Annotated in this window: 109 protein-coding genes and 7 tRNA genes (1 of these 116 only partly in view); 59 read left to right on the top strand and 57 right to left on the bottom strand. The window is 63.8% G+C overall.

Going from position 1 to position 111,104, the window contains the following annotated elements:
• Window positions 1-244: 244 nt before the first annotated feature.
• Complete coding sequence (locus NCS02_RS04520; protein WP_008350779.1) at window positions 245-586, bottom strand: BON domain-containing protein; 342 nt, start codon at window positions 584-586, stop codon at window positions 245-247.
• A gap of 450 nt (window positions 587-1,036) precedes the next feature.
• Between NCS02_RS04520 and NCS02_RS04515 the strand changes: the two genes are divergently transcribed.
• Entirely contained in the window at window positions 1,037-2,524 is a 1,488-nt protein-coding gene (locus NCS02_RS04515) for an RNA polymerase factor sigma-54 (RefSeq protein WP_008350781.1), read from the top strand.
• A gap of 72 nt (window positions 2,525-2,596) precedes the next feature.
• Here the strand turns inward: NCS02_RS04515 and NCS02_RS04510 are convergent, their stop codons facing one another.
• The 9 genes from NCS02_RS04510 to NCS02_RS04470 all read right to left on the bottom strand — a co-directional run bounded on the left by NCS02_RS04510 (window position 2,597) and on the right by NCS02_RS04470 (window position 9,356).
• Complete coding sequence (locus tag NCS02_RS04510) at window positions 2,597-3,508, bottom strand: YihY/virulence factor BrkB family protein (RefSeq protein ID WP_034471304.1); 912 nt, start codon at window positions 3,506-3,508, stop codon at window positions 2,597-2,599.
• Window positions 3,509-3,624: 116 nt separating this feature from the next.
• Window positions 3,625-3,972 (bottom strand): hypothetical protein, encoded by a 348-nt coding sequence (locus NCS02_RS04505; protein WP_008350784.1) that lies wholly within the window; start codon window positions 3,970-3,972, stop codon window positions 3,625-3,627.
• A gap of 108 nt (window positions 3,973-4,080) precedes the next feature.
• The gene (gene otsA / locus NCS02_RS04500) at window positions 4,081-5,535 is read right to left on the bottom strand and encodes an alpha,alpha-trehalose-phosphate synthase (UDP-forming) (protein WP_008350786.1); all 1,455 of its coding nucleotides are present in this window, start codon (window positions 5,533-5,535) and stop codon (window positions 4,081-4,083) included.
• Between the two features lie 191 nt (window positions 5,536-5,726).
• Complete coding sequence (locus NCS02_RS04495) at window positions 5,727-5,963, bottom strand: hypothetical protein (protein WP_175981823.1); 237 nt, start codon at window positions 5,961-5,963, stop codon at window positions 5,727-5,729.
• Between the two features lie 224 nt (window positions 5,964-6,187).
• Window positions 6,188-6,406, bottom strand: coding sequence for a hypothetical protein (locus NCS02_RS04490; RefSeq protein ID WP_008350790.1), 219 nt, complete (start codon window positions 6,404-6,406; stop codon window positions 6,188-6,190).
• A gap of 222 nt (window positions 6,407-6,628) precedes the next feature.
• Complete coding sequence (locus NCS02_RS04485) at window positions 6,629-8,032, bottom strand: sigma-54-dependent transcriptional regulator (RefSeq protein ID WP_244807821.1); 1,404 nt, start codon at window positions 8,030-8,032, stop codon at window positions 6,629-6,631.
• A 323-nt stretch (window positions 8,033-8,355) separates the two neighbouring features.
• Window positions 8,356-8,589, bottom strand: coding sequence for a hypothetical protein (locus NCS02_RS04480; RefSeq protein WP_008350794.1), 234 nt, complete (start codon window positions 8,587-8,589; stop codon window positions 8,356-8,358).
• Window positions 8,590-8,660: 71 nt separating this feature from the next.
• Window positions 8,661-8,978, bottom strand: coding sequence for an ElaB/YgaM/YqjD family protein (locus tag NCS02_RS04475; protein ID WP_008350795.1), 318 nt, complete (start codon window positions 8,976-8,978; stop codon window positions 8,661-8,663).
• A 48-nt stretch (window positions 8,979-9,026) separates the two neighbouring features.
• The gene (locus tag NCS02_RS04470) at window positions 9,027-9,356 is read right to left on the bottom strand and encodes a hypothetical protein (protein ID WP_008350796.1); all 330 of its coding nucleotides are present in this window, start codon (window positions 9,354-9,356) and stop codon (window positions 9,027-9,029) included.
• 589 nt (window positions 9,357-9,945) lie between these two features.
• Here NCS02_RS04470 and NCS02_RS04465 point away from each other — a divergent pair.
• The 3 genes from NCS02_RS04465 (at window position 9,946) to NCS02_RS04455 (ending at window position 12,383) form a co-directional block, all read left to right on the top strand.
• Window positions 9,946-11,013, top strand: a complete 1,068-nt coding sequence (locus NCS02_RS04465) for a sigma-54 interaction domain-containing protein (RefSeq protein WP_008350797.1) — start codon at window positions 9,946-9,948, stop codon at window positions 11,011-11,013.
• Window positions 11,014-11,307: 294 nt separating this feature from the next.
• Entirely contained in the window at window positions 11,308-11,862 is a 555-nt protein-coding gene (locus tag NCS02_RS04460) for a hypothetical protein (RefSeq protein WP_175981819.1), read from the top strand.
• Entirely contained in the window at window positions 11,859-12,383 is a 525-nt protein-coding gene (locus tag NCS02_RS04455) for a hypothetical protein (protein WP_244807820.1), read from the top strand. The genes NCS02_RS04460 and NCS02_RS04455 overlap by 4 nt, the downstream gene beginning before the upstream one ends.
• Window positions 12,384-12,446: 63 nt before the next feature.
• Here the strand turns inward: NCS02_RS04455 and NCS02_RS04450 are convergent, their stop codons facing one another.
• The 5 genes from NCS02_RS04450 to NCS02_RS04430 form a co-directional block, all read right to left on the bottom strand.
• On the bottom strand, window positions 12,447-12,848 hold the full coding sequence (locus tag NCS02_RS04450; RefSeq protein ID WP_033536674.1) for a type II toxin-antitoxin system HicB family antitoxin: 402 nt from the start codon (window positions 12,846-12,848) through the stop codon (window positions 12,447-12,449).
• 13 nt (window positions 12,849-12,861) lie between these two features.
• Window positions 12,862-13,062, bottom strand: a complete 201-nt coding sequence (locus NCS02_RS04445; protein ID WP_075644177.1) for a type II toxin-antitoxin system HicA family toxin — start codon at window positions 13,060-13,062, stop codon at window positions 12,862-12,864.
• A 173-nt stretch (window positions 13,063-13,235) separates the two neighbouring features.
• Window positions 13,236-14,591: an ABC transporter ATP-binding protein gene (locus NCS02_RS04440; RefSeq protein ID WP_033536675.1), complete on the bottom strand. Its 1,356-nt coding sequence runs from the start codon at window positions 14,589-14,591 to the stop codon at window positions 13,236-13,238.
• Between the two features lie 12 nt (window positions 14,592-14,603).
• Window positions 14,604-16,367, bottom strand: a complete 1,764-nt coding sequence (locus tag NCS02_RS04435) for an ABC transporter permease (protein ID WP_008350803.1) — start codon at window positions 16,365-16,367, stop codon at window positions 14,604-14,606.
• A gap of 262 nt (window positions 16,368-16,629) precedes the next feature.
• Window positions 16,630-16,980, bottom strand: a complete 351-nt coding sequence (locus NCS02_RS04430; protein ID WP_250478674.1) for a hypothetical protein — start codon at window positions 16,978-16,980, stop codon at window positions 16,630-16,632.
• A 113-nt stretch (window positions 16,981-17,093) separates the two neighbouring features.
• Here NCS02_RS04430 and NCS02_RS04425 point away from each other — a divergent pair, with 113 nt between their 5' ends.
• Together NCS02_RS04425 and NCS02_RS04420 are read left to right on the top strand one after the other, a co-directional pair.
• Window positions 17,094-18,779: a sensor domain-containing diguanylate cyclase gene (locus NCS02_RS04425; RefSeq protein ID WP_034471417.1), complete on the top strand. Its 1,686-nt coding sequence runs from the start codon at window positions 17,094-17,096 to the stop codon at window positions 18,777-18,779.
• 120 nt (window positions 18,780-18,899) lie between these two features.
• Entirely contained in the window at window positions 18,900-19,163 is a 264-nt protein-coding gene (locus NCS02_RS04420) for a hypothetical protein (RefSeq protein ID WP_008350806.1), read from the top strand.
• Window positions 19,164-19,194: 31 nt separating this feature from the next.
• Here the strand turns inward: NCS02_RS04420 and NCS02_RS04415 are convergent, their stop codons facing one another.
• Complete coding sequence (locus NCS02_RS04415; protein ID WP_008350808.1) at window positions 19,195-20,535, bottom strand: ATP-binding protein; 1,341 nt, start codon at window positions 20,533-20,535, stop codon at window positions 19,195-19,197.
• Window positions 20,519-21,241, bottom strand: a complete 723-nt coding sequence (locus tag NCS02_RS04410; RefSeq protein ID WP_008350810.1) for a response regulator — start codon at window positions 21,239-21,241, stop codon at window positions 20,519-20,521. The genes NCS02_RS04415 and NCS02_RS04410 overlap by 17 nt, the downstream gene beginning before the upstream one ends.
• A gap of 245 nt (window positions 21,242-21,486) precedes the next feature.
• On the opposite strand from NCS02_RS04410, the gene NCS02_RS04405 reads away from it, so the two are divergent.
• Window positions 21,487-22,083 carry a Spy/CpxP family protein refolding chaperone gene (locus NCS02_RS04405; RefSeq protein ID WP_250522897.1) on the top strand — a complete coding sequence of 199 codons (597 nt, stop codon included), beginning with the start codon at window positions 21,487-21,489 and terminating at the stop codon, window positions 22,081-22,083.
• Between the two features lie 69 nt (window positions 22,084-22,152).
• On the opposite strand, the gene NCS02_RS04400 is transcribed toward NCS02_RS04405, so the two are convergent.
• Window positions 22,153-22,851 (bottom strand): pirin family protein, encoded by a 699-nt coding sequence (locus NCS02_RS04400; RefSeq protein WP_008350815.1) that lies wholly within the window; start codon window positions 22,849-22,851, stop codon window positions 22,153-22,155.
• 356 nt (window positions 22,852-23,207) lie between these two features.
• Here NCS02_RS04400 and NCS02_RS04395 point away from each other — a divergent pair, with 356 nt between their 5' ends.
• The 5 genes from NCS02_RS04395 to NCS02_RS04375 all read left to right on the top strand — a co-directional run bounded on the left by NCS02_RS04395 (window position 23,208) and on the right by NCS02_RS04375 (window position 28,581).
• Window positions 23,208-23,894: an ABC transporter permease gene (locus NCS02_RS04395; protein ID WP_008350817.1), complete on the top strand. Its 687-nt coding sequence runs from the start codon at window positions 23,208-23,210 to the stop codon at window positions 23,892-23,894.
• Window positions 23,895-23,921: 27 nt separating this feature from the next.
• Entirely contained in the window at window positions 23,922-24,635 is a 714-nt protein-coding gene (locus NCS02_RS04390; RefSeq protein WP_008350819.1) for an ABC transporter permease, read from the top strand.
• A 25-nt stretch (window positions 24,636-24,660) separates the two neighbouring features.
• Window positions 24,661-25,440, top strand: coding sequence for an ABC transporter ATP-binding protein (locus NCS02_RS04385; RefSeq protein ID WP_008350821.1), 780 nt, complete (start codon window positions 24,661-24,663; stop codon window positions 25,438-25,440).
• Window positions 25,441-25,990: 550 nt separating this feature from the next.
• Window positions 25,991-27,139 carry a porin gene (locus NCS02_RS04380; protein ID WP_008350822.1) on the top strand — a complete coding sequence of 383 codons (1,149 nt, stop codon included), beginning with the start codon at window positions 25,991-25,993 and terminating at the stop codon, window positions 27,137-27,139.
• 332 nt (window positions 27,140-27,471) lie between these two features.
• The gene (locus tag NCS02_RS04375; protein ID WP_008350824.1) at window positions 27,472-28,581 is read left to right on the top strand and encodes a porin; all 1,110 of its coding nucleotides are present in this window, start codon (window positions 27,472-27,474) and stop codon (window positions 28,579-28,581) included.
• A gap of 78 nt (window positions 28,582-28,659) precedes the next feature.
• Here NCS02_RS04375 and NCS02_RS04370 read toward each other — a convergent pair whose 3' ends face one another.
• From NCS02_RS04370 to zwf, 3 genes are all read right to left on the bottom strand, one after another.
• The gene (locus NCS02_RS04370; protein ID WP_033536676.1) at window positions 28,660-30,570 is read right to left on the bottom strand and encodes a bifunctional transcriptional regulator/glucokinase; all 1,911 of its coding nucleotides are present in this window, start codon (window positions 30,568-30,570) and stop codon (window positions 28,660-28,662) included.
• Window positions 30,551-31,261, bottom strand: a complete 711-nt coding sequence (gene pgl / locus NCS02_RS04365; protein ID WP_175981807.1) for a 6-phosphogluconolactonase — start codon at window positions 31,259-31,261, stop codon at window positions 30,551-30,553. The genes NCS02_RS04370 and pgl overlap by 20 nt, the downstream gene beginning before the upstream one ends.
• A 128-nt stretch (window positions 31,262-31,389) precedes the next feature.
• Window positions 31,390-32,850, bottom strand: a complete 1,461-nt coding sequence (gene zwf, locus NCS02_RS04360; RefSeq protein WP_244807818.1) for a glucose-6-phosphate dehydrogenase — start codon at window positions 32,848-32,850, stop codon at window positions 31,390-31,392.
• A 586-nt stretch (window positions 32,851-33,436) separates the two neighbouring features.
• Here zwf and NCS02_RS04355 point away from each other — a divergent pair.
• From NCS02_RS04355 to NCS02_RS04330, 6 genes are all read left to right on the top strand, one after another.
• Window positions 33,437-34,690, top strand: a complete 1,254-nt coding sequence (locus NCS02_RS04355; protein ID WP_008350833.1) for an ABC transporter substrate-binding protein — start codon at window positions 33,437-33,439, stop codon at window positions 34,688-34,690.
• 255 nt (window positions 34,691-34,945) lie between these two features.
• Entirely contained in the window at window positions 34,946-35,803 is an 858-nt protein-coding gene (locus NCS02_RS04350; protein ID WP_235366287.1) for a carbohydrate ABC transporter permease, read from the top strand.
• Window positions 35,793-36,650 carry a carbohydrate ABC transporter permease gene (locus NCS02_RS04345; RefSeq protein ID WP_008350838.1) on the top strand — a complete coding sequence of 286 codons (858 nt, stop codon included), beginning with the start codon at window positions 35,793-35,795 and terminating at the stop codon, window positions 36,648-36,650. The genes NCS02_RS04350 and NCS02_RS04345 overlap by 11 nt, the downstream gene beginning before the upstream one ends.
• 30 nt (window positions 36,651-36,680) lie before the next feature.
• Window positions 36,681-37,799, top strand: a complete 1,119-nt coding sequence (locus NCS02_RS04340) for an ABC transporter ATP-binding protein (protein ID WP_008350840.1) — start codon at window positions 36,681-36,683, stop codon at window positions 37,797-37,799.
• Between the two features lie 106 nt (window positions 37,800-37,905).
• Window positions 37,906-40,017 (top strand): prolyl oligopeptidase family serine peptidase, encoded by a 2,112-nt coding sequence (locus NCS02_RS04335; RefSeq protein WP_244807816.1) that lies wholly within the window; start codon window positions 37,906-37,908, stop codon window positions 40,015-40,017.
• A gap of 89 nt (window positions 40,018-40,106) precedes the next feature.
• Window positions 40,107-40,313: a hypothetical protein gene (locus NCS02_RS04330; RefSeq protein ID WP_244807815.1), complete on the top strand. Its 207-nt coding sequence runs from the start codon at window positions 40,107-40,109 to the stop codon at window positions 40,311-40,313.
• Between the two features lie 428 nt (window positions 40,314-40,741).
• On the opposite strand, the gene NCS02_RS04325 is transcribed toward NCS02_RS04330, so the two are convergent.
• Window positions 40,742-41,953 (bottom strand): Bcr/CflA family multidrug efflux MFS transporter, encoded by a 1,212-nt coding sequence (locus NCS02_RS04325; RefSeq protein ID WP_008350845.1) that lies wholly within the window; start codon window positions 41,951-41,953, stop codon window positions 40,742-40,744.
• Between the two features lie 146 nt (window positions 41,954-42,099).
• On the opposite strand from NCS02_RS04325, the gene NCS02_RS04320 reads away from it, so the two are divergent.
• From NCS02_RS04320 to NCS02_RS04305, 4 genes are all read left to right on the top strand, one after another.
• Window positions 42,100-42,552, top strand: a complete 453-nt coding sequence (locus NCS02_RS04320; RefSeq protein ID WP_244807814.1) for a hypothetical protein — start codon at window positions 42,100-42,102, stop codon at window positions 42,550-42,552.
• A 154-nt stretch (window positions 42,553-42,706) separates the two neighbouring features.
• Window positions 42,707-43,990, top strand: a complete 1,284-nt coding sequence (gene hemL / locus NCS02_RS04315) for a glutamate-1-semialdehyde 2,1-aminomutase (RefSeq protein WP_008350851.1) — start codon at window positions 42,707-42,709, stop codon at window positions 43,988-43,990.
• An 18-nt stretch (window positions 43,991-44,008) separates the two neighbouring features.
• Window positions 44,009-45,121, top strand: a complete 1,113-nt coding sequence (ribD, locus tag NCS02_RS04310; RefSeq protein WP_034471322.1) for a bifunctional diaminohydroxyphosphoribosylaminopyrimidine deaminase/5-amino-6-(5-phosphoribosylamino)uracil reductase RibD — start codon at window positions 44,009-44,011, stop codon at window positions 45,119-45,121.
• Window positions 45,122-45,149: 28 nt separating this feature from the next.
• The gene (locus NCS02_RS04305; RefSeq protein WP_244807813.1) at window positions 45,150-45,764 is read left to right on the top strand and encodes a riboflavin synthase; all 615 of its coding nucleotides are present in this window, start codon (window positions 45,150-45,152) and stop codon (window positions 45,762-45,764) included.
• A gap of 19 nt (window positions 45,765-45,783) precedes the next feature.
• Here NCS02_RS04305 and NCS02_RS04300 read toward each other — a convergent pair whose 3' ends face one another.
• Window positions 45,784-46,188 (bottom strand): hypothetical protein, encoded by a 405-nt coding sequence (locus NCS02_RS04300; RefSeq protein WP_244807812.1) that lies wholly within the window; start codon window positions 46,186-46,188, stop codon window positions 45,784-45,786.
• Window positions 46,181-46,516, bottom strand: a complete 336-nt coding sequence (locus NCS02_RS04295) for a type II toxin-antitoxin system Phd/YefM family antitoxin (RefSeq protein ID WP_502800863.1) — start codon at window positions 46,514-46,516, stop codon at window positions 46,181-46,183. Before NCS02_RS04295 ends, NCS02_RS04300 begins: the two co-directional genes overlap by 8 nt.
• 208 nt (window positions 46,517-46,724) lie before the next feature.
• Between NCS02_RS04295 and ribBA the strand changes: the two genes are divergently transcribed.
• From ribBA to NCS02_RS04275, 4 genes are read left to right on the top strand one after another with little or no spacing between them, the layout of a single operon-like run.
• Window positions 46,725-47,888, top strand: a complete 1,164-nt coding sequence (ribBA, locus tag NCS02_RS04290; RefSeq protein WP_033536677.1) for a bifunctional 3,4-dihydroxy-2-butanone-4-phosphate synthase/GTP cyclohydrolase II — start codon at window positions 46,725-46,727, stop codon at window positions 47,886-47,888.
• A gap of 35 nt (window positions 47,889-47,923) precedes the next feature.
• Complete coding sequence (ribH, locus tag NCS02_RS04285; protein WP_008350863.1) at window positions 47,924-48,433, top strand: 6,7-dimethyl-8-ribityllumazine synthase; 510 nt, start codon at window positions 47,924-47,926, stop codon at window positions 48,431-48,433.
• Window positions 48,430-48,867, top strand: coding sequence for a transcription antitermination factor NusB (gene nusB / locus NCS02_RS04280; RefSeq protein ID WP_008350865.1), 438 nt, complete (start codon window positions 48,430-48,432; stop codon window positions 48,865-48,867). Before ribH ends, nusB begins: the two co-directional genes overlap by 4 nt.
• Complete coding sequence (locus tag NCS02_RS04275; RefSeq protein WP_008350867.1) at window positions 48,868-50,061, top strand: pyridoxal phosphate-dependent aminotransferase; 1,194 nt, start codon at window positions 48,868-48,870, stop codon at window positions 50,059-50,061. It begins immediately after the preceding gene.
• A 68-nt stretch (window positions 50,062-50,129) separates the two neighbouring features.
• On the opposite strand, the gene NCS02_RS04270 is transcribed toward NCS02_RS04275, so the two are convergent.
• Entirely contained in the window at window positions 50,130-51,275 is a 1,146-nt protein-coding gene (locus NCS02_RS04270) for a lytic transglycosylase domain-containing protein (RefSeq protein ID WP_033536678.1), read from the bottom strand.
• Window positions 51,276-51,862: 587 nt separating this feature from the next.
• Here NCS02_RS04270 and NCS02_RS04265 point away from each other — a divergent pair.
• Genes NCS02_RS04265 through NCS02_RS04255 form a run of 3 tightly spaced genes read left to right on the top strand, consistent with a single transcriptional unit; the run spans window position 51,863 to window position 55,126 of the window.
• Window positions 51,863-53,458: a UbiD family decarboxylase gene (locus tag NCS02_RS04265; protein ID WP_244807810.1), complete on the top strand. Its 1,596-nt coding sequence runs from the start codon at window positions 51,863-51,865 to the stop codon at window positions 53,456-53,458.
• Window positions 53,455-54,453: an asparaginase gene (locus NCS02_RS04260; protein ID WP_244807809.1), complete on the top strand. Its 999-nt coding sequence runs from the start codon at window positions 53,455-53,457 to the stop codon at window positions 54,451-54,453. The genes NCS02_RS04265 and NCS02_RS04260 overlap by 4 nt, the downstream gene beginning before the upstream one ends.
• Before the next feature lie 4 nt (window positions 54,454-54,457).
• Entirely contained in the window at window positions 54,458-55,126 is a 669-nt protein-coding gene (locus tag NCS02_RS04255) for a LysE family translocator (protein ID WP_008350875.1), read from the top strand.
• Between the two features lie 10 nt (window positions 55,127-55,136).
• On the opposite strand, the gene NCS02_RS04250 is transcribed toward NCS02_RS04255, so the two are convergent.
• Entirely contained in the window at window positions 55,137-56,102 is a 966-nt protein-coding gene (locus NCS02_RS04250) for a threo-3-hydroxy-L-aspartate ammonia-lyase (RefSeq protein WP_175981788.1), read from the bottom strand.
• A 129-nt stretch (window positions 56,103-56,231) separates the two neighbouring features.
• Window positions 56,232-56,534 carry a hypothetical protein gene (locus tag NCS02_RS04245; RefSeq protein WP_034471336.1) on the bottom strand — a complete coding sequence of 101 codons (303 nt, stop codon included), beginning with the start codon at window positions 56,532-56,534 and terminating at the stop codon, window positions 56,232-56,234.
• Between the two features lie 1,331 nt (window positions 56,535-57,865).
• On the opposite strand from NCS02_RS04245, the gene NCS02_RS04240 reads away from it, so the two are divergent.
• The 3 genes from NCS02_RS04240 to trmB all read left to right on the top strand — a co-directional run bounded on the left by NCS02_RS04240 (window position 57,866) and on the right by trmB (window position 59,371).
• On the top strand, window positions 57,866-58,426 hold the full coding sequence (locus NCS02_RS04240) for a YggT family protein (protein ID WP_008350879.1): 561 nt from the start codon (window positions 57,866-57,868) through the stop codon (window positions 58,424-58,426).
• Between the two features lie 54 nt (window positions 58,427-58,480).
• Window positions 58,481-58,555: transfer RNA gene (locus NCS02_RS04235), tRNA-Gly, on the top strand.
• 75 nt (window positions 58,556-58,630) lie between these two features.
• Complete coding sequence (gene trmB / locus NCS02_RS04230; RefSeq protein ID WP_008350880.1) at window positions 58,631-59,371, top strand: tRNA (guanosine(46)-N7)-methyltransferase TrmB; 741 nt, start codon at window positions 58,631-58,633, stop codon at window positions 59,369-59,371.
• 69 nt (window positions 59,372-59,440) lie between these two features.
• On the opposite strand, the gene NCS02_RS04225 is transcribed toward trmB, so the two are convergent.
• From NCS02_RS04225 to NCS02_RS04215, 3 genes are all read right to left on the bottom strand, one after another.
• Entirely contained in the window at window positions 59,441-60,274 is an 834-nt protein-coding gene (locus tag NCS02_RS04225) for an undecaprenyl-diphosphate phosphatase (protein ID WP_244807808.1), read from the bottom strand.
• A 62-nt stretch (window positions 60,275-60,336) separates the two neighbouring features.
• Window positions 60,337-60,930 (bottom strand): DUF1439 domain-containing protein, encoded by a 594-nt coding sequence (locus NCS02_RS04220; RefSeq protein WP_244807807.1) that lies wholly within the window; start codon window positions 60,928-60,930, stop codon window positions 60,337-60,339.
• Window positions 60,931-61,002: 72 nt separating this feature from the next.
• Window positions 61,003-61,290, bottom strand: a complete 288-nt coding sequence (locus tag NCS02_RS04215) for a YkgJ family cysteine cluster protein (protein WP_033536695.1) — start codon at window positions 61,288-61,290, stop codon at window positions 61,003-61,005.
• Window positions 61,291-61,438: 148 nt separating this feature from the next.
• On the opposite strand from NCS02_RS04215, the gene hemN reads away from it, so the two are divergent.
• The 8 genes from hemN to NCS02_RS04175 all read left to right on the top strand — a co-directional run bounded on the left by hemN (window position 61,439) and on the right by NCS02_RS04175 (window position 70,883).
• Window positions 61,439-62,821 carry an oxygen-independent coproporphyrinogen III oxidase gene (gene hemN / locus NCS02_RS04210; protein ID WP_008350884.1) on the top strand — a complete coding sequence of 461 codons (1,383 nt, stop codon included), beginning with the start codon at window positions 61,439-61,441 and terminating at the stop codon, window positions 62,819-62,821.
• Between the two features lie 146 nt (window positions 62,822-62,967).
• Window positions 62,968-64,347 carry an amidase gene (locus tag NCS02_RS04205; RefSeq protein ID WP_244807806.1) on the top strand — a complete coding sequence of 460 codons (1,380 nt, stop codon included), beginning with the start codon at window positions 62,968-62,970 and terminating at the stop codon, window positions 64,345-64,347.
• 145 nt (window positions 64,348-64,492) lie between these two features.
• The gene (locus NCS02_RS04200) at window positions 64,493-65,011 is read left to right on the top strand and encodes a disulfide bond formation protein B (RefSeq protein ID WP_033536679.1); all 519 of its coding nucleotides are present in this window, start codon (window positions 64,493-64,495) and stop codon (window positions 65,009-65,011) included.
• A 465-nt stretch (window positions 65,012-65,476) separates the two neighbouring features.
• Window positions 65,477-66,502 carry a xanthine dehydrogenase accessory protein XdhC gene (gene xdhC, locus NCS02_RS04195; protein WP_250522896.1) on the top strand — a complete coding sequence of 342 codons (1,026 nt, stop codon included), beginning with the start codon at window positions 65,477-65,479 and terminating at the stop codon, window positions 66,500-66,502.
• A 40-nt stretch (window positions 66,503-66,542) separates the two neighbouring features.
• Window positions 66,543-67,565 carry an adenosine deaminase gene (locus NCS02_RS04190; protein ID WP_008350888.1) on the top strand — a complete coding sequence of 341 codons (1,023 nt, stop codon included), beginning with the start codon at window positions 66,543-66,545 and terminating at the stop codon, window positions 67,563-67,565.
• A gap of 9 nt (window positions 67,566-67,574) precedes the next feature.
• The gene (locus tag NCS02_RS04185; protein WP_008350890.1) at window positions 67,575-68,945 is read left to right on the top strand and encodes an NCS2 family permease; all 1,371 of its coding nucleotides are present in this window, start codon (window positions 67,575-67,577) and stop codon (window positions 68,943-68,945) included.
• Between the two features lie 25 nt (window positions 68,946-68,970).
• Entirely contained in the window at window positions 68,971-70,299 is a 1,329-nt protein-coding gene (gene guaD / locus NCS02_RS04180; RefSeq protein ID WP_250519335.1) for a guanine deaminase, read from the top strand.
• 149 nt (window positions 70,300-70,448) lie between these two features.
• Window positions 70,449-70,883, top strand: a complete 435-nt coding sequence (locus NCS02_RS04175) for a hypothetical protein (protein ID WP_008350894.1) — start codon at window positions 70,449-70,451, stop codon at window positions 70,881-70,883.
• Here the strand turns inward: NCS02_RS04175 and NCS02_RS04170 are convergent, their stop codons facing one another.
• The 8 genes from NCS02_RS04170 to NCS02_RS04135 form a co-directional block, all read right to left on the bottom strand.
• Complete coding sequence (locus tag NCS02_RS04170; protein ID WP_244807804.1) at window positions 70,884-71,948, bottom strand: 2-aminoethylphosphonate aminotransferase; 1,065 nt, start codon at window positions 71,946-71,948, stop codon at window positions 70,884-70,886.
• A complete protein-coding gene (aepY, locus tag NCS02_RS04165; RefSeq protein ID WP_008350898.1) occupies window positions 71,948-73,105 on the bottom strand; it encodes a phosphonopyruvate decarboxylase in 1,158 nt (385 codons plus the stop codon). Before aepY ends, NCS02_RS04170 begins: the two co-directional genes overlap by 1 nt.
• Complete coding sequence (aepX, locus tag NCS02_RS04160; RefSeq protein WP_008350901.1) at window positions 73,098-74,795, bottom strand: phosphoenolpyruvate mutase; 1,698 nt, start codon at window positions 74,793-74,795, stop codon at window positions 73,098-73,100. The genes aepY and aepX overlap by 8 nt, the downstream gene beginning before the upstream one ends.
• A complete protein-coding gene (locus NCS02_RS04155) occupies window positions 74,792-75,568 on the bottom strand; it encodes a phosphocholine cytidylyltransferase family protein (RefSeq protein WP_008350902.1) in 777 nt (258 codons plus the stop codon). The genes aepX and NCS02_RS04155 overlap by 4 nt, the downstream gene beginning before the upstream one ends.
• Before the next feature lie 24 nt (window positions 75,569-75,592).
• Entirely contained in the window at window positions 75,593-76,609 is a 1,017-nt protein-coding gene (locus NCS02_RS04150) for a flippase-like domain-containing protein (RefSeq protein ID WP_244807803.1), read from the bottom strand.
• Entirely contained in the window at window positions 76,606-77,418 is an 813-nt protein-coding gene (locus NCS02_RS04145; RefSeq protein WP_008350907.1) for a HalD/BesD family halogenase, read from the bottom strand. Before NCS02_RS04145 ends, NCS02_RS04150 begins: the two co-directional genes overlap by 4 nt.
• Complete coding sequence (locus NCS02_RS04140) at window positions 77,415-78,113, bottom strand: CDP-alcohol phosphatidyltransferase family protein (RefSeq protein ID WP_175981768.1); 699 nt, start codon at window positions 78,111-78,113, stop codon at window positions 77,415-77,417. Before NCS02_RS04140 ends, NCS02_RS04145 begins: the two co-directional genes overlap by 4 nt.
• A gap of 187 nt (window positions 78,114-78,300) precedes the next feature.
• On the bottom strand, window positions 78,301-79,020 hold the full coding sequence (locus NCS02_RS04135) for a DUF4136 domain-containing protein (protein WP_244807801.1): 720 nt from the start codon (window positions 79,018-79,020) through the stop codon (window positions 78,301-78,303).
• A gap of 223 nt (window positions 79,021-79,243) precedes the next feature.
• Here NCS02_RS04135 and pepN point away from each other — a divergent pair, with 223 nt between their 5' ends.
• The 3 genes from pepN to NCS02_RS04120 all read left to right on the top strand — a co-directional run bounded on the left by pepN (window position 79,244) and on the right by NCS02_RS04120 (window position 83,318).
• Window positions 79,244-81,961: an aminopeptidase N gene (pepN, locus tag NCS02_RS04130; RefSeq protein WP_244807800.1), complete on the top strand. Its 2,718-nt coding sequence runs from the start codon at window positions 79,244-79,246 to the stop codon at window positions 81,959-81,961.
• 165 nt (window positions 81,962-82,126) lie between these two features.
• Window positions 82,127-83,146, top strand: coding sequence for a class 1 fructose-bisphosphatase (locus tag NCS02_RS04125; protein WP_008350914.1), 1,020 nt, complete (start codon window positions 82,127-82,129; stop codon window positions 83,144-83,146).
• Between the two features lie 96 nt (window positions 83,147-83,242).
• Window positions 83,243-83,318 (top strand) — tRNA-Thr (locus NCS02_RS04120).
• 304 nt (window positions 83,319-83,622) lie between these two features.
• Here NCS02_RS04120 and NCS02_RS04115 read toward each other — a convergent pair.
• A complete protein-coding gene (locus tag NCS02_RS04115; RefSeq protein ID WP_244807799.1) occupies window positions 83,623-83,943 on the bottom strand; it encodes a hypothetical protein in 321 nt (106 codons plus the stop codon).
• Between NCS02_RS04115 and NCS02_RS04110 the strand changes: the two genes are divergently transcribed.
• Window positions 83,942-84,091 carry a hypothetical protein gene (locus NCS02_RS04110; RefSeq protein ID WP_008350916.1) on the top strand — a complete coding sequence of 50 codons (150 nt, stop codon included), beginning with the start codon at window positions 83,942-83,944 and terminating at the stop codon, window positions 84,089-84,091. The genes NCS02_RS04115 and NCS02_RS04110 overlap by 2 nt on opposite strands.
• Window positions 84,092-84,325: 234 nt before the next feature.
• A complete protein-coding gene (locus tag NCS02_RS04105) occupies window positions 84,326-84,928 on the top strand; it encodes a chorismate mutase (protein ID WP_008350918.1) in 603 nt (200 codons plus the stop codon).
• Window positions 84,929-84,935: 7 nt separating this feature from the next.
• Here NCS02_RS04105 and NCS02_RS04100 read toward each other — a convergent pair whose 3' ends face one another.
• Window positions 84,936-86,081: an exonuclease domain-containing protein gene (locus tag NCS02_RS04100; RefSeq protein WP_250522895.1), complete on the bottom strand. Its 1,146-nt coding sequence runs from the start codon at window positions 86,079-86,081 to the stop codon at window positions 84,936-84,938.
• 1,241 nt (window positions 86,082-87,322) lie between these two features.
• Between NCS02_RS04100 and NCS02_RS04095 the strand changes: the two genes are divergently transcribed.
• On the top strand, window positions 87,323-88,465 hold the full coding sequence (locus tag NCS02_RS04095; RefSeq protein WP_008350922.1) for a porin: 1,143 nt from the start codon (window positions 87,323-87,325) through the stop codon (window positions 88,463-88,465).
• Window positions 88,466-88,536: 71 nt separating this feature from the next.
• On the opposite strand, the gene greB is transcribed toward NCS02_RS04095, so the two are convergent.
• Entirely contained in the window at window positions 88,537-89,088 is a 552-nt protein-coding gene (greB, locus tag NCS02_RS04090; RefSeq protein ID WP_008350924.1) for a transcription elongation factor GreB, read from the bottom strand.
• 172 nt (window positions 89,089-89,260) lie between these two features.
• Between greB and NCS02_RS04085 the strand changes: the two genes are divergently transcribed.
• From NCS02_RS04085 to NCS02_RS04075, 3 genes are all read left to right on the top strand, one after another.
• Window positions 89,261-89,337 (top strand) — tRNA-Arg (locus tag NCS02_RS04085).
• A gap of 87 nt (window positions 89,338-89,424) precedes the next feature.
• A tRNA-Arg gene (locus tag NCS02_RS04080) sits at window positions 89,425-89,501 on the top strand.
• Window positions 89,502-89,588: 87 nt separating this feature from the next.
• Window positions 89,589-89,665 (top strand) — tRNA-Arg (locus NCS02_RS04075).
• 61 nt (window positions 89,666-89,726) lie between these two features.
• Here NCS02_RS04075 and NCS02_RS04070 read toward each other — a convergent pair.
• The 5 genes from NCS02_RS04070 to NCS02_RS04050 all read right to left on the bottom strand — a co-directional run bounded on the left by NCS02_RS04070 (window position 89,727) and on the right by NCS02_RS04050 (window position 94,654).
• A complete protein-coding gene (locus NCS02_RS04070) occupies window positions 89,727-90,218 on the bottom strand; it encodes a phage protein NinX family protein (protein ID WP_008350926.1) in 492 nt (163 codons plus the stop codon).
• A 62-nt stretch (window positions 90,219-90,280) separates the two neighbouring features.
• On the bottom strand, window positions 90,281-92,677 hold the full coding sequence (locus tag NCS02_RS04065; protein WP_008350928.1) for a RelA/SpoT family protein: 2,397 nt from the start codon (window positions 92,675-92,677) through the stop codon (window positions 90,281-90,283).
• Between the two features lie 72 nt (window positions 92,678-92,749).
• A complete protein-coding gene (gene rpoZ / locus NCS02_RS04060) occupies window positions 92,750-92,953 on the bottom strand; it encodes a DNA-directed RNA polymerase subunit omega (RefSeq protein ID WP_006999799.1) in 204 nt (67 codons plus the stop codon).
• Between the two features lie 69 nt (window positions 92,954-93,022).
• Window positions 93,023-93,697 (bottom strand): guanylate kinase, encoded by a 675-nt coding sequence (gene gmk / locus NCS02_RS04055; protein WP_008350937.1) that lies wholly within the window; start codon window positions 93,695-93,697, stop codon window positions 93,023-93,025.
• 9 nt (window positions 93,698-93,706) lie between these two features.
• Window positions 93,707-94,654 carry a YicC/YloC family endoribonuclease gene (locus tag NCS02_RS04050; RefSeq protein WP_244807797.1) on the bottom strand — a complete coding sequence of 316 codons (948 nt, stop codon included), beginning with the start codon at window positions 94,652-94,654 and terminating at the stop codon, window positions 93,707-93,709.
• Between the two features lie 244 nt (window positions 94,655-94,898).
• On the opposite strand from NCS02_RS04050, the gene rph reads away from it, so the two are divergent.
• The 6 genes from rph (at window position 94,899) to NCS02_RS04020 (ending at window position 99,517) form a co-directional block, all read left to right on the top strand.
• On the top strand, window positions 94,899-95,657 hold the full coding sequence (rph, locus tag NCS02_RS04045; protein ID WP_008350941.1) for a ribonuclease PH: 759 nt from the start codon (window positions 94,899-94,901) through the stop codon (window positions 95,655-95,657).
• Window positions 95,650-96,267: an RdgB/HAM1 family non-canonical purine NTP pyrophosphatase gene (gene rdgB / locus NCS02_RS04040; RefSeq protein WP_008350944.1), complete on the top strand. Its 618-nt coding sequence runs from the start codon at window positions 95,650-95,652 to the stop codon at window positions 96,265-96,267. The genes rph and rdgB overlap by 8 nt, the downstream gene beginning before the upstream one ends.
• Entirely contained in the window at window positions 96,264-97,487 is a 1,224-nt protein-coding gene (hemW, locus tag NCS02_RS04035; protein ID WP_250519334.1) for a radical SAM family heme chaperone HemW, read from the top strand. Before rdgB ends, hemW begins: the two co-directional genes overlap by 4 nt.
• Window positions 97,488-97,498: 11 nt before the next feature.
• A complete protein-coding gene (locus NCS02_RS04030) occupies window positions 97,499-98,707 on the top strand; it encodes an MFS transporter (RefSeq protein ID WP_175981895.1) in 1,209 nt (402 codons plus the stop codon).
• A 45-nt stretch (window positions 98,708-98,752) separates the two neighbouring features.
• A tRNA-Ser gene (locus tag NCS02_RS04025) sits at window positions 98,753-98,842 on the top strand.
• A 357-nt stretch (window positions 98,843-99,199) separates the two neighbouring features.
• Window positions 99,200-99,517: a hypothetical protein gene (locus tag NCS02_RS04020; protein ID WP_244807795.1), complete on the top strand. Its 318-nt coding sequence runs from the start codon at window positions 99,200-99,202 to the stop codon at window positions 99,515-99,517.
• Between the two features lie 14 nt (window positions 99,518-99,531).
• Here the strand turns inward: NCS02_RS04020 and NCS02_RS04015 are convergent, their stop codons facing one another.
• Both NCS02_RS04015 and NCS02_RS04010 read right to left on the bottom strand, forming a co-directional pair.
• Entirely contained in the window at window positions 99,532-99,702 is a 171-nt protein-coding gene (locus NCS02_RS04015) for a hypothetical protein (RefSeq protein ID WP_160172884.1), read from the bottom strand.
• Between the two features lie 78 nt (window positions 99,703-99,780).
• On the bottom strand, window positions 99,781-99,939 hold the full coding sequence (locus tag NCS02_RS04010) for a hypothetical protein (RefSeq protein ID WP_008350949.1): 159 nt from the start codon (window positions 99,937-99,939) through the stop codon (window positions 99,781-99,783).
• Between the two features lie 140 nt (window positions 99,940-100,079).
• Between NCS02_RS04010 and NCS02_RS04005 the strand changes: the two genes are divergently transcribed.
• A complete protein-coding gene (locus NCS02_RS04005; protein ID WP_008350950.1) occupies window positions 100,080-100,559 on the top strand; it encodes a TonB family protein in 480 nt (159 codons plus the stop codon).
• A gap of 302 nt (window positions 100,560-100,861) precedes the next feature.
• On the top strand, window positions 100,862-102,166 hold the full coding sequence (locus NCS02_RS04000) for an MFS transporter (RefSeq protein ID WP_034471371.1): 1,305 nt from the start codon (window positions 100,862-100,864) through the stop codon (window positions 102,164-102,166).
• Between the two features lie 21 nt (window positions 102,167-102,187).
• Here NCS02_RS04000 and opgC read toward each other — a convergent pair whose 3' ends face one another.
• Window positions 102,188-103,372, bottom strand: a complete 1,185-nt coding sequence (gene opgC / locus NCS02_RS03995) for an OpgC domain-containing protein (RefSeq protein ID WP_250519333.1) — start codon at window positions 103,370-103,372, stop codon at window positions 102,188-102,190.
• 260 nt (window positions 103,373-103,632) lie between these two features.
• On the opposite strand from opgC, the gene NCS02_RS03990 reads away from it, so the two are divergent.
• On the top strand, window positions 103,633-103,812 hold the full coding sequence (locus tag NCS02_RS03990) for a hypothetical protein (RefSeq protein ID WP_034471375.1): 180 nt from the start codon (window positions 103,633-103,635) through the stop codon (window positions 103,810-103,812).
• Window positions 103,813-104,164: 352 nt separating this feature from the next.
• Here the strand turns inward: NCS02_RS03990 and minE are convergent, their stop codons facing one another.
• The 5 genes from minE to map form a co-directional block, all read right to left on the bottom strand.
• Complete coding sequence (minE, locus tag NCS02_RS03985; RefSeq protein ID WP_008350955.1) at window positions 104,165-104,419, bottom strand: cell division topological specificity factor MinE; 255 nt, start codon at window positions 104,417-104,419, stop codon at window positions 104,165-104,167.
• A 9-nt stretch (window positions 104,420-104,428) separates the two neighbouring features.
• Entirely contained in the window at window positions 104,429-105,244 is an 816-nt protein-coding gene (gene minD, locus NCS02_RS03980; protein ID WP_008350957.1) for a septum site-determining protein MinD, read from the bottom strand.
• Window positions 105,245-105,332: 88 nt separating this feature from the next.
• Complete coding sequence (minC, locus tag NCS02_RS03975) at window positions 105,333-106,100, bottom strand: septum site-determining protein MinC (protein WP_244807793.1); 768 nt, start codon at window positions 106,098-106,100, stop codon at window positions 105,333-105,335.
• A gap of 154 nt (window positions 106,101-106,254) precedes the next feature.
• Window positions 106,255-106,779 (bottom strand): GNAT family N-acetyltransferase, encoded by a 525-nt coding sequence (locus tag NCS02_RS03970; protein ID WP_008350962.1) that lies wholly within the window; start codon window positions 106,777-106,779, stop codon window positions 106,255-106,257.
• Window positions 106,780-106,952: 173 nt separating this feature from the next.
• Window positions 106,953-107,735 (bottom strand): type I methionyl aminopeptidase, encoded by a 783-nt coding sequence (map, locus tag NCS02_RS03965; RefSeq protein WP_244807792.1) that lies wholly within the window; start codon window positions 107,733-107,735, stop codon window positions 106,953-106,955.
• A 249-nt stretch (window positions 107,736-107,984) separates the two neighbouring features.
• On the opposite strand from map, the gene NCS02_RS03960 reads away from it, so the two are divergent.
• Window positions 107,985-108,335: a hypothetical protein gene (locus NCS02_RS03960; protein ID WP_034471379.1), complete on the top strand. Its 351-nt coding sequence runs from the start codon at window positions 107,985-107,987 to the stop codon at window positions 108,333-108,335.
• Window positions 108,336-108,414: 79 nt separating this feature from the next.
• Here NCS02_RS03960 and NCS02_RS03955 read toward each other — a convergent pair.
• From NCS02_RS03955 to NCS02_RS03945, 3 genes are all read right to left on the bottom strand, one after another.
• A tRNA-Ser gene (locus NCS02_RS03955) sits at window positions 108,415-108,505 on the bottom strand.
• 101 nt (window positions 108,506-108,606) lie between these two features.
• Window positions 108,607-109,905: a serine--tRNA ligase gene (gene serS / locus NCS02_RS03950; protein ID WP_008350969.1), complete on the bottom strand. Its 1,299-nt coding sequence runs from the start codon at window positions 109,903-109,905 to the stop codon at window positions 108,607-108,609.
• A 115-nt stretch (window positions 109,906-110,020) separates the two neighbouring features.
• Window positions 110,021-111,104 carry the 3' portion of a replication-associated recombination protein A gene (locus NCS02_RS03945; protein ID WP_034471382.1) on the bottom strand. It continues 233 nt past the right edge of the window, so the window shows 1,084 of its 1,317 coding nt (coding positions 234-1,317); its start codon lies beyond the right edge, outside the window; it ends in the stop codon at window positions 110,021-110,023.

Raw genomic sequence — 111,104 nt, 5'->3', positions numbered from 1 at the left:
AACGGCCGTCTCGTTTTTGAGTTTCGAAGTGCTGCGAGGTGCTGCGCACTGGTGAAGCGTCTTGCGAGAACTTGCGACTGAAGCACCGGACGACGAAAACGTGAACCGATGCCTCCAAGCGAGAACCCGCGCTTCGTCCGAGTCATCGCCTTTTGCGGCGAATCGTCGAACCCGCGCGGGTTCCGGTACTGCTGGCACTCAACCGCGGCCCGCCGAGGCGAAGCCGGGCATACGAACTATGCCATTACTTGGCGGCAATTTTAAGATGGTTCTTCACGGAAGCAACACCCGAGACGTTCGAGACGACTTCTTCGGCGGCGGTCTTGTCTTCCGCCGACGGCACCGTGCCCGTCAGGGAGACGACGCCCGCGTGCGTCTTGACGTGGATATGCGTGGACTTGACGTTCTTCGCGCCGAGCAGTTCGGCCTTCACTTTGGTGGTGATCGCGCTGTCGTCGACCTTCTGGCCCATCGACGTGCCGGAACCGCTCGTCGACGACGCTGCGTTGGTCTGTGCGCCGACGTTGAGCGCGAACACCACGCACGCGATACCGCCGGCTGCCTTCAGGATTTGAGTCGTCTTCATGTCGATACTCCCTTTTTTCGATTTTGGTCTGACGCCGCGTTCACGCATTCCGTGCTAGACGCGGCTCTTCGATGACGTCCGCGCCGTAGCACGCGGATCGTGAACTTCGATCCGCAACTTGCGTGCCAGATCCGGCGGCCGCGCGAGCCGACCGACGCCGAAGTGTCCTGAATGCCCCGCGCGGCAAGGCCTGAGTGCGTAGGCGAACAAATCTTCGCCGTTCATCGGAAGGCTTGCCCGCGCGCAACGCGACGCGCCTGAATCCCGCAGCGGTTTTGTCTGAGCGCGTGTAAAAACTGCGTGAAAGCGGCCTTGGAAAGGCTTCAAAAGAAGGGTGCCGGTGAGGAAAAACGTAGTCCCTGCACGACCTTAACGTTCGATGGCATGGCTGTTGCTTTATTAGTCGCAAACCTGCCCATCACGTCTGGAACAATCGAGGATTAGCAAGCAATGCCGCCTACACTCGAACTACGCGCGAAGCAAACGCTCGCACTCACGCCGCGCCTTCAACAGTCGGTTCGCCTTCTGCAACTCTCGTCGCTCGAGTTCCAGCAGGAACTGCGAAACGCACTGGATACCAACCCCTTTCTCGAATACGACGAGTCCCAGACCGAGGACAACGCGCTCGGCGCCGACAACGGCAGCTCGATGTCCGACTCGACCCTGTCGACCACATCCGACAACGCCACCGAGACGCCGCTCGCGCCCGAAGCGAGCATGGAAGCCGAATCGAACGTGGATTCCGGCTCGCGCGACGATTCCGTCAGCGAATTCTCGTCCGATCCGTTCGGCCGCGGCGCGTCGCGCAACAACGGCGACGGCGAAGGCTCCGATCCCGCCGACTGGGTTCGCATCGAACCTTCGTTGCACGAAACGCTCCACGACGCGCTGCGCCTTTATCAATTGAACGAACGCGATCGCGCCATCGCGCAGCTCATCATCGAAGCGCTCGATGACGACGGCTATCTGCGGCAGGACTTGAGCGACCTCGCGAATGTCGTGGAGATCGAACCCGCGCTTCACGAGGACGAACTCAACATCGCGCTGAAGCTCGTGCAATCGCTCGACAAGCCGGGCGTCGGCGCGCGCAATCTCTCGGAATGCCTGACGCTCCAACTCCAGGCGCTCGACGAGGACACGCCGGGCCGCGCCGTTGCGATGGAAATCGTCGCGCATCATCTGGAGCGCCTCGCGCGCCGCGAGCAGGCGGAACTGCAGAAGAAGATCGGCTGCAGCGCGGATGAACTGCGCATCGCGTGCGCGCTCGTACGCCGCCTCGATCCGAAACCGGGCGAGAACTACGGGTCGAGCGAGGACAACTACGTCGTGCCCGACGTCATCGTGCGTCAGGTGAAAAAGCAGTGGGTCGTGACGATCAATCCGGCGGTGTTGCCGCGTGCGCGCATCCATCGGATGTACGCGGAACTGTTCGCGCAGTCGGCCGGCGCGAGCCGTTCGCCGCTCGCGCAGCAGTTGCAGGAAGCGCGCTGGCTGATTCGCAACGCGCAGCAGCGCTTCACGACGATTCAGCGCGTGGCCGAATGCATCGTGTCGCATCAGAAGGCGTTCTTCGATTACGGCGAAATTGCGCTGAAGCCGCTCGTGCTGCGCGATGTCGCCGATGAACTCGGCCTGCACGAATCGACCATCTCGCGCGCGACGGGCAACAAGTACATGGCGACGCCACGCGGCATCTTCGAGTTCAAGCACTTCTTCCCGCGCGAGCTGTCGACGGAAAGCGGCGGCACGTGTTCGGCCGCGGCCGTGCGCGCGCTGCTCAAGGAAATGATTTCGAAGGAGAACACGCGCGATCCGCTCTCCGACGTGAGTCTCGCGAAGATGCTCGCCGATCAGGGCGTGATCGTCGCGCGCCGGACGGTAGCGAAGTATCGCCATCTGATGAAGGTGCCGCCTGCGGAATTGCGTCGTCAGGCGTAAGCCGTTTCACGCATCACAGCGGGTAACTGCTGAAGAGGCCGTCCCTTCGCGGACGGCCTCTTTCATTGATGCTCAACGCCAGCCCGATGCGCGATGCGTGCGCTTCCTCGCCGCCGTCGCCGCTAGCTCCGCGCCTAGCAGAAACACCGCCGCCGAGTAGTACAGCCACATGAGGATGATCGCGAGCGAACCGGCCGCGCCGAACATGTTCGCCGTGCCCGCGTGCGCGAGATAGAACGCGAAGAGGCGCTTGCCGGCTTCGAAAAGCATCGCGGCGGCGGCGGCGCCGAGCGCGGCATCGCGCCAGAGCATGCGCGTCGTCGGCAGGAATTTGAGCAGCACGGTGAAGGCGATCATCAGCACGCCGAGCGATATCGCGCGTCGCGTCAGCCCCGAGAGCACGACGAACGGACTGCCATCGCCCAGCACCCAATGTCCGAGCAACTCGACGAGCGCGTCGAGCACGAGCAGCACCGCGACCAGCAAACCCGAACCGACCACGAGCCCGAACGACATCAGCCGCACGCGCAGCAGCGTGACGATGCTTTCGCGCGTGCTCACGGCGGGCGTCGGCCAGATGACGTTGAGCGCGCTGTGCAGCGACGAGAATGTCGCCGATGCGCCGATCAGCACGCCCGCGAGCGACAGGATCGCCGTGCTGCGCGCGATGTCCGCGTGCCACGCGTTCGCGACGATCGCTTCCAGCGCGTGCGCCGCATCGACGCCGACGACGCCGCTGATTTCGTCGAAGAGCCTGCCTTGCACGGCATCGGCGCCGAAGAAGACGCTCGCCACCGCGATCACGATGACGAGTGTCGGCGCAAGCGAGAACGCGGCGAAGAACGCGATCGCCGCCGAGAACATCAGGCAGTGGTCCTGCGACCATTGCATGACGGGATCGACGATCCACGAAAGCCAGCCGAAGCGCGACGTGCGGCCCGATGCGACGGGCGCGGATTGTGTGGCGGAGACGTCCTGATCCATCGTGAGCGTGACTGGGAGCAATCCGACGATGTTAGCCCCGCGATGCGAAGCGCGTGTAAAAAGCGGCGCGCTCCGTCCGGAGCGCGCCGCTTGCAGTGTGCCTCAGCCGATGCGTGTCAGGATCGATCGGCTGCGGGGTCGGCGTCCTCGTCGGGGAGATCGCGCGTTTCGTCCTCGATTTCGTCGGGCAGGATGTCGGCATCGGCTTCCAGATTGTTGTCGCCATCCGCCGATGCCGCCTCGCCCGTGCCGAAGCGGTCCGTATCGCTGTTCAGCTCCGCCTCGGACTGCCCGAGCGCGTGGGCGTCGAGCTCGTCCTCGATGTCGCCGGGATAGCGCTTTTCGCCCTGCACGTCGGAGCCGCTATCCGACGAGTCGCTCGGGCCGAGCGCGCCGGTGCCGTGTCCCTTGCCGTATTCCGCGCCGTCGTCTTCGGGCGGGTTCAATGTGCTTCCGCTCATCATGACCTCCTTCGTTCGTGTCCACGATGAATCCGCAAGTCCCGTTCCGCGCGTAAAAAACCCGCGCTTCTTTCGAAGCGCGGGTTCTTCTCTATCGGCGAATCGGAGCGTTCAGGCCTTGGCGGCCGGCCGCTTGGCTTCGGACGCGCCCTGCTTCACGGTCTTGACGGTTTTCTCCGTGACGGAAGTCGCCGTCGCGACGCTGCGCAAGTCCGACAGGAACGAATCGCGCCAGACCGAAAGATTATTCTCGCGCAGCGGCGCCATCATGTCGGCGTGACGCGCCTGGCGTTCGGCGAGCGGCATCGACAATGCGCGCTCCAGCGCTTCGGACATCTGCGACAGATCGAACGGATTGACGACGAGCGCGCCCGGCAACTGGTCCGCCGCGCCTGCGAACTGCGACAGGACGAGCGCGCCCGGATCGGCCGGATCCTGCGACGCGACATATTCCTTCGCGACGAGATTCATGCCGTCGCGCAGCGGCGTCACGTAGCCGACTTGCGAGAGCCGGAACAGCGCCATCAGCAGATTGCGCTCGTATTTGCGGTTGAGATACTGGATCGGCGTCCAGTCGAGCTGCGCGAAACGTCCGTTGATGCGCCCCGCCTCGCCTTCCAGATTCTGTCGAATGCGCTGATAGGTCTGCACGTCCGAGCGCGTCGGCGGCGCGATCTGCACGAGCGACACGCGCCCATGCCAGCCGGGCGCATTCAGCAGCAGGCGCTCGAACGCCTGAAAGCGCTCGACGAGACCCTTCGAGTAGTCGAGACGATCGACGCTCATGATGAGCTTGCGGCCGCGCATGCTGTCACGCAGGCTTTTCACCGGCTTGCGGTTCGAGAACTGCTCGGCGGCCTTGGCGATGGCGTCCGGATAAATGCCGATTGGATACGCGCCCACCTTGAGCATGCGGCCGAAGGCCTGAAGCATGCCGTCGTCGTCGTTGTAGTGGCCGCGGCTCGTGCGTTCCACGTAATCGATGAACGACTGCTTGTCGGCATCCGTCTGAAAGCCGACGACGTCGTACTGGCACATCGCCGCGATCAGTTCCTCATGCGGCGGAACCGTACGCATCATCTCCGGCACCGGAAACGGAATATGCAGGAAGAAGCCGATCGGATTCGCGACGCCGAGCTTGCGCAGTTCCTGCGCGAACGGGAGCATGTGATAGTCGTGCACCCAAATGATGTCGTCGGGCTTGAGCAGCGTCTTCAGCTTGGCCGCAAGACTCGCGTTCACGCGCATGTAGCCCGCGTACTCCTCTCGATCGAAGCGCGAGAGGTCGTTGCGATAGTGAAAAGTCGGCCACAGGGTGGCGTTCGAGAAACCTCGGTAATACTGGTCGTAATCGCGGCGCGTCAGGCCGACGGTCGCGTAGGTCACTTTTCCGCTGTTCTCCAGAACAGGCGCGCCCGATTCGCCGACGATCTCGCCGCTCCATCCGAACCACACGCCCCCAGTCTCCTTGAGCGCGTCCAGAACGCCGATCGCGAGGCCGCCCGCGCTGGGCTTGCCTTCCTGGATCGGTGCGACGCGATTCGATACCACGATCAATCTGCTCATTACAGCATCACCTCATCAGTTGTCGTTGCATGCTCGAATTGGCGATCAAGGGTATGCAAAAGCTGTGCCTTTTTGTTGGTTTTTGTAAACGAAAGTTTGTATGAAGATGTTACGGACGAACGAAAACACGCGGCGAAGGCGCGCCGCGTAGAAATTTTTGTTCTTTTGCCGGATGCTGCCGCCGGCTGAAATCACGAGTCCTGCTCGGAGCCCAAATCGCGCTGATAGTCGATTCCTTCGCGCCGCACGCCGCCCTGATTGTGTTCGCCATCGGGCGGTACGCCAGGCGCGGGGCGGTTCTGCGAGGCGGGATCGTGTTCGGCGGAAGGTGCGGACGCGCTCTGCGTGCCGGCCGACTTGGCGGCTTCGGCGCGCGCTTCGCGCTTGGAAGAATGACGCGCGGAGCGTCGAAGTGCGGGATGCCTCATGATGCCTCCAGGTAAGAAGGCCGTCGCGATAGTGACGTCGGCGGCGTCGGACCGATGCGCTGCGATGAGCGCGGCTTCAGAAAAAACGACCGGCGACAGAACGTGTCGCCGGTCATCGTTGCGTCATCCGTTGTAATCCCTACGTCCGGGATGGAAACTTATTCAAACCTTGCACGAATTCTGGGCATTGTCCAACGTCTGCGGTTCAACATCGTTCTGACACGCTATTGCACATGCGGCTGATCGCCCGGTCCAGGCGGCGGATCGCCGATCGGCTGCGACGGCGGTTCGGGCGGCTCGCGCGTCGGGTCCGGATTGGTGTCGGGCGGAATCGGCGTGGGCGGCGGCTGGTCCGGCGGCGTCACCGGCGGGTCCGGCGGCTGCGGCGTCTGAGCTTCGAAACGGGCATCGTCGGAAGCGCGGATCGACATGTTGAGTGACATGATGGGCTCCTTGCGGTCTTGTGATCGTACTTTTCCCATCCGCGACACGCACTGGCGCGACTGCGCGGATGTCATTCGATCGGCAGCAAGGGCCATGCCCCTGAGACACATCGGCTACGTTCGCTTCTGAGACATTATCGGCGTAGAAAACGCGCCTGCCAATGAAAAACGCCTGCGGTTTTACAAGCCGCAGGCGTCGATTTGTCTAAAGATACGCGAAGTTCAGGAATTTTCGCTGTCGGAATCGCTTATGTCGCCGCCTTCGCCGACGGCAGCCTTGTTCGCATCCTCGCCGTACTCGACGAGCCGGTTATAGAGCGTTTTCAGGCTGATGCCGAGGATTTCCGCCGCGCGCGTCTTCACGCCGCCGCACTGATCGAGCGTCGCCAGAATGAGCTGACGGTCGGCCTGCGCGAGCGACGTGCCGAACGGAATCGTCACCGCCGTGCCCGCCGACGGCTTCGAAAGCGAAATCTGCAGCGGCACGGTCGCGGTGCTGTCCGAGTCCGACGCCGACATGATGTACGCGCGCTGCACGTAGTTCTTCAGTTCGCGCACGTTGCCGGGCCAGTTGTACGACGCCAGCATCTCGCGGACGGCGGGCGGGAAATCCTTTTTCGTGTTGTACCGGGCGTTCAGTTCGTCGAGAAACGCCTGGCCGAGCAGCTCGACGTCCTTGCCGCGCTCGCGCAGCGGCGGCAGGTTGATCGGGAACACGTTCAGACGGTGATAAAGGTCGAGGCGCAGCTTGCCTTCGAGCACGGCCTGCTCGGGATCGCGATTGGTCGCGGCGATCAGGCGCACGTCCGTCTCGATTTCCTTGGTCGTGCCGACGCGCATGAACATGCCCGTCTCCAGCACGCGCAGCAGTTTCACCTGAAGCTCGATCGGCATTTCCGTGATTTCGTCGAGGAACAGCGTGCCGCCGTTCGCGCGTTCGAAATAACCCTTGTGCTGCCGATCCGCGCCCGTGAACGAGCCGCGCTCGTGGCCGAACATCTCCGATTCGATCAGGTTCGGTGAGATCGCGCCGCAGTTCACCGCGATGAACGAATGCTTGCGGCGCAGCGAGAGCTCGTGCAGCGTCTGCGCGGCGACTTCCTTGCCGGTGCCCGACTCGCCGATGAGCAGCACCGATGCCGCCGTCGGCGCGACGCGGCCGACCTGGTCGTAGACGGTCTGCATGGCAGGTGAATTGCCCAGCATCAGACCGAAGCGGCCCATGCGGCGCAATTCGCCGCGCAAGGTGCCGATTTCCGCTTTCAGGTCGCCGGCGCGCGGCAGGCGCGAAAGGATGGCCTTCACGCGCTGCATGTTGATCGGCTTGACGAGGTAGTCGGCGGCGCCCATCTTGAGCGCGCTGACGGCGGATTCCACCGTCGCGTGTCCCGTAATGACGATGAACTCGACGCCCGAGCGCGGATCGAGATCCTCGAACAGGTCGACGCCCGTGCCATCGGGCAGTTTGAGATCGGTGAATACGACGTCCGGCGTTTGCCGCACGAGCTGGATGCGCGCCTCGCGCAGATCGCTGGCGGTGGCCGTCGTCAATCCGTCTTCGCCGATGATCGCGGCTAGCGCCTCGCGGGTACTGGGATCGTCATCGACAATCAATACGTGTGGCATTGCGTTTCGAATTCTTCCTAAGCGTTTCAGGGTCACACGCCAGGTGGCGGCGTGGTCTTCTCCGCGCGGCGGCGCTGCCGCACGGGCCGGTGCGATTCGCGGTTACGGCCGAAAAAAGATAATCGGCGTCACGCAGAATGCGCGAAAAATAAAATAATTTCCGATTTCTGCACGCTTGATTCGGCCCAAGTAAGTTTTTCCATTTAGGCAACTTATGGCCGAAGTTTCACTGATTATAAGCGTTTATCAAGATGAAAACGCACGCTGGTCCAGCGTGCGTTTGATTGATCGGACCATTAATTCGGCCGAATGTCTGAAGTGAATCAACTCCGCGGAAAATGCCATGCATCGGCGGTGCCGCCGACCGCACCGTGGCCATTTACGGCCTGCCCGCTCGCGCCGGTGGCGGGCGTGAGCACCTTGCCGCCCTCGTCTTCCCAACGGCTCAGATCGCGTGCAGTGCGCCGCCCGGCGTCCTGAGACTGCACCCACTTCCATGCGAGAACGCCGCCTAGCGCGAACAGCGCGCCGAAAATTCCGATTGAAGGCCGTGCCATTTGTGTTCTCTCCTTCGTCTAATGAAAATCGCCGCTGTCAGGAAAGCCGGCCGGAGCGATAAAGCTGTAAATCACCGCGAAACCAGAAGTCCCACCAGAAAACCGACGCCCGCCGCCATGCCGAGCGATTGCCAGGGATTGTCCTTCACGTATTTCTCGGTGCAATCGACGCCTGCGCGGTATCGGCTTTGCGCACTCGCCTGTGCATCTTCGAGCGCGCCGCGCGCCGAATCGACGTGATCGCGCAGACGCGAGCGCAGCGCATCGACGCCCTCGCCTGGCAGCGTCGCCGACAAGCGCAGCAATTCCTCGGCGTCGTTCAGCAGCACCTTGATGTCTTCGATGATCTTTTGCTTGCCCAACGCAAGCTGGACAGTCGTTTGACTCATGGAATGTAGTCCTCGCCCAAGTGGGTTTGTCGGGATCGTCGGCGCGCGTCAGCGCGTTTCGGCGACAGGCACGCCCGCGACGCGGAGGCGCTCGCCCGCCGCGCTGCGCGCGCGCAGGCTGCGCACGACGCCGCTCGCCATCAACGCGCCGCCCATCGCGCCGAACACGAGGCTCGTCACGTTCGCGGCACGCGCGAGCGCTGGCGTGCCCGCCGCATAGCCTAGCACCGCGCACATCAGCGCGGTCACGAGCGCGACAGCGGCCCAGTGATAGATGTCGATCGGCTCGCCGGCCGTGAGTTCCTTCCGGGTCCGGGCCGGCCGCGTGGGAATCGAGCGCGGATGTGCGCCCCCGTCGAAGTTGAAAATGTCTTCCATGATGCGTTGCCTCTCTCGCCCATCCTCGTGTGTGCGCCTCCGAGACCGCGCCCGTCGGCAATTTCTCGAATATGAGTCACGATGTGAGCCCTATCTTGCAGCTTTCGTGCCAGATCCGGCGACATCGCGCAGGACTGCCGATGGGAGGCGAACCCGCCGACGATCGGGTAACAATTACGCCGTCGCCTTGTAAATTTTCAGTACGGCAAGGAGAACCTTTCCGGAAGCGCCGCGAGGGCCCGCGCGATGCAGACAAAATGCGCTGAACGGCCGGCCCGCGCATTGCCGCAATGTCGTTGCGAATGGTTAAATAGCGTTTATGAGATAGGTGCGTTTGCAACGAACCGGCTCTGAACAAGCAGCCGATGCAGACGCGCCTGGACCGACGCTCAACCAGGAACGACGCTCACGGATCGCGTGAGTCTCAAGGGCAGCGCGCAAGGGCGCGTCATATGCCGATGCGCGCGGTCATCCACGGTTGCGCCGCTCGCGCGCGCCGAGCCGCGCCAGGCCGATTGCGACCGGAAGCGCCCGCGCGAGTCCGCCGCCCGCCCACTACATACGCAGCACTCAGGAACGATCAGGACACATGGCGTCAACCGATCTGGATCAGCCGCCCGCCGCGGTCGGCGATACACCCGCGCAAAGAAAACGCAACACGGGGGAAGTGCCGGGCTTGAAGTCTTATGGACTGCTCTATGGCTCGTCGCCCGTGATGCAGGAGTTGTACGCGCAAATCGAGCGCGTGGCCGCGACCGATGCGACCGCGCTCATCATCGGCGAGTCGGGCACAGGCAAGGAGCTCGTCGCCCGTACGATTCACGACCACAGCGCGCGCAAGGACGCGCCGTTCATCGCGGTGAACTGCGGTGCGATTCCCGACAATCTCATCGAGGCCGAGCTCTTCGGCCACGAGAAAGGCAGCTTCACGGGCGCGGTGCAGGGACGCATCGGCTATTTCGAGCATGCGAACGGCGGCACGCTCTTCCTCGACGAAGTGACCGAGATGTCGCCCGTGCGCCAGGTCAAGCTGCTGCGCGCGCTGGAAACAGGCACGTTCTTTCGCGTCGGCGGCAACGATCTCATCAGCTCCGATGTGCGCGTGATCGCGGCGACGAACCGCGATCCTGTCGCGGCCGTGAAGGAAAACGGCCTGCGCGAGGATCTCATGTACCGGCTCGCCGTATTCCCGCTGCGCGCGCCGCCGTTGCGCGAGCGCGACTCGGATCGCGAACTGCTCGCACAGCATTTCCTGTCCGAAATGAACGCGCAGGAGGGCACGAACAAGGTCTTCAGCAAACGCGCGCTCGACGTGCTGCGCACGTATTCGTGGCCGGGCAACGTGCGCGAACTGAAGAACACGGTTTATCGCGCGTTCATTCTGGCGGAGAAGACGGTGGAGATCGCGCATCCGCATCTCGCATCGCGCGTGAAGAAGCCGGTCACGCAAGGCGACGCCATGAACGTCTGGGTCGGTACGCCGCTCGCCGATGCGCAGAAGCAGATCATCCTCGGCACGCTCAAACACTGCGGCGGCGACAAGCGGCGCGCCGCGAAAGCGCTCGGGGTGAGTCTGAAGACTTTGTACAACCGCTTGGGCGCGTACGAAAACGAGGACACCGAGGGCAGCGACGCGTCGTCGAATAGCGAAAGCTGAAGCGTATCCGAGGCGATATCCGCATGACCGGGAAGCGAGCGCAGACATCCGCGCTCGCTTTTATTTCGCCCTCGGTGCGGTACGTGGATCGAAACGTGCTCTTCACGCTTGCAATTTCTTGCAATTTTCTCAAACCGGTAATTAGAAGCATGCTTCAAAATGCGCGGAGCCCGCGTGCGCGTTTCGTCGCTTCGCGTTGCCGGGCGGTGACTTGAGGGCGGAACCTCAAGTAGATTCGAGGCCCTCGAACCCCGATCGCAAGCGTCGGGAAACGGAAGACGAAGGAAAAGCAACATGCAGATCAGGGTTCATCGGAGCGGGTCGCGTGCCGCCGCGCTCGCCGCGATCGTTTCGGGCGCCATCGCTTGCGTGAGTCTCAGCGGATGCAATTCGCTCTACAGCGAAGGCGCGACGGCCGGCGCCGGTATCGCGGGCGCCGCGGTGGCAAACAGTGTCACCAGCAACGCCGCCGTCGCAACGGGCATCGGCCTCGGCGCGGTCGCCGCCGCGCGCGCGGGCGTGCAGTACACGCAGCGCGTCGCGCATACCTACTCGCAGGATCAGATTGCGACCGTCGCCGGTCCGCTCGCGGTCGGCGCGGTTGCGCCGTGGAAGGCCGTGCATTCAGTGCCGATCGAGGACGACGAAAAAGGCCGCGTGACGGTGAGCCGCACCATCAGCAGCGGCGTGCTCGAATGCAAGGAGATCGTGTTTTCCGTCGATCGCGACGCGACCAAGGACCGCCCCGCCGACAGCGCGTTCTACGTGGCATCGGTATGCCGCGACGGCAACAAGTGGAAGTGGGCGTCCGCCGAACCGGCTACGCCGCGCTGGGGCGCGCTGCAATGACGCTGTCTTTCGACGTATCTTTTGCGCTGCGTCTTGGGCTCGTCGCTGCCGGCGCGGCCGCGTGCCTGACGATGAGCGGCTGCGCATCGATCGGCGCCGCGACGGGTGCGGTGGCGGGCGTCGCGACCGGCGCGTTCACGACGAACCCGGCTGTGGGCCTGGGCGTCGGCATCGCGGTGCAGGCCGCCACCGACGAACTCGTCGCGCGCACGATGAAATCGCTGCATCAGGATCAGCAGGTCATGATCGCGGTGACGGCGGGCATGTCGCAGGTCGGCGAAACGCGGCCATGGAAGGTCAAGCATACGTTGCCGGTCGAGAACGGCCACGGCGAGGTGCGCGTGCTGCGCGAGTTCAATAGCGCGCTCGCGAGCTGCAAGGAATTCGCGTTTTCGGTCGTCGATGGCGACGATGCGAAAGCGCCCGCCGAGTGGTTCGTCGCTACGGCCTGCCAGCAATCCGAAGGATGGAAATGGGCGTCGGCGGAACCGGCCGTCGAGCGTTGGGGGAATCTGCAGTAGGTTTCCCGCGGCTGGATATCGAACGCGCGGCGCTCGTCACGAGCGCCGCGCTTTTTTGCGGTCTCAGCCGTTCGCGATCGCTTCGAGCGCGACCCGCGCCAGAAAGCCGCTGCGGGTTTCGTGGCGCGCCTCGACGTAGCTGTCGATCTTGCGCAGCACGAATCGCGGCAGGCTGATGTTGATGCGCTCGGGACGCGAGTCGAGCTTCGAGAGATCGACTTCGACGTAGGCCCAGATTGCCGTGGCGAAGTCGGGGTTCGGCATCAGATCTTCAATCGGGGAAGGCACCAGCGAAACGTCCAAACCGTCCTCTATAAGAATCGAGACGTGGCTGTAGATTGCCTCCTTCGTATTTTTAATTGCCTCGTCGACCGTCTCTCCCGCAGAAAAAACGCCGGGAATGTCAGGCACGGTAACGCCGTAGCAACTGTCCGGGTCTTTGTGAATGGCGACTGGGAATTCCACTTTCGAATCTCCGTTATGAAGAGTACAGCCGGTTGAGCAACCCGGCCGTCTTGAGGACGCTTCTTACCGTTCCAATGGAAAGATCTTTTCGGGGATGAGGCACCGTGACCAAGCTCATATTTCCCCGACGTTTGAAATGATGGTGACTGCCGACAATTCGGTCCAAGTGCCACCCGTCATCCAGCAGCATTCGTATCAAGCGCGATGAATCCATCTCGTCTCCGAACGCTGCGTGTGTAGCTTTACACACGCAGCAACACTGTTCAAGACGAAAACGGTACGATTCAACGCACCGCGCGAACATTCAGCCAAACGGCCAACGCGCAAAGAAAAAGCGCGGCGCCGTCGCCGGCAACCGCGCTTCGCGTGCTTGCATCCACAGGAAACTCAAGCCTCCACGTCCTCCAGGCTCAGCATCTCGGTCTGATCGTTGTACGAGAAAATTTCCCCGTAGCGGCCCCAGTCGATAACCGCATCGAGCGTTTCCTGCGCGGCCTTGTCGGAGAGAAAGTCCTCCAGTTCCTGCTCGAAGCGCAAGCGCGGCGCGCGATGCCCAGGCCGCTCGTTCAGCACCTTCTTGATCCGCGCCGCCAGCGGCACGTGCCGCAGCAGATGCTCCGCGAACATCATCTTGCGCTCCTGCGTGCCGAACTCCGCGAACACGCGCGCCTGCGGCGTCAGATAGATGTCGCCCTCGCGCACGTCCGCGAAACCGAGATGTTGCAGCACTTCCGCGATCGGGAAGAGATCGTCCACTTCGAGATGCAGCGACCGCGCGATTTCCGGCATGTCCGCGCGGCCGTGGTACGGCTCGGCCGCGAGCGTTTCGATGAGACCCGCCATCAGGTTCGTCGAGACTTCGGGCAGCCAGCTTCCCAACTCCAGCCCCTTCTTCTTCGCTTCGCCCATCTGCCGCGCGGTCATCTTCGCGTAGATATCGTCGACGAGACGCCGGAACGCCGGATCCAGGCGATTGCGCGGATGCTTGAACGGCACCTTGATCTCGGCCATCACGCGGCCCGGATTCGACGACAGCACGAGAATGCGGTCGCACATGAACACCGCTTCCTCGATGTTGTGCGTGACGATCAGCACCGACTTGATCGGCATGCGCCCTTGCGTCCACAAATCGAGCAGGTCGGTGCGCAGGTTTTCGGCGGTGAGCACGTCGAGCGCGGAGAACGGCTCGTCCATCAACAGCAAGGTCGGATCGACGACCAGCGCCCGCGCGAAACCCACGCGCTGACGCATCCCGCCCGACAATTCACGCGGATACGCGTTCTCGAAGCCGTCGAGACCGATCAGGTCGATCGCGGCCAGCGCGCGCTCGCGCCGCTCGCGCGCGGCCACGCCTTGCGCTTCCAGACCCGCTTCCACGTTCTGCAGCACGGTCAGCCACGGAAACAGCGCGAAGGTCTGAAACACCATCGCGACGCCCTTCGCGGGACCGCGCAACGGCTCGTTCAGATAAGTGACTTCGCCGCCCGTCGGCTCGATCAGCCCGGCGATGATGCGCAGAAGTGTCGACTTGCCCGAGCCCGAACGTCCGAGCAATCCGACGATCTCGCCTTCGCGCAGCGAGAGATTCGCATCGTCGAGCACGAGCAGTTCGCCCTGCGTCTTGTTGAAGCCGCGGCTCACGTTCGCGACGCGCAGGATTTCCGCGCCGAGACGCGGCGGCGTGCCCTGGGGTCGCCGCGAGTCTTGCGCAGCGGACGTCTGCGTAGTTTTCAGGTTCTGCATCGGAACTCGTCCTCAATCCAGCCGGAGTCTTGCTTCGGCGTAGGCGTATAGCGGGCGCCACAACAGTCGGTTGAACAGCGTGACGAACAGCGACATCACGGCGATGCCAAGAATGATTTTCGGATAGTCGCCCGCGGCGGTCGTCTGGGCGATATACGCGCCGAGACCATGCGCGACAACCTCCGTCTTGCCCCACGACACCGCTTCCGCGACGATGCTCGCGTTCCACGCGCCGCCCGAAGCGGTGATCGCGCCGGTGATGTAGTAAGGGAAGATGCCGGGGAGCATGCACTTCTTCCACCACTGCCAGCCGCGAATCTGGAAGTTGGTCGCGGCCTCGCGATAATCGTTCGGGTAGGAAGACGCGCCCGCCACCACGTTGAAAAGGATATACCACTGCGTGCCGAGCACGATCAGCGGCGAGAGCCAGATATCCGGGTTCAGATGCCAGCGCACGATCACGACGACGAACACCGGAAACAGCAGGTTCGCCGGGAACGCGGCGAGGAACTGCGCGAGCGGCTGGATCTTCTCGGCGAGCGCCGGGCGCAGGCCGATCAGCACGCCGAGCGGCACCCAGATCACCGAAGCGATCGCGATCAGCACGACCACGCGCAAGAGCGTGATGAAGCCGAGCACGAACACGTGGCCGACTTCGCTCCACGTGACGCCCGTCGCGACGAACGACGCGACCTTCCACACGACGAACACCGTGACTAGCAGCACGGCCGTGCCCCACGCGATATCGCCCGCGCGCGTGGACGGCACCTTCGCGCGCAGCGGCAGGCCGACGTTTTCCAGCGCGCCCTGCAGCGACGGCAGCTTGATCGGCACGCGCGCCGCCTTCGCGAGAATCCAGCCGGCCGGAACCAGCAGACGATGAATCAGGCGCGTGCGGCGGATCAGGTCGAGCAGCCACGACTTCGGCTCGTCGCCGGAACTCGTGTTCTCCATGCGGAATTTGTCCGCCCACGCGACGAGCGGGCGGAACATCAACTGGTCGTAGGCCAGGATGACGACGGTCATCGCGAGAATCACCCAGCCGATCGCGGAGAGATTGCGCTCGCCGATGGCGGTCGCGAGATACGCGCCGATGCCCGGCAGTACGATCGTGCGGTTGCCGACCGTGATCGCCTCGGAGGCGACCACGAAGAACCAGCCGCCCGACATCGACATCATCATGTTCCAGATGAGGCCCGGCATCGAGAACGGCACTTCGAGCTTCCAGAAGCGCTGCCAGTTGGTGAGATGAAAACCGCGCGAGACTTCGTCCAGATCGCGCGGCACCGTGCGCAGCGACTGATAGAAGCTGAACGTCATGTTCCACGCCTGGCTCGTGAAGATCGCGAAGATCGCCGCGCATTCGGCGCCGATCACGCGCCCCGGGAACATGGCGAGGAAGAACGTCACCGTGAACGAGATGTAGCCCAGCACCGGCACCGACTGGAGAATGTCGAGAATCGGCACGAGCACGATCGACGCGCGCCGGCTCTTCGCCGCGAGCGTGCCGTAGATCAGCGTGAAAATGAGCGACGCGACCATCGCCAGCAGCATGCGCAAGGTCGTGCGCAACGCGTATTCGGGGAGATTCGCGGGGTCGAGCGAGATCGCCTGGGTCTGCAGGGTCGAGATCGGCGCCAGGGTCTCGTGGAAACCGACTGCGGCGAGCGCGATGATGCAGATGATCATCGGGAACGCGACGAAATCCCAGCGGTTGGGCAGGATCCGCCACGCCGACGCATTCGCCGTGCGATTCAGATTGAAACCAAATTCCATGCAAGGCCCTCCCCGTAAGGCTTTGTTCCGACCGCGCCGGGCGCGGGATGTTGCTTCTGACGGCAGATAACCGTCAGGCGGGCAAGAAGCCTCTGCCCGGGACGACCCCATGCTCAACGCACGGAGCCGCCGAAACGACGACACGTTCAGTTCGCAGCGCGGCGCCAGGCAGTCGCCGCGTCAGACGATCCCCGTTCTGAACCGCGCGACACTACACCAACCCGCGTGACAGGCACAACCTTCATGCGGTCCGGCACGCGAATCATGCGATGTTTCTGTTGCTCTTCGGCACGGCACGGGCAAAATGAAGGGCAGCCCGCGTCGAATGCGCCCGGCGCTCGTGCTTTCGCTTCCTTTCAGTTTGGCTGCGGCTCGCCGCTATTCGACGAAGAAGCGCCAGCGCGTGCGCCCGGCGCGCGTCCGTTGTGTTGGACAGACGTCGCACGCCGTGACATGGCGCTTGATAGGCGGCAAAAAACATCGTCCAATCTGGGCTTATCACAAACAATAATTTGAGCGCCGATGCGATGCGAGACGCCAGATCCGAGCCGAATAACCGCCTGAGCCGCGCCCGCCGCCCCGTTGCGAGCACAAGCCGGAATACGGCAGACATCACGCGCTGCAATCCACACGCCCGCGTCGACCGCCATGTGCACACCGCGCCGAATGGCCGGCATGGCGCATGCGACCTTTGTCTCGCGTGAACCTCCCATGCGCGCGCGTCCGATGAACAAACTCATCCTGCACCGTGTGATCGCGACGCTCGGCATCGCCGCGTTGGCGTGCGCGTGCTGGGTGGCCGCCGGCTTGTTGTCGGACCGAATGGTACAACAGGAGATGACGGCGACGGTGCGTACCGAGCGTCAGATGGCGGGGTCGATCGTCGACAACATGGCGCAGATCATCGCGAGCGATCTGGCGATGTCGCGCGCCATTCCCGCCACGCTCGCGCAGATGGACCTCACGCAGCGCGCGCTCGCGGAGTCGCGGAATTATGCCTCGAACCCGGCCGGGACGGAACTCGAACGCCGCAAGGACTGGACCGCGCGCCCCGCGCTCGAAAAGGTCAATCACTTCCTGCACGACGCGCAGGGCTTCTCCGGCCTCGACTCGATCTGGCTCGTCAACGAGCGCGGCTTCTGCATTGCGTCGAGCAACGCCGCCGACGACGACAGCTTCATCGGCTACGACATGAGCGCCCGGGGCTATGTCGCCCGCGCGCTGCTCGGCGGCTTCGTCGAGATGTACGGCGTCGGGCGGCTGTCCGGCGAGCCGGGCATCTTCATCGCGGCGCCCGCTTACGAAGACGGCATCCTGGTCGGCGCGGTGATCGCCAAAGTGAGCATCGACCGGCTGCGGCACTGGGTGTCGCGCGCCGGCACCTTCGTGACCGATGAAAACGGCGTCGTCGTGATGGCGCACGACGGCCGGCTCGAATACCAGGCGATGCCCAATGCGCCCATCGCGCGCATGACGGAGCGCGAACGCGTCGAGCACTATCGGCGCGAGTCGTTTCCGGAGCTGCGCATCGCGCACATTGGCGAGCAGATGCGCGCCTCGGAGCACTGGCTCGCGCCCGCGCTCGCGCAAACCTTCTACGCCGCGAACGGCAGCAACGTGCCTTCGCTCTACGACGAGCGCACGGGTCTCAATTCGGGACTGTCGGCGCATATCGTGCATCCGCTCACGAGCTGGCCGGAGATCAGCCGCAATCACAGCCGCGACCGCTTCCTCGTGTTCCTGACGATGCTCGGCGTCGTGACGCTCGCGATCGTGATCGCGACGTCGTATTCGCGTGAGCGGCGCCTGCACCGCGCGACCCGCGATCTCGCTGAACAGCTCCAGTCGGCCAATACGCTGCTTTCGGCCGAAGCGCGCCACGACGCGCTCACCGGCGCCCTCTCGCGCCGCTATTTCCTCGACACGCTGCGTCACGAAGTGGAGCTCGCGCGCTCGGTCGGCACCCCGCTGTCGGTGGCGATCGCGGATCTCGATCACTTCAAGCAGATCAACGACCGCTTCGGGCACGCGTCGGGCGATCGCGCGCTGGAGCATTTCGTCGAAGTGTGCCGTGCGCAGCTTCGTCCGAGCGATGCGATCGGGCGGCTCGGCGGCGAGGAATTCGGCATCCTGCTGCCGCAAACCCCGCTCGCCGACGCGCACGCCGTGCTTGAGCGCCTGCGGAAGCGCTTCCATCACGAGCACTGCGCGCATCTGCCGGACGACGCGGCGCTGTCGGTATCCATCGGCATCACGGAGCTCGCGCCCGACGACGCGCTCGAATGGATTCTCTCGCGCGCCGACCTCGCGCTTTACGAGGCGAAATCGCGCGGGCGCGACCGCAGCGAAGTGCGCCCCGCCGATCCCGGCCCGTCCACCCGGCATCCCGAAGACACGCTGGCCGGCAAGTAGCCGGCCGAACCGGCGCGTCGAGTCACCGCACGGTCATGCGCGTGCCGCGACGCGCACGCATCGCGCAGGTATCATCGATGTTCGAAATCGAATGCCGCTGGCGTGAATCGGGAGGATTGCATGAAGGGAAATCTGGTCATCGTGTGCCGGGATCAGGACGCAGAAACGTTCGACCACCTGCTCGCCGAGTACGGCTCTTTTCAGACGCGGCTGTCGTCGACGACGTGGTTCCTGAAGATCGATCTCGCGCCCGAGGTGATTCAGGAGGAGATTCTCTCGCGCCTCGGCAAGTACACGACGCACTACATCTTCGAGGCGTCGACGGTGACGTACAACACGGTGGACAGCGAAGCGGCGTCCGCGCTCGAAACCCTGTTCGACTGACGCCGCTCCGCCTCTCTGACCGAGCGCGCCGTTACAGCGCGCGCTCTTCGTGCTGCGACCCGGCGCGGCGCTCCTGCACCGGCCGCGTGGCGCTGTCGAACGGAAAGGTCATCGTGACCTGCAATCCGCCGTCGGCACGATTGCCGATCTCGCACTCGCCGCCCGCACGTCGCGCGAGCCGCTCCACGATCGCGAGTCCGAGCCCGCTGTGGCCGCTGCCGCCGCGCGCCGGATCGAGCCGCACGAAAGGCCGGCTCGCCTTGATGAGATCGTCCGGCGCGATGCCCTTGCCGTGATCGGACACCGACAATACCCAGCCCTTGGCTTCCCGCCGCGTCTCGATGACGACCGGCGGCGCGCCGTATGCATGGGCGTTATCCAGCAGATTCGACAGCAACCGGTCCAGCGACGCCGCCGGCAGCGCGAAAGCGGGCCCCGCTTCGAGCTTCAAGCGGATCGGCTGCGCGTCCGGCGACACCGCGCGATACGCCCGCGCGATCCGCTCGCACTGCTCGTCGACGGGAACCGGCTCGCTGCCGTCCGGGCGGTCGTGCGCGAACACGAGGAACTGGTCGACGATATGCGCCATCGAATCGACATCGCGCACGACGCCGTCGCGCATTTTGTCGTCGTCCATCATTTCGGCGCGCAGACGCAGGCGCGCGAGCGGCGTCTTCAGATCGTGCGCGACGCCTGCAAGCATGACGGCGCGATCGTTCTCCGTCTGCGAGACCTCGCGGACCATCTGATTGAAGCCGTGCGTGAGCTGCCGCAATTCGCGCGGACCGCGCTCCGGCACGGGCGGCGTCGGCTGGCCGCGTCCGAAGCGCCCGACCGCCTGCGCGAGCGCGCGCAGTGGCGACTGCAGCTGCCACGCGCCGAAAAGCGCGGCGAGCACGGCGGTCGAAAAGATCAGCGCGAGCCAGACGAGCATGCGGTCGCGCGAGCGCGGCGGACGCAGCGGCTGCACCGGCACGACGACCCAGCCTGCGTCCTTCGCGCCGTGCACCCAGACGCTCGGCGGGCCGCCGGGCTCGTTGAGACGCACGTCGGTGCCGTCGGGCAGACGGTCTTTCAGATCCTCGACAAAGCGCTGCAGCGGCGGCGGCGTGCCCTCGTCGGGCTGCTTCGGCACGTCCGGGCTATCGAGCGCCACGAGGCGCACGCGCGGCGGCAGCGGTTGATCCGGCGTATTGGCGATGTGCTGGCGCACCGCCTCGACCAGGAACACGGCCTCCTCGACGGCGAAGCGCGTCTGCACGTTATCGCGCTCGAAGCGGATGATCGCGAACCACGCCACATGCGACAACACCAACATGCCGATGACGATGACGACCAGCCGGCCGAACAGCGTGTCAATTGCCCGGCGCATTTTGCTCGCCGTCCGGCACGAACACGTAACCGCGTCCGCGCACCGTCTGGATGAAGCGCGGCGCCGACGGATCGGTTTCCAGGATGCGGCGCAGGCGCCACACCTGCACGTCGATGCCGCGATCGGTGCCGTCGTACTCCGGACCGTGGAGCAATTCGAGCAGGCGCTCGCGCGTGAGCGTGCGCATCGGGTTGTTCACGAAAATTTTCAGAAGCGCGAATTCGCTGCCCGACAGCGTGAGCGGCCTGTCGTCCTGTTGCAGCGTGCGCGACTGGAAGTCGAGCCTGAAGCGGCCGAACGAATACGGTTCGCGCTGCTCCGGCGCGGCGGACGGAATCGTGCGGCGGCGGCGCAGCACGGCCTGCACCCGCGCGAGCAGTTCGCGCGGATTGAACGGCTTGCCGAGGTAATCGTCCGCGCCGAGTTCGAGGCCGACGATGCGGTCAACGTCGTCCGCGCGTGCGGTCAGCATGATGACGGGGATGTCGTCGCCGGATGCGCGCAATGCTTTGAGCGCGGTCAGCCCGTCGACGCCCGGCATCATCAGGTCGAGCACGATGAGATCGGGCCGCTCGCGTTCGATGCGGCGTTCGAGACCGCCGGCGTCATGCAGCACCGATACCTCGATGCCCTGCCGGACCAGATAGTCGCGCAAAAGGTCGCGCAGTTCGGCGTCGTCGTCGACGACAAGTATTTGCGTAGTCATGGAATGGAGTTTAGCGCGTGCGTCAGACCTCGATTGATGACAGGCCTGCCATAAGGGTTACGGGGTGTTACGACGAAAGCGAGGCGTAAACCTGCGTAACAAGCCTAAACCATGCCGTAACACGCCGTGCACGGCGAACCCCTACGCTGTGTCTCACCGACAAGCGCGAGACCTCCACGCATCAACCCGTACGTCGATGCAGGTTTCGCGGCTTCGGCTTCGAAAACAATCAAGGGAGTATCAAGATGGCCAAGCAATATCGCATCCTCACCGCCGCCGCTGCCGCAATCGCGCTGACGTTCGGCACGGCCTACGCCGCGACGAACGACGCGCCGCCCCCGCCGCCTCCGGGCGGTCCGGCCATGATGGGCGGCCCCGGCGGTCACGGCGGCCACCGCATGGAAATGCGGATGCAGAAGCAGCTGGACGAACTGCACGGCCAGTTGAAGCTGAACGCGGATCAGGAAAAGCTGTGGCAGACCGCGCTCACGACGATGAAGCAGAATCGTCAGGCGATGCGCGAAAGCTTCAGGCAGATGCACGATCAGATGAAGTCGATGGAAAACCAGCCGATCCTCGACCTGAACGCGATGCACGCCGCGCATCAGAAGACCGAGCAGCAGAACGAGCAGTTGCGCGAGCAGACCGCGACCGCGTGGTTGAACTTCTATAACGCGCTGAACGAACAGCAGAAGACGACGGTCAGCAAGGCGCTGAAGAAGCACTTCGCGAAGATGCGCGAGCACGAGCAGAAGATGCACGAGCGCTGGGGCAAGCACCGCGGCGGCCCGGACGGCGCACCGGGCGCGGCGGCGGGCGCATCCGCCACGGCCAAGCCGTAAGCCGTCTCGGCGCATGAAAGAAGGCCGCGGAGCATGCGCTCCGCGGCCTTCTTTACATCAGTGGAACGATCAGGCGAGGTCGAACAGCAGCACTTCCGCGTTATCGCCCTTCTCGATCGTCACCTTCGACACGTCTTCGAGCTTCACGGCGTCGCCCGCGCCGAGCGCTTCGCCGTTGACCGTCACCGCGCCGCGCGCCACATGCACATACACGCGGCGGCCCGCCGGCACGTCGAAGTCCGCGCGCTCGTCGCCGTCGAAAAGTCCCGCGAAGATGCGCGCGTTCGCGCCGATCTTCACCGAACCGTCGGTGCCTTCCGGCGATGCGATCACCCGCAGGCGGCCGCGCTTTTCATCGTCGGCGAAGCGCTTTTCCTCATACCCGGGCGCGCCGCCCGGCGCATCCGGAATGATCCAGATTTGCAGGAAGTGCGCGGTGTCCGTCGGCGAACCGTTGAATTCGCTGTGGCGCACGCCGGTGCCGGCGCTCATGCGCTGGACATCGCCGGGACGGATCGTCGAGCCGTTGCCCATGCTGTCGCGATGCGCGAGCGCGCCCTCGAGCACGTAGCTCACGATTTCCATATCGCGATGGCCATGCGCGCCGAAGCCCTGTCCGCCCGCGACGCGGTCCTCGTTGATCACGCGCAGCGCGCCGAAGTGCATGTGCTCGGGATCGTAGTAATCGGCGAAGGAGAAGCTGTGATACGAGTCGAGCCAGCCGTGGTTGGCGTGACCCCGTTCGTTGCTGCGGCGAATCTCGATCATGGTATTTGCTCCCGCCCAAGGCGTTGTTTTGCGATGGAGAGAATGTAAGGGCGACGCCCTTCCGAAACAACGCGCGCCACGGCACTACATCGTTCCGCTGATGCATGTAATCGGACACATCCTGCTTCGAACTCGCGCCCTGGCCGGCTTCGGGTAAAATACCGCGCTTTTCCGGGCGGCGACGGGTTGGGAACGCCCGCGAGACGCCGGGAACGCGCCGCGATGCGCCGGAAAAACGCATCGGAAACGTTGGCAGGGTTAGCAGCAGCGGCTGCTCGCAATTTTGGCCATCTAGAATACCGACCGCCGCGCTCGTCACACTCCATGCACGTCAGGCACCTTACCAAGGAATCACCATGTTGCAAGGCTACGGTCCGCTGATCCTCGCGGGCACCTGGCAGACCGTCAAGCTGGCGGTGCTGTCGCTCGTGTTCGCCTTCGTGATCGGCCTGATCGGCGCGGCGGCGAAGCTGTCGAAGAACCGCGTCGCGTCGGGCGTCGGCACCGTCTACACGACGCTCATCCGCGGCGTGCCCGATCTCGTGCTGATGCTGCTGCTCTTCTACAGCATCCAGATCTGGCTGAATCTCTTCACCGACGCGATGGGCTGGGATCAGATCGACATCGATCCATTCCTCGCCGGCATTCTGGTGCTCGGCTTCATCTACGGCGCGTATTTCACCGAAACCTTCCGCGGCGCGTTTCTTTCCGTGCCGCGCGGCCAGCTCGAAGCGGGCGCGGCCTACGGCATGACGCCGTGGCAGACCTTCGCGCGCATCATGTTTCCGCAGATGATGCGTTTCGCGCTGCCGGGCATCGGCAACAACTGGCAGGTGATGGTCAAGGCGACGGCGCTCGTGTCGATCATCGGTCTCGCGGACGTCGTCAAGGCCTCGCAGGACGCGGGCAAGGGCACGCTGCGTTTCTTCTTCTTCACGCTGCTCGCGGGCGCGATCTATCTCGCGATCACCACGATCTCGAATCTCGTGCTGATCTGGCTGGAGCGGCGCTATTCCATCGGCGTGCGCAAGGCCGACCTCTAATCGGTCCATTACAGGGCGGCAGGGATCATGATCGAAATCATCCAGGAATACTGGAAGAATTACCTCTTCACCGACGGCTACCGCATCACCGGTCTCGCGATCACGATGTGGCTGCTCGTCATCTCCATCGGCCTCGGCTTTTGTCTTTCGGTGCCGCTCGCGGTCGCGCGGGTGTCGAAGAACAAGCTGCTCTCGCGTTCGGTGTGGCTCTATACCTACGTGTTTCGCGGCACGCCGCTCTATGTGCAATTGCTGCTCTGCTACACGGGCCTGTATAGCCTCCAGGTCGTGCGCGATCACATGCTGCTTTCCGAGTTCTTCAGAAGCGGGATGAACTGCACGCTGCTCGCGTTCACGCTGAATACGTGCGCCTACACCACCGAGATTTTCGCCGGCGCGATCAAGGCGACGCCCTACGGCGAAATCGAAGCCGCGCGCGCGTATGGCATGTCGAGCTTCACGCTGTATCGGCGCGTGATTCTTCCGTCGGCGTTGCGGCGCGCGCTGCCTTACTACAGCAACGAAGTCATTCTGATGCTGCACGCGACCACCGTCGCGTTCACGGCGACCGTGCCGGACATCCTCAAGATCGCGCGCGATGTCAACTCGGCGACGTATCAGTCGTTCGAGGCGTTCGGCCTCGCCGCCCTGCTCTACCTCTGCATTTCGTTCGCGCTCGTGTGGCTGTTCCGCCGCGCCGAGCATCGCTGGCTCGCTTATTTGCGGCCGCAAGGCAAATAAGTTCACCGCCGCTCAAGGACCGTTCATGATTTCCCAGCAGCACAAGCTTTTCGTCGATGACATTCACAAGCAGTACGGCAGCAACGAAGTTCTCAAGGGCGTGTCGCTGAAGGCGAAGGCCGGCGACGTCATCAGCATCATCGGGTCGTCGGGCTCGGGCAAGAGCACGATGCTGCGCTGTATCAACTTTCTCGAACAGCCGAATCAGGGGCGCATCTTCGTCGACGGGAAAGAAGTCCGCACGATGAAGGACAAGACCGGCGCGCTGAAGGCGGCGGACGCGCAGCAATTGCGGCAGGTTCGCTCGAAACTGTCGATGGTCTTCCAGCACTTCAATCTCTGGTCGCACATGAACGTGCTGGAGAACGTGATCGAGGCGCCCGTCAACGTGCTCGGACTTTCGCGGAAAGAAGCGGAGGAGCGCGCGCGTACCTATCTGGAGAAAGTCGGGCTCGCGCCGCGCGTGGAGAAGCAGTACCCGTCGCATCTGTCGGGCGGGCAGCAGCAGCGCGTGGCCATCGCGCGGGCGCTCGCGATGCATCCCGATGTCATGCTCTTCGACGAGCCGACCTCCGCGCTCGATCCGGAGCTCGTCGGCGAAGTGCTGAAGGTGATGCAGACGCTCGCCGAGGAAGGCCGCACGATGATAGTCGTCACGCACGAGATGGCGTTCGCGCGCAACGTGTCGAACCATGTGGTCTTTCTGCATCAGGGGCGCATCGAGGAAGAAGGCCATCCGGATGCCGTGTTCGGCAACACGAAGAGCGAGCGCCTGAAGCAGTTTCTGTCGGGCAGCCTGAAGTAAGCGATCGCTGCCGGAAGCAGCCTTCCACTCCAAAAAAAGCGTCCGTGAGGCGCTTTTTTTACGCCCGGCCGCAAGGCTTTAGACCTCTTTCGCGCCCTGACTCGACCTAGCGCCGCGGCGAGCGCGCGTCAATAGGCGACAAACCTGACCCCGAAACTTACATGCCGCTGAAGCCCTGATGGAATAAGGCTTTGCGGCGTATTTCCCATCCTGTGGGTCGACTGCCTAGCACATGGGCATTGCATTTTTGACACAAACGGTCGGCGATCGTCATTTTTCTTTGGCGACCATAACGTAATTTGTTAAATTGGTAACGAAAGTACCAAAACGAAGTACACAAAAAGTAGTTTTACTTCAAAAGTCCAAAAGAAACTGAGGAACGGCACCGATCGACGGATCGGGGTCAGATTCGCGCCCACGACGTGCGAATCGTCACTAGCACTACAGCCCGCGCGTGTCCTTCCTCTGAAAACATTTTCGGTTGGGTGCGCTCGCATCGAACCACACAGCAGCACTTGGGTTCTATTTCTTGACAGGGTTGGAGGAGATGATGAAGAAAGCTTTGCTCGCGTCGGCAGCACTGCTGGCGTTCAGCGCGGGGGCGCACGCTCAGAGCAGCGTGACGCTGTATGGCCGCCTGGACGCGGGGCTCGAATACATGAACGGTGTGCCGACCGGTCCGGCCGGCGCGCCCGCCACCGGCTCTTCGCACCGCTTCAAGGCGGAAAGCGGCGATTGGGGCACGAGCTTGTGGGGTTTGAAGGGCGTCGAAGATCTGGGCGGCGGCTATCGCGCCGTGTTCCAGTTGGAAGGCAGCTTCAACACCATGACGGGTCAAGGCCCGGGCGGCGGCGGCCTCTTCAATCGCTGGGCGACGGTCGGTATCGCGAACAATCAGTTCGGTACGCTGTTGCTGGGTCGTGAACTCTTCATCGCCAACGGCGTATGGGACTTCGATCCGTTCGGTCAGTCGAACTGGTCGTCCGCATCGCTGGTGCGTGGCCGCAACTGGCCGCAGTCGAGCAACAACATTTCGTACCAGTCGCCGAAGTTCGCGGGTTTCGACTTCTACGGTCAGTACTCGCTCTCGAACGCGACGAACTGGAACGGTAACGGCACGACGCCGCAAGGCCGCGAAGCGGGCGCGTACATCACGTACACGACGCCCCTCTTCCAGATTCGCGGTATGTACGACGAAATCCGCAACCCGGCAAACGGTACGCTCGGCGGCGCGTACAACCCGATCGACGGCGGCTCGGGCGGCAACGGCGTCTATGCGTACTCGCGCGAGTACACGGCGATGTTCAACCTGTTCCTCGGTCAGTTCAAGGTACAGGGCGCTTATCAGGCAATCCGCAGCTCGGGCATGACGGGCCAGTTGCCCGGCCAGCCGACCACGCTCGATCACGAATGGGGCGGCGTGACGTGGCAAGCCACGCCGGCAGCAGCGCTGATCGCGGCGGTGTACCACGTCAACGGCAACAACGGCGCGGGTAACGCGACCATCTACACGGTCGGCGGCTCGTACAACCTGTCCAAGCGCACGCTGCTCGACCTGCAGGTTGCGACGGTGCAGAACAGCAAGGCCGCGAACTACGGTCTGAACGCCAACAACTATGGCTCGGCTGCTTCGACGGACAACCCGTTCCCTGGCCACAGCCAGACGGGCGTGTACGCAGGTATCCAGCACTCGTTCTAAGCAACGGGTCTGACAGAAAAGTCTTTTAGAAGGTTTTCACGCTGCTGCGAGAGGCGCGTATCGGTGCGGTGCCCGAAAGGGTATCGCACCGTTTTTTATTGGATCGCGAGACTTTCGGGCGTTTGCAGTTGGGCATAACGAACGTCGATGCCGACGGTATCCTGCCCGCGCACGACATTTGTCAACTCGGCAACTAAAACTACAAAACCGGGCATCCGACAAAGTAGTTCTACTTCACAATCCCTCCGAATTCGAGAAATGACGCGGATCGCGGCGTGATCGCGATGCCTCGTCATGCACATGTTTTCTTTGACAGCGTTTTGGAGGGGATGATGAAGAAGGTATTGCTCGCGTCGGCAGCACTCATGGCGTTCAGCGCAGCGGCACATGCACAGAGCAGCGTGACGCTGTACGGCCGCATCGACGCGGGACTCGAATACATGAGCGGCGTGCCCGACGGCGCCGGCGGCAGCACGCATCGTTTTCGCGCCGAAAGCGGCGATTGGGGCACGAGCCTGTGGGGCATCAAGGGCGCCGAGGACCTGGGCGGCGGCAACCGCGCCGTTTTCCGGCTGGAAAACGGCTTCAACGCGATGAACGGCCAGGCGCAAGGCAACCTCTTCAATCGCTGGGCGACGGTCGGTATCGCCAACGATCAGTTCGGTACGGTTCTGCTCGGCCGTGAGCTCTTCATCTCGAACGGCATATGGGACTTCGATCCGTTCGGTCAGTCGAACTGGTCGTCGGCATCGCTGGTGCGTGGCCGCAACTGGCCGCAGTCGAGCAACAACATTTCGTATCAGTCGCCGAAGTTCGCGGGCTTCGATTTCTACGGCCAGTACGCGCTGTCCAACGCGACCAACTGGAACGGCAACGGCACCACGCCGCAGGGCCGTCAGGCCGGTGCGCAGATCACCTACACATCGCCGCTGTTTCAGGTGCGCGGCATCTACGACGAGATCCGCAACCCGGCGAACGGCACGCTCGGCGGTGACTACAGCACGGGCAACGGTGCCTACGCCTACTCGCGCGAATACACGGCGATGTTCAACGTGTTCCTCGGCCAGTTCAAGCTGCAGGGCGGCTATCAGGCGATCCGCACGTCCGGCATGACGAACCTGCTGCCCGGCCAGCCGAGCACGCTCGATCACGAATGGGGCGGCGTGACGTGGCAAGCCACGCCGGCAGCGGCGCTGATCGGCGCGGTGTATCACGTGAACGGCAACAACGGCGCGGGCAACGCGACCATCTATTCGGTCGGCGGTTCGTACAACATCTCGAAGCGCACGCTGTTCGACATTCAGATCGCCACGGTGCGCAACAGCAGCACCGCGAACTACGGCCTGAACGCCAACAACTACGGCACGTCGGCGGCGACGGACAACCCGCTCGTCGGACACAGCCAGTCGGGCGTGTACGCGGGCATCCAGCACTCGTTCTGACGCGCCGGTTCGATCCGCAAGACAAAGGGCCGCCGATTCGCATCGGCGGCCCTTCGTTCATCGCGCTTCGAAAGCGCTTCAGTCGCGCGCCATTCCCGATGCGCCGTGGCTCAGCCAGTCGAGCACGGCGGCGGCGTCATCGTCGCTCGACTGACGCGCCTTCGCGACCGTCTCGCTGATCTTCGCGCCGGGCTTCGGCGCGGCACGGCGAATCGCGACGCCGACCGCGAGAATGTCGATGATGACGAGGTGCAGAATGCGCGAGATCATCGAAAGCTGCGACTCGCGGATCTCGATGTGATCCGTCTCCAGCGCGACCGTCGCGCGCTTGGCGAGCGGCGTGTTGCTCGACGTAATAGCGATGACCGTCGCGCCTTGCTGCATCGCCACTTCGAGCACGCGCAGCAGTTCCGGCGCGCGCCCCGACTTCGACACCGCCACGATCACATCGCCCTTGCCGAGCAGCGCCGCGGACGCCGCCTGCATGTACAGGTCGCCGTACGCGATCGTCGGAATGCCGAAGCGGAAGAACTTGTAGTGCGCGTCCTGCGCGACGATATTCGAATTCCCGAGCCCGTAGAACTCGATGCGCCGCGCGCCGTTGAGGATATCGATCGCGCGCTCGACGTTCTCGAAGTTCAGATGCTCGCGCAACTGCAGGATCGCCGACACGGTGTTGTCGAGCACCTTCGCGCCGAAGTCCGTGGCCGTATCGCCGAGATGCACCTGGCTGTGGCTCACCGGAATGGTGCCGGTCAAGCCGGTCGCGAGCTTCAGCTTGAAGTCGGACAAGCCCTGGCAGCCGAGCGAGCGGCAAAAGCGGATTACCGTCGGCTGGCTGACGTCGGCCTTGCGCGCGATGTCGATGATCGGATCGTTGATGATCGAGCGCGGATGATTCAGCGCGAGATCGGCGACGCGCCGCTCGGCGGGCGTCAGCGCGTCACGCATCTGGCGGATGCGTTCGAACACGGCCGACGAACCGCTGTTCGCGCGATTCGACAACTGTTCCGACAAAATCGCCGACACGCCGAGAAACGCCGGATATTCCGCCGTGATGATGTACGTCGGAATGCCCGACAGATACTGCTGGAAGCGCCCTTTCGACTCGAAGCGCTCGCGAAACGGCGACTTGTGGAACAGCTCGCCGAGCTTCAGCACGATGCCGCCGCCGATGTAAATGCCGCCCAGCGCGCCCAGCGTCACCGCGATATTGCCCGCGAACGTGCCGAGGATCGCGCAGAAACAGTTCACCGTTTCGAGCGCGAGCGGCTCGCCTTGCAGCGCGCGCGTCGTGACATCGGCGGCGGTGAAGGTGTCGGCGACCGTGACGTTGTCGCGCTCCGCGAACGCCCGGTAGATCAGCTCCAGCCCCTGCCCCGCGCACACGCGCTCGAACGAGACGTGCGGAAACTTGCGGCGCGCATAGCGGGTGACGAGGTCTTCGTTCTCGTCGAACGGCGAAAACGTCGCGTGACCGCCTTCGCTGCCGAGCGCGATCCAGCGATCGTCCGCCGGAATCAGCCCGGAGACGCCCAAACCCGTGCCGGGGCCGAGCAGACCGATCACGCTGTTCTGCCGCCGCGAGCCGCCGCCGACCTGTTCGCGCTGGGCGTCGGTCAGGCCGGGCAGCGCCATCGCGAGCGCGGTGAAGTCGTTCACGACGAGCAGCGTGTCGAAGCCGAGCGCGCGGCGCGTCGCCTCGATCGAGAAGCTCCAGTCGTGATTGGTCATCTTCACGTGATCGCCGTCGACCGGATTCGCGATCGCGATCGCCGCATGATTGACGCGGCCGACCTTCGTGTCCTTCAGATACTGCTGCATCACCTCCGCGATGCCGGGGTAATCGGCCCCCGGATACACGCGGATCTGCCCGATCTCGCCGGTTGCGGTCTCCAGCGCGAAGCGCGCGTTCGTGCCGCCGATGTCGGCCAGAAGCCGCGGTCCGTCGGCGTGCTGAGCCGCTGTCTTATGCACACCAGTAGACATCGAGCTTCACTCCTTCAGCGTGGGCCAGCGTCGAGATGGCGTTTTTTTGCGGCGCGGCGAGCGCCGCGTTCAGGACGTCGAGTTTCTTCTGCCCGGCGATGAACAGATACAACTGCCCGATCTGCTTGAGCGCCGACATCGACAGGCTCACGCGCGCATGCGGCGCCGCGCCCGGATGCACGGCGATGAACCGGTCCGGCGTGGAGATCGCGAAATCCCATTCGGGCGCGTCGGCGAAAATCGAGGCCGTGTGGCCGTCCTCGCCCATGCCGAGCACGGCCACGTCCGGCAGACGGCGGCGCGGATCGGCGTTCAGTTCGGCGATGTGCGCCTCGAGCGGCTTGGCCGTATCGACGAGCGGCAGGAAATACGCCGACGCCGCCGCGTTCTGCAGCAGCGTGTCGCGCACGAGCTGCGCGTTGCTCGCGGAATCGGTTTCGGGCACCCAGCGGTCGTCGACGAGCGTCACGTCGATGTGCGCCCAGTCGAGCGGCTCGCGCGAGAGCGACTGCAAGAACGGTTTCGGACTCGTGCCGCCCGAGACCGCCAGCGTGGCGTGAGCGGTTTGTCCGGCGGCATCGGCCGATGCCGCGCCTCTTGCCGCGAGGGACGCTTTCAGCGCGTCGCTCACGGCTTTCGCCAGCGCGTTCGAATGGGCGCGCGGATCGTCGAAAGTATGAAGCTCGATCACTGCTCCTCCTGCTTGTTCTGGTTTATCGATCCGCTTTCTGTTCGCGCCGTCGCAATGACGGGCGAAGCGGTGTCCTGAATCTTCGTGCGCGCCGCGCGCCTCTTGCGGGCTGCGTCGGCGTCACTCCCTCAATTCTCTTCTTCCAGCCAGCATGTGCCCGCCTGCGCGAGCATCGCGCTCGATGCCGCCGGTCCCCACGTGCCCGCCGCATACGGCTTCGGCTTGCTGGTCGCCGATGCCCACGCGTTCAGGATCGGCTCGACCCAGCGCCACGCCGCTTCCTGCTCGTCGCGCCGCACGAAAAGCGCGAGGCGGCCGTGAATCACATCGAGCAGAAGCCGCTGATACGCCTCCATCTGTCCTTCCTTGAAGAACTGATCGAACGCGAGATCCAGATGCACGCTCGCGAGGTTCATGCCCTCGCCCGGCTGCTTCGCCAGGCAGTAGAGACGAATCGACTCGTTCGGCTGCAACCGGATCACGAGACGGTTCGCGCCCGCGCGCAATGCGTTCGCGCCGAGCGCCGAATGCGGCACCGCGCGGAAATTCACGACGATCTCCGCGACGCGATCCGCGAGCCGCTTGCCGGTGCGCAGGAAAAACGGCACGCCCGCCCAACGCCAATTCTCGATCTCCACCTTCAGAGCGACGAAAGTTTCCGTCGTGCTGTCGGGGCGCACGCCCGGCTCGGTCACGTACGCGGGCACCGCCGTACCGCGGATCACACCCGCATGATATTGCCCGCGCACCGCGACGCGGCTGATGTCGCGCTCGTCGACGGGCTTGAGCGCGCGCAGCACGCGCAGTTTCTCGTCGCGCACGGAGTCGGAGTCCATCGAGTGCGGCGGCTCCATCGTCACGATGGAAAGCAACTGGAGCAAGTGGTTCTGCACCATGTCGCGCAGCGCGCCCGTATTGTCGTAGAAGTCGCCGCGCGCTTCCACGCCCAGTTCCTCGGCGATCGTGATCTGGATGCTCTCGACCCATTCCCGCCGCCACAGCGGCTCGAAAAGCGCGTTGCCGAAGCGCAGCGCGAGCAGGTTCTGCACCGGCTCCTTGCCGAGATAGTGATCGATCCGATAGATCTGCTCTTCCTGGAAGATTTCGCCGACGGCGTCGTTGATCGCGTTCGACGACTTCAGGTCGTAGCCGAGCGGCTTTTCGAGCACGATGCGCGCGTTCTGGTTCAGGCCGACATCGGCCAGCGCCCGGCAGATCGGCACGAACAGCGACGGCCCCGTCGCCAGATAGAAGACGCGCGTGCCGTCGAACCGGGCGAGCGCGTCGCGCAAGACGACGAAGTCCTCCGGACGTCCCAGGTCCAGCCCGACGTACTCGAAGCGCTCGATGAAGCTCTGCCACGCGGCTTCATCGATGCCGTTCTTCGCTACATGCGGCTTCACGTGATCCTCGACCCACGCGCGGTATTCCTCTTGCTGCTTGGCCTCGCGCGCGACCGAGACGATTCTGCCCGCCGGATTGAGCATGCCCGCGCGATGCGCCTCGAAGAGCGCGGGAAGAATCTTGCGCATGGAGAGGTCGCCGGTGCCGCCGAAGAGTACGAAGGTGAAGTTCGAGTCGCTTTGCATGAGTCTCTACGTGGGTTCGAGAGCGGATGTGAGTCGAATCGGGGCGAGTCGCCCGGGTGACTACGGATGACAGCGTAGTCCGATAAAATTTTTTTTGACACTGAATTGTAGTTTAACTACAATCCAAATCAAGAGGAAATGTCATCTACAGAAAATTGCCAAAGTCAATCAGACAAGTCTGGTGACGAGCTTTTTTACAGATGATCGTTCTGAGCGCATGTTAACGGAGCGCGCGGCGCGCCGCTTTCCACGGAAAGCGCCCCTTGCGGCTCACGATCGTTCAGGCCTCGCGCCTCGCCGTCGAGTGCGTCTTTCGGGGCAACGCTCGAACGAACGGGTAAAAATCAAAAGAGGAGACAGCCGTTGCGATTCAACCCACTCATCTCTTGAGCGCCGTGCGGCCGACTATCGGTCTGCCGGCCCGGCACGTCGCGTCCGTCGTGACTCGCGCCTGCCGCATCCCCGCCGACACCGCCGATTCCCGGCCATCCAGTTTTGCCGTTTTTTCGACCACCGCTTCTTAGCCATGCTTCTGGCTGCATCGGGAGCCAATCGTTTCTTGTCAGGTGTCTGGAGGAGATAAACAATGAAAGTCCGTAAGCTCATGGGCGCGCTGTGCGCCGCAGGTCTTCTGTGCGGCGCGACGGCGTCGGCGGTTCAGGCTGCCGAGGCCGTTTCCGTGTTGCACTGGTGGACGTCCGGCGGCGAATCCAAGGCTGTCGGCGTGCTCAAGGACGACATGACGAAGCAGGGTTACACCTGGAAGGACTTCGCTGTCGCGGGCGGTGCGGGCGCGGCCGCGATGACCGCGCTGAAGACGCAGGTCATCTCGGGCAACGCGCCGTCGGCGGCGCAGATCAAGGGTCCGCTGATCCAGGAATGGGCCGAGCAAGGCGTCCTCGTGCCGATCGATTCCGTCGCGGGCGACTGGAAAAAGAACCTGCCGCCGGAAATCGACAAGATCATCCACGCCGACGGCCACTACGTCGCCGCGCCCTTCTCGGTGCATCGCGTGAACTGGCTGTACATCAACAAGGCCGCGCTCGACAAGGCGGGCGGCAAGGTCCCGACCAACTGGAACGAGTTCTTCCAGGTCGCCGACAAGATGAAGGCCGCGGGCATCATGCCGATCGCGATGGGCGGCCAGCCGTGGCAGGACCTGACGCTGTGGGAAGACGTCGTGCTGTCGCAGGGCGCGGACTTCTACAAGAAGGCGATCGTCGATCTCGATCAGAAGACCTTGACCTCGGACAAGATGGTTCAGGTGTTCGACACGGTCCGCAAGATCCAGGGCTACTTCGATAGCGGCCGCACGGGCCGCGACTGGAACCTCGCGACCGCGATGGTCATCAACGGCAAGGCCGGCATGCAGTTCATGGGCGACTGGGCGAAGGGCGAATTCGCCGGCGCCGGCAAGAAGGCGGGCACGGACTACGTGTGCGCGCCGGTGCCGGGCACGGAGAAGGCCTACACGTTCAACGTCGACTCGTTCGTGTTCTTCCAGCAGAAGGGCCAGAAGGCTGCGACGCCGGGCCAGCTCGCGCTCGCGAAGACCATCATGACGCCGGAATTCCAGGAGCAGTTCAGTCTGAACAAGGGGTCGATCCCGGTGCGTCTCGGCGTCCCGATGGATAAGTTCGACGACTGCGCGAAGAAGTCCTACGCTGATGAACAGACGGCGATCAAATCGGGCGGCTATGTTCCGTCGCTCGCGCACGGCATGGCTCAGGGCGATGCCGTCGCCGGCGCGATGACCGACGTCGTGACGAAGTTCATGAATTCGTCGCAGGATTCGAAGAGCGCGGTTGCCGCACTCGCGAACGCCGCCAAGACGAAGTAAGGCCGCATCCGCCCGGCGCGTGTGCGAAAGGCATGCGCCGGGCGGGGCAAGACAGAGCAGGACTGCATCTGTAACGTCGCAACATTTCAGCGCCAGCAGGCATTCGCCACAGAAGCGCCAGTCAGTGCACCTAAACGCACGAAAAGCGCCGGCGCATCTTCCAGGAGTCGAGTCGTGACTGCCTCCATCGCCGCGGACAAGAAACCGCAAAACCCGCCCCGTCGCGCGTCACCGACGGCGGCGCTCGCCGATCGCATGATTCCGAAGCTGGTGCTCGCTCCCAGCGTCGTGATCGCGCTCGTTTTCGTGTACGGCTTCATCGCCATTACCGGGTATCTGTCGCTTTCCGAATCGCGGCTCATGCCGCGCTACGATTTCGCGGGCTTCGACCGCTACAAACAGCTTTTCGCCAACGACGTCTGGTGGACTTCCGCCGCCAACCTCGGCTGGTTCGGCATTCCGTTCATCGGGATTTGCGTGTTCCTCGGCCTTTTCCTTGCGATCCTTCTCGACCAGAAGATCCGCAACGAAGGTGCATTGCGCGCGGTCTTCCTCTATCCGATGGCGCTTTCGTTCATCGTGACCGGCACCGCGTGGCAGTGGATTCTGAACCCCGGCCTCGGTCTTGAGAAAGTATTTCATGACTGGGGCTGGACGAGTTTCTCGTTCAACTGGCTCGGCGACCCGGACAAGGCGATTTTCTGCGTCGTGATCGCCGCGGTGTGGCAATCGACGGGCTTCGTGATGGCGCTCTTCCTCGCCGGTCTGCGCGGCGTCGACGGCGAAATTTTCAAGGCCGCGCAAGTCGATGGCGCGACGCTGCCGACCATCTACCGCAAGATCGTGATTCCGAGCATGCGCCCGGTGTTCTTCTCCGTGCTGCTGATCCTCTGCCACATCACGATCAAGACCTTCGACCTCGTCGTCGCGTTGACGGCGGGCGGTCCGGGCACGTCGTCGTCGCTGCCGGCAATCTTCATGTACACGTTCTCGTTCAATCGCGGGCAACTGGGCGTGGGCGCCGCATCGTCGATGATGATGCTCGCCACCGTCGTCGCCGTGCTCGTGCCGCTCATGTATCTCGAATCGAGGAGCACCCGCAATGCAGCCTAAGATGACCCTGAGCCGCGCCGTCATCTACGCGGTGCTCATACTTTTCGCGCTCTACTTCCTGTTCCCGATCTACGTGATGCTGTCGACGTCGTTCAAGGATCTCGACCAGCTTCGCACGGGCAATCTGCTCACGCCGCCGACGCACTTCACGTTCGCGCCGTGGGTCAAAGCGTGGCAGGAAGCGTGTACCGGCGTGCGCTGCGACGGCATGGAGCCGTTCTTCATGAACTCGGTCCGCATGGTGATCCCCGCCGTGCTGATCTCGTCGTTCATCGGCGCGTTCAACGGCTACGTGCTCACGCACTGGCGCTTCCGCGGCGCGGACGCCATCTTCACGATGCTGCTCGTCGGCTGCTTCATCCCCTTCCAGGCGATCCTTCTTCCGATGGCGCGTCTGCAGGGCTTTCTCGGCCTTTCGAACACGACGACCGGCCTCGTGCTCGTGCATGTGATCTACGGCATCGCGTTCACGACGATGTTCTTCCGCAACTTCTACGTGAGCATTCCGGCCGAGCTCGTGAAGGCGGCGCGCATCGACGGCGCAGGTTTCTTCACCATTTTCACGAAGATTCTGCTGCCGGTGTCGCTGCCGATCTTCATGGTGTGCCTGATCTGGCAATTCACGCAGATCTGGAACGATTTCCTGTTCGGTATCGTGTTTTCGGGCGTGGATTCCATGCCGATCACGGTGGCGCTGAACAACCTCGTGAACACATCGACGGGCGTGAAGGAATACAACGTCGACATGGCCGGCGCGATCATCGCCGCATTGCCGACGATCCTCGTCTACATGATCGCGGGACGTTATTTCGTGCGCGGGCTGACGGCCGGCGCGGTGAAGGGTTAAACGAGCAGTATCGAGAGATAGAGGATTCACATGGCAAGCCTTTCCATCCGTGACGTGTACAAGACCTACCCGAACGGGGTGCCGGTTCTCAAGGGCGTCAATATCGATATCGAGGACGGTCAGTTCCTGATCCTCGTCGGCGGCTCGGGCTGCGGCAAGTCGACCCTGCTGAACATGATCGCGGGTCTGGAGACCGTGACCCGTGGCGACATCATGATCGACGGCAAGACGGTCAACGACCTCTCGCCGAAGGACCGCGATATCGCGATGGTGTTCCAGTCCTACGCGCTCTACCCTTCGATGAGCGTGCGCGACAACATCTCGTTCGGTCTCAACATTCGCAAGGTGCCGAAGGACGAGCAGAAGAAGATCGTCGATCGCGTGTCGGAGACGCTGCAGATCGGTCATCTGCTCGATCGCAAGCCGGGGCAACTGTCGGGCGGGCAGCGTCAGCGCGTCGCGATGGGCCGCGCCCTCGCACGCGATCCGGTGATGTTCCTGTTCGACGAGCCGCTTTCGAACCTCGACGCGAAGCTGCGCATCGAGATGCGTTCGGAGATCAAGCTCTTGCATCAGCGCCTCGGCACGACGATCGTCTACGTGACGCACGATCAGATCGAAGCGATGACGCTCGGCGATCGCATCGCGGTGATGAAGGACGGCATCGTGCAGCAGTTCGGCGCGCCGCAGGAGATTTACGATTCGCCGTCGAATCTGTTCGTCGCGGGCTTTATCGGCGCGCCGCCGATGAACTTCATCACGGGCAAGCTCGTCGAGTCGGGTTCGGGCGTCGGTTTGCAACTCGATACGGGCGTCACGCAGAAGGTGCTGAATCTGCCGTTCGATGCGGGTCGTTTGCGCAGCAAGGTCGGGCAGGATGTGATTCTGGGCCTGCGTCCGGAGCGCATCACCGATTCGCGCAGCGCGCACGATGTGTCGGATGCGAGCCTGCAGCCGGTCGACGTGCGCGTCGACGTGATCGAGCCGACCGGCCCGGACACGCTCGTGTTCGCGCAGGTGAACGGCAAGCGCGTCGTGTCGCGCGTGCACCCTGCGAGCAATCCGCAGCCGATGACGAACATGACCCTGCTGTTCGATGTGTCGAAGGCCGTGCTGTTCGATCCGCAGACGGAAGAGCGGCTGGCTTGAGTCTGCCTGGTCGTTGAAGTTGAAAGCCGCGCTGATGCGCGGCTTTTTCATTGCGCCGCCATAACAGGCACAATCGGCGTTTTGCCTTTCGAAGCTCCGATTCCGCATGACCATCCTCGATCAGAATCCCGAACTCGCCTGGCCGCCCTCCGACGGCCCCGATCCCTTCATCGGCCTCGAAGCGCTCGACGACGCCCGCGTGCAGTCGTGGATCGACGCCCAGAACCGCCGCACCGAAGCCGCGTTCGGCAACACGCCCGACGCGCGCGCCCTCGCCGGCCGGCTCGAAAAGGCGTACACGTCGAAAGACCGCATCGTCGCCTGTTCGCGTTACGGCGACTGGGGCTACAACACATGGCAGGACGACGCGCATCCGCTCGGCATCGTACGCCGCACGCCGTGGTCTGCGTGGCTCGAAGGCAAGCCCGCATGGGAAACGATCCTCGACGTCGACGCGCTCGACCTGAACACCGACGCGGTGGGCGACACACGCTGGGCCCTCGCCGACTTCGACATGCTCTATCCCGACTACGATCGCGCGCTCGTGAGCCTGTCGCCGGGCGGCTCGGACGCGTGCATGGTGCGCGAGTTCGAGATCGCGTCGAAAACGTTCGTCGCGGATGGCTTCGCATTGCCCGATGTCGGCAAGCACGACATCTCGTGGATCGATCGCGACACCGTGTACGTCGGCTGGGACGACAGCAAGACGAACCCGAGCCCCGCGCTGACGACATCCGGATTTCCACGGCAGGCGCGTCGCTGGAAGCGCGGCACGCCGCTCGCGGATGCGCCCGTCGTGTTCGAAGGCAATCGGCGCGACGTGTCGGCGGGCGTGGACTACGATCCGATCGAGAAGCTGCATCTCGCGTCGCGCGCGGTCACGTTCTACGACACGCTCAACTACTGGCTCGACGAAACCGCCAACGAATGGCGCCAGTACGATCTGCCGTCGCACGCGGAAATTGAGCACTGGAACGGCTGGCTCTTCGTCACGCCGCGCAAGTTCTGGAACGCGGGCGGGCGCCGCTACGCGCCCGGCACGCTGACCGTCATCCGCCGCGACGCGTTTCTCGCCGGCTCGCGCCGGTTCACGGCGCTTTTCACGCCGTCGGAACGCCTCGTCCTCGCGGGCATCGACTTCACGAAGCAGTTCCTCATCGTTTCGCAGATGGATGACGGCACGCCGCGCGTCACGCTGCTGCGCCCGGACGCGAATCCCGATGACGCATGGCAGGCGCGCGAATTCGCGCTGCCGGAAGCGAGCCAGTCATGGGTCGATTCGATCGACAGCGAACGTGACGACACCGTGCTCATCCACGTCGAGCATTTTCTGTTGCCGCCGTCGCTCTATCACGCCGATCTCGCCAGCGACGCGCCCTGGCGACTGCTCGCGCGCCTTCCCGCGCAATTCGACGCAACCGGTCTCGCCGCCGTGCGCCGCCACGCGATCGCGCCGGACGGCGAGCGCATTCCGTACTGGCTGATCGGAAGAGACATCGAGACCACCGCCGAACCGCGCCCTTGCCTGCTCTACGGCTACGGCGGCTTCGAAGTCGCGCTCGACCCCGGCTACGACGCAACCACGGGCATCGCGTGGCTCGAACGCGGCGGGCTGTACGCGGTCGCGAATATCCGTGGCGGCGGCGAGTTCGGCCCGGCGTGGCATCAGGCGGCATTGCGCGAGAACCGTCAAATTTCGTTCGATGATTTCACCGCGGTGGCGCAAGCGCTCGTCGATGGCGGCGTCACGACGCCGAAGAAGCTCGCCATTCGGGGCGGCAGCAACGGCGGCCTGCTCACCGGCGCGTGCATGGTCCAACGGCCCGAGCTTTTCGGCGCCGTGCTGTCCGAAGTGCCGCTGCTCGATATGGCGCGCTTTCACTTGCTGCTGCAAGGCGCATCGTGGATCGACGAATACGGCGATCCCGACGACGCCGGCGATCTTCATCATCTGATGGCGTATTCGCCGTATCAGAACGTGAAGGCCGACGTGACGTATCCGCCGGCGCTGTTCACGTCATCGACGAGCGACGACCGCGTGCATCCCGGCCACGCGCGCAAGATGGCCGCGAAGATGCAGGCGCAAGGCCACGCCGACGTCTGGTATCAGGAGACCGGCGACGGCGGGCACGGCGCGGGCGTCGAACCCGGAGCGGTCGCGCAGGCGGAAGCCGCGGCCTTCACGTTTCTCGCGGCGACGATCGGCCCGCTCGAATAGCAGCACGCGGGGACGTTTCAGTCGATGCCTATCGAGAAGCGCGAACGCATTCTGCAGGATCTGGACCCTTCGAATGCGCTTCCCGAGTCATGCCGATACCGATCCCGCCGACACGCTTCACGCTCGACCCCGATGCGTTCGCCGCCGCCGGCGAACGCGCCTTCGTCACGTCGAACCTGCATGAGATCGTCGCGCTCTGCGTGATCTCCGATGTCAACGAGGCCACGCTGTCCGCGCTCGCGGCGCGCGGCATTCGTCTCGCGCCGCCCATGCCGACGCTCGCGCGCGCAGTTTAGGCGAACATCGGTTTCACGGCGCGCAACAGCGCGTTTCGGCCGTCACGCGCCCTTGCCCACCGATTCGAATTCCTTCGATATGTCGTCGTTCGACGACGGCCTACACTCGTCTCATTCCTTGATGCAGTCGAGCTTCGTCGACAAGGCTGAAACGGCAACGAGGAATAACCGAATCGACACGAACCCGATCAGGAAGCACCTTTGACCCAGGCACCACTGATCGCTCATCTGGAGAACATGCCTATTGCCCCTGCGACCGAAGCGAGCCGGTAAACAACTTTGACCCAGTAAGTTACCGAATCGACAAACAACTGCGATCGACCCAGGAAGCACCTTTGACCCAGGCACATCTGATTCGAGACCGCAAAAACGAGCATCAAATGTTGAGCCTCGCCACATAGCGAGGCTTTTTTGTTTCTGCGCGCCGTTCAGACCTTCACGGGCGCCGCGTGCGAGCGCAGCACCAGCGTGCGCCCGGCGAATGTCAGCACGCCGCACACGCCTATCACGATGCCCATTCCATGCGGCGAAACATCGTGAAACAAGCCGACGGCGAGACTCGCGAGCGCGCCGAGCGCGAGCTGCATCGCGCCGAAAACCGCGGCGGCCGCGCCCGCGTTGTGCGGATACCGATGCATCAGCTCGGTCGTGCAATTGGCCGACAGCAGTCCGACCACGCCGACCACGAAGAACAGCGTCACGACGATCGACCACAGGCCGCCCAAGCCCGTCAGCGCCACGAACGCGACCGCGAGCGCCGCCGCGACGCTCACGAACGATGCAGCCGAAATCATCTTCATCGCGCCGACGCGGCCGACGAACTTCGTGTTGAGCACATTCCCCGCGATGATGCCGACGATGTTCAGGCCGAACAGCAGCCCGTAATACTGCGGCCTGACGTGGAAGTAATCGATATAGACGAACGGCGTGGCGGTGATGTACGCGAACATCGACGCGAAAGCCATGCCGCCGCACATCATGTGGCCCCAGGTGACGGGATCGGTCAGCAGATGCCCGTAAGCGGCGAACGATTTGCCGACCGCCGCGCTCGCGCGCCTTTCCTTAGGCCATGTCTCCGGCACGCGCAGATACGCCGTCACCGCGCATGTCACGCCGAAGAGCGTCAGCGCGACGAACACGACGCGCCAGCTGCCCAGCAGCAGCAATTGCCCGCCGATCAGCGGCGCGAGCAACGGTCCGATCGACGTGACGATGGACAGCATCGACAGGACGCGTGCCGCGTCGGTCGGCGCGTGGGCGTCGCGGGCGATCGCGCGCGCGAGCACCGACGCCGCGCCCGCGCCGAGCGCCTGCAGGAAGCGCACGAAGACGAGCGCGTCGATGGAAAACGCCGCCGCGCAGCCGATGCTCGCGAGCGCGTACAGCGCGATGCCGCCGAGCAGGACGGGGCGGCGGCCATAGGCGTCGGACATCGGACCGTAGAGCAGCATGCCGAACGAGAAGCCGAACATGAAGCTCGTCAGCGTGCTTTGCGCGGCGGCCGGGCTCGTGCCGAACGCGGCGGCGAGCGACGGCAGGCTCGGCAGATACATGTCGATCGACAGCGGGCCGCACGCGGCGAGCGCGCCGAGCAGAAGGATCAAACGGCCATCGGGCCGGCGCCGGGTGGTGTCGGACATGGAGTTCGGGAGACGGGGAAGCGTTGAGGCCGCGCGGTATCCTTACCGCGCAAGGAGCAAACATTGTACGCGAGCCCTTGCCGCGATCCGGCCCCGGTCGCGACGCTGCGTTAAGCTCATCGCTCTCTTCTCGTCCGACCGAACCCATGACCGCCTTTCTGCTGATCTGGAGCCCAAAGAAATGGCCGTGGCCCGACTTGCCCGAGTTCGCGCGGCGCGTCGCCGCAGGCGATGCCGTCGCCGACGTATGGGGCTGCGGCACCGCGCGCGGACTCTTGCCGGGCGATCGGGTCTTCGTGCATCGCGTGTCGCAGGAACCCAGGGGCGTGTTCGCGTCGGGCTGGGTGACGCGCGCGCCGTACGAAGTGCCGGATGCCGGAGCCAAGCGCGGCTATCGGCTGCGCATCGACTTCGTTTATGACTGGCTCGTCGATGCGCGCGAGCAGGTCGTCGTCACGCGCGACGAATTGCGCGCGCATCCGTTCTCCGTGCAGACGTGGGACGCGCAGATGTCCGGCACGCTCATCAAGCCGATCGCCGAGGGCGCGCTGGAAAAACTGTGGACCGCACGCACCGGACGGCGCTCGATGCGACCCTAGCCGGACACGGTTGCATTGCAACGACTCCGGTACAATTTCAGCATCGTTTTTCGCGCCGGACGGCGCGTTTCGCGCGCCGTGCAGACGTTGCAGCGGCAGCCGGGCGCGTGTCCTCGCGACTCCCGCATCCACTTTTCAGTGCAGGCTTCCATCCATGTCCAAGAATCAAGCTCTCTTCGAACGCGCGCAGCGAACCATTCCCGGCGGCGTGAACTCGCCGGTGCGGGCGTTCCGCTCGGTCGGCGGCACGCCGCGCTTCATCGAGCGCGCAGAAGGCGCGTATTTCTGGGATGCGGATGGCAAGCGCTATATCGACTACATCGGCTCGTGGGGCCCGATGATTCTCGGCCATGTCCATCCGGAAGTGCTCGGCGCCGTACAACGCGTGCTCGCGAACGGCTTCTCGTTCGGCGCGCCGACCGAAGCCGAAATCGAAATCGCCGAGGAAATCTGCAAGCTCGTGCCGTCGATCGAACAGGTGCGGATGGTGTCATCCGGCACCGAAGCGACGATGAGCGCATTGCGCCTCGCGCGCGGCTTCACGAACCGCAGCCGCATCGTCAAGTTCGAAGGTTGCTATCACGGGCACGCGGACAGCCTGCTCGTCAAAGCCGGCTCCGGTCTGCTCACGTTCGGGAATCCCACTTCCGCCGGCGTGCCCGCCGACATCGCGAAGCACACGACCGTGCTCGAGTACAACAACGTCGAGCAATTGAACGAGGCGTTCAAGGCATTCGGGCCGGAAATCGCGTCGGTGATCGTCGAGCCGGTCGCGGGCAACATGAATCTCGTGCGCGCGACGCCCGAGTTTCTCAACGCGCTGCGCGAACGCTGCAACGAATACGGCTCCGTGCTGATCTTCGACGAAGTCATGTGCGGCTTTCGCGTGGCGCTCGGCGGCGCGCAGCAGGTCTACGGCATCAAGCCCGATCTCACCTGTCTCGGCAAGGTCATCGGCGGCGGCATGCCGGCGGCCGCGTTCGGTGGACGCCGCGACATCATGGCTCATCTCGCGCCGCTCGGCGGCGTCTATCAGGCGGGCACGCTGTCGGGCAATCCGATCGCGGTGGCCGCGGGCCTGAAGACGCTGCAACTGATCCAGCGTCCCGGTTTCTACGACGATCTCGCCAAGCAGACGCGCAAGCTCGTCGACGGCCTCACCGGCGCCGCCCGCGACGCGAAGGTGCCCTTCTCCGCCGATTCGATCGGCGGCATGTTCGGCCTGTATTTCATGGACAGCGTGCCGGGCAGCTTCGCGCAGATCCAGCAAGGCGACACGAGGCGCTTCAATGCGTTCTTTCACGCGATGCTCGATGCCGGCGTGTACTTCGCGCCGTCCGCGTTCGAAGCGGGCTTCGTGTCGAGCGCGCACGACGACGCGATCATCGACGCGACGATCGACGCGGCGCGCGGCGCGTTCGCGTCGCTCGCCGCCTGACGTTTCCGGGCCGCGCCGATGTTCTCGCAAACCGACTTCACGCACATGGAGCGCGCGCTCGCGCTCGCCTCGAAGGGCATGTACACGACGACGCCGAATCCGCGCGTCGGCTGCGTGCTCGTCAAGAACGGCGAAGTGATCGGCATGGGCTACACGCAGCCGGCCGGCCAGGATCACGCCGAAGTGCAGGCGCTGAAGGACGCCCGTTCGCGCGGCAAGGATCCGCGCGGCGCGACCGCGTATGTGTCGCTGGAACCGTGCAGTCACTTCGGCCGCACGCCGCCGTGCGCGCATGCGCTCATCGATGCGCGCGTCGAGAAAGTAATCGCCGCGATGGAAGATCCGAACCCGTCGGTGTCCGGCCGCGGCTTGACGATGCTGCGCGACGCCGGCATCGACGTGCGTTGCGGACTGCTCGCGAACGAGGCGCACGAGATGAACATCGGCTTCGTGTCGCGTATGACGCGCCGCCGTCCGTGGGTGCGAATGAAGGTTGCGGCCACGCTGGACGGCCGTACCGGTTTGCCGACGGGCGAGAGTCAGTGGATCACGGGCGAAGACGCGCGCGCCGACGGCCACGCGTGGCGCGCCCGCGCCTGCGCGATTCTCACGGGAATCGGCACGGTGCGCGAGGACGATCCGCAACTGACCGTGCGCGCGGTCGACACGCCGCGCCAGCCGCAACGCGTGCTGATCGACAGCCGGCTGGATGTGCCGATGCACGCGCGCATCCTCGACGGCGCGCCGCCCTGGATTTTCCATTCCGCCGACGCCGATCCGGCGCGCATCGACGCGTTGCGCGAGAAAGGCGCGGATCTGATCGAGCTGTCGAACGAGTACGGCAAGGTCGATCTGCCCGCGATGCTCACGGCGCTCGCCGATCGCGGCATCAACGAATTGCATGTCGAAGCGGGCCACAAGCTGAACGGCTCGCTGCTGCGCGAAGGCTGCGTCGACGAACTGCTGATCTATCTCGCGCCGAGCCTGCTCGGCAGCGCGCCCGGCATGTTCGACTTCGCGCCGCCCGACACGCTGGATGCGCGGCCGCATCTGAAATTTCATCGCATCGACCGGCTCGGCGACGATCTGCGCATACTTGCGCGTTTTGCCGAAGCCAACGTGGCGAGCTGACCCAGCACCGAATCGAGGAATCCGACCGATGTTCACAGGAATTGTCGCGGCCGTGGGCCGAATCGAAAAAGTCACGCCGCTCGGTGCCGAGCCGGAAGCGGGCGTGCGTCTGACGGTCACCGCGGGCGATCTCGATCTCGCCGACGTCGAGCTCGGCGACAGCATCGCGATTCAGGGCGCGTGCATGACGGTTGTCGAGAAATCGGCCGGCACGTTCGACGTCGAAGTGTCGCGCGAGAGTCTCAACAAGACCGTCGGACTCGGCGATGCGGGCGCCGGCGTGAATCTGGAAAAGGCGTTGCGCGCGCACGACCGGCTTGGCGGGCACCTCGTATCCGGTCACGTCGATGGGCTGGGCGTCGTGTCGAAGTTCGAGCCGGTGGGCGAATCGCACGAATTGCGCATCGTGGCGCCGAAGGATATCGGCAAGTACCTGGCTTACAAGGGCTCGGTGACGGTGAACGGGGTGAGCCTCACGGTGAATTCCGTCAGCGACAGCGCCGACGGCTGCGAGTTTTCCATCAATCTGATTCCGCATACCGTCGAAGTGACGACGCTCAAGGCCCTTGCCAAAGGCGCGAAGGTCAATCTGGAGATCGATCTGATCGCGCGGTATGTGGAGCGGATGATGAGTGCGGGGTGAATGCTCGCGTTGTCCTGACCTAGCGCTCCGGACCCCACAGATCCCTGAATTCGGAGGAAGTCTCTTTCATGTGCCGGAGCGACAAGAAAGTGATCGTGTCACCGGACAACAGATAGAGCAGCACGTAGTCATCGAACAGATGTTCGTGTAGCTCGCCTTGATGAGGCGCGCCCGACTTCGTGACGTCCACGATCTCCTCGATCGTCAGCAAAGCATCGACCGTATCCGGCTTCGAATTGAGAAGGCGTCGTCCAAGAGCCGGAAAGCGCCGAAGCACCGGTACGACCTTCTTTTCGATCGCCTCGACTAGCCGAAGGAAGCTTTCAGGCCGGTCAACGCGGTTCCAGTAGCGCTCGATATCCGTGAGTCGGGCATTGAATTCGCTCGAGATTCGGATGGTCGTGCGCTTGCGTTCATCATTCACGGTCCGACTCTCCGTCATCGGTTTGCGGCGCTCCCAGACGCGCTTTCAGACGGATGAAGTACTCGTCGGCATCTTCCGTTTCGTGCTTGTCGAGGCTCTTCAGAGCGGTCAACGCGTCGTTCAGCAGCACCAGATGAATGCGGGACCTCTCCATGCGGTAGAACGCTTCGAGCTTTTCCGCGCTGATCAACGCGGCATAGCTTTCTCCGTTCTTCGTGATGATCTTTTCATTGCCGCCGCGAACCTCGTCGACGAGTTCAGAGAGATTTGCACGCGCCTGAGACAGCGGAATGATGTCCCTTGCCCTATAAGCCATGTTCGGCCCCATTAAGTTTAATGTACACAACATTGTACAAAATCCATCCGCTTTAAAGTTACAGTGAGGACAGTTTCCCAAACGCTTGCCCGTCGCGCCATTCGTCCGAATGGCTTAGGAAACCTCCACCTCTCGAAGAGAGTCGATTTCCCCGACGCTCCACCAGCCGTGGCGTAAAATACGCGCTTTCCCCAAATCAGAGCCCGCTCGGGACGTCATCATGTCGCTCGCCTCCACTCCTGAGATCATCGCTGAACTGAAAGCCGGCCGGATGGTGATCCTCGTCGACGAAGAAGACCGCGAGAATGAAGGCGATCTCGTCGTCGCCGCCGAATTCGTCACGCCCGAAGCGATCAACTTCATGGCGAAGCACGGCCGCGGCCTCATTTGCCTCACGCTCACGCAGGAACGCTGCAAGCAGTTGAACCTGCCGCTCATGACGCATCGCAACGGCACGCAGTACGGCACGGCGTTCACGGTGAGCATCGAAGCCGCCGAGGGCGTGACGACCGGCATCTCGGCCGCCGACCGCGCGAAAACCATCGCCGCGGCCGTCGCGCACGATGCGCGCGCCGAGCACATCGTTCAGCCGGGCCACGTCTTCCCGATCATGGCGCAGCCGGGCGGCGTGCTCGTGCGTGCGGGCCATACGGAAGCCGGCTGCGACCTGACCGCGCTCGCGGGTCTCACGCCCGCCGCGGTGATCTGCGAGATCATCAAGGACGACGGCGAAATGGCGCGTCTGCCCGACCTCATCGAGTTCGGCCAGCAGCACGGCATCATGATCGGCACCATCGCCGATCTGATCCACTACCGCAGCCGCACCGAATCGATCATCGAGAAAGTCTGCGAGCGGACGATGCAGACCGCGCACGGTCCGTTCCGCGCGCTGCTGTATCGCGACGAGCCCACCGGTTCCCCGCACATCGCGCTCGTGCGCGGCACGCCGCGTCCGGATCGCGACACGCCGGTGCGCGTGCACGAACCGCTCTCCGTGCTGGATCTGCTCGAAATCGACTCGTCGACGCACTCTTGGACCATCGACGCCGCGATGAAGGAAATCGCCGCGCGCGATCTCGGCGCGATCGTCATGCTCAATTGCGGCGACACGAAGGAACATCTCGTCGACGTGTTCCGCGCGTTCGACCAGAAGGACAAGGCGGCGGAACTCAAGCGCCGCCCGATCGACTTCAAGACCTACGGCATCGGCGCGCAAATTCTGCGCGATATCGGCGTCGGCAAGATGGAAGTGCTCGCGAATCCGCGCAAGCTCGGCAGCATGTCGGGCTACGGCCTGGAAGTGACAGGCTTCGTGCCGATGCCCGGCTGCCCCGCCACCGCCGCGCCCGCCGATACGAGCATCACGCAGTTGCGCTCGGCCTGAACGCCAAACCCAATCTGAACCAACGGAAATCATTCATGGAAATCGGACAATACCAGCCGAACCTCGACGGTGACGGCCTGCGCATCGGCATCGTGCAGTCGCGCTTCAACGAACCGGTGTGCAACGGCCTCGCCGACGCCTGCATCGAGGAGCTGGAACGCCTCGGCGTGATCGGCCAGGACGTGCTGCTCGTCACGGTGCCCGGCGCGCTCGAAATTCCGCTCGCGCTGCAAAAGCTCGCGGAATCCGGCCAGTTCGACGCGCTGATCGCGCTCGGCGCCGTCGTGCGCGGCGAGACGTATCACTTCGAGCTCGTGTCGAACGAAAGCGGCTCGGGCATCTCGCGCATCGCGCTCGACTTCGGCATTCCGGTTGCGAACGCCGTGCTGACGACCGAGAACGACGAGCAAGCCGTCGCCCGCATGACCGAAAAGGGTCGCGACGCCGCGCGCGTGGCGGTCGAAATGGCGAATCTGTCCGTCGCGCTCGAGCAGCTCGGCGGCGACGATGAAGACGAAGACGAAGAAGACGAGGACCGCGCATGAAGAGCGCACGACGCCGTTCGCGCGAACTCGCGACGCAAGGGCTTTACCAGTGGTTGCTGTCGGGCGCGCCCGCCGGCGAAATCGACGCGCAGTTGCGCAATTCTCAAGGTTTCGACAAGGCCGATAAGGATCATCTCGATGCGATCCTGCACGGCGTGATCAAGGAATCCGACGCGCTGTCGGCCGAGTTGCAGCCGTGCCTCGATCGTCCGATCGAGCAGCTGTCGCCGGTCGAGCGCGCGGTGCTGCTGGTTGCCGCCTTCGAGTTCAAGCATCACATCGACGTGCCGTATCGCGTCGTCATCAACGAAGCAGTCGAGTTGACGAAAACTTTCGGCGGCTCGGACGGCTACAAGTACGTCAATGGCGTGCTGGACAAGCTCGCCGTCGTGATGCGGCCCACCGAAGCGCAGGCGCGCGGCCGCGGAGCATAAATGAACCAGACAGCCGAACCGCTCGTGCGGCTGGCGTCGCGCGTCGACGCAATCGAGCCGTTCTACGTGATGGAGCTGATGAAAGAGGCGCAGGCGCTCGAGCGCGCGGGCCGCGACATCATCCACATGAGCATCGGCGAGCCGGATTTCACCGCGCCGGAGCCGGTCACGAACGCCGCCGCCGATGCCCTGAAGCGCGGCGTGACGCAGTACACCAACGCGCTCGGCATCCACGCGCTGCGCGAGGCGATTTCGCAGCATTATCGCGATACCTTCGGCCTGGCCGTCGACCCCGAGCGGATCGTCGTGACGGCGGGCGCGTCGGCGGCGCTGCTGCTGGCGTGCATGGCGCTCGTCGATAACGGCGACGAAGTCCTGATGCCCGATCCATGCTATCCGTGCAACCGGCATTTCGTGTCGGCGGCGGATGGCAAGCCGGTGCTCATCGCGAGCGGCCCGGCCGAGCGCTTCCAGTTGACGGCCGAGCATGTCGAGGAGAACTGGAGCGAGAAGACGCGCGGCGTGCTGCTCGCGTCGCCATCGAATCCGACGGGCACGTCGATCGAGCCGGACGAACTGCGGCGCATCGTCGACACGGTGCGCGCGCGCGGCGGCTTCACGATCGTCGACGAGATTTACCAGGGCCTGAGTTACGACGCGAAACCCGTGTCCGCGCTCTCCTTCGGCGACGACGTCGTCACCGTGAACAGCTTCTCGAAGTACTTCAACATGACCGGCTGGCGGCTCGGCTGGCTCGTCGTGCCGCACGCGATGGTCAGCGCGGTAGAAAAGCTGTCGCAGAATCTGTTCATCTGCGCGTCGGCGCTCGCGCAGCATGCGGCGCTCGCGTGCTTCGAGCCGGAGACGATCGGGATCTACGAAGCACGGCGACTGGAGTTCAAGCGGCGTCGCGATTACATCGTGCCGGCGCTGCGCTCGCTCGGTTTCGGCGTGCCGGTCGTGCCGGACGGCGCGTTCTACGTCTACGCCGACACGACGACGGTTCACCACCCCGCCGCCGGCGACAGCGATGCGCTCACGCATTCGATGCTCCACGACGCGGGCGTCGTGCTCGTGCCGGGCGCGGATTTCGGTTTTCACGCGCCGCAGCGCTACATCCGGCTGTCGTATGCGACGTCGCAGGCGAAGCTGGAAGAAGCGGTCCAGCGACTGGGCACGCTGTTCCGTCGATAATCGCGACGGCACACGCAACAAAAAGGGCACCCGCGGGTGCCCTTTCCTTTTTACGTCTGCCGAAAGCCTTACGCGCCCAGCTCCGCCGATGCGACGTGCTTCGTCTCCCCGTCGCCATCGTCCTGCGATTTCTTCGGCGATTCGATCGTCGCGTGAACGCGTTTGTCCGCGGACGTCGAGGCGAGAACCTGCTTCGGCGCGGCCTGGACCGGCGCCTGCGGCGCGTTGATCGGCACATTGCGGCCGCGCGCGACATCGCGCAGACGCGAGCGCTCGGCCAGCACCTTCGCGCCGTAACCGCCGTCGTCCTGCGTCGTCGAGCCGACGTAGTAGCGCAAGCCGCCCGCCACCGAGCCGCCGCGCGCGATGCAATCCTTCAGCACGAGCGCGCCGACCTTGATGTTCGCGAGCGGATCGAGCGCCGCGTGCGAGCCGCCGAAGTACTCGAATTTGTCGGAATGCACCTTCGACATGACCTGCATGAGGCCCTGCGCGCCGACGCCGCTTTCCGCATACGGATTGAAGCCCGATTCGATCGCCATCACCGAAAGCAGCAGCAGCGGATCGAGGCCGACTTCGCGACCCGTATCGAACGCGGCGCGCACGAGTTCCGTGACCGGCTCTTGCGCCACGCGATAGCGACGCGCGATGAAATTCGCGACGAGCTTCTGCTCACGCGCCGAGACGAGCACGCGGTCATCGCGCGCATCCGCGACGACGCGTTGCGCAGGAATCAGGTTCGCCAGCATGCCGACGGACGGCATCGTGCGCGGATCGAGCCCGTTGGGCGACACGGCCAGGCTGATGCCGCCGGTGAGCTGACGGGTGCTGGCGTCGTCGCTGGCCGCCGCGCCGAGCGACGGGGTCACGGCGGCCGGCGCCTTGGCAATTTCGGGCGCCGCCGTGTTAGCGGCCACGTTCACGGGCAGCGCGGCGTCGCCGGGCGCGCGATGCACCGCCGAGAACGGCGGCAGCGGCTGGCCGGCGAGCAAACGCGCCGGACCGGCCTGGACCGCGGCCGACACGAACGGCATGATCTTTGCGGCGAACGTCGTGCGCCAGGAAGGCGCCAGCCAGAGCGCGAGCGCACTGACAACGGCCGCGCAACCGACCACGGCGAAGAGATGGTGACTCAAACGGCGTCCGCGACGTAGCGCTACGCGCACAACCTGCGCGGCGCGGGAGTCGGAACCCCACCAAACCGAAGCATTCATCGATACTCCCAATGTTGCATGATTTGCGCAGATGAATACGAATGAAGCACGTACTCGAGAGACAAATCAGACACCGCTCACTCTCGGTAAGCGTCAGCGGCATCGGGGATACGGCAAGCGCCGTCTGAAAAGCCGATCCGGCAAAAATCCGCCGGGTTGCGCGGCACGAACTGCATGCCCTGAACGCGCACGTGGCTTTCCACGCGAAAAACCGGCGTGCGAAACGCCGGCAATGACAACCAACAGCCATGAATCGCCGGGCAGGAGCGGCGCAGGCGACGCATTGGCGTCTGACAGACCTGAGGCTAAGGTAAAAAGTTTCAAAACCTGCAATGGATGCCAAGCGATTCTAACAGGGTTTAATGATCCGTCAATGCTATAGACTTTGGTTTCAATTACTTATAGTTATATTGAACAGTGTTCAGCAGCCGAGAACCACGTCTCCCGGGCGATTCCAAGCGGTTTTCGCTGAATGTCGCCCAACGCACGGACGCCGACGCAGGTAAAATCGACAATCGCTTAGCGCGCAGCCGTCCCGCCCGGGGAGTTCTGCCTCCGGGCGCCTTCGAGTCCACTTCCGACCATCGATGAAATACAAAGATCTGCGCGACTTCACCGCCCGCCTTGAAGCGCTCGGTGAACTCCGCCGCATTCGGCAGCCCGTCTCTCCCGTTCTCGAAATCACCGAAGTCTCCGATCGCGTGTTGCGCGCGGGCGGACCGGCGCTGCTGTTCGAAGCGCCCACCGGTTACACGATGCCCGTGCTCGCGAACCTGTTCGGCACGACGCGGCGCGTCGCGCTCGGCATGGGCATCGAGACGGACGCGCAAAGCGGTTCCGATGTGAGTCTCGGCAGCGACGTCGCCGCGCTGAGTTCGTTGCGCGATGTCGGCAGGCTGCTTTCCGCGCTCAAGGAGCCCGAGCCGCCGAAGGGCCTGAAGGATGCCGGCAAGCTGCTCTCGCTCGCGAAGGCCGTGTGGGACATGGCGCCGAAGTCGGTCAGCGCGCCGCCCTGTCAGGAAATCGTGTGGGAAGGCAACGACGTCGATCTCAATCGGCTGCCGATCCAGACATGCTGGCCCGGCGACGCCGGTCCGCTGCTCACCTGGGGCCTCACCGTCACGCGCGGGCCGAACAAGCCGCGTCAGAATCTCGGCATCTATCGGCAACAGCTGATCGGGGGCAACAAGCTCATCATGCGCTGGCTCGCGCATCGCGGCGGCGCGCTCGATTTCCGTGAGTTTGCGCTCGCGAATCCCGGCAAGCCGTATCCCGTGGCGGTCGTGCTCGGCGCCGATCCCGCGACGATTCTCGGCGCAGTGACGCCCGTGCCCGATTCGTTGTCCGAATATCAGTTCGCCGGTCTCCTGCGCGGATCGCGCACCGAACTCGCGAAATGCCTGACGCCGGGCGTCGATGCATTGCAGGTGCCGGCACGCGCGGAAATCGTGCTCGAAGGTTTCATCTATCCGCAAGACGGCGCGCCGCCGCCCGCGCCCGCAGGCGCGCCGCCGCGTCCGTCGGCGGGGGCGTCGGCGAAATACGAGCACGCGCTCGAAGGCCCGTACGGCGATCACACCGGCTATTACAACGAGCAGGAATGGTTTCCGGTCTTCACCGTCGAGAAGATCACGATGCGCCGCGACGCGCTGTTCCATTCCACCTACACAGGCAAACCGCCGGACGAGCCTGCCGTGCTCGGCGTCGCGCTGAACGAAGTCTTCGTGCCGCTGTTGCAGAAGCAGTTCACCGAGATCACCGATTTCTATCTGCCGCCCGAGGGCTGCAGCTATCGCATGGCGATCGTGCAGATGAAGAAGAGCTATCCCGGCCACGCGAAGCGCGTGATGTTCGGCGTCTGGAGCTTCCTGCGGCAATTCATGTATACGAAGTTCATCGTCGTCGTGGATGAAGACGTGAACGTGCGCGACTGGAAGGAAGTGATCTGGGCGATCACGACGCGGGTCGATCCGACGCGCGACACCGTGATGGTCGACAGCACGCCGATCGATTATCTCGATTTCGCGTCGCCGGTTGCGGGTCTCGGCTCGAAGATGGGACTCGACGCGACCAACAAGTGGCCCGGCGAAACGAATCGCGAATGGGGCCGCCCGATCGTCATGGACGAAGCCGTAAAGCGCCGCGTCGATACGCTCTGGACCGAACTCGGACTCGACAAATGACGATCGCGGCCACGCTCTATCGAGGCGATGTCATCGAGAACACGCACGCGGCGCATGTCGCGGTCGTCGATGCCGATGGCCGCCTCATCCATTCTTTCGGCGATCCGCGCCGCGTGACGCTGCCGCGCTCGGCCGCGAAGCCCGCGCAGGCGCTCGCCGTCATCGAAACGGGCGCGCTCGAACGCTTCGGCTTCACCGACGAGGACCTCGCGCTGATGTGCGGATCGCACAGCAGCGAGCCGCGTCATATCGAGCGCGCGCTCGCGATGCTCGCGAAGTCGAACGCGAGCGAAAGCGATCTGCGCTGCGGCGGCCATCCGCCGATTTCAGACGCCGTGTACAAGGACTGGATCCGGCGCGATTTCACGCCGACCGCCGTCTGCAGCAATTGCTCCGGCAAGCACGCCGGCATGCTCGCGGGCGCGCGCGCGATGAACGCGCCACTCGCCGATTACCACTTGCCCGGTCATCCGCTGCAGGCGCATGTGAAGCGCACGGTGGCGCGCGCCGTCGATCTCGCCGATGACGAAGTGCAATGGGCCATCGACGGCTGCAATCTGCCGACGCCCGCCTTCCCGCTCGAACGTCTCGCGCGGCTCTATATGAACATCGCCGCCGCGCCGGACGGCTCGCCGCTCGCACGCGTCCATCGCGCGATGACGTCGCATCCGGAACTCGTCGCGGGCGAAGCCCGCTTCTGCACGCTACTGATGCAGGCGTTCGGCGGCGCGCTCGTCGCCAAGACCGGCGCGGACGCGAGTTACGCGATCGGCGTGCGCCGCGAGACAGGTCCGATCGGCATCGCGGTGAAAGTCGAGGACGGCAATACGGCCGTGGTGAACGCGGTCGTCGTCCATCTGCTCGATGCGCTCGGCATCGGCACGCAAGCACAGCGCGATGCCCTCGCCGCCTTCCGTAATCCGCCCACACGCAACACGATGAACGTGCCGACCGGCCGTCTCGATGTCAGCTTCACGCTTCACAACCATCAATAACAACATGCATTCGTGGTCGTTGCTGTCGGACGGGTTCTTTCTGTCGCTGTCGCTGTGTCTGGATATCGGGATCGCCAACGTCGCGATCATTTCGCTCGCGCTGTCGCACGGATTCAAGCCGGGGATGGTGCTCGGCCTCGGCACGTGCTTCGGCGATCTGTTCTACGCGGCGCTCGCGCTCGCGGGCATGTCCGCGCTCTTGCAGTTCTCCGCCGTGCGCTGGGTCGTGTGGATCGGCGGCGCCGTCGTGCTGCTCTTTCTCACCTGGAAGATGGCGCGTGAAGCGCTCAATCCGGCGTCGGCGCCGCCCGTCGAAGGCGAAGCGGATCTCACCGTGCCGCGCCCGAAGCATTGGCAAAGCTTCGTGCGCGGATGCCTGCTCGCGGTGTCGTCGCCGAGCGCGATATTGTGGTTTGCGGCGGTCGGCGGCGCGCTCATCGCCAAGGCCGGCGCGACGAGTCCCGTCAGCGCGTCGGTGTTTCTGATCGGCTTCTTCTGCGGCGGGCTCGGCTGGACGATCTTCATCTGCACGCTCGCGAGCCACGGCCGAAAGCGCGCCGGCACGCAGCTCCTGCGCGCGTGCCACGTGATGTCCGCCGTGCTGTTCGCGTACTTCGCGTACAGCGTGATCGTGAACGGCTACCGCGATCTGATCGTCAACGCAGCGTCGTGACGATCCGCCATCACGCGAGATACTGCGACAGCTTCGGCAAATCGACGTTGCCGCCCGACACGATCACGCCGACGCGCTTGCCTTCGACCGGCACGACCTTCTGCAGCACGGCGGCCGCCGCGAGGCAGCCGGTCGGCTCGACGACCATCTTCATGCGCTGCGCGAAGAAGCGCAGCGTGTCGATCAATTGCGCATCGCTCACGGTGACGATCCGGTCCACGTGACGCTGGATGATCGGAAAGTTGTATTCGCCGACGTGCGTCGAAGCGGCGCCATCGGCGATCGTGCGCGGCACGTCGATATGCACGATTTCGCCGCGAGCGAGCGATTGCTGCGCGTCGTTGCCCGCCTCCGGCTCGACGCCGATCACCTTGCAGTCCGGCGACAACGCCGCCGCCGCGAGCGCGCATCCGCCGATGAGCCCGCCGCCGCCCAGACACACGAACAGATAATCGAGCGGACCGGTTTCCTCGATCAGTTCCTTCGCCGCCGTGCCCTGCCCCGCGATCACATGCGGATGGTCGTAGGGCGGAATCAGCGTCATGCCGCGTTCCTCGGCGAGCTTGCGGCCGATTTCCTCGCGATTTTGCGTGTAGCGGTCGTAGGTGATCACTTCGCCGCCGTAGCCGCGCGTCGCCTCCATCTTCGCGGCGGGCGCGTCTTCCGGCATGACGATCGTCGCGCGGATGCCGGCGAGCTTCGCGGACAGCGCGATCGCCTGCGCATGATTCCCCGACGAGTACGTGATGACGCCCGCTGCGCGCTGGCGGTCGTCGAAATGAGAGAGCGCGTTGTAGGCGCCGCGGAACTTGAACGCGCCCATGCGCTGGAAGTTCTCGCACTTGAAGAAGAGCGACGCGCCCGCGATGGCGTCGGCGGTGCGGGAAGTCAGGACGGGCGTGCGATGGGCGAATCCTTCGATGCGCCGGGCGGCGTCGGCGACGTCATCGAAAGTCGGGGCGGGAAGAGTGGACATCGGCGTGAGAGCGTGAGGTGAGGAGGATCATCATTGTCCCAGTTCCGTCGCAAAAATCCAGAAATCGGCCCGTAAACGCAGAAGGCGATGCATGCATGCATCGCCTTCGGAATAAGCCGTTCGGGCCGATCAGCGGCGCCAGTAGCCCGGTCCGTGACGGTAGTAACCGTGATGCCGGTAATACGGACGGCCGTAGTAGCCATAGCCGCCGTAGCCGCCATAAACCACCGCGGGCGGCGGCGCATACATGACAGGCGGCGGCGCCACATAAACGGGCTGCGGCGGCGCGACATAGACAGGAGCCGGCGGCGCGGCGTACACCGGGTAAGCCGGCACCCCGATACCCACGCCCACCGACACATGCGCCTGCGCTGCACCGACGAATCCCACGCCGAGCGCACCAGCGACCAACAAACCACCGAGCTTTTTCACTTTCGTTCTCCTCGCCGCTACGCATGATGGCCGGTCCAGGCGGCTCACGAGCGACGGTATGAGTCGAATTTATCGAAAAAGCAGATCGGTCGGCGGAGTCATTTGTTGCAAATTGCAAGATGCTTAACGCTGCCAGGAGACCGAAAGCCGGGCGATGGCCGCAAACAGGCTCCGATCGACCGTTCGGCGGACCTGCGCGCGGTGGCTCGACTCGATATACGCCATAAGTTAAAAAACGGCGTAACGTCTATTTACAAAAGAACGGAAAAGCCCCGACGGACAATGCGTCCGCCGGGGCTTCTCATGTAATGCGCGAGATTCTTAAAAGCTCGAAGCGTCGTTCAACCCACTTTGACGTAAGCGAATTCACGCGTGACGTTCGGCGGCACATAAGCCGCGCCGATAACGACGCGGGGCGTCAGGCGCTTTTTCTGATCCCACCAGCGGCGCCGTTGGGCTTGGCTCAAAAATCGCAGATGCTTTCTATAAGAGAAAATGCTCACGGCAACCTCCGAACGTAGCGAATGAAACCTTGATGGGAGAGCCGGCCGCATCCCGCCGCGCCTGCGCTCCCGCTGAAATCGTCTTCTCTTTAGTATCGAGCGCCCTGTTCGTTCCTCAATGTACGCAAAGAAACCAAGCCTTCACGTCGATATGCGATTGATGTGTGTTAAACCACATTCAGCGAAAAGCATGCTTTTTGGCCGGAAAATTCGTCCTGTCCGATTTCTCGCCCACTCATTCGAAGGGAAACAATCCCGCCCAATGAAGCGCTCGGCCCTTTCGCTTTCCGTCTTTATATCCTGCCAGTTTTGCGTGAAATACGCTTTTCGCGATCGTCTCAAAATGGCAACACTAGGGTTTTCCGACACTGGCGTTTCATGCGGATGAGTCTCCTGCGATTAACTTTCGCGTACCTTTCACGCAATCGCCCGACCAATCGCGCGCGGCGCGTGCGACAACGTCCCCAAGCGGCTGCAAAGCCATGTTAAGGTGACGTCCGGCGCCCCATCAGGCAAGCCTGTTGGGCGGGGAGTTCGAATCGCCGAGAACAGAAAAACGCGAAGCTTCGTCTAACGGCGTGCGTGCGACGGGCGCGCAAACGCGCATGATGCGCCGCGCGCCGCGATGACTTCGACGAGATACTCAGTCCAGAGAACGAACAATGATCAAGGTCAGCATTCAAGATTCGCGCCGCGCGGACGGCCGCCATCCAGACATCACTCGCGGGCGGCTCTGCGCCCGCTAGCGCCTTTCGTCTCCCTTCACCTTTCGCTTAACCCGACCCGGCGCACGTCGCAACACTGCGCACGCATCCTAGAGGACCCGAGATGTTCGGCGATATCGCCCGTTTTCTGCTCAACACCCTTTTCACCCTGTTCGGCGCGGCGCTCCTGCTGCGCGCATGGATCCAGGTCGTGCGGATGCCGCCCTACAACCCCGTGTCGAACGCCGTGATGCAGGCGACCAACTGGCTCGTGCTGCCGCTGCGCAAGATTCTTCCCGGCGGGAAGATCGACTGGGCGAGCATCGTCGCGGCGTTCATCGCCTCGGCTGTCTACGTGACGCTGATGGTCGTGCTCGCGGGCGTCGATCCGACGCTCATGGCGCCGACCCTTCTGCTCGTCGCGTTGCTGACCGTCGTCAAATGGGCGCTGAACCTGATTATCTGGGTGACGATCCTGATGGCGCTCCTGTCGTGGCTCAATCCGCAGTCGCCGGCGATGCCGCTGCTGTATCAGATCACCGCGCCGTTTCTCGATCCGCTGCGGCGCATCCTGCCGCGACTCGGTGGCATCGATCTTTCGCCGATTCTGCTCTTCGTGATCGTGCAGGTGCTGCTGATGGTCGTGACGCGCGTCGCCGTCTCGATGACGCTCTTCGGCATCTGAAACCCGCGCGCAATTGCGCCTCGGGACGCGTTGCGCTTACAATAGCCGGCTCATGCGGGCGTCGTATAATGGCTATTACCGTAGCTTCCCAAGCTACAGACGTGGGTTCGATTCCCATCGCCCGCTCCAGAATCCCAGCGAAAGCCGCCCCAAGTCACGTTTGGGCGGCTTTTTAGTTTCGCGCATCCGTTCCAGCATCGCCTCATGAGCCACGATCCCCAAGACGAAGCCGACGACAACGGCACGCACCCGTCCGACGTCAACGAAAACGCCACGCTGCGGCATCGGCGCATCCGCAGCTTCGTCACGCGCGCGGGGCGCGTATCGCCGGGCCAGCAGCGCGCGATCGACGATCTCGGCCCGCGCTACGTCGTGCCCTACACGCCGCAGCTCGCCGACTGGGACGCGCACTTCGGCCGCCACGCGCCGCGCGTGCTCGAGATCGGTTTCGGCATGGGCGCGACGACGGCGGAAATCGCGGCCGCGCGTCCGGGCGATGACTTCATCGGCGTCGAAGTGCACGAGCCGGGCGTCGGCGCGCTGCTGAAGCTGATCGGCGAGCAAGGGCTCGGCAATATCCGCATCCTCCAGCACGACGCCGTGGAAGTGCTCGAACACATGATCGCGCCGGACAGTCTCGACGGCGTACACATCTACTTTCCGGATCCGTGGCACAAGGCGCGCCATCACAAGCGCCGCCTGATTCAGCCGAAGTTCGTCGCGCTGCTCGTGTCGCGCATGAAGCCGGGCGGCTATATCCATCTGGCGACCGACTGGCAGAACTATGCCGAGCAGATGCTCGAAGTGCTGTCGGCGGAACCGGCGCTCGAAAACACCGCCGACGGCTACGCGCCGCGCCCCGATTTCCGCCCGGTCACGAAGTTCGAGCGGCGCGGCCTGCGGCTCGGCCACGGCGTCTGGGATCTGATGTTCCGCCGCCGCTGAACGGCATCGCCCAGAAAGGAAAACGCCACGGCAAGCCGTGGCGTTTTCCTTTGCGTGGCGAGAGCGGGATCAGTCGGCCCAGCTCAATCCGCCGCTGTATCCGACGATCAGGATCAGCAAGCCGAAGCCGATGCGATACCACGCGAACGCCGTGAAATCGTGCGACGCGACGTAGCGCAGCAGCCAGCGCACGCAGACGAACGCGCTGACGAAAGCCGCGACGAGCCCGATGACGAACAGCCCGATATCGTTCACGGTCAGCGTGCGCCAGTACTTGGCCATTTCGTAGAGCGTCGCGCCGAAGATGATCGGAATGGCGAGGAAGAACGAGAACTCCGTCGCCACGCGCCGTTCGAGCCCGAACAACATGCCGCCGATGATCGTCGCACCCGAACGCGAGGTGCCCGGAATCAGCGCGAAACATTGCGCGAGGCCGACCTTGAAGGCATCCCCATAGGAAAGATCGTCGACGGAATGCACGCGCGTGATGACGCCCCGCTCGCGCTGGCGCGACTCCGCCCAGAGAATGACGATGCCGCCGACGATCAGCGCGACCGACACCGGCACCGGCGAGAACAGCACCGCCTTGATTTGCTTCTCGAGCAGGAGACCGAGCGCGATGGCCGGAATCGTCGCGATGATGACGTTGAGCGTGAAGCGCCGCGCGTCGGAGCGTGCGGGCAGGCCGGCGACGACGGAGCCGATCTTCGCGCGGTATTCCCAGCAAATCGCGAGAATCGCGCCGAACTGAATGACGACGTCGAAGGTTTTCGATTGCGCGTCGGTGAAATTCAGCAAGCTGCCCGCCACGATCAGATGCCCCGTGCTCGAGACCGGCAGAAATTCGGTCAAGCCCTCCACGACGCCCAGGATGAGCGCCTTCACCATCAATATCCAGTCCATCCGTCAGCCCTTGTTCGCGGTGTAGCCGTAGGTTTTGATGCACATTGCGCAGCGATTTCGATTCACTTCTCGACAATCTGCACACGTATGCCGTTTGTAAGGACTGTGATTGTACCGGGTTCGTAAGACACCCCGGCGAACTGGAGCTCCTCGGGCTTGAAGGTGTGGATCGGATAGCGGTCGAGCAATTGCGCCGCGAGTTGCGCGCCGACCGACGCGATCTGCTGGTTATATTGCGCGGCATCGCCCGTGAACTGCGCATCGTCGACGGACGGCGACACGAGAATGACCGAGCGGCTCGGCGCATCGTAGCCAAGCTGCGTCGAGAGCGTGAACGCGCCGATCACGGGATTCGGCATGAACGGCGTCGAAAGTCGCGCATCGACGCGCACGGTCACGCGATTGCGATCCGGCGCCATCCCGACGACGGGATTGCTCAGGACGACGTCGAATATCTGCGAAGCCGTGCGTTGCAGCGGGAACTTGCGCGCGACGGCGGCTTGCACCTGCTGCGTCGAGAATGTGTAGTGATCCGGAATGAAGGGGAATACCGAGTTCGAGGCCGCGTGGGCCTTCGATGCGAGTGCGAGCGCGGGCAGCGCCATCAGCCCTGCCCGCACGAACCGGCGCCGCAGCGGCGCGACGGGTTCCGTCATGCTTGATCCTCCAGTGTTCTTCTTCGAATCTGCGCCGTCTTCGGCGCGGTCCGCGAATTGGACTGTCGATCGTCACGACAGTTGCGTCGGCTGCGTCGCTGTTTCGAGCCGCTCGATCCACGTCAGCGCATATTCGCGCGTCTCGCCGCACATCTCGTGCGAAGGCTGCAATCCGCCGCAGCACGCCGGCCTGCGCGGATCGCCGAAAATCCTGCAGCGCAGATCGTCGCCCAATTGAACGCAGCGTTCGCCCGCGCGCTTGCCATCCGGCATCCCCGGAATCGGACTCGAGATGGACGGCGCGATGCAACAGGCGCCGCAGCCCTCGCGGCAGGCATGGGGCGAAGAATCGATCGACATGGCGTGACTGAACAGCGCAAAGAGAACCGGCATTTTCTCATGCCTCTTCTTTGCGGTTCGTCAAATGCTGCCGTTGGGCTGCGACCTTATCACGCAATGTTCGCGCGCATCGTCCGACTACACTCGGACGTTCCCCCCGAGGTCCGCCATGACTCCCGCCGCCCCGCTCTTTCGCCCCGACCTGCTCGCGCGCTACGACGCGCACGGTCCGCGCTACACGTCCTATCCGACCGCCGTCCAGTTCACCGATTCCTTCGACGCCGCGCACTATCGCGAAGCCGCGAGCCAGTCCAACGCGAACGCCGATCTCTCGCTCTACTTCCACATTCCGTTCTGCGACACCGTCTGCTTCTACTGCGGCTGCAACAAGGTCGCGACGAAGAATCGCGCGCACGCTCGCCCGTACCTCGATCGCATGAAGCGCGAGCTGGCGCTGCAAGCAGCGCTTTTCGATACGTCGCGCCCGGTGACGCAGCTTCACTGGGGCGGCGGCACGCCGACTTTCCTCTCGCACGACGAGATGGCCGAGCTGATGTCCGCGACGCGAGAGCACTTCAATCTCGTTTCCGACGAGCGCGCGGAATATTCGATCGAAGTCGATCCGCGCGAGGCGTCGGCGCAAACCGTCGCGTTGCTGCGCGAACTCGGCTTCAACCGCCTGAGCCTCGGCGTGCAGGACTTCGACGAACGCGTGCAGCGCGCCGTCAATCGCATTCAGCCGCGCGAAATGACCGAAACCGTGCTCGACGCCGCGCGCGCGAACGGTTTCAAGTCGGTGAGCGTCGATCTGATCTATGGCCTGCCGCATCAGAGCGTCGAAAGCTTTTCGCGCACGCTCGACGCGATCGTCGATCTGAAACCGGATCGCGTCTCCGTGTTCGGCTACGCGCACATGCCGGCACTCTTCAAGATGCAGCGGCAGATCGACGAAAGCGCGCTGCCTTCACCGGCCGTGCGTCTCGCGATTCTCGAGCGCGTGATCGGGCGCATGAGCGACGCGGGCTACGTTTACATCGGCATGGATCATTTCGCACTGCCCGGCGACGAGCTCGCGCGCGCCTTCGAAGCCGGCACGCTCCAGCGCAACTTCCAGGGCTACAGCACGCATGCGGATTGCGATCTGATCGGCATCGGCGCGTCGTCGATCGGCAAGATCGGCGATGTCTATGCGCAGAACGCCCGCGAACTCGCCGACTATGCCGCGGCAATCGACGCGGGGCGGCTCGCCATCGCGCGCGGCGTGCGCCTGTCCGCCGACGATGCACTGCGCCGCGACGTCATCATGCGTCTCATGTGCGGCGGCGAGCTGCGCTTCGACGATGTCGCGAGCGCGCACGGCATCGAATTCCCCGCCGTTTTCGCCGACGAACTCGCGCGCCTCGCGCCGATGGCCGGCGATGGCCTCATCGATCTCTCGCGCGACGCGATCCGCGTGCTGCCCGCTGGCCGCATGCTGGTGCGCAACGTCGCATCGGTATTCGACCGCTATCTGGGTCAATCGAGTCTGCGGCGCTTCTCGCGCACGATCTGAGCGGTGTTCGATCGGCGTCGGTGGCTTAGAATGACAGCCACCTTGGACGCCCCGGCTTTCGGCTGCGGCGTCCATCCACTCACTGCCGATGCGAAGCGCCGGGCATTGCCGGCTTCTCGCAGACGGCGACGCCACTGCCCGACGCCATGCCGACCACTTCGCCGCAGTTCGCCCCTCTCGCCCAACTCGCCGCCGATCTGAAAAGGGGCCGCACGACGAGCCGCGCGCTCGTCGAGACGGCGCTCGAACGGATCGCCGACCCGGCGGGCCAGGGCTCGACCGTTTTCCTGCATGTCGATGCCGATCACGCACGCGCCGCCGCCGATGCGCACGACGCGCTGCGCCGCGCCGGGACCGTGCTCTCGCCGCTCGCGGGCATTCCTGTGTCGATCAAAGATCTCTTCGATGTCGAAGGCCAGGTGACGCGCGCCGGCTCGAAGGCGCTCGCCGACAACGCGCCCGCCAGCGCCGACGCCGTGACCGTCGCGCGCCTGCGCCGTGCGGGCGCGGTGATCGTCGGGCGCACCAACATGAGCGAGTTCGCGTTCTCGGGCCTCGGGCTCAATCCGCATTACGGCACGCCGCGCTCGCCGTGGCGCGCGAACGTGCCGGACGACGCGCGCATCGCGGGCGGCTCGTCGTCGGGCGCGGCGGCATCGGTCGCCGATGGCATGGCAGCCGTCGCGCTCGGCACCGACACCGGCGGCTCGATCCGCATTCCGGCCGCGCTGTGCGGCCTCACCGGCTTCAAGCCGACCGCGAGCCGCATCCCGAAGCAAGGCGGCGTGCCGCTGTCGAAAACGCTCGATTCGTTCGGTCCGATCGGCGTGTCGGTCGCATGCTGCGCGCTCGTCGACCGGATTCTCGCGGGGCGCGATCCCGGCGTGCCCGCGACGCGCCCGCTCGAAGGCGTGCGCCTCGGCGTGCTGACGAACTACGTCACCGATGGCGTCGAGGCGAGCGTCGCCAGCGCCGTCGCCGCGGCCGTCAATCATCTCGCGGCGGCCGGCGCGCTCGTGGAAGACGTGCGCTTTGCGCCGCTCGATCGTCTGCCGGAGATCAATCGCTATCCGCTCGTCGCGATCGAAGCGTATGCGTGGCATCGCAAGCTGATGGCCGAGCGCGGCGCCGATTACGATCCGCGCGTGCTGGCGCGCCTGCAACGCGCCGAAGCGGCGAGCGCGGCGGATTACATCGACTTGTGCGAGGCGCGCGCCGCGATGATCGAAGCCGCGCGCACGACGCTCTGGCAACGTTTCGACGCGATTCTCTGCCCGACGGTGCCGGTGCTGCCGCCGCGCATCGCCGATCTCGAATCGGATGACGACGCCTTCACGCGCACCAACGCGCTGATCCTGCGCAATCCGACCGCGTTCAATTTTCTCGATGCCTGCGCGCTCTCGCTCCCCTGCCATCCGCGCGGCGAGGCGCCCGTCGGCCTGATGCTCGCGGGCGCGCCGAACTCCGACGACACGTTGCTGTCGATCGGACGGGCGGTCGAAGCGGTGCTGGAAACGACGCGCTGAACGGGCCGGGAAACTCGGCCAATCGTCGCGGCTGATTTTGCGCACCGGGCGTTCGCGCTAGAATTCCCCGCGATCCCCGCGCAACTCAGGTGCTTCCTTCTCGAATCGTTGCGAAATAATGAACAACTCTTTACATCACTTCACGATGCATCAGGACGACCGGGTGATGCGCCGCGAGCGCCGCCTGCTCGTGCTGCTCGGTTTGGTCAGTCTCGGTCTCGTCGGCGGTGCGCTGTATCTGCAGTTCTTCCATAACGAAGATCCCTGCCCGCTTTGCATCATCCAGCGCTATTTCTTCGTGCTGATCGCGATCTTCGCGTTTCTCGGCGCGGCATTCCGCAACTGGCGCGGCATTGCGCTTTTAGAGACGCTGGTCGCGATTTCGGCGCTCGGCGGTCTCATCACCGCGATTCGCCACGTCTATGTGCAGTCGCATCCCGGCTTCAGTTGCGGCTTCGACGCGCTGCAACCGATCGTCGACGGCCTGCCGCCCGCAAGCTGGCTGCCGCAAGTGTTCAAGGTCGCCGGTCTGTGCGAAACGCCGTATCCGCCGATCCTCGGACTCTCGCTGCCGCAGTGGTCGCTGATCGCGTTCGCGCTGATCTTCGTGCTCGTCGCGGCCAGCCTGCGATTCAAGCGCAAACTGCGCTCGACCGTCCGGTAATGTGTTCCGGGCGGCCGTCCGCGCCGCCCGTCCTTCCCCGCTTCATCGCGCTTTGCGCGCTTTCTCTTTCCCGCATCAGCGCATCCGCATAATCTTGATACGTCTGCCGCAATGTTTTTGAGATATTGCGGTGTTAAGGTCGTGTCTGGATGGCGATCTACGTGCGCGCAGTCCGCTTCGCTCAAAGGCAACCGGTTTTTTTCACGGTAACGCATGAAACGAACGGAAACCGCGTAACGCGCGCCCGGTCCGCAATGTCTTCCTGAATCATGACAACGCAAACCATCCGCTTCCCTTCGGCTCTGCGCCCTATTCCTATGCGCTCGCACGCGTTTGCGTGTGCGCGCTTTTCCCGCTTTTCTCTCGCTGGCCGATGGGATGTCCATCGCCCGGTAAACTAGCGTCTGCGACGACGCAAATCCGCGCAAACCCCGCACAAAACCGATCACTTCCGGAGCTCACTCGATGCAAGTTTGGCTGAACGACCTGCAACACCTGCTCGCGCACGGCGACGCCGTCGTGCTCGTGACGGTCGCGCGTGTCGAAGGCTCCGCGCCGCGCGAGCCGGGCACGAAGATGATCGTCACCCGCGAGGACGCGCGCTACACGATCGGCGGCGGCCATCTGGAATGGAAGGCCATCGAAACCGCACGGCAAGTGCTGAAGGACGGCATGCGCAGCCCGCGCATGCGCAGACTCGAGCGTTTCGCGCTCGGCCCGAGCCTCGGCCAGTGCTGCGGCGGCGCCGTCGTGCTCGCATTCGAGCGGCTCGACGTCGCGGATCTGAACTGGGTGACGACGCTCGGCAAGCGCACCGCGCAAGGTTTATCGACCGTGCGCAGCGTTTCCTTCGCGCCGGATCCCGAGCTTCGCGATGCGGTGATGCTCTCCGATCCCGAACCGGGCGCGACCGACGCCGACTGCCTGCTGTGGGACGGCGCCGGTTTCGACGAGCGCGGCGCGCTTTTGACCGAGACCATCGCGCCGAACGACTTTCAGGTCGTGCTGTTCGGCGCGGGCCATGTCGGCGCAGCGCTCATGCGCGTGCTCGCGACGCTGCCGTGTCACGTGACCTGGGTGGACGAGCGCGATGCGGCATTTCCCGCACCGCAGTTCGTGCCCGATAACGTGACGATCGAGCCGACCGACGCGCCCGACGAAGCTGTCGATAATGCGCCGCCCAACGCGTACTTCATCGTGATGACGCACAACCACACGGTGGATCTCGCGCTGGCCGAATGCATCCTGCGGCGCGGCGACTTTGCGTTCTTCGGCATGATCGGCTCGTTCACGAAGAAGAAGCAGTTCGAGCATCGGCTTGCGGCGCGCGGCATCGACCCGGCGCGCATCGCGCGGATGGTGTGTCCGATCGGCATCGACGGCATCGTCGACAAAGCGCCCGAAGTGATCGCCGTTGCAGCGGCAGCCCAACTGCTGCAGGCGGTCGAAGCCAACGCTTCGAGCCATGCGTCGTCGCAACAGACCGCCTGACCCACAGGCGAACTTGTAGCCCCAAAACTCAAAAGCCCAAATGAATCCCACACTCGCCGACAAGATTGCGCACGCGCCGAAAGCCGAGTTGCATATCCATATCGAAGGGTCGCTAGAGCCGGAACTGATCTTCGCGCTCGCGAAGCGCAATAACGTGAAGCTCGCGTACGACTCGATCGATGCGCTTCGCGCGGCTTACGCGTTCACCGACTTACAGTCGTTTCTCGACATCTACTATGCGGGCGCGAGCGTGCTGCTCACGGAGCAGGATTTCTACGACATGACGATGGCCTACGTCGAACGCGCACTCGCCGATCACGTCGTGCATGCGGAAATCTTCTTCGATCCGCAAACGCACACGGAACGCGGCGTGCCGATCGAAACGGTCGTCGCGGGCATCGACGCCGCGCTCGCGGAAGGCGAAAAGCGCGGCTTGTCGAGCAAGCTGATTCTCTGCTTCCTGCGCCATCTGTCCGAAGACGACGCGCTCGCCACCTTCGACAGCGCGTTGCCGCTGTTCGACAAGTACGCGCATCGGCTGATCGGCGTCGGGCTGGATTCGTCGGAACGCGGCCATCCGCCGTCGAAATTCGAGCGTGTGTTCGCGAAAGCGCGCGAACGCGGTCTGAAGCTCGTCGCGCATGCGGGCGAAGAAGGACCGCCGTCGTATGTCTACGAAGCGCTCGATCTGCTGAAAGTGGATCGCGTCGATCACGGCGTGCGCAGCATCGAGGACGCGGCGCTCGTCGCGCGTCTCGCCGATGCGCGCATCGCATTGACGGTGTGCCCGCTCTCGAACATCAAGCTCTGCGTGTTCGACGACATGACGAAGCACACGCTGAAGGATCTGCTCGATCAGGGCGTCGCGGTGATGATCAATTCCGACGATCCGGCGTACTTCGGCGGCTACGTCAACGCGAATTACTTCGCGATCGTCGATGCGTTGAAGCTCACCGATCACGAGGTCTACACGCTGCTGAAAAACAGCCTCGAAGCCTCGTTCGTCACCGAAGAAGAACGCGACGCGATGGTCGCGCGCCTGGATCAGCACTGGAAGCAGTAAGCAAGCACGATGGAAACAACCGCAACAACACAACAAGACAGCACCGCGCTCGAACGATTCTTCGGCATTCGCGCGGCCGGCTCGCGCACGAAGACGGAAATCGTCGCGGGCATCACGACGTTCCTCACGGCGATGTACATCATCGTCGTCAATCCGGGCATTTTGTCGGCGGCGGGCGTGCCGTTTCCGGCGGCGCTCACCGCCACGGTCATCGTCAGCTTTCTCGGCAGCTGCGCGATGGGCCTGTATGCGCGCAATCCGGTGCTCGTCGCGCCCGGCATGGGCATGAACGCGCTTTTTGCATTCGTCATGGTTCACGGCGGCAAGATGCCGTGGCAGACCGCGCTCGGCTGCGTGTTCTGGTCCGGCGTGATCTTCGCGATTCTCGCGGCGTTCAACGCGCGCAAGCTCGTCGTCGATGCGATTCCCGCGAATCTGCGGCACGCGGTCTCGTGCGGCATCGGACTCTTCATCAGCCTGATCGGGCTCGTGAACGCGAAGTTCGTCGTCGGCGATCCGGTGACGATCGTGCATTCGGCGTCGCTCAATCCGGTGGTCGTCACGTTTCTGATAGGCCTCGCCGTCACGACGATTCTCGTCGCGCGCAAGGTCACGGGCGCGCTGATGCTCGGCATCGTGTTCACGACGATCATCGCGATTCCGATCGGCCGCTTCTACGGCGACGGCACCGCGTACTGGCCCGCCGCCATCGCCACGAAAACGCTCGTCAACTGGAACGGCCTCTTCGCCGCGCCGGACTTTTCGGCGCTCGGGCAGCTCGATCTGATGGGCTCGCTGAAGGTCATCTACTGGCCGTTCATCTTCGTGATGCTGTTCACGTCGTTCTTCGACGCGCTGTCCACGTTCATGGCGATTTCGGAAGCCGGCAAGCTCTACGACAAGGACGGCAATCCCCGCAACATCCGCCAGTCGATGATGGTCGACTCCTTCTCCGCGCTCATTTCCGCGCCGCTCGGCACGAGCCCGGCGAACGCGTACATCGAATCGGCGGCGGGCATTTCGGCGGGCGGACGCACGGGTCTCGTCGCGGTCGTCGCCGGATTGTGCTTCCTGCCGTTCCTGTTCCTTTCGCCGCTCCTGTCGCTCGTGCCGGCGATCGCGACCGCGCCCGCGCTCGTGCTCGTCGGCGTGTTCATGATGGAAGCGATCACGAAGATCGAATGGCATCGCTTCGACGAAGCCATTCCCGCGTTCCTCGCGATGATCCTGATCCCGCTGACGTACTCGATCACCGATGGCGTCGCGTACGGCTTTCTCGCGTTCGTCGTGCTGAAGTCGGCGACCGGGCGCGCGCGTGAGATCAAGCCGGCGATGTGGATCATCGCGGCTTTCTCGTTAGTCCTGCTTTCGCAGCTTTGAACATCAGATACGGAGACGTTGCACCATGACTCAGACCGCCTACCGCGCCCAATTGCTGACCTTTCGCGAGGACCCCGCGCATGCCGCCGACGGCGCGGTGTACGAGGCCGATGGCCTCCTCGTCGTCGATGACGGCAATGTGGTCACGGCAGGCGCGTATGCGTCGCTGCGCGACACGCTCGCCGCCGACGCGACCGTCCACACGATGCGCGACAAGCTGATCGTGCCGGGTTTCATCGACTCGCACATCCACTATCCGCAGACGGACATGATCGCGTCGCCCGCGCCGGGCCTTTTGCCGTGGCTCAACACGTACACGTTTCCGACCGAGCGCGGCTTCGAGAATCCCGCCGTGGCGCGCGAGACGGCGAGCTTTTTCATCGACGAGCTGCTCGCGTGCGGCACGACGACCGCGCTCGTCTACTGCACGGTTCACAAGCAATCCGCCGATGCGTTCTTCACTGAAAGCGAAGCGCGCGGCACGCGCATGATCGCGGGCAAGGTGCTGATGGACCGCAACTGCCCCGAGTTTCTGCGCGACACGGCGCAATCCGGCTACGACGACAGCGCCGAACTCATCGCGCGCTGGCACGGGCGCGGCCGTCAGCAGTACGCGCTGACGCCGCGTTTCGCGCCGACATCGACAGAAGCGCAGCTCGAAGCATGCGGCGTGCTCGCGCAGAAGCACAACGACGTGTTCATCCAGACGCACGTCGCGGAAAACGCCGACGAGATCAAATGGGTCGAGAGCCTGTTTCCGGGACATCGCAGCTATCTCGACATTTACGATCACTACGGCTTGCTGCGTCGCCGCGCGGTGTACGGCCACTGCATCCATCTCGACGACAAGGACCGCGCGCGCATGGCGGAAACGGGCTCGGTTGCATCGCACTGCCCGACTTCGAACCTCTTCCTCGGCAGCGGCTTGTTCGATTTCGAGAAAGCTGGCGAGTCAAACATGCCGGTCGCGCTCGCGACGGATGTCGGCGGCGGCACGTCCTTCTCCATGCTTCAGACGATGGGCGCCGCGCACAAGATCGCGCGTCTCACCGGCCATCATCTGACCGCGACGCGCATGTTCTGGCTCGCGACGACAGGCGCCGCGCAAGTGCTCGAACTCGACGACAGGATCGGCACGCTCGCGCCCGGCAGCGAGGCGGATTTCGTCGTGCTCGATCCGAACTCGACGCCGCTGCTCGCGCGCCGGACGTCGCGCACCGAATCACTGGAAGAACTGCTGTTCGCGTTCGCGCTGCTCGGCGACGATCGCGCGGTCTTCGAGACCTACGCGGCCGGCAAGCGCGTGCACGCGCGCGACACGCGCAACACGGCGAAGCCGGAACTGGCGGCCTGACGCGTTCAGGAATCCGCGCAACCGACGCCCTTCCTTCGAAGGGCGTTTTTGTATGTAGCGTCACGCAAACCGCGACGATCCACTCGACGGAATGAGCACTTTTGTTGCAATCTCGTTAAAGTGCTGGCTGTTAGGTTCGCTGCTTCGCCATGATCGCTGCCCGACTCGTTCGCTTTGTTCTGCCGATGACGCTCGCGTCGCTGGCCGCGCTCGCCCACGCGGAAGCGCTCGATGCGCAACTCGATTGCAAGTCGACGCCGCACGCTTTCATCGCGCCGCTGCAAGAAAACAATTTGCTGGAAAAGAAGCCGATGCGCGTCGAGCCGAACTCGATCAACGCGTTCCGCGCGGCGAAAGGCGCGACGCTGACGGCATATGGATTCAAGGTCTACGCGCTGGTGGCGTATCAGAAGGACGATCCGCTCTTCAGGCAGGGCAAGGGCGAGCCGATCGGGGATGCGGCATACGGCGCGGTCGTCTGGGGCGGCGACGCCGAAGTCGAGCAGAAAGTGCGCGCGGCGGGCAGCGACGCGGTCGTGCGCCACGTCGCGCCCTTCATCACGGCGATTTTCTGCAAGCTCTAATCAGCGCAGCAGCGTCACGAACGACGAAATCAGGCGATCCATGTCGTTCGCGTCGAGCGCGCCCATCGTCGAGATGCGGAACAGTTCCTTCGACAGGCCGCCCTGCCCCGCATAAATCACGAAGCCCTTCGCCTTGAGCGCGTCGTGCAGCGTTTCATACGTGACGCCCTTCGGCAGCCGATACGCACGCAACACCACCGACGACTCTTCCGGCGGCAACGCGCTCTCGATGCCGAGCGCAGCCAGCCCCGCGCGCACCTGTTCGGCGAGCTTCGCGTAACGCTGATGCCGCGCGCGCCAGCCGCCTTCTTCCTCGAACTCGCGCAGCGCCTCGACGAGCGCGTAATACGCATGCACCGACGGCGTGAACGGCGTGTTGCGCTCGTCCTGCAGCTTCGCGAGGCGCGCGATGCCGAGGTAATAGTTGCGGCTCGCGGCCTGCGCCAGCGCATCGCGACGCGCGATGACGAACGCCGCGCCCGGCACGCCGTGCAGGCACTTGTTCGCGGTCGCGGCAATCGCGGCGATGCCGCCGCCCGCGAAATCGATCGCTTCGGCGCCGAAGCTGCTCACCGCGTCGAGCAACAGACCGACGCCGCGTTCCTTGCACGCGCGCGAAAGCTGATCGATCGCGTTCAGGCGGCCGGTCGTCGTTTCGTGATGAATGATCGCGACATTGCTGAACTTCTTCGTGTCGAGCAGGCCGACGATCGCGTCGATGTCCGGCGCCTGCATCCACTCGTATTTGACGACCTCGTGATCGATCCCGTACTGCTTCGCGATCTGCGCGATGCGATCGCCATACACGCCGTTTTCCACGACGAGCAGCCGCCCGCCTTCCGGCACGAGCCCGGCGATCATGCTTTCGACCGCTGCCGTGCCCGAACCGGTCATCAGCACGGCGCTCCACACGGCCGGATCGAGCGCGTAAGCGGCGACGAGACGCTCGCGCGCTTCGTCCTGCAGATCGAAGAACTCCGGCTCGCGATGGCACAAGTCGGTTTGCAGCAGGCTCTTGCGCACGCGTTCGCTCAGCGTGACAGGGCCCGGATTGAGCAGCAGCATCAACGGCCTCCTATGTGTTGTTGCAGGCGCGCGCGTACATCCTCGGGCGTGATTTTCGGACGAGGCAAGTCGGCGGGCGTGCCGGTTCTGATCGACAGCCGCGCGAAACGCACGCCGCCGACATCCTTCGCTTCGAAGAGACGATCGATCACGCCGATGTCGTCGCCGTCGAGCGCGAGCGCATAGCCGCACGCCGATGCGATCGACGCGAAATCGACTTCGCGCGACACCGTCGCCTGGCCGCCGGTCGATTCGTGCGCGCCGTTGTCGAGCAGCAGGTGAACGAGATTCGACGGGCCGTATGCGCCGAGCGTCGCGAACGCGCCCATCCGCATGAGCGCGGCGCCGTCGCCATCGAGGGCGACGACGGTCAGATCCGGACGCGAAAGCGCGAGGCCGAGCGCCATCGGCGTGACACAACCCATCGAGCCGACGAGATAGAGCTGATTCTCGCGGTCGTCGATCGCGTACAGCTCACGTCCGCAAAAGCCGGTCGATGCGAGCACGACCGTCGCATCCTTCGGCGTCTTCGCGATGACCTTTTGCAGCGCGTCGTGGCGCGTCACGCGCTCGCCTTCGAAGCGCTGCACGCTCGCCGGATTCGCATTGACGCGCACGCCGGACAAGCCGGTTTTCTTCAGCTCGTAAGGCGCGACGCTGCCCTTTTGCATCACGAGCGCGTACGGACGGCCCGTGCGGTCCATGTAGTCGGTCGCGCGATCGAGCGCCGGGCCGATCTCGCCGGCTTCCGTGGGGAACAGCTCCCACGGGATTTCCATCGTCTCGAGCATCTGCGGCGTGATGGGGCCCATCAGCGCGTGCTGCGGCTCGTCGTGGACGCCCGGCTGGCCGCGCCACGTGACGATCAGCAATTGCGGCAGACGGAAGGTCCACGTGAGCGACGTCAGCGGGCTTACGGCATTGCCGAGACCGGAGTTCTGCATCATCGCGATGCCGCGACGCTTCTTCCCGCCGCCCAACGCGACGCCGGCGATCAGCGCGACCGCGTCGCCTTCGTTCGCCGCCGACACGTAATGCAGCGATTCGTCCTGCAACACGTAGTTGATGAACGGAGTCAGAAACGAGCACGGCACGCCTGCATACCAGTCGAAGCCTCGCTCGCGCGCCGCCTCGACAAACTGGGCGGCCTCAATCACGCGCGTTCTCCGTGCTTTCCGAGCCGATCGGCGTCTGACCGTGCGCGAAATCGCCCGCGCGACGGAAATCGTCGAGATCGTTCACGCCGCGCCAGTGGCCGTGCACGTATTGCACTTCGATTTTCTGGCCATCGGCGATCAGCGCGTTGAGAAGCGCGGCCGTGTCGAGCGTGTCGAAATCGGCGCGTTGCTGCAGCGTGCCGAGCGTTGCGAGCAGGCGTTCGCGCGCAGCGGCGCGCACCTTGACGAGGCCCATCCAGCGGCCTTGCGGCGCGCGTCCATCGGCGATCGTCTGGCCCGCGCCGACCACGCTTTCGAGCCACACTTTCTGGCCGAAGAGCGCGCGGTCGTCAGCGGTCGAGCAGTACGCGAAATCGGTTGCCGCCGCGCCCGCCTGTAGCGTCTGCGACGAATCGACGACCACGCAGAAGTCGCTGTCCGACTCGACCAGATCGCGCAGGATGTAGCTGCGGAACAGCAGGTCGCCGTAGGAAATCACAGTGTCGCCGTTCATGTGCTGGACGGCGCACGCGAGCGACGCAAGTTCGCCCGTGCTTTCGTGCTTCTCGTTGACGACGAGGCGGATGCCGCCCTTCTCGATCGCATCGGCGCGATATCCGCCGACCACGGTGATGTCGTTGATGCTTTCCTTCTTGAACGCCTCGACGAGATGGCGCAGCAGCGGCTTGCCGGCGACCGGCAGCATCACCTTCGGACGCGCTTCGGTCAGCGCTTCGAGGCCCGCGCCGCGGCTCGCGGCGAGCACGATCGCGCTGCGCTTCTCGTTGGCCGCGCTCAGGTAGATGTTCTCGGCGGCGGAATATTCGTCCGCGTCCTGCAGACGGAAAATCTCGTTCACCGACGCGATGCGGTCCTCGACGTTGACGAGCGTCTCGCTGTCGTGGATTTCCTTCGCGATCGCCTGCATCGCCGAAACCGCGCCGCGAATCAGATGATTCGCCCAGATCACGCAGCTGATGCCCGCCTGACGGAACGCATCGGTGGGCGTGCTGTAGTACTTCGTCGGCACGATGACGAGCGGACCGCGCCCCGCCCATTCGCGCGCGAACGTGAGGATTTCGTCGGGCTTGGAGAGCTTGCTGTGGATGAGAATCGCATCCGCGCCCGCCTGGCGATACGCTTCGGCGCGCTTCAACGCCTCTTCCATGCCCCAGCCGGCGATCAGCGCTTCCACGCGCGCGACGATCGAAAAATTCGGATCGCTTTGCGAATCCTTGCCCGCCTTGATCTTGCCGCAGAACTCGTCGATATCCGCGAGCGGCTGCGCTTCGCCGTTGATGAAGCTGTTGGTCTTCGGAAACTGCTTGTCCTCGATGCACACGCCCGCGATGCCGCGTTGCTCGAGCTTGCGCACGAGACGCCGCACGTTGTTGAAGTTGCCGTAGCCGGTATCGCCGTCGAGCAGGATCGGCAGATCGCTTGCGTCGGCCATGAATTCGAGGTTGTCGACGACCTGCGTCCAGCTCGCTTCGTTGTTGTCGCGCACGCCGAATTGCGCGGAGATCGACAGGCCCGAGCCCCAGATCGCCTTGAAGCCGGCTTCCTTCGCGATGCGCGCCGAAATGCCGTTGTGCGCTTCCATCAGGAATTCGAGGCGGTTGCTTTGCAGCATTTCGCGCAGGCGCAGCGTGCGCGAGTAGCCAACCGGGATTTGCGTGGGTGCGTTCATTGTTGCGAGGCTCCTGCAAACTGACGCAGCGCGTTGAGCGACGGCAATACTTCGTCCGCGGCGCGCTTCACGTCGTTCTGAAAATCGATTTCGATCCACGGCGCGCCGGTCACATCGGCGATATCGAACGCGTGGGACTTTTCCAGCAACAGGTCGCGCACCGCTTCTTCGTGCGGCATCTTCGCGCGGCCCGTCGCGACATAATCGGCGCAGATTTCGGCGAGGCGCGTGGCCGTCGCGTGATCGAAGCGGAAGAAGCCGACAGATTCGCCGATCGTGTCGTACTTCAGCCCCGCCGCGACCTGCTTGCGCAGTTCGACCGGCACGCCGTTCTCGACGCACAGCTTCACCGGCTCGTCGCCGGCTTCGAAATCGCGATCGATCAGCAGACGATTCAACGAGCCGCCCGCGACGAGCGGCTCGAAGATGCGTTCGTCGTAGAGCACGTCGGCGTCCATCAGGAGGACGTCGCCGCCGCGCGTCATCGCGTCGCGCGCGGTGTGCACGGACAGCACGCTGCCGAGCGTGAATTCGTCGTTGACGACGATTTCCGTCTTCGGCTTCCAGTCGATCGCCGCAAGCTCCGCCTCGATCTGCTCGCTCTTGAAGCCGGTCACGAAGACGACTTCATCGACGTTCGCGGCTTTCAAAAAGTGCAGATGACGTTCGAGCAACGATGCATCACCAAAGCGCAGCAGACACTTCGGCTTTTGCTGGCCTTCGGGCTGAACGAGGCGCAAGCCCATCCCGGCCGCAAGAATAATTGCGCGCATGCTTGTGTTCCCTTCGTGGGTGGGTCAGTCGATATCCGGCACGCGCGCGAGACGGCGGCGCTGCCAGCCTTTTTCAACGAAATGCAGATAGACGATGCCCGGCACGCCGAGCAGCAGTTCGCGCGCGCGCTTCGCAAGCGACAGCGCGAGCGCCGCTTCCGGCGGCAAGCCGACCAGACGCGCAAGCAGCAGATAGCCGCCTTCCTGCACGCCGAGCGAGCCGGGAATGGCGAAGGCCGCGCCGCGAATCGCCTGGCCGAGACTTTCGAGCAGCAACGCTTCCGCCCAGCCGACCGGATGGCCGAGCAGATGCAGCGCAAGCCACACTTCGCCGGTGCCGACGATCCAGCCGACGAGACTCAGCCCGAAGCTCGCCGCGACCTTGCCGCGCTCGCGATACATCTCGTGGACGGCGGCGTCGACGGCTTCGGCGCGCGTGACGAGCGACGACCAGTCGCGCTTCGCCGAGAACTTCGCGGCGATGCCGGACGCAAAGCGCATCGCGCGGCCGAAGAGACCGCGCCGCTGCGCGAGATAGAAACCGAAGATCATCAGACCGATCACGCCGATCACCGCGAGCACGGCGATCGCGACCGTCGATGACGAGCCGCCCGCCGCGTAGCCTGTCAGCAGCACAACGCCGATCAGCGCGAAGATCAGTTGCGCGACGGTCTGCATCGTCGTGCTGACGGTGATGACGGCGGCCGCGTCGCGCGCGCGCATGCCGCGCTGCGCGAGATAGCGGACCATCAGCATCGGCCCGCCGATCTGGCCCGCGGGCATCAGGCTATTGACCGATTCGCCGGCCCAGCGCGCGAGCAAGGCGTCGCGCAGGGACACGTCGCGTTCCTTGCTGGAGAAGAGCACGCTGATCGCGCCGGCATCGACGACGAGCGGCACGAAGTGAAACGCCGCGACCGCGATCAATCCCCAGCCCGCCGCGGCCAGCGTCGATGCAACCGAACCGAAGCCTTGCCAGCCGAGCAGCGCGATGAACAGCACCACGCCGACCGACAGCAGGAATGTGCCCGCGCGGCTCATGCCTGTCCGTTCTTGCCGCCCTTGCGGCGAAAGACCTGCCTGAATCCGAAATACGCGATCGAGTCTTTCATGTTCGAGATGAAGCGCTGAAACGGACGCATATTCGGGTTCGTCACGTACTCGAACGTGAGCGACACGCGCATCTCGTTTTCGCCGAGCGGCGTGACGCGATGGCGCAGCTTGTCGCCGTCGAAAAACACGAACGCGCCGGGCGGATATTGCACGGAGCCCGGCTGATCGGGAACCGCCGGATTCTTCGTGTGCAGTTCGTAATCGAGCTTGCAGGACGAATCGTCGATCACGCCGAGCAGGAGCGTGTAGCGGCGGCCATCGTAATACGACGTGTCGTAATGCCAGCCGATGTGGTCGCCGGGCTTCGTGTAAAAGTAAAGCGCGTAGGCGTGAGGATCGTCCTCCGGCGAGAGTTGCAGCTTGTCGCCGGTGATCGATTCCAGCCACTTGATGAGCGCTTCCGATCGATACAGGTCGGCGATGAACGGCGCGAGCTTGTCGAGCGTGTGACGGCTCACGCTGCCGCCCGCCTTGTGCCCCGGCAGATAGTTGCGGTTCACGGACGGCATCACGTCGTGCACGGCGGCGATCAGCCGCTCGGTGTAGTCGCGCGGCAGGAAGTCTTCGATATAGAGAAACGAGCCTTGCTGACCGTACTCGTCGCGCAGCTTCGGCGTCTGCAGCGCGGCGAGGCGCGCGTTCATCGTCGAATCGATATCGCGCTTCGACGGGCGCGCGGTCGTCGCCGTCTGCGCCGGTTGTGTCAGCGTGCTCTCCGGAGTTGCCGTATCGCTCATCTCACCGCCTGGAAATCTTTGTCGTCTTTTGCACGTGTGGCCTGCGCGCGGCGTTTCGTCTGCGCGACGACGCGCTGATAGTCCACCGCCACATAAATGGCGAAGAGCGGCGCGCCGATCGCTGCGGCGATCAGAAACGGCGTCATGCCGTTCAGAATGGTCACGAGCGGAAGCAGATACAGCACGTCTTCCGTTTCGAATCCGGCCAACGACGCCTGTTTCGTGCCCGACTTGCCGATCATCGATTCGATACGCATGCGCAGGAAAAAGATCAGCGCAACCGCCACGCCCGCCATGCCGCCGAGCCATTGCGCGGGCACGATCATCGACGGATGATGAACGGCCACGTAAAACCCGATGCCGAGGAACAGCAGCACGGTCACGAGCGCATCGCACGCGAGATCGTAGAAATGGCCGATCTTGCTCGACTGGCCGCTGATGCGCGCGAGTTCGCCGTCGGTGTGATCGACGAAATTCGACAGGGCGATGAGAAGCGCGCCGAGCGTGCACATCCAGAACTGGCCGAGCGACAGATACCACGCTCCGGCCAAGCCGATGGCGAGGCGCAGCGTGGTCAGATGGTTGGGCGTTACCGGCGTGCCGACGAGCGGCGTGACGAGACGGCGTGCGAGCCGCGCATCCCATGTGGTGGGCTCGGGAACGGCTTCAGGATTGGGCGGACACGATTTTGTCATCCCGGGAATATATCGCTAATTGACCGAAGCTGCATATATTGCGGCCCGGCGCCGCCGCGATATTTCCCTGTTTAGTCAAGGGCGGCGGGCGTGTTTGAAACATTTCCCGAAGCCGTAAAAGGCAATGCTCACTGCGCATGACGGCAAAAAATTCCGATGCCGTTTTCGCGTCGATGCGACGGCCCGATCAATCGACGGTTTTCGCTGAGGGCGCGGGTGCGACGCTGCGCTCGTTCGGTCCGGCCGACGCGGCCGTTTCGTTCGACATGCCGCCGCTCTTGTCCACCGGCAGCGTCACCGTTCTGACCGTGCCGTTACCGAGCGGAAAGTCCGCCAGCGCGCTGCGCACGAGATACGGCATCGCCTGATACAGCGACGGATCGCCCGTCGCGTTCACCGCCGTCACCTTGTACGTCTCGCGGCCGGTCTTGCGGTCGTTCATGCGGATCTGCAGCGCGTGCGTATAGACCGGATAGCTCTGATCGACGTAACCCGTCGCGCCCCACGAACCGTACGGCCCCCACCCGCCCCACGGTCCGCCCCAGTATGGGCCGGCGCCCCACGGACCGTACATCGGCCACGGATCGTAGTAGACCGGTTGACGCACGGTCACCATGTCGCCGCGAACCGAATAGGCGATCGCGATCTGATAGTTCGCGCTCGCCTCGGGCGCCTGACGGAAGTTGTACTTCGCGAGTTCGTTGGCGACGAGCGTCTCGTAGGTCGTCTGCTCGATGCTGTTCTGCTGCTCGCTCTTGCGCGTGAACGCGTAGGTGCGGGTCGCGTCGCTGCCGCTCCAGTCGGAGAATGCAGTGACCTGCGTCTGCACGTACGTCGTGCAGCCGGCGAGCCACATCGCCGCCAGCATCAGCGGCCATGTGACGAGCGTCCTGATCGGGAATTTCATGGTCGTCCTCACTTCGTTCAGCACCCTTCTCCGTTATAGACAGCACCGCCTTGCGTCGCATGGCGGCGTCCTTGTTTTGTGGGGTCCACGACGCGTGGCGCCGCCCGATTCACGATCGCCGGGCGGCTTGTACAATGATTCGACCAGGCGCGCACGCGTTGGTGCGCTAAAAGCGCACGCGCGAGACGCCGGCGCCGTTCAATCCAAACATGAAGATCTTGCCATGTCTACCACGACCGCATCCGCTGTGATTCGCCGCCAGGACTACACGCCGCCCGCGTTCCTGATCGATTCCGTCGCGCTCGAATTCGACCTCGTGCCATCGCGCACGGTCGTGAAGAACACGATGAAGCTGCGGCGCAACCCCGACGCCCAAGGCGACGCATCGCGCCTCGAACTGATGGGCGAGCAGCTCGAATTCGTGAGCGCGGCGATCGACGGCGTCGCGCACGAGGATGTCCGCGTCAATGAAAACGGACTGTCCATCGGCAGCATTCCCGCGGATGCTTTCGAGCTTAGCATCGAGAGCATCTGCAATCCGGCCGAGAACACGACGCTCTCCGGACTTTACGTCTCCAGTGGCAACTTCTTCACGCAGTGCGAAGCCGAGGGCTTTCGGCGCATCACCTACTTCCTCGATCGCCCGGATGTGATGGCTACCTACACCGTCACGCTGCGCGCCGACAAGACTGCGTGTCCGGTGCTGCTGTCGAACGGCAATCTGATCGAGGAAGGCGATCTGCCCGATGGCCGCCACTTCGCCAAATGGGAAGATCCGTTCAAGAAGCCGAGTTATCTGTTCGCGCTCGTCGCGGGCAAGCTCGTGTGCATCGAGGAACGCATCGAATCGGGCTCGGGCAAGGAAAAGCTGCTGCAAGTCTGGGTCGAGCCGCACGATCTCGACAAGACCCGTCACGCGATGGATTCGCTCATCAACTCGATCCGCTGGGACGAGAAGCGCTTCGGCCTCGAACTCGATCTGGACCGCTTCATGATCGTCGCGGTGAGCGACTTCAACATGGGCGCGATGGAGAACAAGGGCCTCAACATCTTCAATACGAAGTATGTGCTCGCAAACCCGGAAACCGCGACGGACACCGACTTCTCCAACATCGAGGCCGTGGTCGGCCACGAGTACTTCCATAACTGGACCGGCAATCGCGTAACCTGCCGCGACTGGTTCCAGTTGAGCCTGAAGGAAGGCCTGACCGTGTTTCGCGATCAGGAATTTTCCGCCGATATGGCCGCCGGCGATGTCGAGGGCGCGGCGAGCGCCGCCGCGCGCGCGACCAAGCGCATCGAGGACGTGCGCGTGCTGCGTCAAATGCAGTTCGCCGAGGACGCCGGCCCGATGGCGCATCCGGTGCGCCCGGAAAGCTACGTCGAGATCAACAACTTCTACACGATGACCGTCTACGAAAAAGGCTCGGAAGTCGTGCGGATGTATCAGACGCTTTTCGGTCGCGACGGCTTCCGCCGCGGCATGGACCTGTATTTCAAGCGGTTCGACGGCCAGGCCGTGACCTGCGACGACTTCCGCCAGGCGCTCGCCGACGCGAATCATCGCGATCTCGCGCAATTCGAGCGCTGGTACAGCCAGGCGGGCACGCCGCGCGTGTCGGTGCGCGCAAATTACGACGCCGCGACGAAGCGCTACACGCTGACGCTCACGCAGGGTTACGGCGACGGGTCGGAAGCTGCGCGCGAAACGCAGAAGGGGCCGCTGCTGATTCCGTTCTCGGTCGGCCTGATCGGCCAGAACGGCGCCGACTTGCCGCTGCGCCTCGAAGGCGAGAAGGAACCAAACGGCACGACGCGCGTGCTCGAATTCACGGAGCGCGAGCAGTCGTTCACTTTCGTCGACGTGAACGAGGCGCCGCTGCCGTCGCTGCTGCGCAATTTCTCCGCGCCGGTGATCGTCGAATACGACTATACGAACGATGAACTCGCGTTCCTGCTCGCGCACGACAGCGATCCGTTCAACCGCTGGGAAGCCGGCCAGCGGCTCGCCACGCGCGAGTTGCTGGCGCTCGCCGAGCGCGCGGCCAAGGGCGAGGCGCTCGCCATCGACGATCAGGTGATCGCCGCGTTCGCCCGCGTGCTCGACGACACCACGCTCACGCCCGCCTTCCGCGAGCTCGCGCTGATGCTGCCGTCGGAGAGCTATCTGGCCGAGCAGATGACCGTGTCCGATCCCGCCGCCGTCCACGCTGCGCGCGTGTTCATGAGCCGCCGTCTCGCGTCGCAAATGCGCGACAAATGGCTCGCGACGTACGAAGCGAACCGCACGCCGGGCGAATATCGTCCGACGCCGGAAGACGCGGGCAAGCGCGGCCTGAAGAACCTCGCGCTCGCCTATCTCAGCCAGCTCGACGATCCGCGCGGCGCCGTCAAGCTCGCGCGGGCGCAGTACGACGCCGCCAACAACATGACCGACCGCTCGGCGGCGCTTTCCGCGCTGCTGCTTGCGAGCGCGACCAAGGGCGCGGATGCGACCGTCGCGGACGCGGCGCTCGCGGACTTCTATCGCCGCTTCGAGAACGAGGCGCTCGTCATCGACAAGTGGTTCGCGCTTCAGGCGACGCAGCGCGGCGGTCCGGATCGCAAGGTAATCGAGATCGTGCGCAAGCTGATGCAGCATCCGGCGTTCAACATCAAGAATCCGAATCGCGCGCGCTCGCTGATCTTCAGCTTCTGCAGCGGCAATCCCGCGCAATTCCACGCCGCCGACGGCTCCGGCTACGCGTTCTGGGCCGAACAGGTGATCGCGCTCGACGCGCTCAATCCGCAGGTCGCGGCGCGGCTCGCACGCGGGCTCGAACTGTGGCGCCGCTTCACGCCGCAGTTGCGCGAGAAGATGCACGCGGCGTTGAGCGACGTCGCCGCGAAGGCGAAATCGCGCGACGTTCGCGAGGTCGTCGAAAAGGCGCTCGCTGCTTAAGCGCTGTTTCGTCGGGAGTTTCTGGTGTTTAGCGGCCGCCGCGCGAGTACCTCGCGCGGGGGCCGTTCTCGCTTATTGCGGATGCAGGCGGTCGCTGTCACATGGAGCGGCCGGGTCGAGCGGTTAGAATCGTGAATATTCGTCTAACGCTCACGGAGCCTAAGCATGTCCTCCATTTCCAGCCGCACCACGCTCTCGAAGTATCTGATCGAGCAGCAGCGTGAACATCAGAACCTGCCTGCCGACTTGCGTCTGTTGATCGAAGTCGTCGCGCGTGCCTGCAAGCAGATCAGCTATCACGTCAGCAAGGGCGCCCTAGGCGAGGCGCTCGGCTCGGCAGGCAGCGAGAACGTCCAGGGCGAAGTGCAGAAGAAGCTCGACGTGCTTTCGAACGAAATCCTGCTCGAAGCCAACGAATGGGGCGGCAATCTGGCCGCGATGGCATCGGAAGAAATGGAAAAGATCTTCCCGATTCCGAATCGCTACCCGAAGGGCAACTATCTGCTGACGTTCGATCCGCTCGACGGCTCGTCGAACATCGACGTGAACGTGTCGATCGGCACGATCTTTTCGGTGCTGCGTTGCCCGGACGGCGCCGATCCGAGCGAAGCGGCGTTCATGCAGCCGGGTTCGCAGCAGGTCGCGGCGGGCTATGCGGTGTACGGTCCGCAAACCGTCCTCGTGTTGACGACCGGCCACGGCGTGAACTGCTTCACGCTCGATCGCGAGCTCGGCTCTTGGGTGCTCACGCAGCGCGACATGAAAATCCCCGTCGAGACCCGCGAATACGCGATCAACGCGTCGAACAGCCGTCACTGGTATGAGCCGGTGCAGCGCTACATCGGCGAGCTGAACGACGGCAAGGACGGCCCGCGCAAGGAAGACTTCAACATGCGCTGGATCGCATCGATGGTCGCGGACGTGCATCGCATTCTGAATCGCGGCGGCATCTTCATGTATCCGGCCGACAAGCGCGATCCGTCGAAGCCCGGCAAGCTGCGTCTGATGTACGAGGCTAACCCGATGTCGTTCATCGTCGAGCAGGCGGGCGGCGCCGCGACCAATGGCGAACAGCGCATCCTCGATATCGTTCCGACGAGCCTGCATCAGCGCGTCGCCGTGTTCCTCGGCTCGAAGAGCGAGGTCGATCGCGTGACGCGCTACCACGTCGAAAAGAAAAATTGATCTAAGGTATTGCCAAAGCCAGAAAGGCTCTGCATAATCTCACTTCTTCGTTGCTGACGAACTAAACGAACGCAAAAAACGAAGAAAAAATTCGGAGCCGGAATAGCTCAGACGGTAGAGCAGCGCATTCGTAATGCGAAGGTCGGGGGTTCGATTCCTCTTTCCGGCACCACAAGAATTCAGGCAGTTCTAAAAACCCGCGATCACGCATGTGTCGCGGGTTTTTGCTTTTTGCGCCGCGTTTCTCGAAACGCCCGCAATCTTTAGCACTTTCGCAACGATCGCCATCGCGACACACAGGTTTGCGATTCGAACCGAAAATCGGCTTCAGCGATTTCACATTCGGCAGCACCCGCGCGCCTGATTCGTCTTATATGTGCGCTTTCGTACAACAACGAGCCATTTTCCGCTGCGCACCATGAAGCGTCAACGCTGGTTTCCCGGTATCGTTATATCCATAGAGGAAAAGCTACAGTTTAAGTACGCGCTGATGCCTTTCGGGGTAGAGCCCAAGCTGGATGCGGCTCGCGGGGCGGCAGTCGCGACGCGATAAAACGTAGTTTTTGCAGCAACGAATACAGCGGCCGGCAATCAATTACCGAAGCGATTCCGGTCCCGACACGAACGATCATGCGTTGTTGATGAAACGCGCCGATTCGGCTCAAGCAGAAGCGGTGGCGATCCGATAACGCATCTATGGAAGGAACCGTAATCGGCAATTCGGCTGCATGCGGCGGCGCAATAGCCGCATCGACCGTGTTAGCGCAATTGTTGTAGTCATTCAGGAGAGAAATCATGGACGCAAAACCGACGAAAATCCCGACGCCCGACAAGGTGCTTTGTCCGGATCCGGAACCGGTTGGCGTCGAGTTTCTCGCGACGGAGCTGCCCGAGCATGTGCGCGCGTTCTTCGACGAACAGCGCGACTCGGCGCAGTCGAAGTAGGCGGACCCGCTGGATCACGCCGTCGTCGTGAGAACGACGCCCGCCGCGCGCGGCGCACTCGGACCATCCGGTCCGCACATGGCTCACGCCAGGACGCGTCGCGCCTCTCGTTCATGACCGCATCGGGGCGGGTCGTGCGCTACGGCTCGCCTCGTGAAATCCCCTCCGCCAGTTGGCTGCCGTCGTTCCCGTTTGACCGCGGTGCGCTATTCTGGCGCTTTTGCCCGGATACCGATGCGCCGCCGATCGCCCCCTTCTCTCCTCGCCTCCGCCGCGTTCGCCTGTGCGCTTGCGTTCGCCGCGCCCTCTTCCGTGCATGCAGACGGCGACGACACTCCGTTCACCAACCTCATCGCCCTCGTCTCCCAACGGCTCGCACTCGCGGAGCCGGTCGCGCGCTGGAAGTGGGCGCATCACGAGCCGATCACCGATGCGCCGCGCGAAGAAGCGTTGCTCAAGCACGTCGAGGAAAAGGCCGGCGCCGCGCAGGTCGATCCCGAATTCGCGCGTCAGTTCTTTCGCGATCAGATCGAAGCCAGCAAGGATGTGCAGAACGCGCTCTTCGCGAACTGGCGCGCGCTGAAAGCTGCGCCGGAAGAAGCGCCGCCCGATCTCGCCAAGGACACGCGTCCGAAGCTCGATCGGCTGACGCAGTCGCTCGTCTCGGCGCTCGCGCATGTCGAGCCGATCCGCCATGCCGAAGACTGCCCCGTGCGGCTCGCGGAAAGCGTCGCGCGATGGAAGCATCTGACGCGCTACAACTCGTCGATGAACGCGCCGCTCATGCGCGCGCTGTCGCACGTCTGCGCGTCGGGCGGCGTGGGCGCGGTCGGGTGACGGCGCGTCAGATGGCGGACGCGAGCGTTGCGGCGACAAGCGGTGTCGCGACGAGACCGCGCGCGAGACGCTCGCTCAGAATTCGATAAGTGGACAGCTCGAACGCGGGAGAATCCGCGCTTGCGCGCAGCGCGCCGGCTTCCTCGAGCGTGCCGGCCGTGCCGAGATAGCGCCAGTTGTCGATGACATGCCACGCGCGTTGCCCCGATGCCGCATCGCACTCTTCGATCGCGATAGCACCCGCATACGGCCAAGGCGCGCCGCGAACGTCGCCGGAACGCGACTTCGGCGCGCGGTTGTGCGCTGGACGCGCGCTCGCGATCCATTGCGCCTCGGCCAGCAATGCCCCGATTTCGCCGCCCGTCGCCTTCCATTCGAGACGACGCACCAGCGCGGCGAGACGCAGATCCTTCGCCGAGCGCCGCGGGCCGACGAGATGCGAACGCACACGCTGACGCAAGCGCACGCTGCGGCCAGCGTAGAGCGGCGCGTCGTCGTCGCCATAAAACATGTAGACGCCGCAGCCCGAAACGATCTGCTCGATCGTGTCCTCGTCGATGTGCGCGGCGAGCTGGAACCGGCGCGTCACGCGTTCGAGATGCGTGCGCATCACATCCGGCGCATGCGCGCGATGCAGGTGCTGCCAGAATTGCCACAGCAAATCGGCATCGGCGAGCGCACGATGCCGCGCCGCCGGCACGAGCGCGTGGCGCGCGACGAGCGCATCGAGACCGTGACGGCTTTCCGCCGGATAAACGGCGCGGGAAAGCTGTACCGTGCACAGCACGTCGGGCGCGAAGCGAAGGTCCACGCGCCGGAATTCGTCCTTCAGAAAGCTGTGGTCGAAGTGTGCGTTGTGCGCGATGAAAAGGCGGCCCTTCATGCGGTCGAGCAAGCCGGACGCCAGTTGCTCGAACGTCGGAGCCTCGCGCACCATTGCATCGGTGATGCCCGTCAACTGTTGCACGAACGAAGGAATCGGCCGCTGCGGATTGACGAGCGATGTCCACTGCGACACGCCCGCCGGCCCGACTTTGACAACGCCGATCTCGGTGATTCGGTCCACGCCGAATGTGCCGCCGGTCGTTTCGAGATCGACGAAGACGACGGGTTCGGAGGGATAAGCGTAGCTTGCGGACGGATCGGGATGCATCGTGAACGGCGAGAGACGGCGGGATGCGCCTTGGATGGAGCGAATGCTGGATTGCCCATTCTAACGCAGCCGGAAGCGGCGGACTTTTACCGGAACAGTCGGTGGGCGGGACGAGTCGGCTTTTTTGGCTAGTTTTTGCTTCAGTTAAAACCACACCATTTTGATAGTTTCCCATTAAGCCGATGCTGAATTTAACGCATCGCAATGGCGGATAACCCTTAAAAGCATTTCCGGATTATCAAGGATACGAGTTTGCGGCCGTCGCGGCTCGCTGAGCCGCAGGAAGGCGAACCTTGCGAGGCTTGGGCGAGGGCCGTTGCGCCGCGCTCGCCCGTGGCTGCCGCCCGCCAGCGTCCATTTAGCGCGCTGACCGTTTTCTCGCTTAGTTAATCGGTCCGCATCAAATGAAAATAGCGCAAGCACGGTTTATCGGCGAAAAAGAACAGCGACGCAACGCGGCTTCTCCTATGCCGAACGATATTAAGACTTTAGTGCCTCCGGGCTGCGCAGAGCATTATATTAATCGTCAGCGCCTTTCGTCTTGCCCGATTCTCCGACATTAACCGACGTGCAAACTAAGTCGCAACTTAAATGTAATGAAAAAGATCGGCGATTATTCCACTCGACCGATTCGAGCAATGATGCGAAACGCTCGCCGCGGCTTCCTTACTGCGCGCAGCCGCCGCTCAAAAGCTTTCGCGACGCGGACGCGAACCCAAGTCCCACAAGGCTCCGGGCAAAAAAAAGCGCGACCGGGAAGTCGCGCTGACAAAGTTTGGAGATCTTTTTCCGTCAACGAAAAAGTCTGCTTCGGAAAGCAGAGACGACAGTATAACGATGCGGCCCGCATTCATTACCCGCAAAAGCAGCAAACTTCTGTTTCAAATATCTCAACAATCGAATTTCCAGAAGTTTCCCGTTGTTTTCTTGCGGCAATCGTGTCGCGCATGCGCAACGTCATTTGGTTGACACCGCATCTCTTACGACTTTATTCGCGGATAAACCCTTGTATATAAAGAAAAATACGCGTTCGGTCGATCATTGCCGCATCCACAATGATTTATTGTGGAAATTGGAACGCCTTGCGCTGTAACACCGTCTTTACACTTCGTCTGGTCCGGAAACAAATGTGTCGGTGACGCCGATCCATTGCTCCTCCGCCCGCGCCTCTCGCAGCGCGCCGGAGCGAGGTTTCCTCAAAGCCTGGGTCCCCGGCCCTATCTGCTCTCGGAGTTACAAAGATGAAAAAGACTCTCATGGTCGCCGCCCTGTCGGGCGTTTTTGCTACCGCCGCCCATGCGCAAAGCAGCGTCACGCTGTACGGCCTAATCGATGCGGGCATCACCTACACGAACAACCAGCAAGGCCACAGCAACTGGAAGGCGACGAGCGGTTCGGTCAACGGCAGCCGTTGGGGCCTGCGTGGTTCGGAAGACCTCGGTGGCGGCTTGAAGGCGATCTTCACGTTGGAAAACGGCTTCAACATCATGAACGGCACGAACGGCCAGGGCGGTCGTGAGTTCGGCCGTCAGGCGTTCGTCGGTCTGTCGAGCAACCAGTTCGGCTCGATCACGCTCGGCCGTCAATATGACTCCGTGGTCGACTTCCTCGGGCCTCTGGCTCTGACGGGCACGCAATACGGCGGCACGCAGTTCGCTCACCCGTTCGACAACGACAACCTCGACAACACGTTCCGCGTCAACAACTCGGTCAAGTACACGAGCGCGAACTACGCTGGCTTCAAGATGGGCGCGATGTACGGCTTCTCGAACGAAGCCGGCGGTTTCGCGGATAACCGTGCGTACAGCGTCGGCGCGTCGTACAACTACGGCCCGTTGAACGTTGCTGCAGCGTACATGCAACTGAACAACGTCGGCTCGCCGACGAACAACACGGCCGGTGCGGTCACGACCGACAACACGCCTTTCGTCGCTTCGCGTCAGCGCATCTTCGGCGGCGGCATCAACTACGCGTTCGGCCCGGCAACCGTCGGCTTCGTGTTCACGCAGACGATGCTCGACAACGCGACGCAGCTGACGAACGTCGGCTCGCAAGGCGCTGGCAACATCGCGCTGAACGGCGACAGCATGCGCTTCACGAACTACGAAGTGAACGGCCGCTACAACCTGACGCCGGCTCTGTCGATCGCAGGTGCGTACACGTACACGGATAGCCGTATCGAAGGCGAAAAGCCGAAGTTCCACCAGTTCAGCCTGCAAACGGCGTATGCGCTGTCGAAGCGCACCGACGTCTACCTGCAAGGCGAATACCAGCACATGACCGACCAGGACGGCCTGCCGGTCGGCGCGGTGATCAACGGCGTTGGTATGTCGTCGAACGGCAACCAGGTTTCGGCGACGGTCGGCATGCGTCACCGCTTCTAAGCTTCACAAGCAGTCCCGCTGTAGAAAAGCCGCTCTTCGGAGCGGCTTTTTTTTCGTCGTTGCGCGTCGCTTCAGCGTGGATATCGGACGTCCAGGATGTCGATCTGCTGAATGCCTGCAGGCGTGTGCAACGGCACCGTATCGCCGATCTTCGCCTTTAGCAGCGCGCGCGCGACCGGCGAGATCCAGCTCACGTAGCCGCGATCCAGATCGACTTCGTCGACGCCGACGATCGTCACCGTCTTCACGTCGCCGTCGTCGCCCGCGTAGTCCACCGTCGCGCCGAAGAACACCTGATCGACATTCTCCTGCTTGCTGCTGTCCACCACTTCCGCGAGATCCAGGCGCTTGCCCAGGAAGCGGATGCGCCGGTCGATCTCGCGCAGCCGCCGCTTGCCGTAGATGTAGTCGCCGTTTTCCGAGCGATCGCCGTTCGAAGCGGCCCACGAAACGAGCCTGACGACTTCCGGGCGCTCCGTATCGAGAAGCTGCAGCAACTCGTCACGCAGCCGCTGATGGCCTTGAGGCGTGATGTAGTTCTTCGTGCCCGCCGGGACGTCGGGCTGGCCGAGTTCGAGGTCGTCGTCGGTGTCGTCCGACTCTTTGACAAATGCCTTGTTCATGATGCCGCTCGTTGCCGATTGATGTCGAATTCCGGAATGTACTTGCTTTCGAAACATCAACTTACCACGTCGAGGCCATCTTTCGTCGGAGGCGCATCGACCGAAAATTCGAAATTCTGGCCAAAACCCCTTCCTTTTCAGAATAGGCTTGGCTATAATTCCGCTTCTGCGTGCGGCTGTAGCTCAGTTGGATAGAGTACTTGGCTACGAACCAAGGGGTCGTGGGTTCGAATCCTGCCAGCCGCGCCACCTTTTCGGATGTTCTCGCTCTAACGAGGTCATCAAGCGCTTAACCATTAGCGCGTTGAAGTAACATAGTGTTGTACCGTTTTGCGTGCGGCTGTAGCTCAGTTGGATAGAGTACTTGGCTACGAACCAAGGGGTCGTGGGTTCGAATCCTGCCAGCCGCGCCACCTTTTCGGATGTTCTCGCTCTAACGAGGTCATCAAGCGCTTAACCATTAGCGCGTTGAAGTAACATAGTGTTGTACCGTTTTGCGTGCGGCTGTAGCTCAGTTGGATAGAGTACTTGGCTACGAACCAAGGGGTCGTGGGTTCGAATCCTGCCAGCCGCGCCATCTTTCGAAGGGCCTTCCAGACGGAAGGCCCTTTTTGTTTGTCCCGACCGTAGCGCGCAATCTACTGTCGCGGCACCGAGCCGATATCGCCGATACCCAGGTCCGGCCTCGGCACATCCTCCACCGAAGCCACCGCGCTCGACTCCCCGATCGCCTCAGCCCGCGCGCCGAGCAGCGTCTGAGAACGGCGCGGGAATTCGTCGTCGACGGCATCGCCGAAAGCATGCCGCACGAACGCCCGCAGCAAGGCGATGCGTAGCGACGCGCCGCGCCCTTCCACGGGTTTGCCGTCCTTGCCGAACGTGACGGTGCAGACCACTTCCCCGCGCCCGTGATCGTGCATCTCGAGCTTGCAGGCGCGCTCCAGAACCACGGCCGCTGCATCCCATGACGTCGACGGCAGGAAACGCCCGTCCCAGGGTTTGCCGCGATCGTTGCCGCGAATGGACAGCGTCTCGCCGCTATCGGTGAAGTGAATTTCCCGGATGAATTCGTGCAGCCCGCGCGCGACCCAATAGTCGAGCGTGGCGCCTTCGAGATCGGATGTGTTCATTACGGCGCTCTCTCCTGTTCGTCGAACGACGACAGGCATGCACGCCGCATACCCGCGCCGCGTCAGTAGTCGGCGCGCTCGCGGTCGATGCGCATGCCGCCGTCCTGATTGCGGTGATGCGGTTCGTCGCTCGGACGCTCGCGCGCGATGCGCATCACGTCCGGATTGGTGCGCACGCGGCGCATGACGTTCGCCAGATGCACGCGGTCGCTCACCTGGATCACGAAGCGCAGCAGCTTCGCTTCCTGCGACACGTCTTCGTCCATCGCGATATGCACGATGTTCGCGTCCGCCGACGTGATGTCCGCCGCGACGCGCGCGAACACGCCCTTCGTGTTCTTCACGAGCACCTTGACGGCGACGTCGAACAGACGGCCCGGCTGCGGCGCCCACGCGACGTCGATCCAGCGGCCCGGATCGCGCCGATGGATGCGCTGCGCCACGCGGCATTCGGTCGTATGGATGGCCATGCCGAGTCCGATGCCGATATAGCCCATGATGTCGTCGCCCGGAATCGGCCGGCAGCACGGTGACAGTTGCACCGACATGCCTTCCGTACCCGTGATGACGACCGGCGGCGCGGTATTCGTGTTGTGATGCTCGCGATGCGGGTGATCTTCGTCATCGGCGATGCCGTTCATCAGCACCTCGATGCGCTTGGCCATGACCGCCGCCACGCGCCGGCCGAGACCGATATCGGCGAAGATTTCCTGACGCGTCTTGTTGCCGGTCCAAAGCACGAGCTTTTCCCATACTTCCGGCGTGACGTCGGATAGCGCGAGACCGTAACCCTTGAGACTTTGATCGACGAGCCGCTCGCCCAACTGGACCGACTCGTTCAGTCGCATCGTCTTCAGATAGTGACGGATGGCCGAGCGCGCCTTGCCGGTGCGCACGAAGCCGAGCCACGCGGGATTCGGCTTCGAGTACGGTGCGGTGATCACCTCGACGATGTCACCGCTCTTCAACTCCGTGCGCAGCGGCAGAAGTTCGTTGTTGATCTTCACCGCGACGCACTGGTTGCCCAGGTCGCTGTGGATCGAATACGCGAAGTCGAGCGCCGTCGCGCCGCGCGGCAGCGGCATGATCTTCGACTTCGGCGTGAACACGTAGACGGCGTCCGGGAACAGGTCGATCTTGACGTGTTCGAGGAACTCGCTCGAGTCGCCCGCCTCGCTCTGAATGTCCAGCAGCGACTTGAGCCATTGATGCGCGCGCTTCTGCACGTCGTTCAGATCGGCGCCGCCGTTCTTGTAGAGCCAATGCGCCGCGACGCCCGCCTCGGCGATCTCGTGCATCTTGCGCGTGCGGATCTGGAACTCGATCGGCGCGCCGAACGGGCCGACCAGCGTCGTGTGCAAGGATTGATAGCCGTTCACCTTCGGAATGGCGATGTAGTCCTTGAATTTGCCCGGCACGGGCTTGTAGAGCGCATGCAGCGCGCCGATGCACGTATAGCATTCGAGCGCGCCCTCGACGACGACCCGAAAGCCGTACACATCGAGCACCTGCGAGAACGACAACTGCTTGTCGCGCATCTTCTTGTAGATGCTGTAGATCGTTTTTTCGCGGCCGGTGACTTCCGCGTTGATCTTCGCATCCGCGATGGTGCGCTGCACCGCTTCGAGAATCTTGCCGACCACTTCGCGCCGGTTGCCGCGCGCCGCTTTCACCGCTTTTTCGAGCGTCGCGTAACGATTCGGATTGAAGTTCGCGAACGACAAATCCTGCAACTCGCGATACGTATTGTTCAGACCGAGCCGATGCGCGATCGGCGCATAGATATCCAGCGTCTCGCGCGCGACGCGCCTGCGCTTTTCCGGCGGCACCGCGCCGAGCGTGCGCATGTTGTGCAGCCGGTCCGCGAGCTTGACGAGAATGACGCGCACGTCGCGCGCCATCGCGAGCAGCATCTTGCGGAAGTTTTCCGCCTGCGCTTCCTCGCGATTGCGGAATTCCATCTTGTCCAGCTTGGACAAGCCGTCGACCAGTTCCGCGACCTTGGCGCCGAAGCGCTCCGCGATTTCGGTCTTGGTCACGCCCTGGTCTTCGATCACGTCATGCAGCAGCGCCGCCATGATCGATTGCGCATCGAGCTTCCAGCCCGCGCAAATTTCCGCGACCGCGACCGGATGCGTGATGTACGGCTCGCCGCTCTGCCGATACTGGCCGAGGTGCGCTTCGTCGCTGAAGTGGAAAGCCGCCTTGACTTCCTTGATCTCTTCCGGAGTGATGTAGCTCGCGAGCGCGTTCGTGAGTTTCGCGATGGAAACGACGTCGTGCTTGCGCGGCTGCTCCGGCGTGGCGGTCGGCCCGAACAGATGGCGGAAGGATTGTTCGAGAACCGCGTCGATGTACTTGCGCGCCGCGTGCGGCTTTTCGGCATCGAGCATCGAGTCGGCGTCGACTTCGATATCGGGATCCACGGCGGTGGAGATGGGCAACGGTGTCTGACTCATCTTCCCCTCCGTGGTGATGTGACGCGCTGGGTTGTCGGTTGCAAGAAATGAAACCGTGTGGAACTGCGGCCCTTAGACGGGCACCTTCTTCAACATTTCGATGCCAACCTGGCCCGCGGCGATCTCGCGCAGCGCGACGACGGTCGGCTTGTCGCGGCTTTCGATCTTCGGCGTGTGGCCTTGTGCGAGCTGGCGCGCGCGATACGTTGCCGCAAGCGCGAGCTCGAAGCGATTCGGGATTTGTTTCAGGCAGTCTTCGACAGTGATGCGGGCCATGTTTGTTTCCTTCGGAATATGGGTTTTATTCTACCTTATGTGACCGATCGACCCGGCCACTGCAATGCGTCACGCTTGCGGCGTGGAGTGGATGCCGAGGTCCACGAAAAGCTGCGTGTTGCGTGCGTATTGCGACGTGAAGCGCAGGCGCGTCGCGGCGACGAGACAGCGCAGTTCGTTAAGCGCGCGATCGAAGTTCTCGTTGATGACGACATACTCCGCTTCCGATGCATGCGCCATCTCGCTGCCGGCCGCGAGCAGACGCCGCACGATCACTTTTTCGGAATCCTGGCCACGTTTCTTGAGGCGGTCTTCGAGCGCATCGAGCGACGGCGGCAGAATGAAAATCTCCACCGCATTGCGGAACTGCTTCTTAACCTGCTGCGCGCCCTGCCAGTCGATTTCCAGCAGCACGTCATGGCCCTGCTTCATCTGCTCCGCGATCCACAGCTTCGATGTCGCGTAGTAGTTGCCGTGCACTTCGGCGCTTTCGAGAAACTCGCCCTTGTCGCGCCGCTCCATGAATTCATCGACGGACACGAAGTGATACTGCACGCCATTGGTTTCCTTCGAGCGCGCCTCGCGCGTCGTATACGAAACCGACAGCAGAATGTCCTTGTCCTCGGCGAGCAGCGCGTTCACGAGCGTGGACTTGCCCGCGCCCGAGGGCGCTACGACCATGAACAGGTTGCCCGGATAGATGCCCGTGTAATGGCTGTGCGAGCGATGCGTGGTATTCGGCATGATGTTGCGTTACTCCAGATTCTGTACTTGCTCGCGCATCTGCTCGATGAGCAGTTTCAGCGTCATCGATGCGTCGGCGAGTTCTTTCGCGGCGGCCTTCGAGCCGAGCGTGTTCGCTTCGCGGTTGAGCTCCTGCATCATGAAGTCGAGACGCTTGCCGACCTTGCCGCCCTTTTGCAGCACATGGCGCGTTTCGTTCAGATGCGCGGTGAGACGCTGCAATTCTTCCGCGATGTCGATGCGAATGCCGTACATCGTCACTTCCTGGCGGATACGCTCGGCGATTTCCTCGCGCGGCACGCTCGTCGTGACCGCGCCGCCTTCGGTCGTCGCGATGCCGAGCGCGTCCTGCAGCCGCTCGACAATTTTCTGCTGATGCTTCGCGATGAGTTCCGGCACGAGCGGCGTGATGCGCGCGACGATCGTTTCCATCTCCGTCACGTTGTCGATCAGCACTTTGCCGAGCGCCGCGCCTTCGCGCGCCCGCACTTCGATGAGATCGGCGATCGCCTGCTTGCCGCACGCGAGCACGGCCTCACGCAACGTTTCCTGCGACACCGAGCTTTCCGCGAGCACGCCGGGCCAGCGCAGGATTTCGCCGGTACGCATGCGCTCGGCGTCGGGGAAGATATCGAGCACGGCGCGTTCGAGCGCGGCGAGCTGCGTGAGCGCGTCGCGATTGAGCGCGCCCGCGTTTGCCGTCTGCTCGACGCGATTCAGGTTGATGCGGATATCGACCTTGCCGCGCGAGAGCTTGGTCATCAGCATTTCGCGCAATTGCGGCTCGGTCGCGCGCACGTCTTCGGGCATGCGGAAGTTCAGGTCGAGAAAGCGCGAATTCACCGTGCGCAATTCCACCGATACACCGACGCCCGAACCCCCCGCGCCATTGGGTCCCGCGCCATCCGCGACGACTTCGCGCGTCGCGCTGGCATAGCCTGTCATGCTGTAGATCATGGTACGTCTCGCGATAGAGAGCCTTCGTTGCGAAGACCCATTCGATACGAAACGCCCGGCGCTGTCGAAAGTGCCTGTGAGTGGCCTGCGTTGGGCCGCCGGGCGAGGAACCCGCATTATCCCATTTTTACCGCGAAAGCCGCCCGGACGGCGGACCGGCGCGCATGGCGCACGCGCAACGCCTGAAAGTGAATGACGATAAAATCGCTGGGTTTGCTGGTTCCACACTCTTCTTCCGACATCCATGACCGACTCTCCCCTGCTCAAGCCTTCTCCCCCGCGTCCGAGCGGCCGCCGCGCGAATCAGCTGCGCGACGTACGCATCACGCGGCATTACACGAAGCACGCGGAAGGCTCGGTGCTCGTCGAATTCGGCGATACCAAGGTGATCTGCACGGCGAGCATCGCCGAGCGCGTGCCCGAGTTTCTGCGCGGCCGGGAGCAAGGCTGGCTCACCGCGGAATACGGCATGCTGCCGCGCGCGACGCACACGCGCAGCGACCGCGAAGCCGCGCGCGGCAAGCAGACGGGCCGCACGCAGGAGATTCAGCGGCTGATCGGCCGCGCATTGCGCTCGGTGTTCGATCTCGACGCGCTCGGCGCGCGCACGCTGCATATCGATTGCGACGTCATTCAGGCCGATGGCGGCACGCGCACGGCGAGCATCACGGGCGCGTTCGTCGCCGCGCACGATGCGGTCGGCAAACTGCTCGCGTCGGGCAGGATCGCGAAGTCGCCGGTGAAGGATTTCGTCGCGGCGATTTCGGTCGGCATCTTCGCAGGCTCGCCCGTGCTCGATCTCGACTACGACGAAGACTCGCAATGCGATACCGACATGAACGTCGTGATGACGGGCGCGGGCGGCTTCGTCGAAGTGCAGGGCACGGCGGAAGGCGCGCCCTTCACGCGCGACGAGATGAACGAGCTGATCGCGCTCGCCGACAGCGGCATCAAGGCGCTGATCCTGAAGCAGAAGGAAGCACTGGGGATTCGCGGTGTCTGACGTCAATGGTCTTGGGCGCGTCGTGCTCGCATCGAACAATGCGGGCAAGCTGCGCGAATTCGCATCGCTGCTGGATGCGGCGGGCATCGAACTGATCGCGCAGGGCGAACTCGGCGTGCCCGAAGCGCCCGAACCGCACCCGACCTTCGTCGAGAACGCGCTGGCGAAGGCGCGGCACGCCGCGACGTTCACCGGCCTGCCCGCGCTCGCCGACGATTCCGGCCTTTGCGTGCGCGCGCTCAACGGCGCGCCGGGCGTGTATTCGGCGCGCTATGCGTCGATGAGCGGCGGCGCCAAAAGCGATGCCGCGAACAACGCGAAGCTCGTCGCCGACCTCGCTCAGCACACGGATCGCCGCGCTTACTACTTCTGCGTGCTCGTGCTCGTGCGTCACGCGGACGATCCCGAGCCGCTCATCGCGGAAGGCCGCTGGCATGGCGAAGTGATCGATGCGCCGCGCGGCGCAAATGGCTTCGGCTACGATCCGCACTTCTTCCTGCCGACGCTCGATGCGACCGCCGCCGAACTCGATCCCGCGCGCAAGAACGCGCTCAGCCATCGCGCGCTCGCGTTGCGCGAATTACTGCAACGACTGAAGGAACTTGCGTGAGCGCCGGACCGAAGACGATCAACATCGTGCAGGCGTTCACGTCGCCGGGAAGCATCCGGCTGACGTCGCTGCCGCCGCTTTCGCTGTACGTGCATTTCCCGTGGTGCGTGCGCAAGTGTCCGTACTGCGACTTCAACTCGCACGAGTGGAAGGACGACACGTTTCCCGAAGAACGTTATCTCGATGCCCTGCGCGCCGATCTCGAAAGCGCGCTGCCGCTCGTGTGGGGACGGCAGGTGCATACGATTTTCATCGGCGGCGGCACGCCATCGCTGTTATCGGCGAAAGGGCTGGACCGCCTTCTCTCCGATGCGCGCGCGCTGCTGCCCATCGATGCCGACGCCGAAATCACGCTCGAAGCCAATCCCGGCACGTTCGAGGCGGCCAAGTTCGCGTCGTTTCGCGCGAGCGGCGTGAATCGTTTGTCGATCGGCATTCAGAGTTTCAACGAGGCGCATTTGAAGGCGCTCGGCCGCATTCACGATGCGATGCAGGCGAAAAATGCCGTCGAGATCGCCGCGAAGCACTTCGACAACTTCAATCTCGATCTGATGTTCGCGCTGCCGCAGCAATCGCTCGACGAGTGCAAGCACGATATCGAGACGGCCATCTCGTTCGCGCCGCCGCATCTGTCGCTGTATCACCTGACGATGGAGCCGAACACGGTCTTCGCCAAATACCCGCCCGCGCTCCCCGACGACGACGCTTCCGCCGACATGCAGGACTGGATCCACGAGCGCACGCGCGAGGCCGGTTACGCGCGCTACGAAGTGTCGGCGTATGCGAAGCCGCATCGTCAGAGCAGGCATAACCTGAACTACTGGCGCTTCGGCGATTACCTCGGCATCGGCGCGGGCGCGCATACGAAGCTGTCGTTTCCGTCCAAAATTCTGCGTCAGGCGCGCTTCAAGCATCCTTCGAGCTATATGGATCACGCGCTTTCGCCGGCCGAAACCGCGATCCAGGAAGAACGCGAAGTCGGTCCGCGCGATCTGCCGTTCGAGTTCATGCTGAACACGCTTAGGCTCGTCGAAGGCTTTCCGGTGCATTCGTTCGTCGAGCGCACGGGACTGGCGCTGTCCGCGATCGAGCCGGCGCTCGCCGAAGCGGAAAAACGCGGGCTCATCACGCGCGACATCGAACGCATTGCGCCGACCGAACTCGGCCAACGCTTTCTCAACGATCTCCAGGAACTGTTCTTGAAGGATCCGCACAATTGAGCGCGCCGACGATGGCGCCGAACTCGGTGATGCGGCATCGCCCGTTCGCGCTTTTCTGGAGCGCTCGGGTGATGTCGTCGGTGGCGTTTCAGATGATGTCGGTCGCGATCGGATGGCAGGTTTATTCGATCACGCATAGCGCCTACGCGCTCGGTCTCGTCGGCCTCGCGCAATTCCTGCCGATGTTCGTGCTGACGCTCGTCGTCGGGCACGTTGCGGACCGTTACGACAGACGCGTGATCGCGTACGTGTGCCAGTCGATCGAGGGCATCGCCGCGCTCGTGCTGTGTCTCGGCGCGTGGCACGGCTGGCACGATGTCGCGCCGATCTACGCGATCGCCGCCGTGACGGGTGCGGCGCGCGCGTTCGAATCGCCGTCGATGGCCGCGCTCTTGCCCAATCTCGTCGCCCGCAATCAGTTGCAGCATGCGAGCGCGTGGTCGACGTCGGCGAATCAGACGGCGCAGATCCTGGGTCCCGCGATGGGCGGCGTGCTCTACGGGTTCGGCGCGCTGACCGTGTACGGCGCGGTGAGCGTCGCGTTTCTCGTCGCGGCGTGCGCCGTGGCCGCGATCAGAATCGACGAAGCCGTGCGTATGCGCGCGCCGCTCTCGTTCGAAGCGCTCTTTTCGGGTATCGGTTTCATTCGCAGCAAGCCGGTGATTCTGGGCGCGCTGTCGCTCGATCTTTTCGCCGTGTTGCTCGGCGGCGCGACCGCGCTCCTGCCGGTCTACGCGCGCGACATCCTGCATACCGGACCGTGGGGACTCGGCGTTCTGCGCGCGGCGCCCGCGGCCGGCGCGCTGGCCGGATCGATCTGGCTCGCGCATTTTCCGCTGCGGCAGCGCGCGGGCAATGCGCTGTTCGGCGGGGTGATCGCGTTCGGAATCGCGACGATCGTCTTCGGACTGTCGCGCAATATCTACGTGTCGCTGATTGCGCTGGCGGCGCTGGGCGCGTCGGATGTGATCAGCGTCGTCGTGCGGATGTCGCTCGTGCAGTTGCAGACGCCCGACGAAATGCGCGGACGCGTCGGCGCGATCAATTCGCTGTTCATCGGCACGTCGAATCAGCTCGGCGAGTTCGAATCGGGGATGACGGCGGGACTGCTCGGCGCGGTGCCGGCGGTGCTGATCGGCGGAATCGGCACGATTGTCGTCGCGCTGTTGTGGATGCGCCTTTTTCCCGCGCTCAAGGCGACGAAATCGCTCGAAGGATGAGCGTTCCTGCGCGGCTGCGAGTTGCGCTACAATACGCGCCTTGCTGGAGGTGTGGCCGAGCGGTTTAAGGCACCGGTCTTGAAAACCGGCGAAGGAGCGATCCTTCCGTGAGTTCGAATCTCACCGCCTCCGCCAGATCAAATCAAGCCTCGTAAGTTCAAACGCTTACGGGGCTTTGTCTTTTGCCGCTGCGTTTTCGCGACGCGCTCGAACGCGCCAAGGCTGGCCCGTTGCTTCGCTATCCTGAACCATCAATTTCAGACAAAACGCCTATCCGACGTCTCCGGAGCCACGTATCTTCCCTTCTGCCTCCTTCCGAGTTCCCCCCATGCTCGATTCGAAGGAGGTCTTCAATGGGAAAGGTTGGACTTGGGCCTCGCACTCGCGAGGCTTTTTTTCGTCCGATGCCACGCCCCGACAGACAATCGACGTGAACACTACGGCCATAACGCCATCTAACCGCCTCATCGATCACAACGCGGAGAGTCGCCCATGAAGTCAGGCCGCATCATGCCCATCCTCGTCGGCTGCATCGCCGCCGTGAGCCTGTCGGCGCATGCCCAGCCTCAGCCAAACGCGCAATGGCGCGCGACCGAAACAACGCTCTTCGACCTGATTCAAAACGGATATGGGATCGTCGCGGTGACGAGCGTGGCCGCGCGCAACTCCGGCCTTCCCGAAGACACCTACGTGCTTCAGAAAAACAATAGTCTCTACCGCTGCGGGGAAACGCGCGCGGCCGAAACCGGCGCGGTCAGATCTGCCGCGCCGATGCGCTGCGCCGAACTCGTCAAGCCCTACACCGAATAATCGAAACCGAACGCTCAATTGTCATCGGATCTGACGGGCGGCCGGACGTGCGGAACCGGCTCCGCCTTCGCAGCGTCCTGTTTGGGCGCGGCGCGTTGCGATTCGCTCTTCGAATGCGCCGCGGAAGCCGGTTGCTGCTTCCTTGCGGGCGCGCCCGACGGTGCAGGATCGTTCTTGCGTGTCATGGCATTCTCCCGAAATCCGGGGACATCCCCTTTCCACATTAGCACCGCGCCGCCGATACCGCACACGCCATGCACGACTCAGCCGACCGGCGCCTCGCCCTCACCCGACTGCTTGCCCGGCCTGTCGTTCGGACCTTGCTTGCGGTTGTCGTCATCGCGCTCGGGCAGCTTGCTTTTCTCGTTGTCGCTGTGCTCGGCCGTCTTTCCGTCTTCCGGACGGTTGGTCTCGCTGTTCATGGCGCCCTCCTTAAAGTGCTTTCGAATGAAAGCATCGGCAGCAAACTGCGCGCCTGAATGCGTCCGGGCGCACGAATTCGGTTCGCTGACGGCCTTTGCAGCGACTACCATTTAAGTAACGCCATCCCGCCATTGTTGCGATGTCCGCGTCACGTTTTCGCCGTACCGCCGCCGCGCTCGTCCTTGCGTCGGCGATGAGCGCCTGCACGATCACCCCGCCCCCCAGCGTCGTGGCTGCGCGCGCGCCCGCGCCGGCCGTCTCCGGTCAAACGCTCGACGAGTACAAGGCGCGCATCGCGCAGCGCATCTTCGAGCGCAATCCGTCGCTCGTGCTGAAGGGCACGCCGCAAGCGATGCTGCGCTCGTTCGTGCTCGTGTCGTTTACGGTGGATCGCGGCGGGCGGCTCGTCGAATCGTCGGTGTATCGCACCAACGGCGATGATGAAGCCGAAGCCACCGCGCTCGCCTCGCTGCGCCGCGCATCGCCGCTGCCCGCGCCGCCCGCGCGCCTTTTGAACGGCAACGGCCAACTGGAGCTTTTCGAAGGCTGGATGTTCAACGACAACGGCCAGTTCCAGCTACAGACGTCGCATTCGCCGCAAGCCACGACCATTGATTGATTGGCGCTCGGCCGGCACGCTCGTTATAATTTTTTGCATCCCGGCCGGACCCGCTTCCGGCGTGGCCTGCGCCTCGCGCTCACCCCGCGCGTCCGGCGCAGCGCCCGAGCGCCGCCGAACTGCGCCGCGACACCGCGCGCCACTCACGCGCCGTCCAACCCTGGCTTTCCCGCCATTCATCGCAATCCCTACAAAAAGCTGACGCGCGCCGGACGACGACATCGTTCGTCATTCCGATCGCTCTTGCCCGGCGATGCGCGCGACAATGCTTCGCACCAAGGCAACACGACAACGGAGACAACATGGCCTCACCCTCGCTTTCCGCCGCAAAGCCCGGCGACGGATCCCAAAGCGCTTCCCGCGTGATTTTCGCGAGCTTCATCGGCACCGCGATCGAGTTCTACGACTTCTATGTCTACGCGACCGCCGCCGCGCTCGTCATCGGACCGGTGTTCTTTCCGCACGACTCGCCCGCCGCGCAGGCGCTCTCGGCGTTCGTCACCTTCGGCATCGCGTTCTTCGCGCGGCCTATCGGCTCGTTCATCTTCGGACACTTCGGCGATCGCATCGGCCGCAAATCGACGCTCGTCGCCTCGCTGCTCGTGATGGGCCTCTCGACGACGCTCATCGGCTTCGTGCCCGGCTACGATTCGATCGGCAGCGCGGCCCCGATCCTCCTGTGCATCCTGCGGTTCGGCCAAGGCATTGGGCTGGGCGGCGAATGGGGCGGCGCGGCGCTGCTCGCGACCGAATACGCACCGAAGGGCAAACGCGGTCTCTTCGGCATGTTTCCGCAGCTCGGGCCGTCGATCGGCTTTCTCGCGTCGAACGGTCTGTTCTTCGGTCTCGCGCTCTCGCTCTCCGATGAGCAATTCCGCAGCTGGGGCTGGCGCGTGCCGTTCATCGTGAGCGCGGTGCTGGTCGCGCTCGGCCTGTACGTGCGCCTGAAGATCGCGGAAACGCCGGCGTTCCGCGCGGCCGTCGAGCGCGAAGAACGCGTCAAGGTGCCGGTCGCGACGCTGCTCGGGCGGCATCTCGTGCCGACGCTGCTCGGCGCGTTCGCGATGGTCGTCTGTTACACGCTCTTCTATATCTCGACGGTGTTTTCGCTGTCGTACGGCGTGGCCAAACTGCATTTCGCGCGCGAGACCTTCCTCGGCCTTCTGTGCCTCGCCGTGGTGTTCATGGCGCTCGCGACGCCGATCTCCGCGATCGCGAGCGACCGTTTCGGACGCAAGCCGGTGCTGATCGTCGGCTGTCTGCTGGCGATCCTCTCCGGCTTCGCGATGGCTCCGCTCCTCGGCAGCGGCGACACAATCCAGGTCGCGCTCTTCCTGACGATCGAGCTCTTCCTGATGGGCGTCACGTTCGCACCGATGGGCGCGCTCCTGCCCGAGCTCTTCCCGACCAACGTGCGTTACACGGGCGCGGGCGTCGCGTACAACCTCGGCGGGATTCTGGGCGCATCGGTGGCGCCGTACATCGCGCAATTGCTCGCCAATCGCGGCGGGCTCGCGTGGGTCGGCGGATATGTGTCGGCGGCTGCGGCGGTGAGTTTGATCGCCGTGCTGTGTATGCGCGAGACGCGCCACATCACGCTGGAGTAAGCACGAGAGAAACCGGCGCGCTCAGCGATCGCGCCGGTTCGTGGCGTGCGCCGGGACCGGCCTGCCCTCGATGACGGGCATACGCGGCGCCGGCCGCTCGACGCTCTTCGCACGCGCCGCTTTCGCCGCCTTCCGATCCGCCCAGAAGCGCGCGAGCGCAAGCAGGCCGACGATGGCGATGCCATCGGCGATCAGCCCCAGAATCCAGTGCGACGGATACCGCCCGAGCCCGAGCACGCCCATCGCGCGCAGCGCCGAATCGAGCACGAGCGACACGCATGTGCCCGCGATGAAGCACACGAGCCCCTGCTGGCCGATCGTGACGACGCCCGGCAGCCTGCGTGCGAGCTTGCCGACCCAGCCCGCATACACGCCGCGCGCGACGATCCACGCGATGGCGGCGAAGCTCACGATGCGCAGCGTCGCGAGATTCTGCTTCATGTATCCCGGCGGCGCCTGCGTTTCGAGGAAGAGCTTGGCGAACGCGAAGGTCAGCGCCAGCGCGATCGCCCCGGCGGTCAGCCAGCGCGCGAATCGGCCGGCGTGGAATTCGTCGCTGATCGGCTGCACGCGCGCGAGCACGCCGGTCATGAACATCAACTGCCACGCGAACGGATTGAACGACCACGCTTCGCCGTATGTGCCCGGCAGGAAGCGCAGCAGCGGCATGGCCGCGAGCCACACAAGCAGGCTGCCGAAAATCGCGATGACGGGTTTCTTCTGCGCGAGCGGCACGATCGCCGGGACTGCGAGCGCGAACACCGAATACATCGGCAAAACCGCCGACAGATACGGCTGCTGACGCAACAGCACGATATCGACCGCAAGGCCGAACGGCCGCATGAGAAAGTTCGGCCACTCGGTGTACTGGACCATCGGCGTGTCGACTTGAAGCGCCATCAGGATCGCGCCGCCGACCAGCATCAGAAACGCCGTGAACAGATACGCGCGATAAATTTCCCAACTGCGTCTGAAAAAGCGTCGGCGGGCGGCTGAATCGCTACGGCGAGTCGCAAGCGCCGTATAAGCCGCCGCCGACGCATAACCTCCGAGAAACACGAAAACTTCGGCGGAATCGCAAAACGCATACTGGTGCAGCGTAAAGCGCGATAGCACGCTTCCCGTTATATGGTCGACCGCGATAATGAGCAGCACGATTCCTCGAAAGAAATCGACTTCGAGAGAACGTGTCGTCGGGGAAGTCATCTGGCGAATGCTCCACGGACCTGCGGTTTCGGCGCGCCGCCGGACGGGCTGGCGCACATACGCGGTTTGTACCTGCTCCGAAAGGAAAATTCCCTTAATCAACGAGTATTTAAATTAACACTCGGTGCCAGTCGGCAAGCTGGCGGCAAAATGACTTTTTTGTCCGCTTTCCAGTAAATATGCCGCTGCCTATACTCGAAAGAAGTTCGACAAAAACGATGCGCGGAAAACTTGTGCCGCGAACCAGAAGGAGGCCGGGCATGCGTATTCATGTTGAGAGCGCTCATCTCGTCGCGATGATCGCCATCGCGCTTTCGACCGCGTTGCTGCTCGCGATCAAGTTCCGACCGGCGACATGGCGAGGCGTGCTCGTCGAAGCCGTCATCGCGAATGTCGGCGCGATCCTGGCCGTGCTCGCCTTCGAAGTGCTGACCGCCTGAGCCGCGCGCGCCGGCATCAGACGCCGGACCTACAGAAAAATTTCAAATCGGTTGAACTTTCCCCCGCGCGGGCACTCTGAGCAGGTAATGCCGTTCGTCGGATCGCTCGTCGAACCTAACGCACGGCTCTCATCTCCTCTCCGCTCCTGCTTATGGCGGGAGCGTTTCTTGGGCGCCCGGCGAAAGCCTCGCGCCTGTTCTTTTTTCTGGCCCCGGAAAACGCTGATCGACCGCGCATCGGCGGCGTCGAAATGACACGCGCAAACGATAACGCGCCAAGCAAAAGAGCCAGAATCCCGAGACTCTGGCTCTTTCGATAAACGCGGCGCGCAAGCACGCGCCGCACGCGGCATCACGCCTGCGGAATTTCGATCTTCACTTCCAGCACTTCGAGATCGTCCTGACGTTCGAGGCTGACTCGAATATCGTCATCGGAAATCTTCACGTACTTCGAAATCACGGCAACCAGTTCCCGTTGCAACGCCGGCAGATAATCGGCGGCGGCTTTGCCACCCGCGCGCTCGTGCGCAATGATCAACTGCAAGCGTTCCTTCGCGACCGTAGCGGACTTCTTCTTCTCGCCCAGCAAAAACGAAAGAATCGACATTGCGTCCCCTTACTTGGTGCCGAAGATGCGTTGCAGCAAACCGGGCTTCTGATAATCGGTGAAGCGCAGCGCCTTTTCCTCGCCGAGGAATCGCGACACCACGTCCTTGTACGATTCCGCGACATCCGTGCCATCGAGATGCACGGCCGGCAAACCCTGGTTCGATGCGTGCAGCACCGCTTCCGATTCCGGAATCACGCCGATCAGATCGATGCGCAGGATTTCCTGGATGTCGGAGAGCGACAGCATTTCGCCCTCGCTTACGCGCTTCGGGTTGTAGCGCGTGATGAGCAGATGTTCCTTGACCGGTTCCTTGCCTTCGATCGCGCGCTTGGTCTTCGACGACAGAATGCCCAGAATGCGGTCCGAATCGCGCACTGACGACACTTCCGGATTCGTCACGATGAGCGCTTCGTCGGCGAAGTGCATTGCCATCAGCGCGCCGGATTCGATGCCCGCCGGCGAATCGCAGACGATGTACTCGAAGTCCATCTTGATCAGCTCGTTGATGACCTTCTCGACGCCTTCGAGAGTCAGCGCGTCTTTATCGCGCGTTTGCGATGCCGGCAGGATGTAGAGGTTCTCGCACTTCTTGTCCTTGATGAGCGCCTGATGCAGATTCGCTTCGCCCTGGATGACGTTGATCAGGTCGTACACGACGCGGCGTTCGCAACCCATGATGAGGTCGAGATTGCGCAGACCGACGTCGAAGTCGATCACGGCCGTCTTGTGGCCGCGCAATGCGAGCGCCGATGCGAAGCTCGCGCTGGTGGTCGTCTTGCCGACGCCGCCCTTTCCCGAGGTCACCACAATGATTTTTGCCATACAAGTACCTTGTGTTCGTCAATAAGTCCGCTTGCGTTGCCTGCGAGCGCGCGCCAAGGGCATCGGGCGCGCGGATCGATGCAACCCGTCAGGTCAGACGCAGCGGTTCGATCATCAGTTTTTCTTCGTTCAGCCAGATCTGCACCGGCTTGCTGAGCACGTCGGCCGGCAGCGGGTTCTCGGTCGTTCGATAGATGCCCGCGATGGAGATGAGTTCCGGCTCGAGACAGGTGCAGAAGATGCGCGCGTCGAGATTGCCGTGCACGCCCGCGAGCGCGCGGCCTCGCAACGGCGCATAGATATGGATATTGCCTTCGGCGATCACTTCGGCCCCGTACGACACGAGCCCGAGGACGATGAGATCGCCCTTCGCATAGACCTGCTGCCCCGAGCGCAGCGGACGATCGATGATGGTCACCGGCGCCGGCAGCGCGGGCGGCGGCGGCGTGTTCGCGACCGCGGCTTCGATCACCGCGGCAGCTTCGGTGTTGGGCTTCGCTTCGTCGACGGAGGGCTTGGGCGCGCCGCGCCGGTCACGTGCTTCGAGAACAGGCAGGCCGCCCGCGTTCGCCCATTGAATCGCCCACGTCTGCTCGGGCAGCGCGACGATGCCGATCGGACGCATGCGGACGTCTCTCAGCACCTTTTCCAGATCGGCAAGCGCGACACGTTCGCCTTCGGCGAGACGGCGCACGTCGATGGCGACGACATCGCCTGCGAAAAATTCGGGAGTCGCTTCGAAGCGCCGCGTGAGTTCAGTGCGCAGGGCATCGAGGTCGGGAGTCTTGACGACGAAGAGAAGCGTGTCGACGGAGCCGCTGCGCAGTTCGAAGAAGGGCGTTTTGTTGAGCGACATAAGAACGGCCAAAAATTTTGCGTATTTTACAGGCGTTGTCGCACACGGCCATAATTTTTAGGACCGATTTCAGCTATCGGAAACGAGAAGTGCGTGCGACGAACGCGCACGACGAACATGCGTGAAGCGAAGACGAAGCCGAAGCGGAGGCGCCTCAGTCGTCCTCTTCGGGATGCATGTGGCGCACGAAGAGCGACTCGGCTTCTTGCTCGTGAGACGGCATCGCGCGACGATCGCCGGTGGGACCAAAGCCGAGGCGCTCGTAGAAGCGCACCGCGGTGCGGTTCTCCTCGGATATCCACGCATGCACCTCTGCGACGCCTTGCTGCGCGAGCCATCGCGACGCGACGTTCACGAGCAGTTCGCCGCCACGCAGATGCCGCACGGCCGGCGCGACCCACAGCGCGCTCACGAATGCGCGCTCGTTCGGCGCCTCTTCGATGTACGCGTGCACGAGACCGCAAGGATGGCCTTCGGTGTAGAGCAGAAACGTCGCGAGCCGGGGCGAACTCGCATGCAGCGACGCGGTGTCATCGAACGACGACGGATCGACGAGCAGCGCATCTTCCAGCGTTTCGCCGAATGCGTATGGCGCTTCGCGCAGCGATGCCGTGCGAAGCTCGCGCAAGACCGAACCTTGTTGCGCGGCGATGCGGCTGACGGTCAGTGAGGGACTCATGCGGGCGCTCATGCGGACAATTTCTCTCTGGCTTTCAGGCGGGATACGCGTGCGGCTCTGTCGGCCGGTCCGGCGCTCGGGCCATCGGCATAGCTTCAACCGAACGGGCGAACCCGTCAATTCCTAAATCCGGGAAAGTGCTTTACAACGCACACGGCATGGCGAACGCGCGCTCATGGCGCTGCATAGCTGCCCGTGCCATCCGGCCACGGCGTGAGCACTTCGAAGCCGTCGTCGGTCACGGCGACCATGTGCTCCCACTGCGCGGACAACGAGCGGTCCTTCGTCGTCACGGTCCAGCCGTCGCGCGACTGCTGCGTGGCGGCGCGGCCCGCGTTGATCATCGGCTCGATCGTGAAGACGAGGCCCGGCTTCAGACGCAGGCCCGCGCCACGCTGACCGTAATGCAACACTTGCGGATCTTCGTGATACACGCGGCCGATGCCGTGTCCGCAATACTCGCGCACCACCGAGAAGCCTTCCCGATGCGCGACGCTTTGAATCGCCGCGCCGACGTCGCCGAGCGTCGCGCCGGGACGCACTTCGCGCATGCCGGCGACCATCGCTTCGTAGGTGGTTTCGGTGAGACGGCGCGCCTGCTCGCTCGGTGTGCCGGCGTAGTACATGCGGCTCGTGTCGCCGTAGTAGCCGTCCTTGATGATCGCGACATCGATGTTGATGATGTCGCCTTCCTTCAGTTCCTTCGCCCCCGGAATGCCGTGGCATACGACGTGATTCACCGACGTGCAGATCGTTTTCGGAAAGCCCATGTAGCCGACGTTCGCGGGCACGGCCTTCAGTTCGTTGACGATGAAGCGATTGCAGATGGCGTCGAGTTCGTCGGTGGTGACGCCCGGGCGGACGTATTCGCCGATCATCGCGAGGACTTCGGCGGCCATGCGGCCGGAGATGCGCAACTTTTCGATGTCGGCGGGTGTCTTGAGCGTGATGGCCATTGAGCAATGCGAATGGGTTCGTGCCGCCTCGCGCGCGCCTTTTCGCCGATGTTCGACGCAGGCGGCGCGCGAGGACAATGGGCCCGATGATAGCACTCCCGCGCAGCCTCTCCGCTCGCGGAGGCGCATCGGCGCTGCATTTCGAGCCTTCGGGCGCGTTGTTTGTGCGTGCGTCGCCGTCGTCGTTCGATCTTGTGATGAGCGACCGTTTGTGTTTTAGTGGCGCGACTTCTGACCTGCCGGAGTGTTATGAACCTGCATCGATCTGCTTCTCTTTGCGCCGTGCTGTCGGGCGTCGCCACCCTCGCCGCCTGCAGTTCGACGAGCGATCCCGAACTGCGTGCGTCGAAACCCGTGATACATGTTTCGTCGGCGCGGCCTGCGTCGGATATATCGAGTTGTCTGCAACGCATGATTCCGTCCGCGCAGACGCGACGCGATCAGGGCTCGACGGAGTTGCTGGTCGGCTCGAATGCGTGGCTCGTGACGCTCACGCCTTCGGCTTATGGATCGATCGTGAAGGTGCAGCAGTCATCGAGCGACGATGGCGGCGTGCCCGAACCCGAATTGCGCTTCGATATCGCGAGGTGCACGACCTGAAGACGCGCTCCGCCTCGACGAAGCGGAGCCGCAAAAGCAAAACCCCGCAAGCCTTTCGACTTGCGGGGTTTTTGTGTCTTGGCGGAGAGGGTGGGATTCGAACCCACGGTACGGGAAAACCGTACGCCTGATTTCGAGTCAGGTACATTCGACCACTCTGCCACCTCTCCGTCTACCCTTGCGGGTCTTCGTGAACTGGTCGTTGCTCAACGAAGAACGAAAGTATATCGAACCCTTTCGCGGTTTCCAAGCCCCTTTTTGAAAATAAACATCAGGCCGACGCGGAAACTTCGATTCTTTCCGCGCCGCGCATGTACGGACGCAGCACTGTGGGAATCGTCACCGAGCCGTCCGCATTCTGGAAGTTCTCCAGCACCGCGACGAGCGTGCGGCCGACCGCCAGGCCCGAGCCGTTCAACGTATGCACGAACTCCGGCTTGCCCTGCGCATTGCGGAAGCGCGCCTGCATGCGACGCGCCTGGAACGCCTCGGTATTCGAGCAGCTCGAAATCTCGCGATACGTGTTTTGCGCCGGCAGCCACACTTCCAGATCGAACGTCTTCGCCGCCGAAAAGCCCATGTCGCCGGTGCACAGCGTAATCACGCGATACGGCAGTTCGAGCTTCTGCAAGATCGTCTCCGCCTGGCCGACCATCTCGTCGAGCGCCGCGTACGAATGCTCGGGCGCCACGATCTGCACCATCTCGACCTTGTCGAACTGATGCTGGCGGATCAGGCCGCGCGTATCGCGCCCGTACGAGCCCGCTTCGGAGCGGAAGCACGGCGAATGCGCGGTCAGCTTCACCGGCAGCGCGTCGGCTTCGAGGATGCTGTCGCGCACCGTGTTGGTGAGCGAGATCTCCGACGTCGAGATGAGGTACTGCGTGACCGTGTTCTCGTCGCCGCCTTTCTCGACGCGGAACATGTCGTCGGCGAACTTGGGCAGCTGGCCCGTGCCGTAGAGAATCTCCGGATTCACGATGTACGGCGTGTATGCCTCGGTGTAGCCGTGCTGCTCCGTATGCGTGTCGATCATGAATTGCGCGAGCGCGCGATGCAGCCGGGCGATCGGCCCGCGCAACAGCGTGAAGCGCGCGCCGGAGAGCTTCGCGCCCGTTTCGAAATCGAGACCGAGCGGCGCGCCGACATCGACGTGATCCTTGACTTCGAAGTCGAACGAACGCGGCGCGCCCCAGCGCCGCACTTCGACGTTCTGCGTCTCGTCGTTGCCGACCGGCACGCTTTCGTGCGGCAGGTTCGGCACGGTCAGCATCAGGTCCGACAGACGCTTCTGGATCTCATCCAGCTTCGCCGCCGATTCCTTCATCGTGTCGCCGATGCCGCTCACTTCCGCCATCACCGCCGACGTGTCCTCGCCGCGGCCTTTCATCGCGCCGATCTGCTTCGACAGGCTGTTGCGGCGTGCCTGGAGTTCTTCGGTGCGGGTCTGGATCTCGCGACGCTCGGCTTCGAGCGCGGCGAACGCGGCGACGTCGAGCGTGTAGCCTCGAGTGGCGAGACGCTTCGCGACGCCGTCCAGGTCTTTGCGGAGGGTTTGGATGTCGAGCATGGCGGGGCTGCTTTGTTAAGTAATCGGAAACGCCGATTTTAGCGCACGGTCATCGCGCGCCGGGCGGGATCGGCGAAACGCGGCGAGCGCGCGCGCGAAACGAACCGCGCCGGTTTCAGCGCTTCTTCTCGTCGCGATGCTCGCGCCGCCACGCATCGTCGAGTTCGGCGAGACGCGAGAGCTTTTCGCCGATCTTCCCTTCGAGTCCGCGCGGCGTCGGCTTGTACCAGTACGGATCGCGCATGCCGTCGGGCAGATAAGTCTCGCCGGCCGCGTAGGCGTCGGGCTCGTCGTGCGCGTAGCGATATTCGTGGCCGTAGCCGAGTTCCTTCATCAGCTTGGTCGGCGCGTTGCGCAGATGCACCGGCACGCCGCGCGACTGATCCTTGCCGACGAAGCGCCGCGCTTCGTTGTACGCGTTGTAGCCGGCGTTCGATTTCGGCGCGACGGCGAGATAGATGAGCGCCTGCGCGAGCGCCAGTTCGCCTTCGGGCGAGCCGAGCCGCTCGTAGGTTTCGGCGGCGTCGAGCGCGATGCGCGCGCCGCGTGGATCGGCGAGGCCGATGTCCTCCCACGCCATCCGGACAATGCGCCGCGCCATGTAGCGCGGGTCCGCGCCGCCGTCGAGCATGCGGCAGAACCAGTAGAGCGCCGCGTCCGGATTGCTGCCGCGAACCGATTTGTGCAGCGCGCTGATCTGGTCATAGAACGCGTCGCCGCCCTTGTCGAAGCGGCGCAGGTTTTCGGCGAGCGCGCTGCCGAGCAGTGCGCCGTCGACCTCCGTCTGCTTTTGCTGCGCCGCCGCGCGCGCGACGATTTCCAGATTGTTCAGGAGCTTGCGGCCGTCGCCATCGGCGGAACCGATCAGCGCGTCGCGGGCTTCGTCGGTGAACGTGAGGCCGCCGAGTTCCTTCGTTGCGCGTTCCAGCAGTTCCTTGAGTTCATCGGCGTCCAGACTCTTCAGCACGTACACCGCCGCGCGCGACAACAATGCGCTGTTCACCTCGAACGACGGATTCTCCGTCGTCGCGCCGACGAACACGAACAATCCCGATTCGACGTGCGGCAAGAACGCATCCTGCTGGCTCTTGTTGAAGCGATGCACCTCGTCGACGAACACGAGCGTCTGATGCCCGTTCGCGCGATGAATCTGCGCCGTTTCCACCGCCTCGCGAATGTCCTTGACACCGGACAGCACC

The organism is Caballeronia sp. NCF2 (assembly GCF_023631205.1).
Classification (GTDB): Bacteria; Pseudomonadota; Gammaproteobacteria; order Burkholderiales; family Burkholderiaceae; genus Caballeronia; species Caballeronia zhejiangensis.
This window is presented reverse-complemented; position numbering and strand designations above follow the sequence as displayed.

Bases quoted from the DNA above. Each gene is read 5' to 3' on its own strand.
- ribD (WP_034471322.1), top strand. From the start codon at position 44,009: ATGTTCTCGCAAACCGACTTCACGCACATGGAGCGCGCGCTCGCGCTC.
- NCS02_RS04445 (WP_075644177.1), bottom strand. From the start codon at position 13,062: ATGGATTCATCGCGCTTGATACGAATGCTGCTGGATGACGGGTGGCAC.
- NCS02_RS04455 (WP_244807820.1), top strand. From the start codon at position 11,859: ATGACGCTGTCTTTCGACGTATCTTTTGCGCTGCGTCTTGGGCTCGTC.
- NCS02_RS04465 (WP_008350797.1), top strand. From the start codon at position 9,946: ATGGCGTCAACCGATCTGGATCAGCCGCCCGCCGCGGTCGGCGATACA.
- minC (WP_244807793.1), bottom strand. From the start codon at position 106,100: ATGTCGCTCAACAAAACGCCCTTCTTCGAACTGCGCAGCGGCTCCGTC.
- NCS02_RS04335 (WP_244807816.1), top strand. From the start codon at position 37,906: ATGACCATCCTCGATCAGAATCCCGAACTCGCCTGGCCGCCCTCCGAC.
- gmk (WP_008350937.1), bottom strand. From the start codon at position 93,697: ATGCCGAATACCACGCATCGCTCGCACAGCCATTACACGGGCATCTAT.
- NCS02_RS04385 (WP_008350821.1), top strand. From the start codon at position 24,661: ATGATTTCCCAGCAGCACAAGCTTTTCGTCGATGACATTCACAAGCAG.
- NCS02_RS04495 (WP_175981823.1), bottom strand. From the start codon at position 5,963: ATGAGGCATCCCGCACTTCGACGCTCCGCGCGTCATTCTTCCAAGCGC.
- minD (WP_008350957.1), bottom strand. From the start codon at position 105,244: ATGGCAAAAATCATTGTGGTGACCTCGGGAAAGGGCGGCGTCGGCAAG.
- NCS02_RS04510 (WP_034471304.1), bottom strand. From the start codon at position 3,508: ATGGATCAGGACGTCTCCGCCACACAATCCGCGCCCGTCGCATCGGGC.
- NCS02_RS04020 (WP_244807795.1), top strand. From the start codon at position 99,200: ATGAAGTCAGGCCGCATCATGCCCATCCTCGTCGGCTGCATCGCCGCC.
- NCS02_RS04470 (WP_008350796.1), bottom strand. From the start codon at position 9,356: ATGGAAGACATTTTCAACTTCGACGGGGGCGCACATCCGCGCTCGATT.
- NCS02_RS04250 (WP_175981788.1), bottom strand. From the start codon at position 56,102: ATGTCCACTCTTCCCGCCCCGACTTTCGATGACGTCGCCGACGCCGCC.
- NCS02_RS04170 (WP_244807804.1), bottom strand. From the start codon at position 71,948: ATGCTGCTGCTCAATCCGGGCCCTGTCACGCTGAGCGAACGCGTGCGC.
- otsA (WP_008350786.1), bottom strand. From the start codon at position 5,535: ATGAGCAGATTGATCGTGGTATCGAATCGCGTCGCACCGATCCAGGAA.
- NCS02_RS04050 (WP_244807797.1), bottom strand. From the start codon at position 94,654: ATGATCTACAGCATGACAGGCTATGCCAGCGCGACGCGCGAAGTCGTC.
- NCS02_RS04425 (WP_034471417.1), top strand. From the start codon at position 17,094: ATGAACAAACTCATCCTGCACCGTGTGATCGCGACGCTCGGCATCGCC.
- NCS02_RS04420 (WP_008350806.1), top strand. From the start codon at position 18,900: ATGAAGGGAAATCTGGTCATCGTGTGCCGGGATCAGGACGCAGAAACG.
- NCS02_RS04175 (WP_008350894.1), top strand. From the start codon at position 70,449: ATGATCGCTGCCCGACTCGTTCGCTTTGTTCTGCCGATGACGCTCGCG.
- greB (WP_008350924.1), bottom strand. From the start codon at position 89,088: ATGAACAAGGCATTTGTCAAAGAGTCGGACGACACCGACGACGACCTC.
- pepN (WP_244807800.1), top strand. From the start codon at position 79,244: ATGTCTACCACGACCGCATCCGCTGTGATTCGCCGCCAGGACTACACG.
- NCS02_RS04390 (WP_008350819.1), top strand. From the start codon at position 23,922: ATGATCGAAATCATCCAGGAATACTGGAAGAATTACCTCTTCACCGAC.
- zwf (WP_244807818.1), bottom strand. From the start codon at position 32,850: ATGCAAAGCGACTCGAACTTCACCTTCGTACTCTTCGGCGGCACCGGC.
- NCS02_RS04140 (WP_175981768.1), bottom strand. From the start codon at position 78,113: ATGACAAAATCGTGTCCGCCCAATCCTGAAGCCGTTCCCGAGCCCACC.
- opgC (WP_250519333.1), bottom strand. From the start codon at position 103,372: ATGACTTCCCCGACGACACGTTCTCTCGAAGTCGATTTCTTTCGAGGA.
- NCS02_RS04135 (WP_244807801.1), bottom strand. From the start codon at position 79,020: ATGAAATTCCCGATCAGGACGCTCGTCACATGGCCGCTGATGCTGGCG.
- NCS02_RS04480 (WP_008350794.1), bottom strand. From the start codon at position 8,589: ATGGCACGGCCTTCAATCGGAATTTTCGGCGCGCTGTTCGCGCTAGGC.
- NCS02_RS04275 (WP_008350867.1), top strand. From the start codon at position 48,868: ATGAACCAGACAGCCGAACCGCTCGTGCGGCTGGCGTCGCGCGTCGAC.
- rpoZ (WP_006999799.1), bottom strand. From the start codon at position 92,953: ATGGCCCGCATCACTGTCGAAGACTGCCTGAAACAAATCCCGAATCGC.
- NCS02_RS04380 (WP_008350822.1), top strand. From the start codon at position 25,991: ATGAAGAAAGCTTTGCTCGCGTCGGCAGCACTGCTGGCGTTCAGCGCG.
- NCS02_RS04340 (WP_008350840.1), top strand. From the start codon at position 36,681: ATGGCAAGCCTTTCCATCCGTGACGTGTACAAGACCTACCCGAACGGG.
- NCS02_RS04065 (WP_008350928.1), bottom strand. From the start codon at position 92,677: ATGAGTCAGACACCGTTGCCCATCTCCACCGCCGTGGATCCCGATATC.
- NCS02_RS04255 (WP_008350875.1), top strand. From the start codon at position 54,458: ATGCATTCGTGGTCGTTGCTGTCGGACGGGTTCTTTCTGTCGCTGTCG.
- NCS02_RS04125 (WP_008350914.1), top strand. From the start codon at position 82,127: ATGTCCTCCATTTCCAGCCGCACCACGCTCTCGAAGTATCTGATCGAG.
- NCS02_RS04225 (WP_244807808.1), bottom strand. From the start codon at position 60,274: ATGGACTGGATATTGATGGTGAAGGCGCTCATCCTGGGCGTCGTGGAG.
- xdhC (WP_250522896.1), top strand. From the start codon at position 65,477: ATGCAAGTTTGGCTGAACGACCTGCAACACCTGCTCGCGCACGGCGAC.
- NCS02_RS04325 (WP_008350845.1), bottom strand. From the start codon at position 41,953: ATGTCCGACACCACCCGGCGCCGGCCCGATGGCCGTTTGATCCTTCTG.
- NCS02_RS04400 (WP_008350815.1), bottom strand. From the start codon at position 22,851: ATGATCGAGATTCGCCGCAGCAACGAACGGGGTCACGCCAACCACGGC.
- serS (WP_008350969.1), bottom strand. From the start codon at position 109,905: ATGCTCGACATCCAAACCCTCCGCAAAGACCTGGACGGCGTCGCGAAG.
- NCS02_RS04070 (WP_008350926.1), bottom strand. From the start codon at position 90,218: ATGAACACATCCGATCTCGAAGGCGCCACGCTCGACTATTGGGTCGCG.
- NCS02_RS04330 (WP_244807815.1), top strand. From the start codon at position 40,107: ATGCCGATACCGATCCCGCCGACACGCTTCACGCTCGACCCCGATGCG.
- NCS02_RS04205 (WP_244807806.1), top strand. From the start codon at position 62,968: ATGCCGACCACTTCGCCGCAGTTCGCCCCTCTCGCCCAACTCGCCGCC.
- NCS02_RS04430 (WP_250478674.1), bottom strand. From the start codon at position 16,980: ATGTCTGCCGTATTCCGGCTTGTGCTCGCAACGGGGCGGCGGGCGCGG.
- NCS02_RS04150 (WP_244807803.1), bottom strand. From the start codon at position 76,609: ATGAGCCGCGCGGGCACATTCCTGCTGTCGGTCGGCGTGGTGCTGTTC.
- NCS02_RS04345 (WP_008350838.1), top strand. From the start codon at position 35,793: ATGCAGCCTAAGATGACCCTGAGCCGCGCCGTCATCTACGCGGTGCTC.
- NCS02_RS04005 (WP_008350950.1), top strand. From the start codon at position 100,080: ATGTCCGCGTCACGTTTTCGCCGTACCGCCGCCGCGCTCGTCCTTGCG.
- NCS02_RS04355 (WP_008350833.1), top strand. From the start codon at position 33,437: ATGAAAGTCCGTAAGCTCATGGGCGCGCTGTGCGCCGCAGGTCTTCTG.
- NCS02_RS04475 (WP_008350795.1), bottom strand. From the start codon at position 8,978: ATGAGTCAAACGACTGTCCAGCTTGCGTTGGGCAAGCAAAAGATCATC.
- NCS02_RS04405 (WP_250522897.1), top strand. From the start codon at position 21,487: ATGGCCAAGCAATATCGCATCCTCACCGCCGCCGCTGCCGCAATCGCG.
- NCS02_RS04265 (WP_244807810.1), top strand. From the start codon at position 51,863: ATGAAATACAAAGATCTGCGCGACTTCACCGCCCGCCTTGAAGCGCTC.
- hemL (WP_008350851.1), top strand. From the start codon at position 42,707: ATGTCCAAGAATCAAGCTCTCTTCGAACGCGCGCAGCGAACCATTCCC.
- NCS02_RS04240 (WP_008350879.1), top strand. From the start codon at position 57,866: ATGTTCGGCGATATCGCCCGTTTTCTGCTCAACACCCTTTTCACCCTG.
- NCS02_RS04410 (WP_008350810.1), bottom strand. From the start codon at position 21,241: ATGACTACGCAAATACTTGTCGTCGACGACGACGCCGAACTGCGCGAC.
- NCS02_RS04295 (WP_502800863.1), bottom strand. From the start codon at position 46,516: ATGGGGCCGAACATGGCTTATAGGGCAAGGGACATCATTCCGCTGTCT.
- NCS02_RS04305 (WP_244807813.1), top strand. From the start codon at position 45,150: ATGTTCACAGGAATTGTCGCGGCCGTGGGCCGAATCGAAAAAGTCACG.
- NCS02_RS04110 (WP_008350916.1), top strand. From the start codon at position 83,942: ATGGACGCAAAACCGACGAAAATCCCGACGCCCGACAAGGTGCTTTGT.
- NCS02_RS04010 (WP_008350949.1), bottom strand. From the start codon at position 99,939: ATGAACAGCGAGACCAACCGTCCGGAAGACGGAAAGACGGCCGAGCAC.
- NCS02_RS04220 (WP_244807807.1), bottom strand. From the start codon at position 60,930: ATGACGGAACCCGTCGCGCCGCTGCGGCGCCGGTTCGTGCGGGCAGGG.
- NCS02_RS04105 (WP_008350918.1), top strand. From the start codon at position 84,326: ATGCGCCGCCGATCGCCCCCTTCTCTCCTCGCCTCCGCCGCGTTCGCC.
- NCS02_RS04520 (WP_008350779.1), bottom strand. From the start codon at position 586: ATGAAGACGACTCAAATCCTGAAGGCAGCCGGCGGTATCGCGTGCGTG.
- NCS02_RS04095 (WP_008350922.1), top strand. From the start codon at position 87,323: ATGAAAAAGACTCTCATGGTCGCCGCCCTGTCGGGCGTTTTTGCTACC.
- ribBA (WP_033536677.1), top strand. From the start codon at position 46,725: ATGTCGCTCGCCTCCACTCCTGAGATCATCGCTGAACTGAAAGCCGGC.
- NCS02_RS04415 (WP_008350808.1), bottom strand. From the start codon at position 20,535: ATGCGCCGGGCAATTGACACGCTGTTCGGCCGGCTGGTCGTCATCGTC.
- NCS02_RS04350 (WP_235366287.1), top strand. From the start codon at position 34,946: ATGATTCCGAAGCTGGTGCTCGCTCCCAGCGTCGTGATCGCGCTCGTT.
- NCS02_RS04260 (WP_244807809.1), top strand. From the start codon at position 53,455: ATGACGATCGCGGCCACGCTCTATCGAGGCGATGTCATCGAGAACACG.
- NCS02_RS03990 (WP_034471375.1), top strand. From the start codon at position 103,633: ATGCGTATTCATGTTGAGAGCGCTCATCTCGTCGCGATGATCGCCATC.
- nusB (WP_008350865.1), top strand. From the start codon at position 48,430: ATGAAGAGCGCACGACGCCGTTCGCGCGAACTCGCGACGCAAGGGCTT.
- NCS02_RS04115 (WP_244807799.1), bottom strand. From the start codon at position 83,943: ATGATTTCTCTCCTGAATGACTACAACAATTGCGCTAACACGGTCGAT.
- NCS02_RS04200 (WP_033536679.1), top strand. From the start codon at position 64,493: ATGCATCAGGACGACCGGGTGATGCGCCGCGAGCGCCGCCTGCTCGTG.
- NCS02_RS04015 (WP_160172884.1), bottom strand. From the start codon at position 99,702: ATGACACGCAAGAACGATCCTGCACCGTCGGGCGCGCCCGCAAGGAAG.
- NCS02_RS04515 (WP_008350781.1), top strand. From the start codon at position 1,037: ATGCCGCCTACACTCGAACTACGCGCGAAGCAAACGCTCGCACTCACG.
- NCS02_RS04370 (WP_033536676.1), bottom strand. From the start codon at position 30,570: ATGTCTACTGGTGTGCATAAGACAGCGGCTCAGCACGCCGACGGACCG.
- ribH (WP_008350863.1), top strand. From the start codon at position 47,924: ATGGAAATCGGACAATACCAGCCGAACCTCGACGGTGACGGCCTGCGC.
- NCS02_RS04030 (WP_175981895.1), top strand. From the start codon at position 97,499: ATGGCGCCGAACTCGGTGATGCGGCATCGCCCGTTCGCGCTTTTCTGG.
- NCS02_RS04155 (WP_008350902.1), bottom strand. From the start codon at position 75,568: ATGCGCGCAATTATTCTTGCGGCCGGGATGGGCTTGCGCCTCGTTCAG.
- NCS02_RS04270 (WP_033536678.1), bottom strand. From the start codon at position 51,275: ATGAATGCTTCGGTTTGGTGGGGTTCCGACTCCCGCGCCGCGCAGGTT.
- hemN (WP_008350884.1), top strand. From the start codon at position 61,439: ATGACTCCCGCCGCCCCGCTCTTTCGCCCCGACCTGCTCGCGCGCTAC.
- map (WP_244807792.1), bottom strand. From the start codon at position 107,735: ATGGCCATCACGCTCAAGACACCCGCCGACATCGAAAAGTTGCGCATC.
- NCS02_RS04215 (WP_033536695.1), bottom strand. From the start codon at position 61,290: ATGTCGATCGATTCTTCGCCCCATGCCTGCCGCGAGGGCTGCGGCGCC.
- NCS02_RS04145 (WP_008350907.1), bottom strand. From the start codon at position 77,418: ATGAGCGATACGGCAACTCCGGAGAGCACGCTGACACAACCGGCGCAG.
- NCS02_RS04490 (WP_008350790.1), bottom strand. From the start codon at position 6,406: ATGTCACTCAACATGTCGATCCGCGCTTCCGACGATGCCCGTTTCGAA.
- NCS02_RS04190 (WP_008350888.1), top strand. From the start codon at position 66,543: ATGAATCCCACACTCGCCGACAAGATTGCGCACGCGCCGAAAGCCGAG.
- rph (WP_008350941.1), top strand. From the start codon at position 94,899: ATGACCGACTCTCCCCTGCTCAAGCCTTCTCCCCCGCGTCCGAGCGGC.
- guaD (WP_250519335.1), top strand. From the start codon at position 68,971: ATGACTCAGACCGCCTACCGCGCCCAATTGCTGACCTTTCGCGAGGAC.
- aepX (WP_008350901.1), bottom strand. From the start codon at position 74,795: ATGAACGCACCCACGCAAATCCCGGTTGGCTACTCGCGCACGCTGCGC.
- NCS02_RS04100 (WP_250522895.1), bottom strand. From the start codon at position 86,081: ATGCATCCCGATCCGTCCGCAAGCTACGCTTATCCCTCCGAACCCGTC.
- NCS02_RS04460 (WP_175981819.1), top strand. From the start codon at position 11,308: ATGCAGATCAGGGTTCATCGGAGCGGGTCGCGTGCCGCCGCGCTCGCC.
- NCS02_RS04185 (WP_008350890.1), top strand. From the start codon at position 67,575: ATGGAAACAACCGCAACAACACAACAAGACAGCACCGCGCTCGAACGA.
- NCS02_RS04000 (WP_034471371.1), top strand. From the start codon at position 100,862: ATGGCCTCACCCTCGCTTTCCGCCGCAAAGCCCGGCGACGGATCCCAA.
- NCS02_RS04485 (WP_244807821.1), bottom strand. From the start codon at position 8,032: ATGCCACACGTATTGATTGTCGATGACGATCCCAGTACCCGCGAGGCG.
- NCS02_RS04440 (WP_033536675.1), bottom strand. From the start codon at position 14,591: ATGCAGAACCTGAAAACTACGCAGACGTCCGCTGCGCAAGACTCGCGG.
- trmB (WP_008350880.1), top strand. From the start codon at position 58,631: ATGAGCCACGATCCCCAAGACGAAGCCGACGACAACGGCACGCACCCG.
- NCS02_RS03960 (WP_034471379.1), top strand. From the start codon at position 107,985: ATGAACCTGCATCGATCTGCTTCTCTTTGCGCCGTGCTGTCGGGCGTC.
- NCS02_RS04505 (WP_008350784.1), bottom strand. From the start codon at position 3,972: ATGATGAGCGGAAGCACATTGAACCCGCCCGAAGACGACGGCGCGGAA.
- NCS02_RS04435 (WP_008350803.1), bottom strand. From the start codon at position 16,367: ATGGAATTTGGTTTCAATCTGAATCGCACGGCGAATGCGTCGGCGTGG.
- NCS02_RS04375 (WP_008350824.1), top strand. From the start codon at position 27,472: ATGAAGAAGGTATTGCTCGCGTCGGCAGCACTCATGGCGTTCAGCGCA.
- NCS02_RS04320 (WP_244807814.1), top strand. From the start codon at position 42,100: ATGACCGCCTTTCTGCTGATCTGGAGCCCAAAGAAATGGCCGTGGCCC.
- minE (WP_008350955.1), bottom strand. From the start codon at position 104,419: ATGTCGATTCTTTCGTTTTTGCTGGGCGAGAAGAAGAAGTCCGCTACG.
- NCS02_RS04395 (WP_008350817.1), top strand. From the start codon at position 23,208: ATGTTGCAAGGCTACGGTCCGCTGATCCTCGCGGGCACCTGGCAGACC.
- NCS02_RS03970 (WP_008350962.1), bottom strand. From the start codon at position 106,779: ATGAGTCCCTCACTGACCGTCAGCCGCATCGCCGCGCAACAAGGTTCG.